Source organism: Nocardia australiensis (assembly GCF_020733705.1).
GTDB lineage: Bacteria > Actinomycetota > Actinomycetes > Mycobacteriales > Mycobacteriaceae > Nocardia > Nocardia australiensis.
In genome coordinates this window covers 1-114,671 of the sequence record NZ_JAJFZM010000009.1, presented here as the reverse complement: position 1 = coordinate 114,671, position 114,671 = coordinate 1, and the positions used below count along the sequence as shown (strand labels likewise).

General features: G+C 65.6%; 105 protein-coding genes, 4 tRNA genes, 3 rRNA genes and 3 pseudogenes (1 of these 115 running past the window's edge). 55 read left to right on the top strand and 60 right to left on the bottom strand.

Annotated elements, in window-relative coordinates; all coding sequences use genetic code 11:
* The 4 genes from LKE06_RS26540 to LKE06_RS26525 form a co-directional block, all read left to right on the top strand.
* Positions 1-18, top strand: a 16S ribosomal RNA gene (locus LKE06_RS26540); it begins 1,499 nt to the left of the window's first position.
* Between the two features lie 334 nt (positions 19-352).
* Positions 353-3,490: ribosomal RNA gene (locus tag LKE06_RS26535) — 23S ribosomal RNA — on the top strand.
* Positions 3,491-3,622: 132 nt separating this feature from the next.
* A 5S ribosomal RNA gene (gene rrf, locus LKE06_RS26530) occupies positions 3,623-3,739 on the top strand.
* Together the 16S, 23S and 5S rRNA genes form the textbook arrangement of a ribosomal RNA operon.
* Before the next feature lie 102 nt (positions 3,740-3,841).
* The gene (locus LKE06_RS26525; protein WP_228002089.1) at positions 3,842-4,507 is read left to right on the top strand and encodes a class I SAM-dependent methyltransferase; all 666 of its coding nucleotides are present in this window, start codon (positions 3,842-3,844) and stop codon (positions 4,505-4,507) included.
* A gap of 97 nt (positions 4,508-4,604) precedes the next feature.
* On the opposite strand, the gene lexA is transcribed toward LKE06_RS26525, so the two are convergent.
* Complete coding sequence (gene lexA / locus LKE06_RS26520) at positions 4,605-5,306, bottom strand: transcriptional repressor LexA (protein WP_228002105.1); 702 nt, start codon at positions 5,304-5,306, stop codon at positions 4,605-4,607.
* A 221-nt stretch (positions 5,307-5,527) separates the two neighbouring features.
* Between lexA and LKE06_RS26515 the strand changes: the two genes are divergently transcribed.
* From LKE06_RS26515 to nrdR, 3 genes are all read left to right on the top strand, one after another.
* Positions 5,528-5,989, top strand: coding sequence for a hypothetical protein (locus LKE06_RS26515; protein ID WP_228002088.1), 462 nt, complete (start codon positions 5,528-5,530; stop codon positions 5,987-5,989).
* Positions 5,990-6,101: 112 nt separating this feature from the next.
* Positions 6,102-7,439 (top strand): hypothetical protein, encoded by a 1,338-nt coding sequence (locus tag LKE06_RS26510; RefSeq protein ID WP_228002087.1) that lies wholly within the window; start codon positions 6,102-6,104, stop codon positions 7,437-7,439.
* 151 nt (positions 7,440-7,590) lie between these two features.
* Complete coding sequence (nrdR, locus tag LKE06_RS26505) at positions 7,591-8,067, top strand: transcriptional regulator NrdR (RefSeq protein WP_228002085.1); 477 nt, start codon at positions 7,591-7,593, stop codon at positions 8,065-8,067.
* A gap of 13 nt (positions 8,068-8,080) precedes the next feature.
* Here the strand turns inward: nrdR and hrpA are convergent, their stop codons facing one another.
* Entirely contained in the window at positions 8,081-12,454 is a 4,374-nt protein-coding gene (hrpA, locus tag LKE06_RS26500; RefSeq protein ID WP_228002083.1) for an ATP-dependent RNA helicase HrpA, read from the bottom strand.
* 182 nt (positions 12,455-12,636) lie between these two features.
* Between hrpA and LKE06_RS26495 the strand changes: the two genes are divergently transcribed.
* The 5 genes and pseudogenes from LKE06_RS26495 (at position 12,637) to LKE06_RS26480 (ending at position 15,786) form a co-directional block, all read left to right on the top strand.
* Positions 12,637-12,954: a hypothetical protein gene (locus tag LKE06_RS26495; RefSeq protein ID WP_228002082.1), complete on the top strand. Its 318-nt coding sequence runs from the start codon at positions 12,637-12,639 to the stop codon at positions 12,952-12,954.
* Positions 12,955-12,989: 35 nt separating this feature from the next.
* Positions 12,990-13,589: a Pr6Pr family membrane protein gene (locus LKE06_RS26490; protein ID WP_228002081.1), complete on the top strand. Its 600-nt coding sequence runs from the start codon at positions 12,990-12,992 to the stop codon at positions 13,587-13,589.
* Positions 13,590-13,600: 11 nt separating this feature from the next.
* Positions 13,601-14,824 (top strand): aminotransferase family protein, encoded by a 1,224-nt coding sequence (locus LKE06_RS26485; protein ID WP_228002080.1) that lies wholly within the window; start codon positions 13,601-13,603, stop codon positions 14,822-14,824.
* A 37-nt stretch (positions 14,825-14,861) separates the two neighbouring features.
* Positions 14,862-15,045: pseudogene (locus LKE06_RS33365) on the top strand (AMP-binding enzyme); the annotation flags it as partial.
* A gap of 81 nt (positions 15,046-15,126) precedes the next feature.
* The gene (locus tag LKE06_RS26480) at positions 15,127-15,786 is read left to right on the top strand and encodes a DUF5134 domain-containing protein (RefSeq protein WP_228002079.1); all 660 of its coding nucleotides are present in this window, start codon (positions 15,127-15,129) and stop codon (positions 15,784-15,786) included.
* 22 nt (positions 15,787-15,808) lie between these two features.
* Here the strand turns inward: LKE06_RS26480 and LKE06_RS26475 are convergent, their stop codons facing one another.
* Both LKE06_RS26475 and LKE06_RS26470 read right to left on the bottom strand, forming a co-directional pair.
* A complete protein-coding gene (locus tag LKE06_RS26475) occupies positions 15,809-16,483 on the bottom strand; it encodes a PhzF family phenazine biosynthesis protein (protein WP_228002104.1) in 675 nt (224 codons plus the stop codon).
* Positions 16,484-16,802: 319 nt separating this feature from the next.
* Complete coding sequence (locus tag LKE06_RS26470; RefSeq protein ID WP_228002078.1) at positions 16,803-17,783, bottom strand: helix-turn-helix transcriptional regulator; 981 nt, start codon at positions 17,781-17,783, stop codon at positions 16,803-16,805.
* Positions 17,784-17,847: 64 nt separating this feature from the next.
* On the opposite strand from LKE06_RS26470, the gene LKE06_RS26465 reads away from it, so the two are divergent.
* Positions 17,848-18,438 (top strand): nuclear transport factor 2 family protein, encoded by a 591-nt coding sequence (locus tag LKE06_RS26465; protein ID WP_228002077.1) that lies wholly within the window; start codon positions 17,848-17,850, stop codon positions 18,436-18,438.
* Positions 18,439-18,843: 405 nt separating this feature from the next.
* Here the strand turns inward: LKE06_RS26465 and ahpD are convergent, their stop codons facing one another.
* Together ahpD and LKE06_RS26455 are read right to left on the bottom strand one after the other, a co-directional pair.
* Entirely contained in the window at positions 18,844-19,383 is a 540-nt protein-coding gene (gene ahpD, locus LKE06_RS26460) for an alkylhydroperoxidase, AhpD family (protein WP_228002076.1), read from the bottom strand.
* A gap of 76 nt (positions 19,384-19,459) precedes the next feature.
* Positions 19,460-20,047 carry a peroxiredoxin gene (locus LKE06_RS26455; RefSeq protein ID WP_228002075.1) on the bottom strand — a complete coding sequence of 196 codons (588 nt, stop codon included), beginning with the start codon at positions 20,045-20,047 and terminating at the stop codon, positions 19,460-19,462.
* Positions 20,048-20,157: 110 nt separating this feature from the next.
* Between LKE06_RS26455 and LKE06_RS26450 the strand changes: the two genes are divergently transcribed.
* The gene (locus LKE06_RS26450; protein ID WP_228002074.1) at positions 20,158-21,066 is read left to right on the top strand and encodes a hydrogen peroxide-inducible genes activator; all 909 of its coding nucleotides are present in this window, start codon (positions 20,158-20,160) and stop codon (positions 21,064-21,066) included.
* 123 nt (positions 21,067-21,189) lie between these two features.
* On the opposite strand, the gene speD is transcribed toward LKE06_RS26450, so the two are convergent.
* The 4 genes from speD to LKE06_RS26430 all read right to left on the bottom strand — a co-directional run bounded on the left by speD (position 21,190) and on the right by LKE06_RS26430 (position 27,169).
* Positions 21,190-22,392 carry an adenosylmethionine decarboxylase gene (gene speD / locus LKE06_RS26445; RefSeq protein WP_228002073.1) on the bottom strand — a complete coding sequence of 401 codons (1,203 nt, stop codon included), beginning with the start codon at positions 22,390-22,392 and terminating at the stop codon, positions 21,190-21,192.
* Between the two features lie 8 nt (positions 22,393-22,400).
* Entirely contained in the window at positions 22,401-23,501 is a 1,101-nt protein-coding gene (locus LKE06_RS26440) for a type III PLP-dependent enzyme (protein ID WP_228002072.1), read from the bottom strand.
* A gap of 101 nt (positions 23,502-23,602) precedes the next feature.
* Positions 23,603-26,122, bottom strand: coding sequence for a DEAD/DEAH box helicase (locus LKE06_RS26435; RefSeq protein ID WP_255649878.1), 2,520 nt, complete (start codon positions 26,120-26,122; stop codon positions 23,603-23,605).
* A gap of 99 nt (positions 26,123-26,221) precedes the next feature.
* Positions 26,222-27,169 carry a PAC2 family protein gene (locus LKE06_RS26430; RefSeq protein ID WP_228002071.1) on the bottom strand — a complete coding sequence of 316 codons (948 nt, stop codon included), beginning with the start codon at positions 27,167-27,169 and terminating at the stop codon, positions 26,222-26,224.
* A 253-nt stretch (positions 27,170-27,422) separates the two neighbouring features.
* Between LKE06_RS26430 and LKE06_RS26425 the strand changes: the two genes are divergently transcribed.
* Together LKE06_RS26425 and LKE06_RS26420 are read left to right on the top strand one after the other, a co-directional pair.
* On the top strand, positions 27,423-28,133 hold the full coding sequence (locus LKE06_RS26425) for a sensor domain-containing protein (protein WP_228002070.1): 711 nt from the start codon (positions 27,423-27,425) through the stop codon (positions 28,131-28,133).
* Positions 28,134-28,297: 164 nt separating this feature from the next.
* The gene (locus tag LKE06_RS26420; protein ID WP_228002069.1) at positions 28,298-29,677 is read left to right on the top strand and encodes a DUF4192 domain-containing protein; all 1,380 of its coding nucleotides are present in this window, start codon (positions 28,298-28,300) and stop codon (positions 29,675-29,677) included.
* Positions 29,678-29,720: 43 nt separating this feature from the next.
* On the opposite strand, the gene galE is transcribed toward LKE06_RS26420, so the two are convergent.
* Positions 29,721-30,704 carry a UDP-glucose 4-epimerase GalE gene (gene galE, locus LKE06_RS26415; protein ID WP_228002068.1) on the bottom strand — a complete coding sequence of 328 codons (984 nt, stop codon included), beginning with the start codon at positions 30,702-30,704 and terminating at the stop codon, positions 29,721-29,723.
* Between the two features lie 3 nt (positions 30,705-30,707).
* Positions 30,708-31,394 (bottom strand): iron-dependent transcriptional repressor DtxR, encoded by a 687-nt coding sequence (locus LKE06_RS26410; protein ID WP_228002067.1) that lies wholly within the window; start codon positions 31,392-31,394, stop codon positions 30,708-30,710.
* A 255-nt stretch (positions 31,395-31,649) separates the two neighbouring features.
* Between LKE06_RS26410 and LKE06_RS26405 the strand changes: the two genes are divergently transcribed.
* Positions 31,650-32,876: an acetoin utilization protein AcuC gene (locus LKE06_RS26405; protein ID WP_228002066.1), complete on the top strand. Its 1,227-nt coding sequence runs from the start codon at positions 31,650-31,652 to the stop codon at positions 32,874-32,876.
* Positions 32,869-35,628: a bifunctional acetate--CoA ligase family protein/GNAT family N-acetyltransferase gene (locus LKE06_RS26400; protein ID WP_228002065.1), complete on the top strand. Its 2,760-nt coding sequence runs from the start codon at positions 32,869-32,871 to the stop codon at positions 35,626-35,628. Before LKE06_RS26405 ends, LKE06_RS26400 begins: the two co-directional genes overlap by 8 nt.
* Positions 35,629-36,091: 463 nt before the next feature.
* On the opposite strand, the gene LKE06_RS26395 is transcribed toward LKE06_RS26400, so the two are convergent.
* The 3 genes from LKE06_RS26395 to LKE06_RS26385 form a co-directional block, all read right to left on the bottom strand.
* Entirely contained in the window at positions 36,092-37,060 is a 969-nt protein-coding gene (locus LKE06_RS26395; protein ID WP_228002064.1) for a sigma-70 family RNA polymerase sigma factor, read from the bottom strand.
* Positions 37,061-37,244: 184 nt separating this feature from the next.
* Complete coding sequence (locus LKE06_RS26390; protein WP_228002063.1) at positions 37,245-38,759, bottom strand: DUF7782 domain-containing protein; 1,515 nt, start codon at positions 38,757-38,759, stop codon at positions 37,245-37,247.
* An 81-nt stretch (positions 38,760-38,840) separates the two neighbouring features.
* Entirely contained in the window at positions 38,841-39,581 is a 741-nt protein-coding gene (locus tag LKE06_RS26385) for a VOC family protein (RefSeq protein WP_228002062.1), read from the bottom strand.
* A 174-nt stretch (positions 39,582-39,755) separates the two neighbouring features.
* Here LKE06_RS26385 and LKE06_RS26380 point away from each other — a divergent pair, with 174 nt between their 5' ends.
* On the top strand, positions 39,756-41,039 hold the full coding sequence (locus LKE06_RS26380; protein ID WP_228002061.1) for an MFS transporter: 1,284 nt from the start codon (positions 39,756-39,758) through the stop codon (positions 41,037-41,039).
* Positions 41,040-41,046: 7 nt separating this feature from the next.
* Here LKE06_RS26380 and LKE06_RS26375 read toward each other — a convergent pair whose 3' ends face one another.
* Positions 41,047-41,400 carry a DUF3099 domain-containing protein gene (locus tag LKE06_RS26375; RefSeq protein ID WP_228002102.1) on the bottom strand — a complete coding sequence of 118 codons (354 nt, stop codon included), beginning with the start codon at positions 41,398-41,400 and terminating at the stop codon, positions 41,047-41,049.
* A 147-nt stretch (positions 41,401-41,547) separates the two neighbouring features.
* On the opposite strand from LKE06_RS26375, the gene LKE06_RS26370 reads away from it, so the two are divergent.
* Complete coding sequence (locus LKE06_RS26370; protein ID WP_228002060.1) at positions 41,548-41,781, top strand: DUF3039 domain-containing protein; 234 nt, start codon at positions 41,548-41,550, stop codon at positions 41,779-41,781.
* Here LKE06_RS26370 and LKE06_RS26365 read toward each other — a convergent pair.
* Positions 41,757-42,830 (bottom strand): YihY/virulence factor BrkB family protein, encoded by a 1,074-nt coding sequence (locus LKE06_RS26365; protein ID WP_228002101.1) that lies wholly within the window; start codon positions 42,828-42,830, stop codon positions 41,757-41,759. The genes LKE06_RS26370 and LKE06_RS26365 overlap by 25 nt on opposite strands.
* Positions 42,831-43,068: 238 nt before the next feature.
* Here LKE06_RS26365 and LKE06_RS26360 point away from each other — a divergent pair, with 238 nt between their 5' ends.
* Together LKE06_RS26360 and LKE06_RS26355 are read left to right on the top strand one after the other, a co-directional pair.
* The gene (locus LKE06_RS26360) at positions 43,069-44,841 is read left to right on the top strand and encodes a DEAD/DEAH box helicase (protein WP_504788206.1); all 1,773 of its coding nucleotides are present in this window, start codon (positions 43,069-43,071) and stop codon (positions 44,839-44,841) included.
* A 60-nt stretch (positions 44,842-44,901) separates the two neighbouring features.
* Positions 44,902-45,096 carry a hypothetical protein gene (locus tag LKE06_RS26355; RefSeq protein ID WP_228002059.1) on the top strand — a complete coding sequence of 65 codons (195 nt, stop codon included), beginning with the start codon at positions 44,902-44,904 and terminating at the stop codon, positions 45,094-45,096.
* Between the two features lie 16 nt (positions 45,097-45,112).
* On the opposite strand, the gene LKE06_RS26350 is transcribed toward LKE06_RS26355, so the two are convergent.
* Entirely contained in the window at positions 45,113-45,733 is a 621-nt protein-coding gene (locus LKE06_RS26350) for a TetR/AcrR family transcriptional regulator (protein WP_228002058.1), read from the bottom strand.
* Positions 45,734-45,839: 106 nt separating this feature from the next.
* Here LKE06_RS26350 and LKE06_RS26345 point away from each other — a divergent pair, with 106 nt between their 5' ends.
* Positions 45,840-46,580, top strand: coding sequence for an SDR family NAD(P)-dependent oxidoreductase (locus LKE06_RS26345; protein WP_228002057.1), 741 nt, complete (start codon positions 45,840-45,842; stop codon positions 46,578-46,580).
* Here the strand turns inward: LKE06_RS26345 and LKE06_RS26340 are convergent, their stop codons facing one another.
* From LKE06_RS26340 to LKE06_RS26330, 3 genes are read right to left on the bottom strand one after another with little or no spacing between them, the layout of a single operon-like run.
* Positions 46,581-46,775 (bottom strand): hypothetical protein, encoded by a 195-nt coding sequence (locus LKE06_RS26340; protein WP_228002056.1) that lies wholly within the window; start codon positions 46,773-46,775, stop codon positions 46,581-46,583. It abuts the gene before it with no gap.
* A gap of 19 nt (positions 46,776-46,794) precedes the next feature.
* Complete coding sequence (locus LKE06_RS26335; RefSeq protein ID WP_228002055.1) at positions 46,795-47,361, bottom strand: hypothetical protein; 567 nt, start codon at positions 47,359-47,361, stop codon at positions 46,795-46,797.
* Positions 47,361-49,097 carry a DEAD/DEAH box helicase gene (locus tag LKE06_RS26330; protein WP_228002054.1) on the bottom strand — a complete coding sequence of 579 codons (1,737 nt, stop codon included), beginning with the start codon at positions 49,095-49,097 and terminating at the stop codon, positions 47,361-47,363. The genes LKE06_RS26335 and LKE06_RS26330 overlap by 1 nt, the downstream gene beginning before the upstream one ends.
* A gap of 168 nt (positions 49,098-49,265) precedes the next feature.
* On the opposite strand from LKE06_RS26330, the gene LKE06_RS26325 reads away from it, so the two are divergent.
* Positions 49,266-49,976: a TetR/AcrR family transcriptional regulator C-terminal domain-containing protein gene (locus LKE06_RS26325; RefSeq protein ID WP_228002099.1), complete on the top strand. Its 711-nt coding sequence runs from the start codon at positions 49,266-49,268 to the stop codon at positions 49,974-49,976.
* Between the two features lie 139 nt (positions 49,977-50,115).
* On the opposite strand, the gene LKE06_RS26320 is transcribed toward LKE06_RS26325, so the two are convergent.
* Positions 50,116-50,310, bottom strand: coding sequence for a DUF7455 domain-containing protein (locus LKE06_RS26320; protein ID WP_228002053.1), 195 nt, complete (start codon positions 50,308-50,310; stop codon positions 50,116-50,118).
* A 276-nt stretch (positions 50,311-50,586) separates the two neighbouring features.
* Here LKE06_RS26320 and LKE06_RS26315 point away from each other — a divergent pair, with 276 nt between their 5' ends.
* Positions 50,587-50,943, top strand: a complete 357-nt coding sequence (locus LKE06_RS26315) for a DUF952 domain-containing protein (RefSeq protein WP_372477432.1) — start codon at positions 50,587-50,589, stop codon at positions 50,941-50,943.
* A gap of 6 nt (positions 50,944-50,949) precedes the next feature.
* Here LKE06_RS26315 and LKE06_RS26310 read toward each other — a convergent pair whose 3' ends face one another.
* Entirely contained in the window at positions 50,950-51,591 is a 642-nt protein-coding gene (locus LKE06_RS26310; protein WP_228002051.1) for a response regulator, read from the bottom strand.
* Complete coding sequence (locus LKE06_RS26305; RefSeq protein ID WP_228002050.1) at positions 51,591-52,859, bottom strand: sensor histidine kinase; 1,269 nt, start codon at positions 52,857-52,859, stop codon at positions 51,591-51,593. The genes LKE06_RS26310 and LKE06_RS26305 overlap by 1 nt, the downstream gene beginning before the upstream one ends.
* Before the next feature lie 97 nt (positions 52,860-52,956).
* Between LKE06_RS26305 and LKE06_RS26300 the strand changes: the two genes are divergently transcribed.
* Positions 52,957-53,439 (top strand): cation:proton antiporter regulatory subunit, encoded by a 483-nt coding sequence (locus tag LKE06_RS26300; RefSeq protein WP_228002049.1) that lies wholly within the window; start codon positions 52,957-52,959, stop codon positions 53,437-53,439.
* Between the two features lie 4 nt (positions 53,440-53,443).
* Positions 53,444-54,625 (top strand): cation:proton antiporter, encoded by a 1,182-nt coding sequence (locus LKE06_RS26295; protein ID WP_228002048.1) that lies wholly within the window; start codon positions 53,444-53,446, stop codon positions 54,623-54,625.
* Here LKE06_RS26295 and LKE06_RS26290 read toward each other — a convergent pair whose 3' ends face one another.
* The 3 genes from LKE06_RS26290 to ppgK form a co-directional block, all read right to left on the bottom strand.
* A complete protein-coding gene (locus LKE06_RS26290) occupies positions 54,626-55,381 on the bottom strand; it encodes a rhomboid-like protein (protein WP_228002047.1) in 756 nt (251 codons plus the stop codon).
* Positions 55,382-55,691: 310 nt separating this feature from the next.
* Positions 55,692-57,035: an RNA polymerase sigma factor gene (locus tag LKE06_RS26285; protein ID WP_228002046.1), complete on the bottom strand. Its 1,344-nt coding sequence runs from the start codon at positions 57,033-57,035 to the stop codon at positions 55,692-55,694.
* 205 nt (positions 57,036-57,240) lie between these two features.
* Complete coding sequence (ppgK, locus tag LKE06_RS26280) at positions 57,241-57,999, bottom strand: polyphosphate--glucose phosphotransferase (RefSeq protein ID WP_228002045.1); 759 nt, start codon at positions 57,997-57,999, stop codon at positions 57,241-57,243.
* A 204-nt stretch (positions 58,000-58,203) separates the two neighbouring features.
* Here ppgK and LKE06_RS26275 point away from each other — a divergent pair, with 204 nt between their 5' ends.
* The gene (locus LKE06_RS26275; RefSeq protein WP_228002044.1) at positions 58,204-59,112 is read left to right on the top strand and encodes an inositol monophosphatase family protein; all 909 of its coding nucleotides are present in this window, start codon (positions 58,204-58,206) and stop codon (positions 59,110-59,112) included.
* A 76-nt stretch (positions 59,113-59,188) separates the two neighbouring features.
* Here LKE06_RS26275 and cei read toward each other — a convergent pair whose 3' ends face one another.
* A complete protein-coding gene (gene cei / locus LKE06_RS26270; protein ID WP_228002043.1) occupies positions 59,189-59,869 on the bottom strand; it encodes an envelope integrity protein Cei in 681 nt (226 codons plus the stop codon).
* Positions 59,870-60,243: 374 nt separating this feature from the next.
* On the opposite strand from cei, the gene LKE06_RS26265 reads away from it, so the two are divergent.
* Entirely contained in the window at positions 60,244-60,546 is a 303-nt protein-coding gene (locus LKE06_RS26265; protein ID WP_228002042.1) for a DUF4193 domain-containing protein, read from the top strand.
* An 18-nt stretch (positions 60,547-60,564) separates the two neighbouring features.
* Here LKE06_RS26265 and LKE06_RS26260 read toward each other — a convergent pair whose 3' ends face one another.
* A complete protein-coding gene (locus tag LKE06_RS26260; RefSeq protein WP_228002098.1) occupies positions 60,565-61,077 on the bottom strand; it encodes a DUF3093 domain-containing protein in 513 nt (170 codons plus the stop codon).
* Positions 61,078-61,150: 73 nt separating this feature from the next.
* Between LKE06_RS26260 and dut the strand changes: the two genes are divergently transcribed.
* A complete protein-coding gene (gene dut, locus LKE06_RS26255) occupies positions 61,151-61,648 on the top strand; it encodes a dUTP diphosphatase (protein ID WP_228002041.1) in 498 nt (165 codons plus the stop codon).
* 5 nt (positions 61,649-61,653) lie between these two features.
* The gene (locus tag LKE06_RS26250) at positions 61,654-62,568 is read left to right on the top strand and encodes a DUF3710 domain-containing protein (RefSeq protein ID WP_228002040.1); all 915 of its coding nucleotides are present in this window, start codon (positions 61,654-61,656) and stop codon (positions 62,566-62,568) included.
* Between the two features lie 28 nt (positions 62,569-62,596).
* On the opposite strand, the gene LKE06_RS26245 is transcribed toward LKE06_RS26250, so the two are convergent.
* Positions 62,597-63,334, bottom strand: coding sequence for an alpha/beta fold hydrolase (locus tag LKE06_RS26245; RefSeq protein WP_372477431.1), 738 nt, complete (start codon positions 63,332-63,334; stop codon positions 62,597-62,599).
* Between the two features lie 95 nt (positions 63,335-63,429).
* On the opposite strand from LKE06_RS26245, the gene LKE06_RS26240 reads away from it, so the two are divergent.
* The 3 genes from LKE06_RS26240 (at position 63,430) to LKE06_RS26230 (ending at position 65,343) form a co-directional block, all read left to right on the top strand.
* On the top strand, positions 63,430-63,807 hold the full coding sequence (locus LKE06_RS26240) for an OB-fold nucleic acid binding domain-containing protein (protein ID WP_228002038.1): 378 nt from the start codon (positions 63,430-63,432) through the stop codon (positions 63,805-63,807).
* 3 nt (positions 63,808-63,810) lie between these two features.
* Entirely contained in the window at positions 63,811-64,578 is a 768-nt protein-coding gene (locus LKE06_RS26235; protein ID WP_228002037.1) for a DUF3159 domain-containing protein, read from the top strand.
* Between the two features lie 210 nt (positions 64,579-64,788).
* Entirely contained in the window at positions 64,789-65,343 is a 555-nt protein-coding gene (locus LKE06_RS26230) for a sigma-70 family RNA polymerase sigma factor (RefSeq protein ID WP_308188442.1), read from the top strand.
* A 30-nt stretch (positions 65,344-65,373) separates the two neighbouring features.
* Here LKE06_RS26230 and LKE06_RS26225 read toward each other — a convergent pair whose 3' ends face one another.
* Positions 65,374-66,045, bottom strand: a complete 672-nt coding sequence (locus LKE06_RS26225) for a potassium channel family protein (RefSeq protein ID WP_228002036.1) — start codon at positions 66,043-66,045, stop codon at positions 65,374-65,376.
* A 2-nt stretch (positions 66,046-66,047) separates the two neighbouring features.
* Positions 66,048-66,713, bottom strand: coding sequence for a potassium channel family protein (locus tag LKE06_RS26220; RefSeq protein WP_228002035.1), 666 nt, complete (start codon positions 66,711-66,713; stop codon positions 66,048-66,050).
* 168 nt (positions 66,714-66,881) lie between these two features.
* Here LKE06_RS26220 and LKE06_RS26215 point away from each other — a divergent pair, with 168 nt between their 5' ends.
* Positions 66,882-68,870, top strand: a complete 1,989-nt coding sequence (locus LKE06_RS26215; RefSeq protein ID WP_228002034.1) for an APC family permease — start codon at positions 66,882-66,884, stop codon at positions 68,868-68,870.
* On the top strand, positions 68,867-70,231 hold the full coding sequence (locus LKE06_RS26210; protein WP_228002033.1) for a class I SAM-dependent RNA methyltransferase: 1,365 nt from the start codon (positions 68,867-68,869) through the stop codon (positions 70,229-70,231). The genes LKE06_RS26215 and LKE06_RS26210 overlap by 4 nt, the downstream gene beginning before the upstream one ends.
* A 64-nt stretch (positions 70,232-70,295) precedes the next feature.
* On the opposite strand, the gene LKE06_RS26205 is transcribed toward LKE06_RS26210, so the two are convergent.
* The 3 genes from LKE06_RS26205 to glsA all read right to left on the bottom strand — a co-directional run bounded on the left by LKE06_RS26205 (position 70,296) and on the right by glsA (position 73,863).
* A complete protein-coding gene (locus tag LKE06_RS26205; RefSeq protein WP_228002032.1) occupies positions 70,296-71,099 on the bottom strand; it encodes an enoyl-CoA hydratase in 804 nt (267 codons plus the stop codon).
* Positions 71,100-71,277: 178 nt separating this feature from the next.
* Positions 71,278-71,967, bottom strand: coding sequence for an SIMPL domain-containing protein (locus LKE06_RS26200; protein ID WP_228002031.1), 690 nt, complete (start codon positions 71,965-71,967; stop codon positions 71,278-71,280).
* Between the two features lie 30 nt (positions 71,968-71,997).
* Positions 71,998-73,863 (bottom strand): glutaminase A, encoded by a 1,866-nt coding sequence (gene glsA, locus LKE06_RS26195; RefSeq protein ID WP_228002030.1) that lies wholly within the window; start codon positions 73,861-73,863, stop codon positions 71,998-72,000.
* Between the two features lie 213 nt (positions 73,864-74,076).
* On the opposite strand from glsA, the gene dxs reads away from it, so the two are divergent.
* Both dxs and LKE06_RS32725 read left to right on the top strand, forming a co-directional pair.
* Positions 74,077-75,972: a 1-deoxy-D-xylulose-5-phosphate synthase gene (gene dxs, locus LKE06_RS26190; protein WP_228002029.1), complete on the top strand. Its 1,896-nt coding sequence runs from the start codon at positions 74,077-74,079 to the stop codon at positions 75,970-75,972.
* Positions 75,973-76,081: 109 nt separating this feature from the next.
* Positions 76,082-76,207, top strand: coding sequence for a hypothetical protein (locus LKE06_RS32725; protein WP_255649862.1), 126 nt, complete (start codon positions 76,082-76,084; stop codon positions 76,205-76,207).
* Positions 76,208-76,227: 20 nt separating this feature from the next.
* On the opposite strand, the gene LKE06_RS26185 is transcribed toward LKE06_RS32725, so the two are convergent.
* Positions 76,228-77,508, bottom strand: a complete 1,281-nt coding sequence (locus LKE06_RS26185; RefSeq protein WP_228002028.1) for a ribonuclease D — start codon at positions 77,506-77,508, stop codon at positions 76,228-76,230.
* A 22-nt stretch (positions 77,509-77,530) separates the two neighbouring features.
* Entirely contained in the window at positions 77,531-78,169 is a 639-nt protein-coding gene (locus LKE06_RS26180; RefSeq protein ID WP_228002027.1) for a DUF3000 domain-containing protein, read from the bottom strand.
* Between the two features lie 132 nt (positions 78,170-78,301).
* Between LKE06_RS26180 and hemE the strand changes: the two genes are divergently transcribed.
* The 4 genes from hemE (at position 78,302) to hemQ (ending at position 82,174) form a co-directional block, all read left to right on the top strand.
* Positions 78,302-79,366, top strand: coding sequence for a uroporphyrinogen decarboxylase (gene hemE / locus LKE06_RS26175; RefSeq protein WP_228002026.1), 1,065 nt, complete (start codon positions 78,302-78,304; stop codon positions 79,364-79,366).
* A complete protein-coding gene (locus tag LKE06_RS26170; protein ID WP_228002025.1) occupies positions 79,356-79,931 on the top strand; it encodes a uridine kinase family protein in 576 nt (191 codons plus the stop codon). The genes hemE and LKE06_RS26170 overlap by 11 nt, the downstream gene beginning before the upstream one ends.
* 47 nt (positions 79,932-79,978) lie before the next feature.
* Entirely contained in the window at positions 79,979-81,340 is a 1,362-nt protein-coding gene (locus LKE06_RS26165; RefSeq protein WP_228002024.1) for a protoporphyrinogen oxidase, read from the top strand.
* Positions 81,341-81,478: 138 nt separating this feature from the next.
* Positions 81,479-82,174, top strand: coding sequence for a hydrogen peroxide-dependent heme synthase (hemQ, locus tag LKE06_RS26160; protein WP_228002023.1), 696 nt, complete (start codon positions 81,479-81,481; stop codon positions 82,172-82,174).
* Positions 82,175-82,260: 86 nt separating this feature from the next.
* Here the strand turns inward: hemQ and msrB are convergent, their stop codons facing one another.
* The 4 genes from msrB to LKE06_RS26140 form a co-directional block, all read right to left on the bottom strand.
* The gene (gene msrB, locus LKE06_RS26155) at positions 82,261-82,704 is read right to left on the bottom strand and encodes a peptide-methionine (R)-S-oxide reductase MsrB (protein WP_228002022.1); all 444 of its coding nucleotides are present in this window, start codon (positions 82,702-82,704) and stop codon (positions 82,261-82,263) included.
* Between the two features lie 47 nt (positions 82,705-82,751).
* The gene (locus LKE06_RS26150; RefSeq protein ID WP_228002021.1) at positions 82,752-84,092 is read right to left on the bottom strand and encodes a glycosyltransferase family 87 protein; all 1,341 of its coding nucleotides are present in this window, start codon (positions 84,090-84,092) and stop codon (positions 82,752-82,754) included.
* A gap of 68 nt (positions 84,093-84,160) precedes the next feature.
* Positions 84,161-85,717, bottom strand: a complete 1,557-nt coding sequence (locus LKE06_RS26145; protein ID WP_228002020.1) for an alpha/beta hydrolase — start codon at positions 85,715-85,717, stop codon at positions 84,161-84,163.
* 108 nt (positions 85,718-85,825) lie between these two features.
* A complete protein-coding gene (locus LKE06_RS26140; RefSeq protein WP_228002019.1) occupies positions 85,826-86,590 on the bottom strand; it encodes a pyrimidine reductase family protein in 765 nt (254 codons plus the stop codon).
* A gap of 35 nt (positions 86,591-86,625) precedes the next feature.
* On the opposite strand from LKE06_RS26140, the gene zapE reads away from it, so the two are divergent.
* Entirely contained in the window at positions 86,626-87,645 is a 1,020-nt protein-coding gene (gene zapE, locus LKE06_RS26135) for a cell division protein ZapE (RefSeq protein ID WP_228002018.1), read from the top strand.
* Positions 87,646-87,659: 14 nt separating this feature from the next.
* A complete protein-coding gene (locus tag LKE06_RS26130; RefSeq protein ID WP_228002017.1) occupies positions 87,660-88,454 on the top strand; it encodes a tyrosine-protein phosphatase in 795 nt (264 codons plus the stop codon).
* 212 nt (positions 88,455-88,666) lie between these two features.
* Here LKE06_RS26130 and LKE06_RS26125 read toward each other — a convergent pair whose 3' ends face one another.
* Both LKE06_RS26125 and LKE06_RS26120 read right to left on the bottom strand, forming a co-directional pair.
* On the bottom strand, positions 88,667-89,206 hold the full coding sequence (locus LKE06_RS26125) for a GNAT family N-acetyltransferase (protein WP_255649859.1): 540 nt from the start codon (positions 89,204-89,206) through the stop codon (positions 88,667-88,669).
* Entirely contained in the window at positions 89,203-90,444 is a 1,242-nt protein-coding gene (locus LKE06_RS26120; protein WP_228002016.1) for an MFS transporter, read from the bottom strand. Before LKE06_RS26120 ends, LKE06_RS26125 begins: the two co-directional genes overlap by 4 nt.
* 473 nt (positions 90,445-90,917) lie before the next feature.
* Here LKE06_RS26120 and LKE06_RS26115 point away from each other — a divergent pair, with 473 nt between their 5' ends.
* A complete protein-coding gene (locus LKE06_RS26115) occupies positions 90,918-92,432 on the top strand; it encodes a flavin-containing monooxygenase (protein ID WP_228002015.1) in 1,515 nt (504 codons plus the stop codon).
* Positions 92,433-92,593: 161 nt separating this feature from the next.
* Positions 92,594-93,517: a LysR family transcriptional regulator gene (locus LKE06_RS26110; RefSeq protein ID WP_228002014.1), complete on the top strand. Its 924-nt coding sequence runs from the start codon at positions 92,594-92,596 to the stop codon at positions 93,515-93,517.
* Positions 93,518-93,580: 63 nt separating this feature from the next.
* Here LKE06_RS26110 and LKE06_RS26105 read toward each other — a convergent pair whose 3' ends face one another.
* Positions 93,581-94,693: a hypothetical protein gene (locus LKE06_RS26105; protein ID WP_228002013.1), complete on the bottom strand. Its 1,113-nt coding sequence runs from the start codon at positions 94,691-94,693 to the stop codon at positions 93,581-93,583.
* 508 nt (positions 94,694-95,201) lie between these two features.
* Here LKE06_RS26105 and LKE06_RS26100 point away from each other — a divergent pair.
* Complete coding sequence (locus LKE06_RS26100; RefSeq protein WP_228002012.1) at positions 95,202-96,218, top strand: hypothetical protein; 1,017 nt, start codon at positions 95,202-95,204, stop codon at positions 96,216-96,218.
* A 13-nt stretch (positions 96,219-96,231) separates the two neighbouring features.
* Here LKE06_RS26100 and LKE06_RS26095 read toward each other — a convergent pair whose 3' ends face one another.
* From LKE06_RS26095 to LKE06_RS26070, 6 genes are all read right to left on the bottom strand, one after another.
* Positions 96,232-97,452 carry a sigma factor-like helix-turn-helix DNA-binding protein gene (locus LKE06_RS26095; protein ID WP_228002011.1) on the bottom strand — a complete coding sequence of 407 codons (1,221 nt, stop codon included), beginning with the start codon at positions 97,450-97,452 and terminating at the stop codon, positions 96,232-96,234.
* 226 nt (positions 97,453-97,678) lie between these two features.
* Positions 97,679-98,944, bottom strand: coding sequence for an IS701 family transposase (locus tag LKE06_RS26090; protein WP_227997909.1), 1,266 nt, complete (start codon positions 98,942-98,944; stop codon positions 97,679-97,681).
* 74 nt (positions 98,945-99,018) lie between these two features.
* On the bottom strand, positions 99,019-99,276 hold the full coding sequence (locus LKE06_RS26085) for a hypothetical protein (protein WP_228002010.1): 258 nt from the start codon (positions 99,274-99,276) through the stop codon (positions 99,019-99,021).
* A gap of 243 nt (positions 99,277-99,519) precedes the next feature.
* Positions 99,520-99,594, bottom strand: a tRNA-Val gene (locus tag LKE06_RS26080).
* A 1-nt stretch (position 99,595) separates the two neighbouring features.
* Positions 99,596-99,666, bottom strand: a tRNA-Cys gene (locus tag LKE06_RS26075).
* A 50-nt stretch (positions 99,667-99,716) separates the two neighbouring features.
* Positions 99,717-99,789: transfer RNA gene (locus LKE06_RS26070), tRNA-Gly, on the bottom strand.
* A 325-nt stretch (positions 99,790-100,114) separates the two neighbouring features.
* Here LKE06_RS26070 and LKE06_RS26065 point away from each other — a divergent pair.
* Positions 100,115-100,186: transfer RNA gene (locus LKE06_RS26065), tRNA-Val, on the top strand.
* A 244-nt stretch (positions 100,187-100,430) separates the two neighbouring features.
* On the opposite strand, the gene LKE06_RS26060 is transcribed toward LKE06_RS26065, so the two are convergent.
* Together LKE06_RS26060 and LKE06_RS26055 are read right to left on the bottom strand one after the other, a co-directional pair.
* Positions 100,431-100,778 carry an excisionase family DNA-binding protein gene (locus LKE06_RS26060; RefSeq protein WP_228002009.1) on the bottom strand — a complete coding sequence of 116 codons (348 nt, stop codon included), beginning with the start codon at positions 100,776-100,778 and terminating at the stop codon, positions 100,431-100,433.
* A gap of 422 nt (positions 100,779-101,200) precedes the next feature.
* A complete protein-coding gene (locus LKE06_RS26055; protein ID WP_228002008.1) occupies positions 101,201-102,190 on the bottom strand; it encodes a helix-turn-helix transcriptional regulator in 990 nt (329 codons plus the stop codon).
* Positions 102,191-102,256: 66 nt separating this feature from the next.
* Between LKE06_RS26055 and LKE06_RS26050 the strand changes: the two genes are divergently transcribed.
* From LKE06_RS26050 to LKE06_RS26040, 3 genes are all read left to right on the top strand, one after another.
* A complete protein-coding gene (locus tag LKE06_RS26050) occupies positions 102,257-103,651 on the top strand; it encodes an FAD-binding oxidoreductase (RefSeq protein ID WP_228002007.1) in 1,395 nt (464 codons plus the stop codon).
* Between the two features lie 35 nt (positions 103,652-103,686).
* The gene (locus tag LKE06_RS26045; RefSeq protein ID WP_228002006.1) at positions 103,687-103,920 is read left to right on the top strand and encodes a hypothetical protein; all 234 of its coding nucleotides are present in this window, start codon (positions 103,687-103,689) and stop codon (positions 103,918-103,920) included.
* Between the two features lie 78 nt (positions 103,921-103,998).
* Positions 103,999-104,310 (top strand): hypothetical protein, encoded by a 312-nt coding sequence (locus LKE06_RS26040; RefSeq protein ID WP_228002005.1) that lies wholly within the window; start codon positions 103,999-104,001, stop codon positions 104,308-104,310.
* Positions 104,311-104,359: 49 nt separating this feature from the next.
* Here the strand turns inward: LKE06_RS26040 and dmpG are convergent, their stop codons facing one another.
* The 3 genes from dmpG to LKE06_RS26025 are packed head-to-tail and all read right to left on the bottom strand — an operon-like array spanning position 104,360 to position 107,153.
* The gene (gene dmpG / locus LKE06_RS26035; protein WP_228002004.1) at positions 104,360-105,397 is read right to left on the bottom strand and encodes a 4-hydroxy-2-oxovalerate aldolase; all 1,038 of its coding nucleotides are present in this window, start codon (positions 105,395-105,397) and stop codon (positions 104,360-104,362) included.
* Positions 105,394-106,356 carry an acetaldehyde dehydrogenase (acetylating) gene (locus LKE06_RS26030; protein ID WP_228002003.1) on the bottom strand — a complete coding sequence of 321 codons (963 nt, stop codon included), beginning with the start codon at positions 106,354-106,356 and terminating at the stop codon, positions 105,394-105,396. Before LKE06_RS26030 ends, dmpG begins: the two co-directional genes overlap by 4 nt.
* A complete protein-coding gene (locus LKE06_RS26025; protein WP_228002002.1) occupies positions 106,356-107,153 on the bottom strand; it encodes a 2-keto-4-pentenoate hydratase in 798 nt (265 codons plus the stop codon). The genes LKE06_RS26030 and LKE06_RS26025 overlap by 1 nt, the downstream gene beginning before the upstream one ends.
* Before the next feature lie 156 nt (positions 107,154-107,309).
* On the opposite strand from LKE06_RS26025, the gene LKE06_RS26020 reads away from it, so the two are divergent.
* A complete protein-coding gene (locus tag LKE06_RS26020) occupies positions 107,310-108,083 on the top strand; it encodes an IclR family transcriptional regulator (protein ID WP_228002095.1) in 774 nt (257 codons plus the stop codon).
* Between the two features lie 123 nt (positions 108,084-108,206).
* Here the strand turns inward: LKE06_RS26020 and LKE06_RS26015 are convergent, their stop codons facing one another.
* The 5 genes from LKE06_RS26015 to LKE06_RS25995 all read right to left on the bottom strand — a co-directional run bounded on the left by LKE06_RS26015 (position 108,207) and on the right by LKE06_RS25995 (position 112,234).
* Positions 108,207-109,199 carry an amidohydrolase family protein gene (locus LKE06_RS26015; protein ID WP_228002001.1) on the bottom strand — a complete coding sequence of 331 codons (993 nt, stop codon included), beginning with the start codon at positions 109,197-109,199 and terminating at the stop codon, positions 108,207-108,209.
* Between the two features lie 146 nt (positions 109,200-109,345).
* The gene (locus LKE06_RS26010; protein WP_228002000.1) at positions 109,346-109,657 is read right to left on the bottom strand and encodes a DUF202 domain-containing protein; all 312 of its coding nucleotides are present in this window, start codon (positions 109,655-109,657) and stop codon (positions 109,346-109,348) included.
* Positions 109,654-110,022: a YidH family protein gene (locus tag LKE06_RS26005; protein ID WP_228001999.1), complete on the bottom strand. Its 369-nt coding sequence runs from the start codon at positions 110,020-110,022 to the stop codon at positions 109,654-109,656. Before LKE06_RS26005 ends, LKE06_RS26010 begins: the two co-directional genes overlap by 4 nt.
* 5 nt (positions 110,023-110,027) lie before the next feature.
* The gene (locus tag LKE06_RS26000; protein WP_228001998.1) at positions 110,028-110,861 is read right to left on the bottom strand and encodes an MBL fold metallo-hydrolase; all 834 of its coding nucleotides are present in this window, start codon (positions 110,859-110,861) and stop codon (positions 110,028-110,030) included.
* Between the two features lie 26 nt (positions 110,862-110,887).
* Positions 110,888-112,234 (bottom strand): MFS transporter, encoded by a 1,347-nt coding sequence (locus LKE06_RS25995; RefSeq protein ID WP_228001997.1) that lies wholly within the window; start codon positions 112,232-112,234, stop codon positions 110,888-110,890.
* Positions 112,235-112,521: 287 nt separating this feature from the next.
* Here LKE06_RS25995 and LKE06_RS25990 point away from each other — a divergent pair, with 287 nt between their 5' ends.
* The 3 genes and pseudogenes from LKE06_RS25990 to LKE06_RS25980 form a co-directional block, all read left to right on the top strand.
* Positions 112,522-114,009 (top strand): 2-hydroxymuconic semialdehyde dehydrogenase, encoded by a 1,488-nt coding sequence (locus LKE06_RS25990; RefSeq protein WP_228001996.1) that lies wholly within the window; start codon positions 112,522-112,524, stop codon positions 114,007-114,009.
* Positions 114,010-114,151: 142 nt separating this feature from the next.
* Positions 114,152-114,347 (top strand): annotated as a pseudogene (locus tag LKE06_RS25985) (4-hydroxy-2-oxovalerate aldolase family protein); the annotation flags it as partial.
* Positions 114,344-114,671 (top strand): annotated as a pseudogene (locus LKE06_RS25980) (4-oxalocrotonate decarboxylase); the annotation flags it as partial. The pseudogenes LKE06_RS25985 and LKE06_RS25980, both read left to right, overlap by 4 nt.

The window sequence follows — 114,671 nt, the reverse complement described above, 5'->3', positions numbered from 1 at the left end:
GGCTGGATCACCTCCTTTCTAAGGAGCATTTCTACGCTGGTCGGTTCGAAGAGTCGTCCTCGACCGCGTCAGAGACAGTTTCGGACTCGTATGTAGTCCGGCTGGAGCTCATGGGTGGAACACTGACAAGTTTTATCGTTTTCGATCGATCCTGTGTGGTTGGTCGCGGTGAATATATCGGCACACTGTTGGGTCCTGAAAGAACACGCGAGTGTTTCTTTCGAGGCAAAAAATACGATCCGCTCGGATCTCCTTGATACCGCGGGAACGGTAGTTCGCGTTTGGTCTTGGAATTGTGATTCGGTGTGGGTGTGTTGTTTGAGAACTGCACAGTGGACGCGAGCATCTTTGTTAGTAAGTGTTTAAGAGCGTACGGTGGATGCCTTGGCACCAGGAGCCGATGAAGGACGTAGGAGGCTGCGATAAGCCTCGGGGAGCTGTCAACCGAGCTGAGATCCGAGGATTTCCGAATGGGGAAACCCAGCACGAGTGATGTCGTGTTACCCGCATCTGAATATATAGGGTGTGTGGAGGGAACGTGGGGAAGTGAAACATCTCAGTACCCACAGGAAGAGAAAACAATAGTGATTCCGTGAGTAGTGGCGAGCGAAAGCGGAAGAGGCTAAACCAGGAGCGTGTGATAGCCGGCAGGCGTTGCGTTTTTGGGGTTGTGGGGCTCATTTTCTTGGTTCTGCCGGACTGAGCGGGAGTCAGAAAAGAATGCGTTAGTCGAAGTGGTCTGGGATGGCCTGCCGTAGACGGTGAGAGTCCGGTAGACGAAAACGTGTTCTCTCTTGTAGTGAGTACCCGAGTAGCAGCGGGCCCGTGAAATCTGCTGTGAATCTGCCGGGACCACCCGGTAAGCCTGAATACTCCCTGGTGACCGATAGCGGACTAGTACCGTGAGGGAAAGGTGAAAAGTACCCCGGGAGGGGAGTGAAATAGTACCTGAAACCGTGCGCTTACAATCCGTCAGAGCTTGTGCACAGTTTACTGTGGTGGGTGATGGCGTGCCTTTTGAAGAATGAGCCTGCGAGTTAGTGGCATGTGGCGAGGTTAACCCGTGTGGGGTAGCCGTAGCGAAAGCGAGTCCGAATAGGGCGTTTTCAGTCGCGTGTTCTAGACCCGAAGCGGAGTGATCTACCCATGGCCAGGGTGAAGCGACGGTAAGACGTCGTGGAGGCCCGAACCCACTTAGGTTGAAAACTGAGGGGATGAGTTGTGGGTAGGGGTGAAAGGCCAATCAAACTCCGTGATAGCTGGTTCTCCCCGAAATGCATTTAGGTGCAGCGTCACGTGTTTCACGCCGGAGGTAGAGCTACTGGATGGTCTAGGGGGCCTACAAGCTTACCGAAATCAGCCAAACTCCGAATGCCGGTGTGTGAGAGCGTGGCAGTGAGACTGCGGGGGATAAGCTTCGTAGTCGAGAGGGAAACAGCCCAGATCGCCGGCTAAGGCCCCTAAGCGTGTACTAAGTGGAAAAGGATGTGGGGTCGCGAAGACAACCAGGAGGTTGGCTTAGAAGCAGCCACCCTTGAAAGAGTGCGTAATAGCTCACTGGTCAAGTGATCCTGCGCCGACAATGTAGCGGGGCTCAAGTACACCGCCGAAGCCGCGGCATTCACGCGTAACACCGATTTTCTTCTGCGGGAGATTATCCAGTGGTGTGGATGGGTAGGGGAGCGTCGTGTAGCCAGGGAAGCGGCGGAGTGATCCAGTCGTGGAGGCTATGCGAGTGAGAATGCAGGCATGAGTAGCGAAAGACGAGTGAGAAACTCGTCCGCCGAATGACCAAGGGTTCCTGGGCCAGGTTAATCCGCCCAGGGTGAGTCGGGACCTAAGGCGAGGCCGACAGGCGTAGTCGATGGACAACGGGTTGATATTCCCGTACCCGTGTATCCGCGCCCATGATGAATCAGTTGTGCTAATTGTCCTGAACCTCCGAGAAGACCTTCGGGTCTCGGGTGAGGGGATGCACGAGACCCCGGCTGGTAGTAGTCAAGCGATGGGGTGACGCAGGAAGGTAGCTGGGCCAGTCAGTGGTTGTACTGGTGTAAGCCTGTAGGGCGCAACATAGGTAAATCCGTGTTGCATAAGCCTGAGAGGTGATGCGTAGCCGATTGAGGCGAATTCAGTGATCCTATGCTGCCGAGAAAAGCCTCTAGTGAGTTGGTGCACGGCCCGTACCCCAAACCGACACAGGTGGTCAGGTAGAGAATACTAAGGCGATCGAGAGAACTGTGGTTAAGGAACTCGGCAAAATGCCCCCGTAACTTCGGGAGAAGGGGGACCCGATCTGGTGATGGAATTTACTTCTGGAGCTGGGTTGGGTCGCAGAGACCAGAGAGAAGCGACTGTTTACTAAAAACACAGGTCCGTGCGAAGTCGTAAGACGATGTATACGGACTGACGCCTGCCCGGTGCCGGAAGGTTAAGAGGACCGGTTAGCTGCCCTTGGGTGGCGAAGCTGAGAATTTAAGCCCCGGTAAACGGCGGTGGTAACTATAACCATCCTAAGGTAGCGAAATTCCTTGTCGGGTAAGTTCCGACCTGCACGAATGGCGTAACGACTTCTCTGCTGTCTCAACCACAGACTCGGCGAAATTGCATTACGAGTAAAGATGCTCGTTACGCGCGGCAGGACGAAAAGACCCCGGGACCTTCACTATAGCTTGGTATTGGTGTTCGGTACGGTTTGTGTAGGATAGGTGGGAGACTGTGAAGCATGCACGCTAGTGTGTGTGGAGTCGTCGTTGAAATACCACTCTGATCGTATTGGACCTCTAACCTCGGACCATGATCTGGTTCAGGGACAGTGCCTGGTGGGTAGTTTAACTGGGGCGGTTGCCTCCTAAAATGTAACGGAGGCGCCCAAAGGTTCCCTCAGCCTGGTTGGCAATCAGGTGTCGAGTGCAAGTGCACAAGGGAGCTTGACTGTGAGAGCGACAGCTCGAGCAGGGACGAAAGTCGGGACTAGTGATCCGGCACCGGCAAGTGGAAGCGGTGTCGCTCAACGGATAAAAGGTACCCCGGGGATAACAGGCTGATCTTCCCCAAGAGTCCATATCGACGGGATGGTTTGGCACCTCGATGTCGGCTCGTCGCATCCTGGGGCTGGAGTAGGTCCCAAGGGTTGGGCTGTTCGCCCATTAAAGCGGCACGCGAGCTGGGTTTAGAACGTCGTGAGACAGTTCGGTCTCTATCCGCCGCGCGCGTTAAGAAACTTGAGGAAGGCTGTCCCTAGTACGAGAGGACCGGGACGGACGAACCTCTGGTGTGCCAGTTGTTCCGCCAGGAGCACTGCTGGTTAGCTACGTTCGGAAGGGATAACCGCTGAAAGCATCTAAGCGGGAAGCCTGTTCCAAGATGAGGTTTCTCACCACCTTCGAGTGGTTAAGGCCCCCCACAGACCATGGGGTTGATAGGCCAGAACTGGAAGCCCGGTAACGGGTGTAGGTGACTGGTACTAATCGGCCGAGGACTTACCAACAAAGAAGCTACGCGTCCACTGTGCAGTATCTGAAACAACACACAGACACTGCAGTATCAAGTTGATCCTTCCGATAGAGGAATCTATCGGGGTGGGGTACTGATGCTGCGGGTGTGGATAGTTTCATAGAGTTACGGCGGCCATAGCGGCAGGGAAACGCCCGGTCCCATTCCGAACCCGGAAGCTAAGCCTGCCAGCGCCGATGGTACTGCACTCGACAGGGTGTGGGAGAGTAGGACACCGCCGGAACATCATTCGCGAAAGCCCCCAACACTGTTGGGGGCTTTCCGCGTATCCAGGACTACACTGACCATGCGATTGCGGTGACCGGCGCGCACTTCGGGAGTGAATATGGTTGACGTCAGGCAGGTTTGGCGGAACCCGGTTTTCGGCGCGATCGGTGCCCGAGTGTATGACGCGGTTCTCGACCGCCCAGCGATTGCCCGGCGCGCGGGCCGAGCGATGTGGGGCTGCGATACGGACCTGATGTACGCGGCTATGGACATTGTCAACGAGATTCCCGGCGGCGCATCGGTTTTGGATCTCCCGGTTGGTGGCGGGGTCACCCTGCGGCGTCTTGATCCGGTGCAGAAGGTTCGCTATGTCGCGGCCGATATTTCCGACGACCAACTGTCCGCGGCCCGCCGCATCGCTGAGCGGCACGGTGTGCCCGGCGTCGAGTACGTTCGCGCGGATGTTGTTGACCTGCCCTTCAGCGACGACGAATTCGACCTGGTGGTGACGTTCGCCGGTCTGCACTGCATGCCCGATCCAGGTGCGGCGATCGCGTCACTCGCGCGAGTTCTGCGCCCCGGCGGCACGCTGGCCGGCAGTTGTGTGGTGGCGGGTGTTGCTACACGCTACGACCGTCAGATTCAGGCGCTGGCAACTGTGGGGGTATTCGGTCCGGCGAGCACCGCTGAGGAACTCCAGGGCTGGCTCGCGGACGCGGGACTGCGCCGAGATGAGTTCGAATGTAACGGGTCTCTTGCGCAATTCGTTGCGGTGAAGTCGTAGCGGCGAGTTATGGCCCATACTGTCGAGCACCGGTTAGGGGAACATGCGTTGCGGTGCGCGAGCCATGCGGCCGCGCACCGCAGTACACGTCAGTTGATCAGACCTTGCGGATGACCGTGACGACCTTGCCGAGGATCCGGGCGTCATTTCCTGGGATTGGCTCGAACAGTGGGTTGTGTGGCATCAGCCAGACATTCTTGCCGGTGCGTTTGAAGGTTTTCACCGTTGCTTCGCCTTCGATCATCGCGGCCACGATATCGCCGTTGTCGGCGACGTTCTGCTGACGCACGACCACCCAGTCGCCGTCGCAGATCGCGGCGTCGATCATCGACTCACCCACGACCTTGAGCAGGAACAGCGATCCGTCGCCGACCAATTCACGCGGCAGCGGGAAGACATCTTCCACGGCCTGCTCTGCGAGGATCGGACCACCCGCCGCGATTCGGCCGAGCACCGGGACGAAAGTCGGGACCGGCCTGTCGGAGTTGGCTTCTTCGGTCGAGGACAGGCTCGTCACCGCGCGGACGGCTTCGTCGAGACCTCGAACATCCACGGCGCGTGGGCGGTTCGGGTCGCGCCGGAGAAAGCCCTTGCGCTCCAGGGACCGGAGCTGGTGGGCGACCGACGAGGTGGAGGTCAGGCCGACAGCATCGCCGATCTCTCGAATGCTCGGCGGGTAGCCGCGTTCGCTCACCGAGGTGCGGATGACCTCCAGTACCTTGCGCTGACGCACGGTGAGATCCGCCCCGCCCCCGGACGGGGCTGAGCCTCCTACGCTCTCGTCGCCCGTGTCGTCTATGTGGCTCACCGCAACCGCCCTTCGCCTGTCGTTGATTTCGTCTTACGAATCTAGTCCGGTCGTGGCGATGTATCAAACATCTGTTCGAGGCATGTCGGGCGTTTCTGCTGACTTTGCCGGTGCGGCGTGGTAGAAATCGAGGACAAGCGTTTTCGAACATGTGATCGAATAGCGAGCCGCATCGAGTCTCCAGCCAGCAGCCCACCACGGAGGTTTGTCCGATGAGTACAGCGATCAGCGATATCAACACGATCCGCGAGGCGGACGCGTTCGAATCCGGTGAAGGCGACGCCGATCTCGCCTTCGATTCGATTCCGCGCGCGGTTCGTCCGAGCCGTGCCGAGGCGCGAGGGGTGCTCTCGGCGCGGCGATCCTCGGTGGATCGTCGCCCACCCGGGAACCGGCCGGTTGATGCGTCGGCGCTGTACGGGCGCGGCCGGGTGCGTACTCCGGCGTTGCGGCGGGCGCAGGGTTCGCACCCGGCGGAGATGGTCGAGCGGGCGCAGGTCGGGTTAGCAGTGCTTGCGGTGTCGGCACTGTTGAGTGCGTTGATTATGGCGGCGTTGATCGGGTTGGCTCATTGGCGGGCAGGCACATTCGATAACCGTGGGTCGACGACAACGCCCGCGGTGGTCGAACAGCAGGGCGTCGATCGGTCGGCGGTTCCGGGTCTCGGGGGATGATGGCACCGCGCTAGGGCTCGTCGCTGTGGTGGTTCCTGTCGATCGAACGGTCGTGAATGGTGGCCGAATTTATTGATCGCAAACTAGAACATGTTGTTACTGTGCTGAAAACGTGACCCAGGCAACAGGATTCCACGCGATGACGCATTTCAGCATTGTTCGAAGATCCCGCACGACGGCACGACGCAGTACCGCCGATCGACTCGGCGGGACCGGCCGCTCGGCCCACCTTCTGGTCCGGATGATCGGGCTGCTGGCCTGCTTCCTCTTGGGGCTCAGCGCGATCCCGGTGGCTGCTGCCGCGCCAACCTATGAGGCGTATCTGGATGTGCCCACGCTAAACGGTGACGGAGCGGCGGGGGGTGGCCTGAATCCGGTTGTTCCGCTGGATGAATCGATCTTGCGTGAGGCGCTGGACCAGGCCAGGGCCGATGGCGTCGCGCCGCAACGGTATGCCACCTTGCTACACCAATATTGGTTGGTGGTCGCCACGCGCAATGCGGCTATCGACCTCGCGGCCTGGGATCCAGCGCGCGGTGTCCGGGCCAACCAGAACACCTTCAGTCAGGTGTACGTGAACTATTTCCGGCTGGCCAACCAGCATCCGGAGTTCTGGTGGGCCGGGTTGGCCGGCATCGCCGGTGGCTCGTTTGCCTCGGGTTTCTTCGACCTCAGCGATATCGGCGCTGTGCTCGATGTGTCGGGCATTCATCAACTCGGCGGTGCAGTAGCCGACCTGTTGCGCTGTACGCCAGAGGAATTGGTGCGGAAGGTTCCCGCGGACATCAGGCTGCTGGCGACCGAGGGTTCGCGGCTCAGCGCCGAGGATGTGGCCTGGTATCAAACTCGGCTGATGATTATGCAGAAGCACATCTTCACCGACCTGGTGCCGATGCACGAAGCGTATGTCGCACTGGGGATGCCGGGGATCGACGAGATGTACGCCGCCGGGGTGATCGATGCGGATATCCATGCGGCCTGGCAGTCGATCGACTCGCATACGCGGGGCGGGTACGAGGAAGCGCTGGTCCGGATGACCGATCGCGAGCAGAATCGCATCATCGCCGATCAGTGGGATGCGACGTCGGCAGGGCGCGGCACTATCGGCCGGGTGCTTACCTACGTCACTACGGTGGCTGGTAAACCCGCGGTTCCGGGAGTTCGGGCGCCCGGGGTTTTCGCACCGGCGACCGTGCGTGCCGATGTTGCCGGGCGAACTCTGGCGCTGCGTACCCCACTGCCCGATTTCAATTGGGCCGATCGGGATACTCGATGGACCTACATCACCGGTGACCTGGTGCCGCGCCACATCGATATGGAAAGCGATCCGCCGTTCGCGGCAGCGGTGCTCGGTGAGTCGTTCTGGAACAAGCTCGCCCACGGCCGGATGATCCAGCGACTGCCCGAACTGATTGCGGACATGACCACTCAGTGGCAGATCGGCGAGTGACGCGGAGGAAGAGCCCTACTGCGGCCCGAGTATCCTCGAAGTGCTATGGAGGTATCGGTCTAGACCCCTGTACACGTGCTCGCCGGAATGGTCACCCCGATCGGAGCCCCGGACCGGACGCGAGCGCGCGCATCGACGAAGGATCTCCCGGATGCATTGCCCGTACTGCCGACACCCTGACTCACGGGTCGTCGACTCGCGTGAGGCCGAGGAAGGCGCGGCTATCCGTCGCCGCCGTTCTTGTCCGCAGTGTGGGCGGCGGTTCACCACGGTCGAGACAGCGATTCTGTCCGTTGTCAAACGTAGTGGTGTCACCGAGCCGTTCAGTCGCGAGAAGGTTATTCGTGGCGTGCGACGTGCCTGTCAGGGACGTGAGGTCGCCGAGGACGCCCTGAACCTGCTGGCACAGCAGGTGGAAGACGCGGTGCGGGCTACCGGCTCGCCCGAGGTGCCCAGCCACGAGGTCGGACTGGCCATTCTGGGTCCACTACGCGATCTCGACGAGGTCGCCTACCTGCGCTTCGCATCGGTCTACCGATCATTCACCTCGGCGGATGATTTCGAGCGGGAGATCGCGGACCTGCGCAGGCATCGAGACGAGGCGACGGTGACGGCCAGCGCGGACTGACCTGATACCCCGCCTAACGTCGAATGGCGTCGATCGCTTTCTCGATGCGCTTTGCGGATACCGGGTAGGAAGTGCCGAGCTTTTGGGCGAACAAGCTGACCCGGAATTCCTCGATCATCCACCAGATTTCGGTGACGGCGGGGGCATTCTTGCGGTTATCCGGCAGAGTGGCGACGAGACGGTCGTAGGCGGCCACGGCGCGGTCGAGTTCGACCGTGGCTTGGCGGTCGCGTACGGCGGATCCGGGGAGTGCTTCGAGGCGAACGGTCGCGGCCCGAAGGTAGCGCGGCAGTTCGCGCAGCCGGGTGCTGCCCCATTCGGAGACGAAGCCAGGGAATATCAGGTCGGCGAGTTGGTTGCGGACGTCGTCGGCGATATCGCGGTCGGTCGATTCGGCGAGTGCGCGTGAAAGCCGGTGTGCGGCAGCCAGTGCCGGCACCACCAGCTGAATGAGACGGGTGACGGCGTGGGTGAGTTGTGGCCGTACAGAAGCGACCAAAGCATCGAATCGCTCCGGGCTGCGGACCGGACCGCCCGCGGCCGCGATGAGCTCATCCGCCGCCGCGGCACGGCAATCCTCGACGAGCGCGTCCAGTGAGCCGTACGGATTCTGGCTCAGCGCCAGCCGATCCGCTGGGGGCAGTCCAGCGGTCACCACGCGCGGTGAGGTGGGGATTGCGCGGAGTACGAGTGCTCGGGTCCCTTCGCGCATCGCGGCCCGCTGCTCGGCGGGGGAACTGAGCACGCGCACCGCGACGCCGTCGCCCTCGGGGACCAGCGCTGGGTAGCCGGTGACCGTCTGGCCGGCGACTTCGCGACGCACGGTGGGTTCGACCGTACCGAGCGACTCGGAGGTCCAAACGGCGGCGGGTGCGCGTTCCGCGCCGGCGGTTGCGCGGGCGACGGACGCGGAAACCTGCTCGGCCAGTTGCTTTTTCAGTTGGGCGAGGCTTTTTCCGCTGGCCAGGGTGCGGCCGGTTGTGTCGGTAGCGGTGAAGGTCATGCGCAAATGATCCGGCAGCGCCGTGAGGTTCAGGTCGTTGGGCGTAATGGTGACCGATCCGAGTCGCGATAGTTCTCTTGCCAGCCCAGTGCGCAGCGGTTCCGCGCGCGGCGTGAGCGCGGCGAGCGCGGCGGCCGCGAAGTCGGGTGCGGGAACCACGGTGCGGCGCAATGACTTCGGCAGGGTCTTGATCAATGCCGCAGCCAGCTCATCGCGCATACCGGGGACCAGCCAGTCGAAGCCGACGGGCCGGACATGGGCCAGCTGCTCGACCGGGATGCGCACCGTGACGCCGTCATCGTCGTTGCCGGGTTCGAACTGGTAGGTCAGCGGGAAGCTCAGCTCGCCCTGGCGCCAGGCATCGGGAAAGGCGGTCGGATCCAGCGCCGCGGCGCCCGCATTGACGACGGTGTCGGGGGAGAAGTCCAGCTGTGCGGGATCCTCGCGCTTGGCGGTGCGCCACCAGCTGTCGAAATGCCGCACCGAGACGATGTCGGAGGGCAGACGCCGATCGTAGAACTCGAACAGCACTTCGTCGTCGACGAGAATGTCACGGCGACGGGCCCGATGTTCCAGATCGGCTACGTCATCGAGCAATTCGCGGTTGCGATGGAAGAATTCGTGCCGGGTCTGCCATTCGCCCTGTACCAGGGCGTGTCGGATGAACAGTTCCCGCGACAGCTCCGGATCAATGCTGCCGTAGTCGACCGGCCGGCTGGTAACCAGAGGAATGCCGTAGAGAGTGACGCGCTCGTAGGCGCGGGCGGTGCCGCGCTTGATGGACCAATGTGGTTCGGAGTAGGTGCGCTTCACCAGATCTCCGGCGAGCCGTTCGGCCCATTCCGGTTCAACGCGGGCAGCTATCCGTCCCCACAGCCGTGAGGTCTCGACCAGCTCGGCCGCCATCACCCACCGTGGGGGCTTCTTCGCCAAAGACGATCCGGGGAAGATCATGAATTTGGCGTTGCGGGCACCGAGGAATTCGCGTGATTCGGCCTCACGTACGCCGATGTGCGACAGCATGCCCGACAGCAACGCCTGATGCACGGCGGTGGAATCCCATGGGGTGCCGTCACTTTCGAGGGACGCCGCGAGCGGTGTGCCTTCCCGGCCATCGTTGCGCGCGCGGTCCGATCTTGCGAGACCGGGTCCATTGGCGGCTGTGTCGCGGCTCAATCGCCGTCGGCCTGTACGATTTTCGGCCTTCGCGTTCGTCCGATTGTGTGGTGTCGGGCCGTCGCTGCCACGACGCGAAACCTTGCCGGTCCGAGAAGTATCACCACGGTGTTGCGTGCGATCCTCCTGCTCCGCTGATTGCGTACCCCCGTCTGTGTGCATCGTCCAGCCGAGACCACGGGTAATGGTCCGTAGCTGTCCGTGCAGGTCCTGCCATTCCCTGATCCGCAGGTAGTGCAGGAACTCCTCCCGGCACATCCGCCGGAATTGATTGGACGACTGCGACCTGCGCTGCTCGGACAGGTACTCCCAGAGTCGCAGGTAAGCAAGGAAATCGGAGCCCTCCACCACGAACCTGGCGTGCTTGGTGTCGGCGGCTTGCTGGTGTTCGGCGGGGCGTTCCCGCACGTCCTGAATCGATAGCGCCGCGACGATGATCAGCACGTCGGCGAGGCAGCCGTTGCGGTTCGCCTCGACCAGCATGCGCGCCATACGCGGGTCGACGGGCAGTTGCGCCATTTCCCGCCCGATCGGAGTCAATGTCAGAACCGCACCGGAAGCGGTTTCGGATATCGCGCCGTTGTCGCGGGAGTGGTTGTCTGCGCGCTCGGCGACCTCGGAGGCCGGGCGCGCGGCGCCGGTCTCGCCGACGGGGTGCTGGTCGGCGACGGGCGCGGTCCCGGATTCATCCGGTGCATTGACCTCGCCGCGAGATACCGAGATGCCATGGCGCCGTCCCGGTTTCGATGACGTGCGTGGTGTGAGCGCGCCGAGTTCCTCGAGTAGCGCGATACCGTCGCGGATGGCGCGACGGTCAGGTGCCTCGACGAAGGGAAACTTCTCGATATCGCCCAGGCCGAGCGCGGTCATCTGGAGGATGACTGCGGCCAGGTTGGTACGCAGGATCTCCGGTTCGGTGAATGCGGGCCGGGATTCGAAGTCGTCCTCGGAGTACAGCCGGATGCAGATGCCGTCGGCGACACGGCCACAGCGGCCGGCACGTTGCCGGGCCGAAGCCTGCGAGACCTCCTCGATCGGCAGGCGCTGCACCTTGGTGCGCATCGAGTAGCGGGAGATGCGGGCGGTACCAGGGTCGATGACGTAACGGATGCCGGGCACAGTAAGCGAGGTCTCCGCGACATTGGTGGCCAGCACCACGCGACGGCCGGGATGCGCGGTGAAAATCCGATGCTGTTCGGCAGTCGATAATCGCGCGTACAGCGGCAGGACCTCGGTGCGGGGAAGTTTCAGGTCGCGCAGCGTGTCCGCGGCGTCGCGGATTTCGCGCTCACCGGACAAGAACACCAGGACGTCACCGTCGCCCTCCTCGAACAACTCCCTGACCCCGTCGACGATGGCGTCGACCGGGTCGCGATCGACGACGCGGGTGTCCTCGTCGTCATCGGCGGTGCCCGGCAGTTCCAACGACAGGGGCCGGTAGCGAATCTCCACCGGGTAGGAACGCCCCGACACCTCGACAATCGGTGCGGGAGTGCCGGATTCGTCGCTGAAGTGCCGCGCGAACAATTCTGGGTCGATGGTCGCCGAGGTGATGATCACCTTGAGATCCGGTCTGCGCGGCAGCAATTGCTTCAGATATCCGAGCAGGAAGTCGATATTGAGGCTACGTTCGTGTGCCTCGTCGATAATGATCGTGTCGTAGCGGCGCAGTAGGCGGTCGCGCTGGATCTCGGCGAGCAGGATGCCGTCGGTCATCAGCTTGACCAGCGTACGGTCGGAGGCTTGATCGGTGAAGCGCACCGTATAGCCGATGACGTCACCGAGTTCGGTGTCGAGTTCCTCCGCGATGCGTTCGGCGACGGTGCGCGCGGCGAGACGACGCGGTTGGGTGTGACCGATCGTTCCGCGGATGCCGCGGCCCAGTTCCAGGCAGATCTTCGGGATTTGGGTGGTCTTGCCGGAACCGGTCTCGCCCGCGACGATGACGACCTGGTTTTCCGCGATCGCGGTGGCGATATCTTCGCGGCGCGCGGAAACCGGTAACTGTTCGGGATAACGGATTTCGGGTACGGCCGCACGGCGAGCTTCGATGTGGCCCTCGGCCGCCGCGATTTCGGCCGCGACAGTGGTGAGATCGTCGCCGCGCGCCCGGTCCAAGCGTCGGCGCAACCGGTGCTCGTCGCGGAGGGTTACGGTGGCCAGGCGGGTACGAAGCTCGCGGAGAGTCACGTCGGCTGTCCTGGTCATTTCGTCTACCAGCGTAGCGAAAGCATCATTTATGCCCCGCACCTGTGCGCCCTGCGGTCCGTGGCGAACCGTGCGCGGTGGCGAGCAAGCGACGAGCAGACGCGGTGTCATCACCATGACACTGTGGATTTCCTTGTGCCGGTTGGCCGCCGGTAGTGCGTCTGATGTGCGACGATCCGTGCATGACCGCCGGTGCCGCTCCACTGTGGATTCGGGTTCTGCGCTTCGCTTTTGCCGTATCGGGTGTGCTGGCGTTGGTGTGGATACCGATCCGCAACATCGGTGAATCCGGCTTCTCGGCCGCGAACTACTTCAGCTATTTCACCATCGAGTCCAATGTGCTCGGCGTGATCGTGCTCCTGATCGGCGCCGGTTGTGACCCGCGCGACCGGCGCTGGCAGGTGGTGCGGGACGCGAGTCTGCTGGTCCTCACCGGTGTCTTCGTGCTGCTGGCGGTGGCGTCCATCGGCGGACTGGCGAGTCGCCGGCCCGCGTCGTGAACGCCGTTGGGGTGTCGCCCTGGTGGATTCGTGTCATGCGTATCGGGTTCGGTGTGCTCGGTTTGGTGGCAGTAGTCGGCGGGCCGGTGCGGGGTTACGGCGTGGCTGGTTACTCCCTGCCCAACGAGTTCGGCTATTTCACGATTCAGTCGAATGCCCTCGGCGTCGGCGTGCTGTTGCTCGGCGGTCTACTGGACCCGCTCGGCCGACGGTGGCAATTGGTGCGTGGTGCGAGCACGCTGTATCTCGTCATTACCGGCATCGTCGACGCTGCGCTGGCAACACACCTCGAAACCGGGGTCGAACCGTCCTGGATCGGCGACGTGCTGCATCGGGTAATGCCGATCGTGATGATCGTGGACTGGGTGTTCGTTCCGGTAGTTCTCGGGGTCAGCGGGAAACTGATCGCGGGGTGGCTGGTCTATCCCATCGTCTATTGCGCGTACACCCTTGTCCGTGGGCCGATGGTGAACTGGTATCCCTACCCGTTCATCGATCCGCGCGGGCAGGGATATCTGTCGATGACAATCGGCTTGGTGGTGCTCGCGGTGGCGTTCACATTGCTGGCCCTCGCGATTGCCGCGCTGGGTGATATGAGCAAGCGGTGGCAGACTTCGGACGAGTTGATCGGGTAAAGGTGGTCGGTATGAGTGCGCTATGGCATGGGTTCGCAGATATGGGTGCCGTCGAACGTGACGGTGCGTTTGTGGTCGCGCGCGGGGAGGGCGCGTATATCTATGACGCCGCGGGTACCAGGTATCTGGATGTGACGGCGGGGCTGTGGTTCACCAATGTCGGGCACGGGCGCGCAGAGATCGCCGACGCTGTCGCCGCGCAGTTGCGCACCATCGCGCACTATTCGAACTTCGGCGATTTCGTCGAGCCCGCGACCGCGGAGCTGGCCGAGCGGCTGTCGTCGATCGCACCCGTCGCCGGTAGCAAGGTCTTTTTCACTTCGGGTGGCTCGGATTCGGTGGATACTGCCGCGAAGCTGGCCCGGCGATATTGGCACGAGCTCGGCCGTCCGGACAAGAAGATCGTGGTCGGCCGCAAGATGGCTTATCACGGGATGCATGTCGCGGGAACGGCTTTGGCGGGTATACCGGTCAACCGGGAAGGCTACGGCGAGCTGATCGCCGATGCCAGGACCATCGAATGGGACGATCCGAAGGCGTTACTGGCGCTGATCGAGGAGGTCGGTGCCGAGCGTATCGCGGCTTTCTTCTGCGAACCCATCATCGGTGCGGGCGGCATCTATCTGCCGCCGCAAGGGTATCTCGCCGAGATTCGGCAGATCTGCCGTGATCACGAGATTCTGTTCGTCGCCGACGAGGTCGTGACGGGGTTCGGCCGCATCGGCGGATCGTGGTTCGCCTCAACCCGTTTCGGGCTCGAACCCGACCTCATGACCACCGCGAAGGGGCTCACGTCCGGGTATGTCCCGATGGGTGCGGTGTTCATCGCGCCGCATATCGCCGAGCCTTTCTTCGGCGGTGGCGTGTGGTGGCGGCACGGCTACACCTACGGCGGCCACGCCGGTGCGGCCGCCGCTGCCATGGCCAACCTGGACATTGTCGAGCGTGAGGGACTGCTCGACGAGGCGAAACGCCTGGAAACCAGCCTGCATGAGCAGCTCGCGCCGTTGGCCGATCATCCGCGCGTCGCCGAGGTGCGTAGCGGCATCGGCGCGGTGGCCGCGATCCAGCTGGTCGACCCGTCCGAAGGGTTGCCACTGGTGAAAACCCTTCGTGCGCACGGTGTGTCGGGCCGCGCGGCGGGTCAGGGCGCCATGCAGATCTCGCCGTCGTTCGTGATGACCGACGAGCAGGTCGGTGAGCTGGTCGAGGGATTCACCCGCGCACTGGGCTAGGTGCCGGACACAATCTCTCGCGTCTGCGCATTATCCCGGTGGCGAGAACGTCTTTCTCGGCGAGGTGGAGGAACTGCTGGCCGCGCATCCCCGCGGTGGCGGAGGTGAGCGCGTTCGGCGTGGACGACGCCACTCATGGCGAAGTGCTGTTCGTCGACGAGCTGCCACGTAACCCCACCGGCAAGGTAGTCAAGCGAATCCTGCGCGAGTATTCCGCCTGACGGCTGTGCCGGAAAGGGCACCCTTATCGCCCGTGTAATGCGAGCATTGCATGGGCAGTCTGTGGCGGGAGGTGTTGAGGTGTGACGGAGTTCGTTCAGGAGTACGCCGCGTTGCGGTGGACGGTGGTTGTGGCGTTTCTGTTCGCGTCGGCGATTGTGGTGGCGCGGTTGACTGCGCCGGTGTTTGCGGCTGAATACTCGTCGCCGCAGGCAGATTCATCAGGCTCGGTCGATGAGGTAGGCGCGTATCACGAGTCCGATGCCGCGCATCTGATCATGTGCCTGGTCATGCTTGCCATGCTGGTCTTCCCGGCGGAGGCGAATCAGCACGCGCTGCACGGGGTGTTGACCGCGATGACCGTGGTGTTCGCGGTGCTGCTCGTGGGCCGAATCGTGGAGTGGCACAACAATGGCCGAATGCTTCGGGCCGATCGAGTGGTGGCGCTCGGATATCACGCGGTGGCCGCCGTGGCGATGCTGTACGCGATGTCTGGGCATGGAGCGGGCGGGCAGGGCGGTCCGGCGAAGGGGCCTGCGATCGTGCTTGCGTCGCTGTTCATCGCGGACGCGCTTGCGGTAGTCGTCGCGGTGAGCGCGGGGTACAGACACCATTGGCTGGGGCATCCGATCGGCGCTCGATCGAATCCGTACTCCGGGGCGGCGATGACAGCTGCGCTGGTGCCTCATGTGGTGATGGATCTGGGCACCGCTTACATGTTGATCGCCGTCATCTGCGGATGACACGCAGCCGGGTGCCGAACGATCAGATGTAGATGACCGAATCCGCGACGACGCGTCCGCCGAGGCGCACCCACCCGTCGGAGTCCCACTCGGTGAATAATTGGGAACCCTTGCCCTGGGTGATGATGAGGCCGCGCCGCAGCAGCGCGGTGAGTGCGACCGCGCCGGCACCGGTAGCCTCGTCTTCCGCGATACCCATCGCGGGGGCGAACATTCGGGAGCGCATCGCACCGCGTTTGTCGTCGGTCCACGCCCACAGGTAGTGCGAACCTTCGGGGAAGTCATCCGGGTTCATGGCTGCCAGCTCGTCGATACCTTCGAGCTGGTGAAAGGTGAAGTCGGGCGCCCATTCGCCGCGGGCCCTGATCCAGGTGAGGCCATCGGTCAACTCGACGGCCACCGGGCCTGCGGGCACATCCAGCACGCGTATCGGAACGCCGTTCTCGGCGAACCACCACGCGGCCCCCACCGTCGGGTGGCCCGCGAACGGGAGTTCGACCGCCGGGGTGAAGATCCGCATTCGGGCAGTCTCGTCGACCGGATCGTCGACGACGACTGTTTCGCTGTACCCGACGCGCGCGGCGAGCGCCTGCCGGTCCGCGTCGGCGACATCACCGGCTCGGGCAATGCCCAATTCATTGCCGAGCCGCCCCGCCGCATCGGTGAACACGCGTACGACCTCGATTCGCGTGCTCATGGCCTCCAGTTCGTCCTGTGTGCCCATGGTCGCGAGCCTACGGGGATGTTCGGTGGGCTCCCAGGGATTGACACCGGTACGGGCCTGGCCCGAGTATCCGAATGTGGCAAATATTCAGCCCAGCTCTGGATGCTGGGGCGATAGTGCTGGGAATTCGGGTGATAGGGAATTGGTCACACAACCAGTCGGCCAGCTCGCCGTACCGCTCCAGAGTCCGGCGCCACCCCGTCACCGCATTTTTGCGGGGGTCTGGCGGATGGGTTTCGAGGTCGAGGAACCCAGGAACAGCCGCTGGCACCGAGCACGCCCTTGACGTCTGTCAAGCCAGTCGTCGGTAGATGCAGGTTAGGGCGTCGAGTGTTCGAGTGATGTGTTCGCGGAGTTCGGCCGGGGTGAGGATCTCGGCGTCGGCACCGAGTTTGAGGCATTCGGGAAGGGCTTGTTCAACGGACTCGATCGGGATTGTCACCCGAGTCCAGCCATCGGGATCTGGGGGCTCGGCGGTCCGGTGTGCCGCGTCGGCCATCGCCGAGCCCCATAGGTGAGGCAACTGGTCGAAGATCCTCGGGGACAGGCGGAGGGTCGCCTGGTCCTGGTGGCGGCGTGCATCGAAGGACTGCAGGTAGTTGTGCCAGTAGTCGGCCAGGTCGAACCCGTTTGGCCGGTCGAAACGCTCGTCGAGGACACAGAGATCCACGATCCGCGCGATGCGGTAGGTGCGGAGTTGTTCGCCAGCGCTCGCCACGAGGTACCAGTGACCGGCCTTGAGGACCAGCCCGTACGGTTTCACGGTCCGGGTGATCTCATGGGGTTCGGCCCAGCGCAGGTAGCGCATCCGCACGGCGCGGCTATTCCACACCGCGTCCGCGACCGAGCTCAGGTGCGGCGTACGGTCGCTGTCGCGATACCACGCCGGCGCGTCGAGGTGGAACCGCTCAACGATACGGCCGGCGCGGTCGCGCAGTTCAGCGGGCAACGAGGCGATGAGTTTGAGCTGCACGGCGGTCACGACGGTGCCCATGCCAAGGTCGGCGGCCGCTGTGGGCACCCCTGTCAGGAACAGCGAGTCGGCCTCATCGGCCGTCAGCCCCGTTAGCCGGGTGCGGAAACCGCCGAGCAGCCGGTACCCGCCATCGTGACCAGGTTCGCCATACAGCGGCACACCCGCCGCGCTGAGGGATTCCATATCGCGGTAGACGGTGCGCGCGGACACCTCCAACACGTCGGCCAGTTCTTGCGCTGTCATCCGTTCCCGGGTCTGCAGGAGCAACAGGATGGACACCAGCCGGCTCGCGCGCATGCGTTGAAGTCTGCCTCAATCCACTGACATAAGACGTCAGTGGAACCCCAGTAGCGTCGCGCCAATGGACATCGACATTGATATCGACCAGCTCGTCGACCGGTACGTCGCAGTATGGAACGAGTCCGACCCCATCGCGCGCCGCCGTGCTATCTCCGAACTGTGGCATCCGGACGGGGTCGAGACCACTGAATCCGCGCGATACCACGGTCATGACGCCCTCGAGACACGGATCACCGAAGCTCATACCGAGGAGTTCCTTCGCCGACTGGGCGAGGGCGCCCCGGACCGGATCGCCGAACTGTTCGCCGAGCGCGTCGACTGGCAGTTGGACTGGCCGGACAGCGGTCACCCGGCGGTGCCGTGGATCCGTCCTCGCTTCACCCGCGCCGATGTCGCCGACCACTTCCGGGAGATAGCCGCTTTCCACGTCCCCGAAAAGTCCGCCGGAACAGTGTCCCGCGTCCTCATCGATGGAACGGAGGCAGTGCTACTCGGCGACATCCGGCAGACGGTGAAAGCCACGGGAAAGCCATACACAGCCCCGTGCGCTCTCCACCTCACCGTCCAGGACGGACTGATCACGCGTTACGCCGTCTACGAAGACAGCCTCACCGTCACCGAAGCCCTCGCCAACCAGCCGGTACATCGCTGAACACGCAGGTCTCGCAAGTGTCGACAAACTGGATACCGGGCACCGGCCTTTCCTGACGCCGATGCGACCCGTCCCCGCTCAGCGCCGTATTCTGGTCGGGTCGTTGATGCCTACGGTGCGGCATCGGGCTCGGGAATCGGACTCCGGACGGGAGCTCGTCACACATGCCTGCGGCAAGCTCGGGATGCCGCTGAATATGTCCGCGTAGTTGTGGTTTGTCGCCCGCTCGGACAGCGCTCTCGTCACACGGCCGGGAAAGGACAGCCATCGGCCCGTCTCCCTTGCTCGCGCTGTGCGGTGTCGCCGACAGGCTGACGAGATGGTCCGATATTCACCCGCCACGAGAAGGCGAGGTGAAACGACAACGGCCCCATCCTTTTTCGGATGGGGCCGTTGCGGCGGGCATCAGACCGTGGCGGCGGCGAGCGCCTCCGTGGACTGCACTGCCTGGCCGACACCGGCGACGATGGCGGCAACCCGCAGCGATTCGAAAATCACCTCGCGGGAGACGCCCGCCTCGCGCAAGGTGTTCTCATGCGCTTCCAGACAGTGCTGGCAGCCGTTGATCGAGGACACCGCGAACGACCACAGTTCGAAATCGGCCTTGTCGACGCCCGGATTGCCGATGATGTTCATCCGCAGACCGGCCCGCAGGTCGTCGTAGCGGCCACCGAGGAATGCCTTGCCGCGGTAGAACACATTGTTCATGCCCATGACCGAGGCAGCGCCGAGTGCGGCGTTGTACGCCTCGGCCGACAGGATGTCGGCGGCTTCCTCGGCGACCTCACGCAGCGTGGTCGCCGACCGGGTCGCGGCCGCCGACGCTAGCAGGGTGCCCCACAGCTGCTGCTCGTTCAGCACGGTGGTACGTGCGATGGACGACAGGTTGAGCTTGAGGTCCTTGGCGTACTCGGGGAGAGAGTTCTTCAGGGTCTCGATGCTCATTCGGCGCTTCCTAGGATCATCCCCGTGAATGTGGGGAACCGTGCATGGGTTTTGTTCACTTGCTTGGGGATTCGCCTCAGACGCTGGCGGAGAGCAGCTCGCCCGCGTTGATGGTGGGGTCGCCCTTCTTCCAGTTGCAGGCGCACAGTTCGTCGGACTGCAGTGCGTCGAGCACCCGCAGCACCTCGTCGACATTGCGGCCGACCGAACCTGCGGTCACCGAGACGAACTGGATCTCGTTGTTCGGGTCGATGATGAAGGTGGCGCGGTCGGCGACGCCGTCGGCGTTCAGAACGCCGGTGGCGCTTGCCAGTTCACGCTTGAGGTCCGACAGCATCGGGAAAGGGAGGGTCTTGAGATCCTCGTGCTGGGCGCGCCACTGGAAGTGCACGAACTCGTTGTCGACCGAGGCACCGAGCACCTGCGCGTCGCGGTCGGCGAACTCCTCGTTGAGCTTGCCGAAGGCGGCAATCTCGGTGGGGCACACGAAGGTGAAGTCCTTCGGCCAGAAGAACACGATCCGCCACTTGCCCGCGTGGTCGTCGGAGGTGATGGTGGTGAAGTAGTCGTCAGGCTGCTGAGCGTCGACCTTCGACAGGTCACCACCGATCACCGCGGTGAGGTTGTATGCCGGGAATTGGTCGCCAATGGTCAGCAAGGCCATGCTTTTCTCCTCGTCATTTTGGTGTGTTTGCGCTGTGCGAAAAGCTCACTTCGATCTTGCCCGAAACCCGGCAAAAGGTAAACGTGATCAGTCGCACTACACTGATAGGCATGACTGATCAGACTTATCAGCCAACCCTCTCGCAGCTGCGTGCGTTCGTGGCGATCGCCGAATACCGCCACTTCGGTACTGCGGCAGCCAGGCTCGGTGTGAGCCAGCCCACGTTATCGCAGGCATTGGTGGCGCTCGAACAGGGGCTGGGCCTGCAGCTGATCGAACGTAGCACGCGCCGAGTGCTCGTCACCGCGGCCGGAATGCGCCTGCTTCCGCAGGCGATCGCGACGCTCGAAGCGGCGGATCGTTTCGTCGCCTCGGCCGCAGGTGACGGACTCGGCGGCACACTGCGACTCGGCATCATTCCGACAGTGGCCCCGTATGTGCTGCCCACGTTGCTTCCCGAATTGCGACGGCAGGTGCCCGCGCTCGCGCCGCACGTGATCGAAGATCAGACGGCGCGGTTACTGGAAGGTCTTCGTACCGGCGTGCTGGATGTCGCCGTACTCGCACTCCCGGCCGAGTCGCCGGGGCTGGTCGAGATCCCCTTGTATTCAGAGGAATTCGTGCTGGTAATGCCACGCGGACACCAGCTGGCCGGGCACACTGACATCGCGACGGCGGCTCTCGACGCGTTGCCGTTGCTGCTGCTCGACGAGGGCCACTGCCTGCGCGATCAAACCCTCGAGCTATGCCGGGCCGCCGACGCGCGTCCCAGCGGTGTCGGCGACACTCGCGCGGCCTCACTGGCGACCGTCGTGCAATGCGTCGCGGGAGGTCTGGGTGTCACGCTGATTCCGGAGATGGCGGTGGCCGCCGAAACTGCCCGCGGCACACTGGAAACCGCGCGTTTCGCGGCGCCCGCGCCCGGGCGGACGCTCGGGTTGGCTTTCCGCGGTTCAACGGCGCGTAGCGATGATTACGAGCAGCTCGCGGCGATCATCCGGGCGCAGCGTCCGAAGTAGCTGCGACCGTCCGCCACCGGCGATGGCACCGGCCAAGGGGTGCAGCGGCTGCGGCTGTTCGATCGCTGAATCGCGGTCGGCGCCACAGAAATCCGTGGCGCCGACACGATGGTGTGGTGCCCGTTATGCGCGCAGTGTGTGTGGTTCGATCGCGCCACGGACCAACGCCCGTGCGTCGATGGTTTCGGCCCGATAGGGCAGGGTGACGAGCCTGCCGGTCATGCCCTGCACCGGCTCATCGATCGTCTCGTTCAACCCGAACAAGAACGACCATTCATGCTCGTCGCTGCCGTAATGCACCACGGTCGCGAACTGTTCGTGAAAGCGCTGCCAGGAGCGTTTCAGTGTCTCGTTGCGCCACATCGTCGCGCACCCCGCCTGGGCGCTCAGCACCCCGCCGGGGGCCAGCAGGGCCCGACATCGAGCCAGGAACTCCGCCTCGTAGAGGCGATTGTGCTGCGCGTCTTCGACACGCTCGTCGGGCAGGTCGATGACGATGATGTCGTAGCGCCGACCGGTCTGATCGGCATTCGCCAGGAAGTCCCAGCCGTCGGCGTAGTGCACCGTGATCGGACCCTCGCCCTTTACCGCCGCCGTGAGTTCCTCGGCGCTGTAACCGTAGGGCAAGTGCTCGGCACACAACTCGACCTCGAGTTGGTCGATATCGACGTGGTCCACGTGGGTGGCGCCGGCGGCGACCGACATCTGACTGGCTACCCCCTCACCCGAACCGATGATCAGCACATTGTCCAGCTTCTCGGCCAGCACAAACGCGGGCACCATCATCGCCTCGTGGTAGGTGAGCTGGGAGAACTCGGTGGACTGGCGATCGTCGTCTGAGAACAGGCTGACGCCCTGTTCGGTGCGCGCGATCAGCATGTGCTGGAACGGAGTTCGAGTATCGATGATTACGTCGGAAACATCCCAGATCCGGGTCAAGCCCGTGCCGACCGGCTCCTCCACTCGCTGCCCGGCGCGCCCGCGCCGAATGGTCGAGGTGCGAACGTGCACGGGGGATAGGGACTGCCGCAACTTTTCGACGGCCTTCTCGGCGCCCGCGCCGATACTGCCGCAGGTAAAGACGTCGATAAAGATGTCACCGGACTCCGGATAGGTGTGAATCGAGGCGTGAGACTCCGACAACAGCGCGAGAACAGTCACCCCCTGCGGATCGAACTTCTTATGCACGACATCGCAGATGGTGACGCCCGCGGCGATCAGGGAATCTCGTAACGCCGATTCGAGTCGTTCGGGGTCGTTGCACAGGGTCGTGTCGACACCACCGAACTCGGCAAGCACATGCCAGCCGGTGAAATCCGCCGTCATGGGCAAACTCACTCTCGCTCAGCGCCCGAGACATGAACGGTCAAGGGCGGAAAACCATTGAAGGACACCGACGAATAACTCGCCGTATAGGCGCCGGTATCGAGGATCTGGATGTGATCACCGGCTCGCAGCGTGGTCGGCAGCATGACCCGCGTGCGTTGATACAGCACATCGTCGCCATCGCAGGTCGGACCGGCGACAACCGCCTCGTCGACGGGATCTCCGTCGCGTTCGGTGACGAAGCGGTAGGCGATGTACTCGTTCTCTGTCTCGGCCATTCCGTTGTAGCGGCCGATGTCGAGATACACCCAGCGCCGTCCGTCCGGCGCGATGCGCACGCCGACAACCTCGGCGTGAATGGTGCCCGCCGATCCCACGAGCGCGCGCCCGGGTTCGATGACGATCCCGGCGGTCTCGGGCAGGAATTCGGCGGTGGCGGTCGTGACGACGGCCGCGATGTCGGCGGGATCGGGCGCGGCTTGGGTATAGGAAATGGGGAGACCGCCGCCGATATTGACCGATCCGACCCGAATGTCCTTGTCCGCCAACGCGGCAACGATACGTCCGGCCTGTTCGATGCCGATGCGCCAGGCCGCGGGATCGAGCTGTTGGGAACCGACGTGAAAGTATGGCCCCGCCACGATCAGCCCGAGATCGCGAGCGCGAACCAGCAGCCGGTATGCCTCGCCGGGAGTGCAACCGAATTTGGTGCCGAAGGGGGTGGTCGATTCGGGAGCCGCCGACAGGAACCGGCACTCGACCTCCGCGCCCGGCGCGTGTTCGACGATGTGCAGCAGATCGTCCTCGGTGTCGAAGGCGAAGCGGCGCACACCCATCGCGTGGGCGGCCGCGATGTGGGCGGCCTTCTTGATCGGATTTCCGTAACACATCCGGGCCGGTTCGACACCCTCGCCCAAGCACAGCTCGATCTCGCCGATGCTGGCGACATCGAATTCCGCGCCCTGTTCATTCAGTAATGCGATGAGCTCCGGTACCGGAGCCGCCTTGACCGCGAAGCGGATTCGCGCGGTCGGGAGCACGGCGTGCAGTGTGCGGTAGTTGTCGCGCACCCGCTCGAGGTCGATGAGCAGGTAGGGCGATTCGGGCATGTTTGAACCGATCAATCTCAGGGAATTCCTTACGGTTTCGGCGGACGCGGTCGTTCATGCGCCGCGCGAGAGAGTATCAGCGCGCTGCCTCGGTGGACGAACTATCCTGCGGACACACTGACCTCGTCGAATACCACCTCGCCTGCCGCATCGGACTCGGCGAGATCGACCACCGCTGCCAGCGCCCATCCGTGATCGCCGGCGGGGTCGTCGAGGACCTGGCGCACATGCCAGAAGCCGGGGCGCTGTTGCACCTGGAATAGTTGCGGGCCACGGGCGTCCGGGCCGGTGCCGATGCGCTCGTACTCATCGAAATAGGGAGCCAACTCGACATCCCAATCAGGGCCGTTGCCCATCTCGGCGAGTGTGTGCCAGCGCTTCAGTGCGGCTAGTTCGACGCGCCGGAACATGGCATTGCGGACCATCACCCGGAAAGCGCGCTCGTTGGCGGAGATCGGGCGAACCGATTCGGCGCCAAAGGCGACCTGATCGGCGTCGGTCTCCGCGCCGGGATTGGTGAGCTGTTCCCATTCGTCGAGTAGGCTCGAATCCACTTGGCGGACAAGCTCACCGAGCCATTCGGTCATATCGTCGAGATCATCGGTGCGGGCCGATTCCGGGACGGTGCGGCGCAGCGCCCGATAGGCGTCGGCCAGATAGCGCAGCACGACACCTTCCGAGCGCGCCAGCTCGTAGTGCGAGATCAGCTCCGCGAAAGTCATCGAGCGTTCGATCATGTCGCGCACCACGGACTTGGGTGCCGGCGCGAACTCCGACATCCACGGGTGGCCCGCGCGATAGGTCTCGAATGCGGGATCGATCAGCTCGGCAAGTGGCTTGGGCCAGGTGACCTCTTCGAGTAACTCCATGCGCTCGTCGTACTCGATCCCGTCGGCCTTCATTTCGGCGATCGCCGCACCGCGGGCCTTGTGCTGCTGGGCCATCAGCAACTGGCGCGGATCCTCGAGCGTTGACTCGATGAGCGAAATGACGTCAAGGGTGTAGGTGGAAGATTCCTTGTCCAGCAACTCGAATGCCGCCAGTGCGAACGGTGACAGCGGCTGATCGAGCGCGAAATCGCGTTGCAGGTCGACGGTGAGCCGGGCCCGGCGGCCCTGTGCGTCGGGCTCCGGCAGCTGCTGCACCACACCCGCGTCACGCAACGCGCGGTAGAGACGAACGGCGCGCAGGATATGGCGGCGCTGGGCCGGGCGCGGCTCATGATTGTCTTCCAGCAGGTGCCGCATCGCATCGAAACAATTGCCCGGACGGGCAATCACATTGAGCAGCATGGAGTTCGTCACCGCGAAGCGCGACACCATCGGCTCCGGGGCCGCTGCGACCAGTCGGTCGAAGGTCTCCTCGCTCCAGGACACGAAGCCCTCCGGCGGCTTGCGCCGCACCACCTTTCGCTGTTTCTTCGGATCATCGCCCGCTTTCGCGATCAGCCGCGTGTTCTCGACTTCATGATCGGGGGCCTGCACGACCACAGTGCCCATGGTGTCGAATCCGGCACGGCCCGCGCGGCCGGCGATCTGGTGGAATTCGCGGGCCTTGAGCCTGCGGGTGCGCACACCGTCGTACTTGGTCAGGCCGGTGAGCAGCACAGTGCGGATCGGGACATTGATGCCGACGCCGAGGGTGTCGGTGCCACACACCACCTTCAACAGTCCCTCCTGCGCCAGACGTTCCACCAGGCGGCGGTACTTCGGCAGCATGCCAGCATGGTGCACGCCGATGCCGTGGCGGATCAGCCGCGACAGCGTCTTGCCGAAACCGGAGGAGAACCTGAAATCGCCCAAAGCCGTTGCTATAGCGTCCTTTTCGGCGCGGCTGGCGAAGTTCACGCTGGTCAGCGCCTGTGCCCGCTCCAAGGCGGCGGCCTGGGTGAAGTGCACGACATACACCGGGGCCTGATTGGTGGTGACGAGGTCTTCCAGTGTTTCGGTAATGGGCGTGCGCGCGTAGGAAAAGCTCAGCGGCACGGGACGTTCGGTGCCCGCGACCACCGCCGTCGGATTGCCGGTGCGTCGCCGCAAATCCGAGGCGAAGAAGTCGACCTCTCCGAGAGTTGCCGACATGAGCAGGAATTGGGCGCGTGGCAGCTCCAGCAGCGGCACCTGCCAGGCCCAGCCGCGATCGGGGTCGGCATAGAAATGGAACTCGTCCATCACCACCTGACCGACATCGGCGGCGGCGCCCTCGCGCAACGCCAGGTTGGCGAGTATCTCGGCAGTAGCGCAGATGATCGGCGCGTCGGCGTTCACCGCGGCATCACCGGTCACCATCCCGACCTTATCGGCGCCGAACACCTCACACAGAGCGAAGAATTTCTCGCTGACCAGGGCCTTGATCGGCGCGGTGTAGTAAGAACGCTGCCCTCGGGTCAGCGCGAACATGTGCGCGCCCACCGCGACCAAGGATTTGCCGGACCCGGTCGGCGTGGCCAAGATGACGTTCGATCCGGACGCCAATTCCAGCAGCGCCTCGTCCTGCGCGGGATATAAAGGCGTGCCCTGCTCGGCGGCCCACACACCGAACGACTCGTACAGTGCGTCGGCGTCGGTCCCCGGTATCTCGAGCAGTTCGGTCAGATCCACTCCGACCACCCTAGTGGGCATGGCCTGACGCCTATCCCGCCCGGCGCCGGGCCGACCCGATTCGCGGCGATCGACCAGCGAATCCGGGCGTGGTGCGTTTGGTTCGGGCCAGGAGGTTGTTTACTCGGATTGGTCGCCCTGAGTGTCGCCGTCGTACCCGCCCTGTTCAGCAAGGAAGCGCTCGAACTCCGCGCCGAGCTCGTCGCCGCTGGGCAGCTCACCGTCGCCGACAAGCAGACTGGACTGCCCCTCCTGCGCCGAAACGAAGCTGTCGTATTGACGCTCCAACGCGTGCACAACGGTCTCCACCTCGGAGTTGCCCGCGATGTGCTCGTTGACCTGTTCACGCACTCGCGCGGCGGCCGCGCCGAGCGCGGTGAGCGGAATCTCCAGACCGGCATTGTCGGCGACATTCTCCAACAGCGTCTGCGCGGCCTCTGGGTATGCGGTCTGCGCCAGGTAATGCGGCACGTGCACCGAGAACCCGACCGATTCGTGGCCGTACTGCGACATCCGGTACTCCAGCAGCGAGGATGCGCTGCCCGGTACCTGCAGTTCACCCGGCCAGCGCTGATGATCGGCGATCAGGTCGCGATCGGAGGAATGTGCGGTGACGCCGAGCGGGCGGGTATGCGGGATCGCCATCGGAATCGCGCTGAGCCCGATGCTGCGCCGTACACCGAGTTGTTCGGCGAGTAGTCGGACCGCGGTGGTGAATTTCTCCCAGCGCAGGTCCGGTTCGAGGCCCGACAGCAGGAGGAACGGAGTACCGGCCGTATCACGCAGCGCCCACAGATTGAGCTCCGGTTCGGTGTAATCCGAGAAGTGGTCGGTCTTGAACGTCATGAGAGGACGCCGTGATCGGTAGTCCAGCAGCTCGTCCACGTCGAACGAGGCGACGAGTTCGCTTTCCAGGCTCTCGCGCAGATGCGTGGTCGCCAGGCGCACCGCATGCCCGGCATCGGTGAAGCCTTCCAGCCCGTGCACCAGAACCGGACCCGAGCCATCGTCGGATGACAGCTGCGGAGCGGGGAACTCCAACTCGTACATTCGCGACTCGTGGTCCATCGCGTACTCCTTCCTGCGCGGTCCACCGACGCGAGCCGCAAGCTATCCGAAGAACTCCAGGTCTTCGGCCCTTTGCCGTTCGCAGCGGGGAAGCCACTGTCCATTGTCCCCCATGGCACAGACACCCGCGCTCACGGCCGGGACACCGACCCATACGAACAGCTAACAGTCGCGCCCCGCGCCGCATTCCCGCAGCGACCACCCTCGGCGTGGCATCGCGGTCGGGCACCGGGAGTTTGGCACAGTGGACCGGGTGACTGTGTCGGATTCGACGCGCAGGCGGCCACTCGGATACGCGATGTCGGGTTTGCTGCCCGTCGCGGTGCTGTTAACCGGATGTGGCAGCGCGGTGACCGGTCACCCCGTCGCTGCCACGCCGACCACAGGGCGGCATGTCGATGCCGCGCTTTCGACGCTGTTGCCGGATTCAGCGCGCTTTCCGGCCACGTATTCGGTGGTGGTACTACCCGCGGAGGCGGCCGCGCAGGCTGCGGGGGATCTGACCGGCGTCGGGCGGGGCGCCACCGTGAAACCCGACGTATGTACGCCGCCCGAACAGCGGTTCGGACCCGATCAGACGGCCATCGCGGTGGGGACCGACAACGACACTCGCGCCACCATCACCGTCGAGCTGACCAGGACCGATCAGGCGCTGTCAACGCTGCGCGGCCAGCTGCAACGGTGTGAAAAAATGCAGGTCACGCGGGCCGGTGCGATGACGAACGTGACCACGCAACTGGATCCGCCGCCGCCGATCGATGCTGACGACTCGCTGGCTCTGCGCCGCACCGTGGAGCCGGATGTCGCCGGCATCAGGTTGACCCAGTCGATGCAGACATTGACCGCTCAGGTCGGTGATGTACGAATTGCGGTGACGTACATGTCGTTCAGTGACGCGAAGCCGGATACCGCGGCGCTCGACGAGCTGTTCACCACCACCGTCCAGCAGGTCAAGAAGCGATAGGCGGCCGGGTACATTAGCATCTCATACCGACACAGGCTCGGACGCTCGTGCCCGCTACGGCGTCTTTTCGCCTGATTGATCAACAGGTTCGGGTTTTCCACAGGGTAGGTGAAAGCCCAGGTCGTTCGACGGGTGCCGGTAGCGGTGACGCGCACTATCGACCCATGACGACTCCCATGAACCCAACTACTGCTGCCGATTCGAGCAGGCACGTGCACCCCGGCTGTGCTGCGGGCCCGAGCGGGACCGGCTCTCGTGGCGGCGCCGCGCACAATGGGGCGAAACCTCCTGTTCGCGACTATTCGCGCCTCGGCAAGGTTGTCGGCCGGCACTCTGATCGTGCGCGTGACGGCGCGAATGTCGTTGGTACCGAACGGTTCTGTGACCATGCGCCACGCCGACATTCGGGCATCTGCGCGGAACGGCCGCCGGAGTTCGGTACGTCCCGCACGCAGTTGCACGTCAGCGAACCTGGTGAATTGATAGCGGCGCTGCCCGCGATGGTCGGGTTCGTACCGGAGCGTTCATTCGTGGTCGCCGTGCTACGGGCGTCGTCCGACCAGGTCGAGGTGCCGATCATCAATGCCGTGGTGCGTTTCGATCTGGATGCACAGGGACGTAACCGCCGCGAGATGGCGGCCGCATATGCCGGGCACGTCGGGCGGATCTGTGCCAGCGAGAACGCGTGCGAGGTGCTCGCGGTGATCGTCGATGACCGGATCCGCGAACCCGGGCCGCACGATGGGGTCGGTCGGGAGGTGCGCGCCGGCGCACACGGTGCACTGATCGCGGGCTTCGCCCGGTGTCTGCTCGATGATCATGAAATCGCGCTCACCGGCGCCTGGGCGGTCGGTGCCATCGGCAAGGATCAGCGGTGGTGGAGTCTGCCCGATCCGGAAATGCGTGGGACGCTGCCGGACCCGGCCGTTTCGATGGTGACGGTGGCACACGTGCTCGACGGTCGGCCCATTCACCGCTCCCGCGCGGACCTGAGCGCGTTGGTGGCGCCGGACCCGGATACCTGTGCGCAGGTGGCGGCCTACCTCGACGAGGCGATGGTGGCGGCTCGCGACCACTATGCGGATGCCATCCGTCGCGGCGATCCCGACAGCTATCACCGGCGGATGCTCGAACAGGTCCTCTGGCAGGTCGCGAATATCGAGTTCGGCACCACGCTCGCCGCCAGGGAATTCGCGGAACTGGCTGCCGCACTGCGGGATCGAGTGGTGCGCGACTCGCTGTTCGCGCTGGCGGTCGGGGACCACGCGGCGGCCGCGGAACGCCTCTGGTCGGCGTTGGCGCGGGCACTGTCGGAATCCGATCGCGCGGATGCCGCCGCGCTGCTGGGCTACAGCGCCTACGTCCGTGGCGACGGCCCCCTGGCCGGGATTGCTTTCGAGGCGGCACTGGAAGCCGATCCGGCGCACCCCATGGCCATCCTGTTGGAGACCGCGCTACGTGCGGGTATGCGGCCCGAACAACTGCGCAGGCTGGCGCGCTGTGGCCTCGAGACCGCGGCGGACCTCGGTGTCGAGTTGTGTTGAGGCCGAGCCGAATCGGGTGCCGGAATCGGCTCGGCCGCGCGAATCAGCGCTGCGCCGAATGGGCGCGTGGCCCGAGAGCGCGCAGGAATTCCCAGGCGTCGGAAACGATCTCGTCGATGTCGTTGTGCTTGGGGGCCCAGCCGAGGTCGGCGATCGCACGATCACTGGAGGCGATCAGCGTGGCCGGGTCACCGGCGCGGCGCGGCGCATCCTGCGCGGCGATCGAAAGGCCGGTGACACGTTCACACGCCGAGATGACCTCGCGGACCGAGAATCCGGTGCCGCTGCCGAGGTTGAAAATGCGGTGTGTGCTGGGTTCCGCGGTGGCCAGTGCGCGCAGATGGGCGTCGGCGAGGTCACGGATGTGGATGTAGTCGCGGACCGCGGTGCCATCCGGTGTCGGCCAATCGGTGCCGAAGACGGAGATCGCCTCGCGGTGACCGAGCGCAACCTGCAACACGAGGGGGATGAGATGGGTTTCCACGACACGGTTTTCGCCGAGACCGCCGTAGGCGCCCGCGACATTGAAGTACCGCAGGCTGGTCGCGGCGAGCCCGTGCGCGATCGAGTAGGAGGTGATGGCGTGGTCGATGGCCAGCTTCGACGCGCCGTACGGGTTGGTCGGGCGGGTCGGGGCGTCCTCTGTGATCGGTACCTGCTCCGGCTCGCCGTACACCGCAGCGGTCGAAGAGAACACCAGCCGTGGGGTGCCGGTTCGGCGCATCGCCTCCAGCAGCTCCAGCGTCTTCACCACATTGCCGTGCCAGTACTTCTCCGGTTTCTGCACCGACTCGCCGACGAGGGATTGCGCGGCGAAATGCAGGACACCGTCGAAGTTTTCGGCACCCAGCAGCGCGGGCGCGGCGACGGCGACATCACCTTCGACGAAACGCGCGTCGCCGGGGACACCGTCGGCATTGCCGGTCGACAGATCGTCGACCACCACGACCTCGTGACCGTCTTCGAGCAGTACTTGCGCGCACACGCCACCGACGTAACCCGCACCACCGGTAACCAGGAGTTTCACGTGTCAGACCAGCTTCACTTGAACGGCATGGGCCATTTCATCGGAGAGTTCGAAACCGCCGTGGCCCGGCACGGTGATGACCACCGATCCAGGCTTGGTCTCGACCGTAACGCGTGCGTCGGGCACCACGCCCGCCTCTCGCAGCTGTCCGATGACGTCGGGGTCGGTCTGGATGTGCTCGGCCAGTCGTCGCACGACGACCGCGTGGACCTGGCCATGCGGCAGATCCGAAAGCCGGACCAGGGTTTCGTTCGACGACGAGGGTGGGAGGATTCCCAACTCGTCCAGGCCGGGGATGGGATTGCCGTATGGGGAGGTGGTGGGGTGGTTGAGCACCTCTACCAGCCGCCGCTCGACCTCTTCGCTCATGACGTGTTCCCAGCGGCATGCCTCGGCGTGCACGTTCTGCCAGTCCAAGCCGATGATATCGACCAGCAAACGCTCGGCGAGGCGATGCTTGCGCATTACCGCGATTGCCATATTGCGGCCCTTTTCGGTCAGTTCGAGATGACGGTCTCCCGCGACCAGCAGCAAACCATCGCGCTCCATCCGCGCGACGGTCTGGCTCACGGTCGGGCCGCTCTGTTCGAGGCGCTCGGCGATGCGGGCGCGCAGGGGCGTCACGCCCTCCTCCTCGAGGTCGTAAATGGTACGGAGGTACATCTCCGTAGTGTCGACCAGATCCTTCACCTGTTACCCCTTCGTCGGCACGAATTCTACCCACCTGTAGCAGTCCTACCGTGTGCAGCATCACGTCGTGTTCCGCAGTCACGATGCGATGGCCGCGCTGTGGGAATTCTGTCGGCGCACGGCTGGACCGCCGTGTTCGGACTTGCCTGTAGTTCTACTGCATATGAACATTCCGCAGGGTTGCTAGCTTCCCGTACCGCCCATCCCTACCGTCAGACACCGACAAACGGAGCGAAACGCTCTAGCGTGGCAACCATGGCCACAGCTACCGGAACCGTTGTCTGGACCGACCGGTTCCTCGACTATGTTTGGACGCCTCAGCATCCAATGAAACCGGCGCGCCTGAAATTCACCATGGCACTGGCCGAAAGCCTCGGACTACTCGACGGTGTCGAGCGGTTGGAGTCGGCGCAGGCCGGGATGCCGGATCTGTTGCGCATCCATACCTCCGACTACATCGAGGCGGTCCAGCACGCCGAGGCGCCTGTGGGTTCGCCGCTGGATCCACCCTACGGCCTCGGCTCGATTGACAACCCGGTGTTCCCTCGGATGCATCAGGCGGCCTCGGCGATCGTCGGCGGCACCCTGGCCGCCGCCCGCGAGATTGCTGAGGGCCGCACCAAGCGGGCGGTCAGCATCGGCGGAGGCATGCACCACGCGATGGCCGATTCGGCGGCGGGGTTCTGTATCTACAACGATCCGGCGGTGGCCATCTCCTGGCTGCTCGATCACGGCTTCGACCGGATCGCCTACATCGACGTGGATGTGCATCATGGCGACGGGGTGCAGCGGGCCTTCTACGCCGACCCGCGGGTGCTGACCATCTCGATCCACCAGCATCCGGCAACGCTGTGGCCCAATACCGGGTGGCCGGAGGAGACTGGTCACGGTCCGGCGGTGGGGACCGCGATCAACCTGGCGCTGCTGCCCGGTACCCGAGATGCCCAGTGGCTGCGTGGTTTCCATGCGGTGGTGCCAAGTGCGATCGAGGCGTTCGGTCCGCAGATCATCGTCAGTCAGTGCGGTGTCGATACCCATCGGGAGGATCCGCTCGCGGAACTCGAGCTCACCGTCGATGGTCAGCGCGCGGCCTTCCGCGCCATGCGTGAGCTCGCCGATCGGCACGCCGAAGGCCGCTGGCTGGCGGTCGGGGGCGGCGGATACGGCGTGTTTCGGGTGGTACCCCGGGCGTGGACGCACCTGTTGGCCACAGCGCTGGACCGGACCATAGAGCCGGACACCGTTGTGCCACAGGGGTGGATCGATCAGGTGCGTGCCGCCGCACCCGCGGTAGACCCGCCTCGCACCATGGGCGACGGCGGCGATATCGCCTACCAGCCGTGGGACGGTCCCGGCGGCACCGGGACAACCGGGGACGCACGCACCGACCGTGCCCAACGTGCCGTCGACACCGCCGTACTCGCCACCCGCCGGGCTACCTTCGGGCTGCTCGGATTGGATCCGGAGGACCCCCGTGACTGAGAATCCACCCGTCCCGGATGCCCCCGGCCCTCCAGCGGTTCCGCCGCAGCAGCATTGGTTCGCCGATGTGCTCGCGTCCGACGGTGGTGTGGTGCGGTTGCGGCCCATCACGCCCGATGACGCCGACCGGCTCCAGGAATTTCACACGTCGCTGTCCGACCGCAGCCGCTATCTGCGCTATTTCGGCCCCTACCCCCGTATTTCACCCAAGGACATGTACCGCTCCACCCACGTCGACCATCACGATCGGGTCGGGCTGCTGCTGGTTCTCGGTGACGCGATCATCGCAGTCGGTCGCTACGAACTGCTGGCCGATCGCAACGGTCCGCGCGCGGCGGAGGTCGCGTTCGTGGTGGCCGACGAACATCAGGGCCGTGGGCTCGGGTCGATTCTGCTCGAGCATCTGGCCGGTGCGGCCGCCGAGAACGATATCGAGACGTTCGTCGCGGAGGTGTTGGCTGAGAACACCGTGATGGTCACCGTTTTCCGTGACGCGGGTTATCAGATCGAACGCAGCAGGGACGGTTCGGTGCTGCATTTGGAATTCGCTATCGACCCCACCGAAGCCCTACTGGCGGTGCGGGATTCGCGCGAGCGGGCTTCCGAGGCGCGCAGTGTCGGCAATTTGCTCGCGCCGAGGTCGGTTGCCGTTATCGGTGCGACCCCGGATGCGGGGCGGGTGGGCGGCCTGGTGCTGGCGAATCTGCTGTCGGGGGTGTTCCAGGGGCCCGTATTCCCGGTCAACCCGAATCGGAAATCCGTGCGTGGAGTACGCGCCTATCCGACGGTTCGCGATATTCCCGATGAGGTGGACCTCGCTGTGGTCGCGGTGCCCGCCGACGCTATCGGATCGGTCCTCGATGACTGTATGGCCAAGGGCGTCAAGGGTTTGGTCGTACTGACAGCGGGCTTCGCGGAGACCGGCGGCGATGGCGTCGCCGCGGAAAGGGAATTGGTCGCCGCCGCGCGTGGACACGGTATGCGGGTGGTCGGGCCGAGCGCGCTCGGTGTTGCCAACACCGATCCGGAGATCTCACTCAACGCCACCCTGGCTTCGGTGTTGCCCGGGCGTGGGCACATCGGATTCTTCTGCCAGTCCGGGCCGCTGGGCGCGGCGATCCTGGGTGAGGCCGCGGCACGAAACCTGGGATTGTCGACCTTCGTGGCGGCGGGCAATCGTGCCGACCTTTCCGGCAACGACCTATTGCAGTACTGGGACACCGATCCGGCCACGGATGTGATCCTGCTGTATTTGGAGAGTTTCGGAAATCCGCGCAAGTTCTCCCGGATCGCACGGCGGGTGGCGCGGACCAAACCGATCGTCGCGGTGAGCAGCGGCCGGCTCGCGGCGCGGGCCCAGCCGACCGGCGATATGGACCGATCCATCGTGCGGGACCTGTTCGCACAGGCCGGAATCGTGCAGGTCGACTCGATCTCGGAGTTATTCGACTGTGCGGCACTGCTCGGCTATCAGCCGCTGCCCGAAGGGCCGAGGGTGGCGGTGATCGGCAACAGCGCGGCCTTGAACTGGCTCGCTGTGGACGCCGCGCGAGGCGAGGGACTCGAGGTGCGGCGGCCGGTGCTCGAGCCGTCCGAACGTGCTCGCCGTCCACGTCCTACCGAGCGGGTAGTAGACGAGGATTCGGTTGGCGACGTGGATCTCGGCCCGGAAGCGATGCCGGGGGCTTATCTGGACGCGGTGGTCACGGCGTTGCAGTCGGACGAGATCGATGCGGTGATCGTGGTTTTCGCACCACCGGTGCCGCTGCCGATGGCAGAGTTCGCCGACGCCATCCGCTCCGCCGCGCTCGCGGTGCCCGATGCCGGGAAACCGATTCTCACCACTTTCGTTGCTGAGCAAGGGATTCCGAGCCTGCTGGCGATGCGTGGTCCGGGCAGTATGGCGGTGCGCGGCTCGATACCGTCCTATCCGGACCCGGAACGAGCGGCGCGAGCGCTGGCCCGAGTGCGCCGGTACGCGCAGTGGCGCACGAAACCGGTGTCGGTGGTCAGGCGGCCCGACGGCATCGACACCGAACGGGCCAGGGGACTGGTGACGCGGTGGATGGCCGACTCCGGCGGGCGCAGGCTCACCGACGAGGAGACCACCACGCTGCTGGGGTGTTACGGCATTCACGTCGTCGCGTACCGGGCAGTGCACGATGCCGACGAGGCGGTCGCTGCCGCGACGGAACTCGGTTACCCGGTCGCGGCCAAAGCGACGGGAGATATCTGGCGGCGCAGGCCCGACCTCAGTGGCGTCCGGTTGGATCTGTGGCGCCCGGAGTCGGTCCGGCAGGCGTACGCTCATCTGGCGGAACTCAGTGGCGACCCCGTGCTGCACATTCAGAAGATGGCGACCCCCGGCGTCGGTTGTGTGCTGCGCGTGCAAGACGATCCGTCGTTCGGGTCGGTCATCGGATTCGGGCTGTCCGGTCCGATTATCGAGCTATTGGGTGACCGCGCCTATCGGGCGTTGCCACTGACCGAAGCCGAAGCCGCAGCGCTGATCGACGCACCCCGGGCCGCACCACTGTTGTCGGGTACCCCGGCCAGCCCACGCGTCGACAAGGTCGCCCTTGCCGAGCTGGCCCAACGTATTTCGGCCCTCTTTGACGATCTGCCAGAACTGCGTGAACTGTTCTTCGACCCGGTGCTCGCCTCCGCGGCCTCGGCGGAAATTCTCTACGCCCGGGCCCGCATCGGCCCGGAGCCGAGCCGGTTCGACGCAGGACCACGTCGGCTGGGCTGAACCGGTCGCGGTGTCGAAAATGATGCCAGTTCGCACGGTGCCCTGCGCACCCGGTTGCACCGGTTAATGAGAACGGGGTGTTCGAGGCGCTCGGCAGCGCGCCCGATATCGCCGGACTCGTCCGTCAGATCCCGCTCGACAATGCCGAACCCTCACGGATCGTCGCGGCAACGACAACTGTCCGAACCGAATCATGTTGGTGTGCACGTCTTCTCGCGGTCCGGATGGACATTGCGGCGACAGGTGATACCGGATAGTCCGAACAGCGAGAGGCGGTAAACCCGGCAGCGGTCGATTTCGTGACAAAACTGCGCCGACCGGTTCGTGCGACCCCGAGGGGCAGTCGCGCGGATACCGGTCGGCGTCTCATATTGGTGACCGTCACGGTCACCAACCGACCTCAGGACAGCGTTGATCAGCCCGAGGCGGATGGCTGTGCTGGGTTACCGGAACGAATAGGCGATCAGCTCGCGTAGGCGCGCAGGCGATCGGCCCGCTCACCCTTGCGCAGCTTCGACATGACCTCACGCTCGATCTGACGTACCCGCTCACGGGAGAGACCGAAGAGTTTGCCGATCTGGTCCAGGGTGCGCGGCTGGCCGTCGTCGAGGCCGAAGCGCAGCCGGATGACCTGTTGTTCACGCTCGTCCAAAGTGGCCAGCACGCTGCGCACATCGTGATGCAACAGTCCGGCGATCACGGCGGACTCGGCCGAGGTGGCCTCGGAGTCTTCGATGAAATCGCCGAGTGGAGCCTCTTCGTCGTTGCCGACCGGCATGTCCAGGCTTACCGGATCGCGGCTATGGTCGAGCAGATCGGCGATCTTCTCGACCGGAATGCCGGACTCGTTGGCGAGTTCGTCGTCGGTGGCCTCGCGGCCCAGCTGCTGATGCAATTCCCGCTTGATGCGCGCCAGCTTGTTGACCTGCTCGACCAGGTGCACAGGCAGGCGGATGGTGCGGCTTTGATCGGCCATGCCGCGGGTGATGGCCTGACGGATCCACCAGGTGGCGTAGGTGGAGAACTTGAAGCCCTTGGCGTAGTCGAACTTCTCCATCGCCCTGATCAGCCCGAGGTTGCCCTCCTGGATGAGGTCGAGCAGCGGCATGCCACGGCCGGTGTAACGCTTGGCGAGTGAGACGACGAGGCGGAGGTTGGCCTCGAGTAGATGCGCGCGAGCGCCCTGTCCCTCACGGACGATGATGGCCAGATCGCGCTTACGAGTGGCCGACAGCCGTTTGCCGGTCTCCAGCAGCTGCTGGGCGTAGAGACCCGCCTCGATGCGCTTGGCCAGCTCGACCTCGTCAGCGGCCGTGAGCAGCGCCGTGCGACCGATCCCATTCAGGTACACACGTACCAAGTCGGCTGCGGGGCTCTGGGCGTCGAGGTCGGAATCGCTGATGCGCACACGAGTGGTGGCGGGGCTTGTCATGACTTGCCTCCTGTCGGTGGTGTCTCATCCAGAACAACGGACCCGACATTGGGAAAGTTCCCCGCTACCGCTCGAATAAACCGCTCTGAACTGCGGTTTTCATCTCGATCGTCTGAGAACTTCCTGAGAAGCAAGCAGCGCGGGAACATCACCGTCGAGTACCACCGCCGACGTGCCTGCTGGACTACATCGGTCGAACCAATCCGTGGCGAACCAAACCGGCCACCACCGACAGTGCGTCGGCTGCGAACGTCGGCGTTACCTCGTCGGATCCGTAGGCAACTGCCAGCAGTTCTATTAACTCGTACAACGGCAGCCCGTCCGCGCGCATTCCCGCTACCAGTGCGATGGTGGACTCATCCACCTCGTGTTGCCAGCGCGGCCCGTCGCCACGATGCAGCCGCGCGACCCGCTGCGACCATCCGTCCGTGCCTGGTAGGAAGACACGTTCCAGCGCCGTTGCCGAATCCACCGCAAAACGCGCTGACCATGCGAGGTTTTCGTCATCGGCGACCGCGCGCAACCAGGCGGAACGCTCGAAGTAGCCGGTCGCCTCGGCGCCGAGTGGATCGTCGAACCCATGGGTGAGGTCCTCGGCAAGCAGCTCCGTCGGACCGTCGATATCACGCAGATAGACGAACCCGAACCCGATGCCATCGACATCTGCTGCGGTGAATGCGTCGAGCCACTGTTCGGCGCGGGCCTGGACGGCGGGATCGCGCGGATCCAATCCCGCATCGCGCAGCCAGGTGCCGACATAGAGGGCGGGGTCGGCGACGTCACGCTGCACCACCCAGGCATCGACGCCGTACTCGGGCAGCCACGACGACACTCGCTGGCGCCAGTCCTCGCCGTCGACGTGCACCCATGCCGCCAGCATGGCGGCGGTCCCGCCCGGCGCGAGCAGCCCGGGTGCCTGAGAGATCACCAATTCGCTGGCCCCGTCGAGGGCGAGACCGGAGTCGCGGTAGGTGTGTTCGACACGGGCTGGTCCGACCACGAATGGCGGGTTGGCCACCAGCTGGTCGAAACGGCGCCCGGCCACCGGCTCGAACCAGGAACCTTCCACCAGCTCGATATCCAGTCCGTTGAGCACCGCTGTGGCTTCGGCCAGCCACAGCGCGCGGGGGTTCACATCGGTGGCGGTCACCCGATCCGAGTAGGCCGCGGCATGCACGGCTTGCACGCCGCAGCCAGTGCCGAGATCGAGTACCGAACCGGCCCGACGGGTGGGTGTCGCTCGCAGCAGCGACAGCGAGGCGTGCCCCACTCCCAGCACATGCTCTTCGGTCAGCGTGCGTCGACGCATCGAGTCGTCGAGATCCGACAGGATCCATCGATTCCCCGCTCCGGCGTCGAGTGGGCGCAGATCCAGCACGGCGCGCACGAGATCACCATCGCGATCGAGCAGGCCCGCGGCCACCGCCTGCTCGATATCCACCGGAGCCAGTGCCGCGCGCACCTCGTGCTCCGGTAGCGGATCACCCAGCAACAACAACCGGATCACGGTGCCGAGCTCGCCAGCCTGACGGGCGGCCCTGCGCACCGGTACCGGCTCCGAACGACCCAGCGCCGCGTGCACGTCCTCGCCGAGCACCGCCAAGAGCGTGTCCGCGTCGTATCCGACGCGCGTCAACGCGGTCCGCAGATCCGGGCACAACGCGGTGAGCAGCGATCCGGTCTTCTGGTGTGTAGGCACATCGGTACTCTGCCACCGCGACCGCCGCCACCATCCGGCACACCCCGGGGCTCGACATGTCATTCGCCGGTTCGCGGTGGGTCAGATTCCGTTCGGGTCGCGTGAGGTGACGCAGTAGGTGGCGTCCGCGGGATCGTTCATGACAATCCAGTGCTCGTGGCGCTCGATCGTGGTCGCGCCGAGGGATTCGTGCCAGGCGGCTGTCGCATCGATATCGGAGGACGACAGGTCGATATGAGCGCTGGTGGCGCGGTCTTCTCCGAGACGTTGCAGTAGGAATTGAACAGGCAGTGGCTCTTTCGGGCGCAGGCGGGAGAATTCTGGTAACCGGCCTTGTTCCAGATCCCACCCGGTCAGCGTGGTCCAGAACTCCGATTCGACGGCATGGTCGGCGGCGCCGATATCCAGGCACACCTGGTCGAGACAGCTGAGCGTGCTGTCGGGCGCGCAGGTCGGTGGTGCGGGCCTGCCCTTGGCGCGGCCGCTGGGCGTGAAGCAGAATGCCTGGCCCGATGGCGAGCGCAGCACGGCGTAGTCGGAATGGTTCGCGACCAGCTCGGCGCCGAGATCGAGGGCGATGCGCACGGCGGTGGCGATGTCGTCGACATCCAGGTCGATGTGTACGCCGCCGAGACCGGTGACGGCCTGCATTTTCACTCCGGCCGCGGCGAACAGCGCGGGATCCGGTAGCAGCGTCAGGAATTCGTCCTTCTCGCCACGACGAGGGGACAATTCGGTGCCGGTGATCGCCGACCAGAATGCGGCACACTCGTCGAAACGCTGTGCCGGTCGGTCGAGGAAGGCCCACGCCCACCGAATCATGTTGCTTCCCTTCTTTCGGCGCTGGCCCCACCCGTCGAATTCCCCCGCCACACAGTATGGGTCGGCCGCGGCACTGTCGAGGCAGTAACGAATACCGCGCGGATGACACGATCTTGTCGGTTTATGGCGTTCCAGCCACTCGATCACCCGATCCGATTCCGGCAGGCTCAGCGGGTGACTGAACTGCGGACGCCCTCCTCGGGGACTACCGATTCTGTGAGACAGGTGCGGCTGCATCCGGCCTGGATCGTCGCGGGGGTCGGGTTCATCGCCTTGCTCGGCGCCGCCGCGTTCCGGTCGGTGCCGAGTGTGCTGATGGATCCGTTGCATGAGGAGTTCGGTTGGTCGCACGGCACCGTTGGCGCCGCCGTGTCCCTGAATTTGCTGCTGTACGGCCTGATTTCGCCCTTCGCGGCCGCGCTGATGGACCGCTTCGGCATCCGCACGGTCGTGGCGGGCGCGCTGTTGCTCGTCGCGGCGGGCAGTGGCCTGACGGTGTTCATGACCCAACCCTGGCATCTGGTGATGACCTGGGGTCTGCTGGTCGGCGTCGGCGTGGGTTCGATGTCGATGCCGTTTGTCGCGACCATCACCGGACGGTGGTTCGTGCGCAATCGGGGCCTGGTCACCGGGGTGCTGACCGCCGCGGGCGCCACGGGACAGCTGATCTTCCTGCCGGTGGTGTCCGCGCTCGCCCATGAGCATGGCTGGCGGTTGCCGTCGCTGATAGTCGCGGGTGTCGCGCTCGCCGTTGTGCCGCTGGTGCTGCTGTTCATCCGCGACTTTCCCAGTGACGTCGGCGTTAGCGCGTACGGCGCCGAACCGGGCAGCCGGATCGGCGTCCGCACGCCTGCCGTCGGCGGCGCTACCCGGGCGCTGACTGTATTGGCCACCGTCGCGCGCAGGCCCGGATTCTGGCTGCTGGCAGGCGGATTCGCGGTCTGCGGAGCGTCGACGAACGGCCTGGTCGGCACCCATTTCGTGAGCGCGGCCCATGACCACGGAATGCCGCCGACCGCCGCCGCGGGGCTGCTGGCCCTGGTCGGGATCTTCGATGTCGCGGGGACCGTCGCATCAGGCTGGTTCACCGACCGGGTCGATCCCCGCTACCTACTGGTCGCGTATTACACCCTGCGCGGCCTTTCCCTGCTGATCCTGCCGTCGCTGTTCGCGCCACACACTCAGCCGAGCATGTGGGTATTTATTATTTTCTACGGCCTGGACTGGATCGCAACCGTTCCGCCGACGGTGGCGCTGTGTCGCGAACTATTCGGAGCCGACGCTCCCGTCGCGTTCGGTTGGGTATTCGCCTCGCACCAAATCGGTTCCGCTGTCGCCGCGACCGGTGCCGGTGTCATCCGCGACATGCAGGGCAGCTATAACCTCGCCTGGTACATCGCGGGCGCACTGTGCGGGATCGCGGCATTGATGTCCGCGGTCATCCGCCGCGGCCAATGAGCGCGGATCAAGCTCCGTCGATGGACTTGCGGGGGTGGGATTCGATGGCGGTGCGGGGCTGATCCCACCGGCTCGGTTCGTCTTTGCGTCGCGGCGGGCGGTCGTTGGCGATGAGGACGGCGATCCAGGGCAACGGGATGGAGGCGGCGATGATGAGGATCGAGACCAGGGCGCTGCCGAAGGTGCTATAGGCGATCGCGGCCAGGATCAGGCAGGGGATGCGAAAGGCCATGATGATCGTGTACCGCCGGACGCGGGCGCGATGTTGATCATCCAGTGACGGTGCCGCCTCGGTGATCAGCACTGGGTGTTTGTCATCACTTCCGGGAAAATATCCGGTGGAGTGTACGGGGGTCGGCATTGTGACGTCCGGGCGATCACCTGTACCGATGTCGTCGGCGCCGGGAGTGTCGCCGTCGTTCTGCATACCCCGAGTCTTCCACTCCCGACGACCCGATGCACATGTGGTGGTCAGTCGCTCGCGCGCGGATGCGGCATCATGGAATGCGTGAGTACCGACACTCTGGTTCGTCCGGACACGACTACCGACGAGACGACGGACGACGACACCCCGAAGTTCTTCCATTATGTGAAGAAGAACAAGATCGCCGAGAGCGCCGTCATGGGCACCCACGTGGTCGCACTGTGCGGCGAGGTCTTTCCGGTGACCCGTTCGGCCAAGCCCGGCTCGCCGGTGTGCCCGGAATGCAAGAAGGTCTACGACGGGCTGCGCAAGGAATGACCTGATAGCGGCGAGCGTGGCCGATCCGCGATCGGTGTGTCCTTCGCTGTGACCGGTCCCGAGTCCGGCTCGGGTCCGGTCATTGTCGTGCGTGTGGCATCAATGGGCGGGGCATCCTCGGTGCCGTCGCCGCGCACCTGATTGGTCAACCACTCCTTGACCAGGTCGATCCGGGTGCTGCGGGCAGGCCAGAACTCCTGGACCGTCGCATTGAACTCGGCGCCGAGGATCACCGCGAACCCGAGGAAGAATGTGAACAGCAGGAACGCGATCGGGGTCGCGAGCGCGCCGTAGCTGACGCCGGTCTCGGTCACCCACGCCAGATAGCGGCGCAGCAGTTCGCTGGCTGTCATGAAGAACACGCCCGCGACCAGTGCCCCGCCGAACAGTCGGTGCCACGGTAGCGATCGGTGTAGTGCGAGCTTGTAGAGCGTGGTGAGTCCGATGATCAGCAATAGCCCCACGCCCGGGTAGTAGAACGAGTCGATCAGCCGGAGCCCGGGTTCGCGCCACGCCTCCGGTAGCGCGCGTCCGATGAGGGTGGGCCCCAAGGCGATCAGCGGCAGGATGAACACCGCCGCGATCAAGAACAGCACATAAAGCAGCAGCGCGAAGATGCGCTGCCAGATCGGATGGCGTGCGTCCTGCTGGCCGTGCGCCTCTACGATGGAATCGACGAAGGTGGCCATTGCCGAGGATCCGGCCCACAGCGACAGCACGAAACCTACCGATACGAACGCCGCGCGTCCGCGTCCGAGCACGTCGTTGACGGTTGGCTCGATCAGGTCGGACACCACGGTCGGGCTGAACAGGTCCCGGCTGAACGCGACGATCTTTTGCTCGACGATCTCCACGGTGTCGGGGCCGAACCACTCCCCGACGTATCCGAGGCTGCCGAGCACTCCCAGCAGCAGCGGTGCCAGCGACATCGTCTGCCAGAACGCCGCCGCCGCCGATTTCGCGAATATCGAGTCCGTCCATGCCTTCACCGCGACACGCACCACGAGTCTTCCCGTCTGCCGGCCGGTGCGTGCCAGCCGCGCGGCCATTCGCCGGGTGCGGGGTGCCCGCGAGGGTGCCGCGCTGCCACCGCTGTGATTCGGCGTGGGCGTGTCGCCCGGTGGGGCACTGTCGTCGGTCATGGTGACTACAGCATCGCGCACAAGTTGCTCGGGCACGGGTTTGGCTATGGAACGTGTCGGCGGGCAGTGGGTAAACATGTGATGCCGGTCGCCCCGGCCGCGTCGGTTTGGCGACATGCCATGGCGGGCCAGTAGGGTCTACTGCGTGACTGGGTCGGGCGCCGCTGTGGCGGGAGAAGCGGAAACGCCGGACGATTCGATAGCGTCGAGCACCGCGGTCGCGGCGGCGCCATTGCGCGCGTGGCAGCGCAGAGCATTGACGAAGTATCTGACCAGCAAACCGCGGGACTTTCTCGCGGTGGCCACGCCGGGTGCGGGTAAGACCACCTTCGCACTGCGGGTCGCTGCCGAGTTGCTGGCAGACCGCACTGTCGACCAGATCACCGTTGTCGCACCGACCGAGCATTTGAAGCATCAATGGGCGCAGGCCGCGAATCGGGTCGGCATCGCACTGGATTCGCGGTTTTCCAATGCCACCGGTGGTACGTCCGGGGACTATCACGGCGTTGTCGTCACCTATGCGCAGGTCGCCTCGCATCCGTCGCGGCACCGCGTCCGCACCGAAAACCGCAAGACGCTGGTGATTCTCGATGAGATCCACCACGCGGGCGATGCCAAAACCTGGGGCGACGCGACCGCCGAAGCCTACGGGGACGCGACCCGCAGGCTGGCGCTGACCGGAACTCCGTTCCGAAGCGACGACAGCCAAATCCCCTTCGTCACTTACGAGCCCGACGAGGGCGGATTCCCGCGCTCGCGCGCCGACCACGCTTACGGTTACGCCGAGGCGCTCGCCGACGGCGTTGTCCGGCCGGTGGTGTTCCTCGCGTATTCCGGTGAGGCGCACTGGCGCGACAGCGCGGGCGAGGAGTATTCCGCCCGGCTGGGGGAGCCGCTGAGCGCCGAGCACACCGCGCGTGCCTGGCGTACCGCGCTCGACCCGGCGGGCGACTGGATTTCCGCGGTGCTGCGTGCGGCAGATACTCGCCTGCGTCAGAAGCGTGCGTCCGGCATGCCCGACGCGGGTGGACTGGTGATCGCCACCGATCAGGAACGTGCCCGCGATTACGCCGAACTGCTGGAACACATCTCGGGCGAGAGACCCGCGGTGGTGCTGTCCGACGACCCTGATTCCTCGAAGCGGATCGCTCAGTTCAGCACCGGAACGCAGGCGTGGATGGTCGCGGTGCGCATGGTTTCCGAGGGCGTCGACGTGCCGCGCCTCGCCGTCGGCGTTTACGCGACCAGCGCCTCGACACCGCTGTATTTCGCCCAGGCCATCGGCCGATTCGTGCGCGCGCGCCAGCCCGGTGAAACCGCGAGCGTGTTCCTGCCCTCGGTGCCGGTGCTCCTGGATCTGGCAGCGCAGCTGGAACTGCAGCGCGATCACGTCATCGGCAAACCGCATCGGGAGAAGGATGGTCTCGACGACGAGCTGCTGATAGACGCGAACAAGCAGAAGGACGAGCCCGGCGAGGACGAGAAACCGTTCGTGGCGCTGGCCGCCGACGCCGAGCTCGACCAGGTGATCTACGACGGATCTTCTTTCGGTACAGCGACTTTCACCGGCAGCGCCGAGGAGGCCGATTACCTGGGCATTCCCGGCTTGCTAGATGCCGAGCAGATGCGCGCACTGCTGCGCGAGCGTCAGACCCGCCAGATTGCCGAGCGGGGGGACTCCGCGACGCCCGAGCCCGCACCGCAGGTTGCCAGTGCGGCCGAGCGCGTGGCGACCGCCGACCGTCTCGGCGAGCTGCGTCGCGAGTTGAACAGCCTGGTCGCCATGCACCATCACCGCACCGGCAAACCGCACGGTGTCATCCATGGCGAGCTGCGCCGTGAATGCGGTGGTCCGCCAACGGCGTTGGCGAGTTCTGATCAACTCGGCGAACGTATTGCCGCGCTACGCCGGAAGTAGTCAGGCGCGGTGTCACGGAACTATCGGCCCCTGCCCGACGGTCGCATCCCCCTGTGGGTGATGCTGACCGTCGCGGACGCGGCGTACGCGGTGACGCCATGGCATCGCGCCGACCGCCCGATGCGCTTGTCCGCCAGTAACATTGCCGATGACTGCGATATCTCGGTGGCGGCTGTCATCGGCCAGGAATTCACGGCGATCGGCAATGCGGACGGGCTGCACGATTTTCGTCTCATGCACGATCCACGCGATTAGTTCGGGGGCCACCGGGTCATCGACGCGTTGGCGGCGTGGTCTCCGTCGCGGGCCAGACCCTCATCGCGCAGTCGATCGACAGTGACAGCTCCGCCAGCGACGCGCCGTCGCGCGCCTGAATGGACAGGCCGTACAACACCGTCGTGTAGAAACCCGCCAGTGCGGCGGTGTCGGTGGCGGCGGGGAGATCCCCCTCGGTGACACCGCGATCGAGCCGCTCGCGAATGTCCAACGTTGTCTCGCGGCGCTTTTCGATGAGGAAGTCGCGGATACTCTCGCTGCGCGTTGTGTACGTCGTGCCCGCGAGCACCACCATGCAGCCATGCGGTTTGTCCGCGACTGTGTAGGCAATCGCGTTGTCACGCAGCATCGCTTCGATGCCGGCGCGGGCGGTCGGTTCCTCGCGGAGGGCGCGCTGGGTGTAACCGCCGTCGGTCTCGCCATACAGCGAGATGGCCTCACGAAAGAGTGCTTCCTTGCCCCCGAATGCCGCGTAGAGGCTCGGCGAGTTGATTCCCATCGCGGCGGTCAGATCACTCATCGATGAGCCCTCGTAGCCGTGCTCCCAGAACACCTCCATGGCCCGCCGCAGCGCGTGCGTGCGGTCGAAGGCGCGGGGGCGTCCGCGTTCGGCCATCACGATTTCCTTTCTGTGTCGATCGTCAAATATACCCCTTGACTCGGGCGGCGGGCGTGCGCTTAGCTATTTATGTATTGATTGACACAGAATATGAGGAGTAACGATGTCGAACCTGACGGGAAAGGTCGCGTTGGTGACCGGCGGTAGCCGGGGGATCGGGGCGTCGATTGCGCGAGCGCTGGCCGCGGCGGGCGCGGACGTGGCGCTGACCTATCGAAGTGCCGACGTATCAGCGAAATCCGTTGTCGCGCAGATCGAGGCGTTGGGTCGCCGTGCGCTCGCGATTGCGGCCGACAGCGCCGACGCCGGCGCGGTCAAGGCCGCGGTCGATCGGGCCGCGGCCGAATTGGGCGGGCTCGACGTACTGGTGAACAACGCGGGCATCTTCCCGGCCAAGCCATTCGAAGAGTTCACCGTGGACGAGATCGACCTCGCGTTGAACATCCATGCGCGGGCCGCGTTTGTCGGCGCGCAGGCCGCGGTCGCGCATATGACCGATGGCGGACGCATCATCAGCATCGGCACCAACCTGTCCGAACACGCACCCTTCGGCGGCCTGGCGCTCTACAACCTCAGCAAGTCCGCACTCAATGGATTCACCAAAGCCCTTGCGCGTGAACTCGGTCCACGCAATATCACGGTGAACCTGGTCCAGCCCGGTTCGACCGATACCGATATGAACCCGGCCGACGGCGATCACGCCGCATTTCAGCGCGAAGTGTCCGCGCTCGGCCGTTTCGGGACGACCGAAGACATCGCCGCTACCGTGGCCTTCCTCGCCGGTGAGACCGGCCGCGCCATCACGGGCGCGTTCTTCACCGTGGACGGCGGTGCGAACTCCTGATCATCCGGCGAAGTAGCGTCCGGGAGATACGCCGACCGCCCGCCGGAATGTCGCGAGGTACGTGCTCGGGGTGCCGTATCCGACCCGGCCGGCAATCGGTGCGATCGGCAGACCCGCGGCAAGGTAGGACAGCGCCAACGTCGAGCCGGACCTGAGTTCGCCACTATCGCAACCGGTTCGCAATGCACTCGTCACGGTCTTCGCTGACGGCGATTTACCCTTGCCGGTCTGTCGGGACGGTGTCGAAGTAGGTCGCCGGGTCGAGTGCATTGATCGGCACCCAGCGTGGTGGCTCGATCGCCGTGCTCGAATCCTCCAGGGCCGCCTGGAAATACCCCTGGAGTTCGAGGGCTAGGCGGGGGTTCTCGTCGACGCGTCTGGCGATGTCGTAACAGGCCGCCAGCACGTGCAGGCAACGGGCGGAGCGGGCCGAGCAGGAACAGTCGGTGCTTGCCAGGGCCGGTGCGGGGCCGCTGCCCGCCGTGACGAGCGCGCGGTGCATCTCATCGGTGAGGACCGCCGGGGCTCCGATCACCGCGGAGATGGCGGTCACCGCCGCACGTGGCAGCGGCGCCACCTCGATATGGCTGACCGAGGCTCGACCGCCCCGATGGATCGCCGCGCGCACGATGCGTCCCTCGATGGTGGCCTGTACGGCATTGTTGCGGGCGATAGTGCGGGCACGGGGCAGCAGCGGCTCGGGCCGGGTTTGGCTCAGCGGCTCGGCGAGTCGCACCCAATCCATTCCCCAGGCGGTGTAGCCGAATTCATTGTCCGCCATCAGTTCTCCCGCTTGCGTCGAAGGATCTCGACGAGCTGGTCGTCGTCGAGCTTGGCGAGTGCGGCGATACCGGCTGAATCGCCGAGATCCGAGAGCGCGGACTTACGATCGTGCATGCCCGCGATGTGTTCCTCGACTGTGGTGCCGGAGGTGAGAGTGGTGATGGTGACCGTTCGGGTCTGGCCGATGCGATGCACCCGGTCCGACGCTTGGGCCTCCACGGCAGGATTCCACCAGCGGTCGAAGTGAATGACATCGGCGGCGCGGGTGAGTGTCAGGCCGGTACCCGCCGCGCGCAGGCTCAGCACCAGCACAGGCGGTCCCTGCTCGGTCTGGAACCCGGATACGATCGCGGCTCGCTCGGATTGGTTCAGCCCGCCGTGGAAGAACGGCGCCGTCACTCCGAATTGTTCGGACAAGTGCCGTACCAGCAGCTCGCCTGTCCGTCGATATTGCGTGAATATCAGTGTCGGATTACCGGTTTCGAGGTTGTTGGCCAGAATGTCGGTGCACAGGTCGAGCTTTCCGGAGCGACCCGCGAGCTCACCGAGTTCGCCCGTGATCAGGCCGGGGTGATTGCACACCTGTTTGAGCGCTGTCAACGCCGCGAGTACCCGGGTCTGTCGCTGTCCGCCGTGGCCGAATCCGTCGTCGATGGCCTGGTCGAGCAGCTGGTCGTAGAGCTTTTCCTGCTCCACTGTCAGGTCGCACAGTAGGTCGCTATGGATCTTCGCGGGCAGTGCCGCCGCAACCTGAGACTTCTTACGCGCCAGCACCACCGGTTCGATCGCATCGCGCAGCCGAGCGGCCGCCGCGGCCGAACCCTCATGGATCGGGCGGACGAACCGGCGCCGGAATTGCGTGCGGTGTCCGAACAAATGCGGTGCGACCAGGTTCAGTAGCGAAAACAATTCATCGAGGTGGTTCTCCACCGGTGTACCGGTCAGTGCGACACGCGCGTCGACGGTCAAGGCGCGCGCGGCCTTGGCGAGTTGGGTGCGCGGATTCTTCAATGCCTGTGCCTCGTCGAAAACCGCTGTCGCCCAGGTTCGCTCGTTCAGCGCCGAACCGTGCAGCCGCAGCGTCGGATAGCCGGCGATTACAACGGTGCCTGCCTCGGTGCCGAGTTCGCCACCACGCCACACAACCGGGCGCAGGCCGGGCGCGAACCGGTTGATTTCGTGCGCCCAGTTACCGACCAGAGAGGTGGGGCAGACGACCAGTTGTGTTCCTGCCGCCCGTCCGAGCAGGAACCCGATGGTCTGCACGGTCTTGCCGAGGCCCATCTCATCGGCCAACACCGCGCCGCCGTGCGCGTCGACGGTCTCGTGTAGCCAGCCGACCCCGCGCGCCTGATACGGCCGTAGCTCCGCTTTGAGCGTGGAGCGTAGTTCCGCGGCGATAGAACGCGTTTCGTGCAGCACACGCAAGACCCGCTCGGGGGAGACGATCGACGCGCCCACCGCGTCGGGTACGGCGTGCGCGGCAATCGGCAGCCGGGCGGTGATCGGCGCGTCGCCGACCTCCCGCAGTGCGGTACGCCAGGCAACGATCGACGGCGACGCGTCATCGATGGCGATACCGAGCAGTTCCTCCGGATCGATCAGCGCGCAATCGACGTCGGTGATCTCGATGGCGCCGTGCTCGCCGGTCGGCACCGCGAGCGGCAGGGTCTCGTGATCGCCGTCCGGTGCGCGCCCGGTGGTATGCCCGCTCCATGTCCAGAGCGCGAACATGTGCCGATCGGGCAGATATGTGGCCTGTGTGCTTGGCAGAGCAAACCCCTAGATCGTCGTATGGTGTATGGAGTAACGTGACAACGTACACCGTACTGGATTTATTCCGATTTTATTCCGAGGAGGCTCGTGCCCGACCCGAACAGCCCCGAGCAGGTGAAACAGCTGATGGATCTGCTATGGCGGCACTCGGTGCCGCAACGTGGGCGTGGGCGCGGACCCAAACAGACGGTTAGCGTCGACGCCGTGGTCGCCACCGCGGTCGCACTCGCCGACCGTGATGGGTACGCCAAGGTCTCCATCCGCACGGTCGCCGCCGAACTGGGCTTGAAACCGATGAGCCTCTACACCTACGTTCCGAGCAAAGACGCGCTCGCTGTGCTCATGGTCGATGCGGTGGCTGAGCAGGACACGCCGATCCCCGCCGACCTGCCCGTGCGGGGGCGCATGGCCGCCGTCGCCAGGCTCGTGCGTGCCGAGCTGATCGACCATCCATGGCTACTGGACGTACCGCCGTGGCGCCTTGTCCTCGGCCCGGGGCGAATGCGCCGTTACGAGCGGCAATTGGCCGCGATAGCCGGGATCGGCCTCACGGATGTGGAGATGGATCGGGTGGTCGCCGTGTTGTCGGAATTCGCGACGGGCAACGCCCGCATGGCGATCGCCGCTACTCTCAGCGCCACCGCGCTCACGGACGTGCAGTGGTGGGAGCGGCACGGGCCGCTGCTGTCGCAGCTCATGCCGGTGACGAAGTTCCCACTGTCCGCACGGGTCGGAGCGGCGGCGGGTGAGCATTATCAGGCTCCGGCCGACCCGGACGGCACCTTCGAATTCGGGCTTGCCCGCCTGCTCGACGGCATCCTTGGCGACCGAGCGTAGTACGAGCGCCTCGCTCAGCAGGCGACAAGCGTTGCTCCGGCAGGAACGCCGATAGCGGGCGACTTGTCAGTCGCCCGCTATCGGTTCACGCGATGTTCTGTTGTTCGATGCTGTTGTGTCGGGACGCGAAAGGGGAGGGTTAGCTGGCGGGGGCCGATGCCGTGTCGATCACGGCTTCGAGCTCACGCAGTCGATCCATGTGTTCATTCGCGTGGTGCTGGCAGAAGAGCAACTCGCCACCTGCGGGCAGTACGGCACGCACTCGTGCAGCCGCCCCGCAGCGGTCGCAACGATCGACCGCAGTCAGTGGGGTGCTTGTCAGGGTTCCTGGCATGACTCCTCCGTCCTGGCTCCCGGCACTACAGTCCGTTCACCTGGTGTGGGGCCCGTGGTCACTCCGCGGGCTCGCAACCGCTACTTCCCAGCAGTGGTATGACTACTCTGTCAGACGTTCGGGACGGGGGCATTGTTCCCGGAAGTGATTCTGTGTGTTTTCAATAACACGACCTGGGATTTCGCTAACGGCGAACATCCCCGGCCACGCATCGAACCGCACTGGACCACGATCACGAACAGGCCTATCCAGTTGTCTACCGGGAGATTACCCGTGATCCATGACACTCACACGCTCGTTCACATTTGCACGTTGTCGCAGTGGCTGACCACGCGGCAAACCGGCGAGCACCGTCCAGCGTCGCTGACGGAGGTCGGTTTCATCCATTTGTCCACGCCACAGCAGGCGCACCTACCCGCGAACCGCCTGTTCACCGGGCGCCGCGACCTGGTGCTGCTGCGCATCGATCCGGCGCGAGTCGGCGCGCCGGTGAAATGGGAGCCCGGCGTACCGACCGACCCGGAATCCATGCTCTTCCCACATCTCTACGGCCCGCTGCCCGCAGGCGCGGTCACCGCGGTGACCGCGTATCTGCCCGACGAGGACGGTACTTTCGCACCGCTGGATCGCTGAGCCGAGCTAGCCGTCCCTGGCCTCGCGGGCCAGGATCGCGGCCTGAACCCGGGACCGCACACCGAGTTTGGTGAAAACCCGCGATACGTGTGTCTTCACGGTCGTCTCACCGATGAACAGGCGGGCGGCGATCTGCGCGTTGGACAGGCCGTCGCCGAGACAGTCGAGCACCTCGCGTTCCCGGTCGGTGAGGTCGGCGAATGCGACGGGCGCGGGTTCGTTCGCCGCGCTGGTGGCGGCGAACGCGTTGATTACCGCAGCGGTGACCTCCGGCGCCAGCACACCGTCCCCGGCGGCAACCGCGCGCACTGCCTCCACCAACGCCTGCCCCGATACGGACTTCAACACGAATCCCGACGCGCCCGCCCGCAGTGTGCGGAAGACGTACTCGTCCAGATCGAAGGTGGTGAGGATGAGCACGCTGGCCAGGCCGTCGGCGGTGATCCGGCCGGTGGCGGTGATCCCGTCGACGCCGGGCATCCGCACGTCCATCAGCACCACATCCGGGCGCAGTGCTTTCGCCTGTGCCACAGCGATATCGCCGTCGGCGGCCTCGCCGACCACTTCGATGCCGTCGGAGGTTTCGAGGATCATTCGCAATCCGGCCCGGATCGCGCCGTGGTCGTCGGCGATCAGTACTCGAATCATCATGACCCTCCTGTGGCCGACAGTGGCAGTCGCGCGTGCACTTCCCAGCAGTCCGCACCCGGTCCGGCGGCGAAACTTCCGCCGAGGGCCGCGGCGCGTTCGCGCATATTCACCAGCCCGCGATGCCGGACGTCCGGGTCGCCGTCGAGCCGATTGTGTTCGCTCGCGACGGAATTGGTGCCCGGCTCGGCCGCGGTTTCGGGAACCGGGTGCTCATGGCGAGTTCTGCTGACCGGGTTGCGGACCGATACCGCCAATGTTGTCGTGTGCGCGGACACCTCGATGTCTACCTGCTGTCCCGGCGCGTGCTTCATCGCATTGGTCAAAGCTTCCTGCACGATCCGGTATGCAGCCTGGTCGATGGCGCTGGGCAATTCGGTGCCGTCGAGGTCGGCGGCGACACGCACCGCGATCCCGGCCCCGCGAGCCGCGTCGACCAGCATCGGCAACTGTGCGAGCCGGCGCGGCGCGGCCGCGTCGTCCAGCTCACCGTCGTCGCGACGCAGCAATCCGATCATGGTTCGCATCTCCTGTAGTGCGCTGACGCTATTGGACCTGATCGAGCCGACGATTCCAGTTACCGCGGGATCGGTGGAGTCCTGCTTGGCCAGCACGCCGAGCACCGCCTCGGACTGGATGGCGATCGCCGAGAGGTGCCCGGCGATGACATCGTGCAGGTCGCGTGCCATCGTCTTGCGTTCGTCGGTGATCGCGGCCCGGCGGTCCAGCTCGGCGACGAGGGTGAGTGCTTGCGCGCGTGCGCGTTCGGCACCCGCGATCTCCTTGTGTGTACGCACCGACAAAGCCCACCAGATCGAGGTGCCGATGAACGCCGCGGCGGCGGTGATCGCCATCGCCAGTACGCGCCAGTCGCCGGTCAGCACCAGCGCGAGCAGCGCGACCATCGCCGAGACGCCCGCGCCTCCGATCACCACGAACCGGGACCCTCGAGGCGAGGAATACAGCACGGCGGCGTAGATCAGATCCGAATACATGATCCAGATCGGCACCGTGGCACCCAGCCACAGATCCAGGCCGAGCGGAACAAGCCCGGCGGCCAATGCCGACAGCGGCGTCCTACGGCGCAGCAACGAGACTGCGCACATGAGGATGAGCACGCCGAACCGCAGCACCAGTGACGGCTCCGCGCTACGGGCGGTCATCGGATAGAATCCGGCCAGGTAGAGCGCTGCGCCGAAGACGAACACAGCGACCACGACCAGCACATCCTGCGCCGTTGTCGGCAATGCCGACCAGTGCCTGCTCACATTCCCATCACAGCACATCAGAGCGTGCCCGCAGGTCCGTCGAAGTGATGAGCGCGGTTGCCCGAGTCGCGTGATACCCAAGCGCTAATGTGAGGGTGTGAATGTCGATGTCACCGCACTGCCCGGAATCGGGGTCCGCAAGGATTTCCTGGCGCGGTCGGGCCGCAGAATGGGCGTGGTCGACCACCGCGACGGCGGTATCGATCTCATCGTCTCCAAGGTCGACGATCCGGACGCCTGCGCCGCTCAGGTTCCGTTGACCGCCGACGAGGCAGCCGCGCTCGCGAATCTGCTCGGCGCGCCGCAGCTGGTCGCTGAGTTGCGCGAGGACCACCGGGATCTGCCCGGGATAACCACCCGGCAACTGCCGATCGGCGACGACTCGCCATATGAGGGCCGCACCCTCGGGGAAACCAGCATGCGAACCCGCACCAAGACTTCCATCGTCGCGGTGATGCGCGCGGGTCAGTTGCACCCCTCACCGGGACCCGATTTCACCTTCGCCGCCGACGATCTGCTCGTGGTGGTCGGCACGCCCGATGGCCTCGACACAGCCGCAAAAATTCTGACCCACGGCTGAGCCCGTGAACGAAACCGCGCTCGCGTTGCTCGAGCTCGGAGCCGTGCTTTTCACCCTCGGCATCATGGGCCGGGTCGCGGGCCGTTTCGGAATGTCCCCGATACCGCTCTATCTACTCGGCGGTTTGGCATTCGGCCAGGGCGGCTTAGTCGAACTCGGCGCAGCCAACGAATTCGGCCATATCGCAAGTGAAATCGGTGTGGTGCTGCTCTTGCTGCTGCTTGGCTTGGAGTACACCGCACCCGAACTGGTAACCGGGCTGCGTCGCTCATGGGCCGCTGGTCTGGTCGACATCGTCGCGAACGCGACGCCCGGTGCGGTGGTAGCCCTGGTGCTCGGCTGGGGCGTGTACGGCGCGATCACGATGGCCGGGGTCACCTATATTTCCTCCTCGGGAATCGTCGCCAAGGTGCTGAATGATCTTGGGCGACTCGGTAACCGGGAGACTCCGGTGATCCTGTCGATCCTGGTATTCGAAGACCTCGCGATGGCGATGTATCTGCCGCTGCTCACCACGATCCTGGCCGGGCTGAGCTTCCTGAGCGGATTGAAGGCACTGGCCGTCGCGCTGGTGACGGTGACGGTGGTGCTGGTCGTCGCGTTGCGCTACGGGCGCTACGTCTCCGCGATCGTGGACAGCAACGACCGTGAGGTATTCCTGCTGAAGCTGCTCGGCGCGGCACTGCTGATTGCGGGCGTGGCCTCGGCGTTGAACGTGTCCGCGGCGGTCGGCGCGTTCCTGCTCGGCATCGCGATCTCCGGCTCCACCGCGCACGAGGCGGCGAAATTACTGGAACCGCTGCGTGATCTGTTCGCGGCGATCTTCTTCGTGGCCTTCGGGCTCAGTACCGATCCGCGTGCTATTCCGCCCGTACTGGGCTGGGCGATCCTGCTGGCGGTGATCACCATGCTGACCAAGATCGGCACCGGCTGGTGGGCGGCGAGCAGCCAGGGCATACGCAGAATGGGGCGCGCTCGGACAGGAGCCGCGCTGGTCGCGCGCGGCGAATTCTCCATTGTCATCGCGGGATTGGCGGTGGGTACGGGTGTCATCGACGGTGATCTGGCCGCCCTCGCGTCGGCCTATGTGCTGCTGATGGCGGTGCTCGGCCCGGTCGCGGCCCGCGTTGTCGAACCGGTTGTCGGATTCGTGCAGCACCGGATGAGGCGCCCGGCGTCCGTGTAATCAGTCCTGCTGGGTTTCACGGGCCGACCGCTTACGTTCCACCCGTCGCCAGAAAGTTGTCGCGATGGCGCCGAAGACCAAGCCGATAACGGCCGCGCAGAGATGCCCATAATCGGTGAACGTCGGGCGCACCCAAAGGGCGATAGAGAGAACGGCGAGAATGGTGACCGCCCACAGCACCCGCACAATGCCATGAAACCGGAATGCCATGGCGGTAAGCACGGCGGCAAAGCCATAGCTGGCACCGACGTCCGTGGCGACTGCTACGCGCAGCGGGATGACGCCGCGATCGATGGCGCGACTGATTCCGGTGACTGTCAGCAGCGTCGCCCCGATATGCCCGGTGGCGAACAGAAGAATCCAGCGGCCGGTGCCGAGCCAGCGTTCGGCGGCGGCCATCACCACCAGAAATTCCGCGATGGTGAGCCATGGGAAGCTGCCCTCGGTCCAGAAAGCCGAGGCGACCAGCACCTGAACTGGATTGTGCTGCATGTTGTAGAGGTTCGTCGAGGCGGAGAAGATCAACCCGCGTTCCACCGAGGCACCGACTCCGCGCAGGGTCCACCAGGTCACGAACAACGTGAAGGCGTAGGCGGTGGTGGCGGGAGCCACCGAGAGGTGGTGGCGCACGGCGCGCGGTATCCGACGCAACAGACCGGGCCTGCGCAGCCACGCCGCCGCAGCGCGAACTTCGGTGCCGAGATCGATGGTGTGTGTCCAGGGAGCCCGGGGTCGGAGCGAGGTGGGAGCGGCCACGAATACCGAGTCTGCCGTGTCACGGCCCGCTGTGCCGCCGACTCGCCCGCGGTGCCGCGTCGTCACCGGACCCGGCGTTCGAGCCGTCACCCGTACTGCGCGCACGCGCCAAAGGTGGTGTCGGGCTCCGCGATCGCCTACATCACCGATACCGAAGATCCGGCCGCCGAACTCCCGCGCGAGCCATGGGCGGTCCGCTATTGGCCGACCCGCGACTGAACCGTACCGACGACAACGGCCCGCATCCTCGGGCACACCCGCCGAAAGACAAGTGGCACAAAGGATGCGGGCCGGTTCGCGACCTCGTCGACTAGTCGAGGTAGTCGCGCAGAACCTGCGAGCGGCTAGGGTGGCGCAGCTTGCTCATCGTCTTGGACTCGATCTGCCGGATGCGCTCACGAGTGACCCCGTACACCTGGCCGATCTCGTCGAGGGTGCGCGGCTGGCCGTCGGTGAGTCCGAAGCGCAACCGGACCACGCCCGCCTCACGCTCCGACAGCGTCTCCAGCACCGACTGCAGCTGATCCTGCAACAGCGTGAAGCTCACCGCGTCCACCGCGACAACGGCCTCGCTGTCCTCGATGAAGTCACCGAGCTGGCTGTCGCCCTCATCGCCGATGGTCTGATCCAGCGAAATCGGCTCACGCGCGTACTGCTGGATCTCCAGCACCTTTTCGGGCGTGATGTCCATCTCCTTGGCGAGTTCCTCCGGGGTGGGCTCGCGGCCCAGATCCTGGAGCAGCTCACGCTGGATGCGGCCGAGCTTGTTGATGACCTCGACCATGTGCACCGGAATACGGATGGTGCGGGCCTGGTCGGCCATCGCGCGGGTGATGGCCTGCCGGATCCACCAGGTGGCGTACGTGGAGAACTTGTAGCCCTTGGTGTAGTCGAACTTCTCCACCGCGCGGATGAGACCCAGGTTGCCCTCCTGGATCAGATCGAGGAAGGCCATGCCGCGGCCGGTATAACGCTTGGCCAGCGAAACCACCAGGCGCAGGTTGGCTTCCAGCAGATGGTTTTTCGCGCGGTTGCCGTCGCGGACGATCCAGGTGTAGTCACGACGCATCGCGACCGGCAGCTTCTCACCCTGCTCGGCGAATTCACGCACCTTCTCAGCGGCGTAGAGACCGGCCTCGATTCGCTTGGCGAGTTCGACCTCCTCCTCGGCGTTGAGCAGCGCGACCTTGCCGATCTGCTTGAGGTAGGCGCGCACCGAGTCGGCGGAGGCGGTGAGCTCGGCGTCCTTGCGGGCCTGACGCAGCGCCTCGGACTCCTCCTCGTCCCAGACGAAATCGCCGGAAGCCTTGTCGGCGGCGGTGGGTTCGGCGGTGTCGGCCTCGTCGTCGGCCGCCTCCTCGGTGGTGTCCTCGACGACCTCCTCATCGGCGAGGTCGTCCTCGGCGACCTCGAGGTCGGCGAGATCGACTGACTCGTCCTCGAGGTTGTCCTCGCCGGCCGTGCCATCGGGCTTCTTGGTAGCGCCCTTCTTCGCGGGCGCTTTGGCGGCGGCCTTCTTGGCCGGAGCCTTCCTCGCGGCGACCTTCTTCGCCGGGGCCTTCTTCGCGGCAGCCTTGCGGACCGGCCGTGCTTCGGTTACATCTGCGGAGTCGGAGTCGGCCGATTCGGCGGTCTGACGGGTCGTGGCTACCACGTACGCCCTTTCGTGACGGTCTCGTGCGGCGTCACGCCAGAGTGGTGTTCCGGCGGAGCGGTCTGTCGGGTTTCACCGGCGGAATGCCGGGTGGGTTTCCGGCTCGCGGCCGGAGTACGTTCCATTGTAACGATCGACCAAGGGTACCTACGGCACGATGCCGCCAACGGCTTATGGGCGCGTGTCCGCGTGGCACATCCCACGATCAGGGAGCGATGCCCGCGTCGATGGCCATCGCGGCGCCGACGATGCCCGCGGCGTTTCGTAGATCCGCCGGAATCACCGGAGTTCGGTTGGTAAGTAAGGGAATCCACTGATCCGAATCGTGGCTGATACCGCCGCCCGCGACGAACACCTTCGGCCAGAACAGGTCCTCCAGCCCGCTGAGTACCGAGCTCACCTCGGCTGTCCACTGCGCGTATGACAGGCCGTCTCGATCCTTGATCGACGCCGCGGCACGATGCTCGATCTCGATGCCGCCGATCTCGAGATGTCCGAGTTCGGTGTTGGGTACCAGGGTGCCGTGGTAGATCAGCGCCGAACCGATGCCGGTGCCGAACGTCAGCAGCAGCACCAGACCGGCGAAATCCTTTGCCGCGCCGTGGCGATCCTCCGCCAGGCCCGCAGCGTCCGCATCGTTGAGCACTGTGACCTCCCGGCCGCCCAGCGCGGCGGAGAACAACGCTCGCGCGTCGGTGCCGATCCACCCTTTGTCGACATTGGCCGCGGTACGTGCCACGCCGTCGATGACGACGCAGGGCAACGTGATGCCGACCGGTCCGTCCCAGCCGGCCTGATCGACGACCTTGGCCACCGTGTCGGCCACCGCCTGCGGTGTGGAGGGGTTCGGTGTCGCGATCTTGATGCGCTCGTGGACGAGCTCGCCGGTGGCCAGATCCACCGCCGCGCCCTTGACGCCACTACCGCCGATGTCGATACCGAATGCGTGCCCCCGAGCGGACATGACTATTCCCTCGTTCCCTGTGCTGGCCGGTGTGATAGCAGTGCCGCCGCACAGTTCTCACCACGGCCGGGCGGCACGCAAATGAGGTTGTGCCCGACGACAGCGCTGTCCGATGCGGGAGGTCCCACACCTGTGTCGTGCATGACAAGAGTAATGGCGGGCGGTAACACGCGTTCGGCGAGGATCTGTGATCCGATGGAGGCCATGTCGGAATCCACCTTCAGCGCCACCGCGGAAGTCACTGCAACGCCCTCGGGAGACGAGGCCGAACTGCGCCGCATCGCCATCCATCTCGCCGAAACGGCGGCCGCGCATGTGCGGGCCCGCCGCCCCGAGGTCTTCGGACCAGGCGGTGCGCGCGTCGCGGGAGACGTGCAGACCAAGGGGCATCCGACTGACCCGGTCACCGTCGTGGACACCGAGACCGAAGACCTGATCCGACGCCTGCTCACCGAATTGCGGCCCGATGACCCGATCCTTGGTGAGGAAGGCGGCGGCAGCCTGTCGGGCGGCGGCTCCGACACCGTGCACTGGGTGGTCGACCCGATCGACGGCACCGTGAACTTTCTCTACGGAATCCCAGGCTATGCCGTGTCGGTGGCCGCCGTCCGTGGTGGACGACCTGTCGCGGGCGCGGTGGTGGATGTCGCGCGGGCGGCCACCTACAGTGCCGCGCTCGGCCTCGGCGCACAGCGCGTGGATGCCGACGGCGCGGTCGAGCAGTTGCAGTGCACGCCGGTCGGCTCGGTGTCGATGGCATTGGTAGCCACCGGATTCGCGTACGGCACGCGTCGGCGTGCCGAGCAGGCCGCGATCATCGCCGAAGTGCTGCCAGGTATTCGGGACATCCGGCGGCTCGGCGCCGCCGCGCTGGATTTGTGCTTCGTCGCAGCGGGACGCGTCGACGCCTATTTCGAGCACGGGCTTAATGCGTGGGATTGGGCCGCAGGCGCGCTGATCGCCACCGAGGCCGGAGCGGTCGTCACCGTCCCGGCCGCGACGAGCCCCGGTGCCGCGGGCGAACTCGTGGTCGCCGCCGCACCGGGAATCGCCGGTGAACTGATGGACCTGCTGACCCGCGCCGGTGCCACCGACCCGATTCCGGATGCCTGAGCGGTTCACAGCGGCCGGTTCGACGCACCCGCGGATAAAGTTGTCGCGCGCTGGCCGAAAGGTGTGTGCGGGCCCGTCAGCAGCGACCCTGACGCGCCGCCGACAGCAGCTTGGAGTCGATTGCGGGTGACCCGCCCGGCGCTGGATTCTTCAATGCCCGCAGCACCTCTTCGGCGTCGGCACTCGGCCGCAGCGATTCGCCGAAGACCGAACCGAGCACCAGATCAACCGTGTTGTCGTCGCGCTGATCCTCGATCAGTTCGGCGCACGGGGCGACCAACTGCACCGCCGCCGCGGCGGGCCGGCCGTTGACGCCGAAGCGGATCTGGCCGGTGCATTCCAGATCACCGTTGACGTATATCGGATCGTTACCGAACTGCTGACCGGGCGCACTCGCGAAGCCGAGATCGCCGAGGGCGGATGCGATGTGCGAGGCCTGCCCGCTCTTGTTGTTGGCGTTGAGTACTCGAACATTGCTCGCGGCCAGGGGCGCGGGGTCCACGTCCTGTAGCCGCGACGTTCCGACTCGCTGTCCTAACGCAACAGGTGGTGCCCCTTTCGTATCGGTGGCCGGGCTCGGTGAGTTGCACGACATGGCCGTGCCGGTGTCGTCGGGAGTCGTCAGTGCCTTGATCCACACAAATGTGCTGATCAGGACCAATATGCCGACCAGGATGAGCCATGGTTGATTACGCCGCCGGATGAAGGGTTGACCCCGTTGATCCGTCGCGCTGCCTTCGGTGATCAGTGAAACCACGAGCACACTGTACGAAATTGAGTCGGGGACGGTGCACAAGGTCTCGGCGAGTTCCAGGAACGGTGTCGATTCCTCGTCGGTTTCGACTCGTCTGTGTTTTGATTGCGACTTTTGCCGTGGGGTCCGCTATTGTCTGGCGGCCCAGATCGAATCATCGGTGCCGAAATTGGTGGTCGGTCGCGGGAACAAGCAGGGCATGTCCTGCGTTGACCGAACGCTATCAGTGATCGATCGAAGGGTCAGACCTGATAGGGGACCGGTGTACGTGTGACGTGCACCACCGGCGGGGCGGTGCGGATTACATCGATTTCGAGAGAAATCGAGTGATGCGGGCCGGTCCGGGATATACGGAGCAAGGACGAGGGGAAGACGACATGGCAACCGACTATGACGCACCGAGGCGCACAGAAACCGACGAAGTGTCGGAAGATTCGCTGGAGGAGCTGAAGGCTCGTCGCAACGAGGCGCAGTCTGCCGTCGTGGATATCGACGAATCCGATACTGCGGAGTCGTTCGAGCTTCCCGGCGCTGATCTGTCCGAGGAAGTACTGACGGTTCGGGTAATCCCGAAGCAGGCTGACGAATTTACCTGTTCCAGCTGTTTCCTGGTTCATCACCGGAGCAGGTTGGCCAGCGAAAAGGGTGGCCAGTTGATTTGCATGGACTGCGCCGCCTGATCTCCGAGGAGATCTAGGTCAGTCCGCGCTCGGCAACCCCGGCCCCGAGCCAGGTATGCCAAGCGCGGCAAGGACCCGTTCGGGTCGGCGCGTACTGACCAGCCAGTACGGCGTCGGATCGTCCGGGTCGTCGAGTACGAGTAGAACCATCGGCCCAATCCACGGCCGATGCTGTACATAGGCGGCGGGGTCGAGCTGGCGACCCAGCGCCGCGCTCTTGGCGGGTGCCCCCACGGCGGCCGCACGAGCAACGAAGTTCGCGGGTAGATGCGCGCGGTCCGCGCGTAGCTCCGGCGTGCCATTCGCACCCGGTGCGACCTCCACCCGATGGCGGCTCATCCACAACAACACCCACACCGGGACCGGCAGCAGCAGCACATACGGCAGCCAGGCCCGTAGTCCCGGCGCGCCCATATGGATTTCGGCTGCCAGCAAGCCGGTGACGGCCAACCCCACCGGCCACCACCACAGCGGCACCCACAGGCGCTCGCGGTAGGGCTGCGGCAGGTTGTTTTCGCGGTCCGTCGTCATGGAATTCGGCTGCTCCGACACGACTCAACACTAAGTCACGCTGGTGAGCGGCGTACGCGTAGGCTCGACCAACGTGAACGCACTTTCACCCATACCCCTGCTGCGGCTCGATCCCGGCATCGCCATGCCCACCCGTGCCCATCACGGTGACGCGGGCGTGGACCTGTGCACGACCGAGGACGTCATCCTCGATCCGGGGGAGCGGGTGCTGGTCGGCACCGGTATCGCCGTTGCGCTGCCGGTCGGCACGGTTGGCCTCATCCATCCGCGTTCCGGGCTGGCCGCCAAAACCGGTCTGTCGGTGGTCAATACCCCCGGCACGGTCGATGCGGGGTATCGCGGTGAAATCAAGGTGTGCCTGATCAATCACGATCTGCGCACCCCCATCGAACTGCGTCGGGGCGACCGGATCGCGCAGCTGCTGGTGCAGCGGGTAGAACTGGTCGATTTCGAGGCGGTCGACACGCTCGACGACACCGCGCGCGGTGCAGGTGGCTACGGGTCGAGTGGCGGTCACGCGAGTTTGACCGTGCAGGCCGACGGGGCGGGTCCGATCGGTAAGGAGGCATGACGGCAATGTTCGGCAAGAGAAAGAAGTCCGGCGACCGGTTCGCCGACGATCGGTACGACGACACGGCCGAGTATGACGACGCCGACCATGCGCGTGGCTATCGCGGAGGGGACTACGACGACGACCCGCCGACCGACGAAAACCCGATCGTGACAGTTGACTACGACGAGGCAGTCGATTACGACGAGACGGCGGATTACGACGACGATGCCGACAACGAGGTCCCCGGGTCCGGCCCGTACGACTACGGCGACGTGGCCGAGTTGCTGGAGAATGTGTCCGATCAGCGTCTTGACCTCGGTTCGGTGATCCTGCCGATGCCACCGGGTGGACAGCTGCAGGTCGAGATGACCCCCGAGGGCACGCCACAGGCGGTACACCTGGCAACCGAGCACGGCCGGATCACCGTAGCGGCTTACGCCGCGCCGAAGTCGCCGGGCCAATGGCGCACGGTGGCGGCGGATCTCGCCGAATCGCTGCGCGGTGACGGCGCCAGGGTCGCGGTGGAGAACGGGCCGTGGGGCCGTGAGTTACTGGCCGTCACCGACGGCGCCGACCTGCGATTCATCGGCGTCGACGGCCACCGCTGGATGGTGCGCCTGGTGGCGGCCGGTCCGGCCGGGGCAGCGGACGAGGGGGGACCGCTGGTAGCGGCCGCGCGTGCCATTCTGAGCGAAACGGTGATTCGCCGCGGCGAGGACCCGATGCCGGTGCGTGAGCCATTGGCGGTGGTACTACCCCAGGAGTTGGCCGAGCAACTGGCTGCCGCGCATCAGCAGCAGGTGGATGCACAACAGCAGGCGCTTGCCGCTCAGGTTGCCGCGCAGGCCACCCCGGCGCCCGTGATTTCGCCGCCGATGCCGCAAGGGCCGCGCCGCGGCGCGGATGGATCAGCCATGCAGCAGCTGGGTCTGAACTGACTCGCCGTTGACCGGCAGTCCCTGTCGGTCAACGGATTTCGCTGAATGCGGCGAGACCGATCGTTCCCAGGATTCCGGGGTCACCACCCAATTCGGCGAGCGTGATTCGGTGCAGTTCGGCGCGGGGGATACGAGCGACCCATTCTTCGGCGACCGCGAGCGGGTGTACCGGGTCGTCGAAGGCCGTGATGACGGCGACCGGGACATCGACGGTGGCCAGCCGCTCGGCACCCGGCCACTTGTAGTCGGCGGCCTCTTCGAGGGCCTGCGGCAGATGCGGCCATTGGGCTCGCCACGATTGGGTGAGTGCGTCGGCCAGCCAGCGCGGGCTGCCCGCGCGCATCCGGCCGATAACCGGTTCGAGGCCATCGGCACGCAACTGTTCGGCGGTGCTCGCCGCGCTGAGCGCCGCGGGGCAGGCCGAGGTGTCCGGGCCCGTCCAGGCGGGCAGGGCCGCGACCACTCCGATTGCCGTGTCTGGATGTTCGCCGGCCCACTCGATCGCGACTGCGGCGCCCAGGGAGATCCCGGTCACCAGTACCGGCCCCGATCCGGCGGCGGCGTCCAGGGCGGCACGGTAGGAACCGACCACCGCACGTGGGTCCGGTTCCACCGCGATCAGCTCGATTCCACGGGCTGTGCAGGCCGGTTCGAATGCGCGGCGGGCGAAGTCGGCATCGGATCCGGTGCCGGGCAGTGCGACCACCACCGCGGGAGGAGAGGTTTCGAACACCGGACCGAGCGTAGCGGGGGAAGGGTTGCCCATCTACAGTGGCGGGTATACGGCCAATAGCCGGTCGTTACCGGACAACCACGATGGCGTGCGACCCACGTCGTCTTGCTCCATGCAGGAGAGCGTGAATGCCATCCGCAGCCTCAGGTTATTTTCGCCGATTGGGCCGCAGACTGACCGAGGACATCGATCGGTTGGACGCCGAGGAACTCGCCGAGACCGCCGACGCGTCCGGTGCGTGCCGGGCGTCGGAGTGTCAACGCGGTGACGAGGCCACCATGCTCGGCCGACTGCGCAGCGTCGAGGCATGTCCGAAGTCCGCGGGTGCCAGTGTGCAGGCGGAGTTCTTCGACGGCACCGATGCCATCATCCTGGTGTGGATCGGGCGCAGACGCATTCCCGGCATCGACCCGGGACGCCGAATCCTCGTCCGTGGCCGGGTGGGCGACCGCGACGGCCGTAAGGTGATCTACAACCCCTACTACGAATTGCGCGGGAACAGCTGACGTATGCCATCGAGCAACGAGAACACCGCTGACAGATCGATCGAGACTCAGCTCGCCGAGCCCGATGAGACTCGAGTCCCCAGCGATGGCGGGCGCCATCGGCTCGACGATGCGGAAGATCCGCTCGACGAGGACGAGGAGGCGGTTCAGCAGACGCTGCTCGAGCAGCTGGGCGGGTTCAGCGGTCTGGTTTATTCGACCCTGCCCGTTCTCGTGTTCGTGCCAGTGAATACCTTCGCCGGGCTCACTGCGGCAATTTGGTCGGCGCTCGGTGCGGCCACCGCGATTCTGATCTGGCGTCTGGTGCGCCGCGGCCCGCTTCAGCCCGCCATTTCCGGTTTTCTAGGGGTCGGCATCTGCGCCTTCATCGCCTACCGGATGGGTGAGGCCAAGGGCTTCTTCCTGTTCGGTATCTACACCAGCCTGTTGTACGCCGGAGCGTTCCTGGTGTCGATATTGGTGCGCTGGCCGCTGGTCGGTGTCATCTGGGGGGTGCTGAACGGCCACGGCTCGGGCTGGCGGACCGATCGCCGTGTGGCGCGCCTCTATGACCTCGCGACCACCACATGGGTGCTGGTCTTCGGTGCTCGCTACCTTGTCCAGTCGCAGCTTTACGACACCGACCACACCGGTTGGCTGGCCGCTGCCCGCATCGCGATGGGCTGGCCGCTGACAGCCGTCGCGCTGGCGGTCACGGTGTGGGCGGTGCGTCGTGCCGGGCATATGCCCGCCCCCAAGGCCGCTGTGGCGGAAGCTGCCCAACGCGGGTAGCCGATTCGTCGGGGTATTAATGTCCGCCGTCGAGGTGAGGTAGTACCCACCCTGGGGGTACTGGCCGGTGAGCCGAGTTCGTCAGACGATCGTTGCGAGAGATAAACGCAGCATCGGTGAGGAAGGACTCGGAAGTTGGCTACCGAACACCATATTGTGGCATCGTCCAAGTCTGGCACCGCCAATCCGGCCCTGTCGGAGAGTCGTCGGGTGTCGGCTGAATTCGGTCCCCTCATCGGCCCTGCCGCAGCGGGAGATCGCGCCGCCGTCACCGAGATACTGCGGCTGGTTCACCCGTTGGTCCGCCGGTATTGCGCTGCGCGCCTTGGCAATACGTCCTACCTGAGCGTCACCGTGGACGATGTGGTGCAGGAGATCCTGATGGCGACTGTCAATGCCATCCCACGCTATCGGGATCAAGGAAGGTCGTTCCTGGCCTTCGTGTATGGGATTTCCGCGAACAAGGTCGCCGACGCGTTCCGCCGCTCACAGCTGCACCCGAGCTACCCGACCGCCGACATACCGGACGTTCCCTCCACCGCCGCGGGCCCGGAGGAGTGGGCGCTGGCGTCCGAGCGTCGTGATGCGACAAGGGAATTGATGAATATCCTGGCGCCGGTCCACCGCGAGGTGCTGGTGATGCGCATCATTCTCGGCTGGACCGCGGCGCAGACCGCGGAGGCGATCGGCACCAGCCCGGGGGTGGTGCGGGTAATGCAGCACCGCGCACTCAACAAATTGCGCTCTGAACTGAAAGCGGCCTGATACCCGGCAGGTATCCGCCGTATCGGGGAGTTATGGCTTGATGCCGTGGTGGGCCAGCGCCACCCTCAGATCCTCTTCGGCCTCCACAGAGGTCACGAAAAGCAGCTCGTCGTCGCCCTCGAACGGGTCATCGGGCTGCGGCACGATCACCCGGCCGCCGCGCAGAATCGTTACGAGGGCGGCGTCGCGCGGCAGCGTCAGGGTGCCCACCGGCTTGCCGGCCAACGCGGTGTCCGCGGGCAGGGTGATCTCGACGAGATTGGCCTGGCCCTGGCGCAGGGTCATCAGCCGGACCAGATCGCCGACCGATACCGCCTCCTCCACCAGCGAGGCGAGCAGACGCGGCGTCGACACCGCGACATCGACGCCCCACGACGAATCGAAGAGCCATTCGTTGCGCGGGTCGTTGACTCGGGCCACGACACGGCGTACACCGAATTCGGTCTTGGCGAGCAGGCTGTGCACCAGGTTCGCCTTGTCGTCGCCGGTGGCGGCGATGACGACCTCATAGGTCTGCATACCTGCGTCCTCCAGCAACGCGAGTTCGCAGGCGTCGGCGTGCACCCACACGGCGTCCGGGATGGCCGCGGGATCGATGTGATCGAGCTGGCGTTCCAGCAGCATCACCTGGTGGCCGCTGCGTAGCAGCTCCTTGGCTATCGATCGGCCGACGGCGCCGGCTCCGGCGATCGCCACTTTCATGTTCAGTCCTCGCTTGCTGGTGGCTTGCCGGCCAGTGCGACGGCCTCGCCGACGCTGCCGGAGGTGGCGGCGACATAGACGATGTCGTCGGCCTGAACCATGGTTTTGCTGTCGGGTAACAGCCCTTGACCGAACCGGATGATGAACGCCACCCTGGCGCCGACGGTCTGCTCCAGTTCGCGCACGGTGCGGCCGTACCACTCCTCGTGCAGTGTCAGCTGGGCGACGGCGACGGTGCCGGTGGGATCGCGCCAGGTGGTGGTGCCGCTCTCGCCGATCAGCGTGGTCAGGAACCGGTCTGTGGTCCACGGCACGGTGGCGATGGTCGGAATGCCCAGGCGCTCATAGACGGCGGCCCGCTTCGCGTCGTAGATGCGGGCGACAACGCGCTGCACACCGAAGGTTTCGCGGGCTACCCGCGCCGAGATGATGTTTGAATTGTCGCCCGAGGACACCGAGGCGAAAGCATCGGCGCGCTCGATTCCGGCGCGGGTCAGTACATCCCGGTCGAAGCCGACACCGACGACCTGGTCACCGGGGAAGTCTTCACCGAGTCGCAGAAACGAGCTGCGATCCCTGTCGATCACGGTGACTTCGTGACCGACTCGGACCAGGGCGCGTGCCAGCGACGAGCCGACGCGCCCGCAACCCATGATCACTACGTACACCGTGCAACCTCGTTCCCGGAACAATGGCGTTCGGTTTGCTTCTCTTCGGCAGACCGTACCTGCCGCGTGCGTCCATGGCTCATTTTCCCACTCGAGCGGGTAGTCAAACCCACGACGCGAACCGGCCCGCGGGCACGATCAACCGTTCGGGGATCTATGCTCGCTCCGGTGTCCAAGTTGACGACGGCAGCAAAACGCGTGCTGCTGGGTAGGCCATTCCGTAGCGATTCGCTCGGCCATACTCTGCTGCCGAAGCGAATCGCGCTCCCGGTGTTCGCCTCTGATGCCATGTCATCGGTTGCCTACGCCCCAGAAGAGATCTTCCTGACTCTTTCAGTGGCCGGGATCTCGGCCTATATGTACGCCCCCTGGGTCGGGCTCGCGGTCGCCTTCGTCATGGCGGTGGTGGTGGCCAGCTACCGGCAGAATGTGCACGCCTACCCGTCCGGTGGTGGTGACTACGAGGTCGCCACCACGAATCTGGGGCCCAATGCCGGTCTCACGGTCGGCAGCGCACTGCTGGTCGACTATGTTCTCACGGTCGCGGTGTCGATTTCCTCGGCCGCGTCCAATATCGGCTCGGCGATCCCGTTCGTGGATGCGCATAAGGTGTTGTTCGCGGTGGTGGCCATCGCGGTGCTGACGGCGATGAACCTGCGTGGTGTCCGGGAGTCGGGTACTATGTTCGCGATTCCGACCTACGCATTCATTATCGGCGTGTCCGTGATGCTTTTCTGGGGGCTGTTCCGGATCTTCGTTCTCGGCGATGATCTTCGGGCCGAGTCGGCGGGTTTCGAGCTGAATGCCGAACAGGAGCACCTATTCGGTTTGGCGTTCGCTTTCCTCATCGCGCGCTCGTTTTCTTCCGGCTGTGCCGCGTTGACCGGTGTCGAGGCGATCAGCAATGGCGTACCCGCCTTCCAGAAGCCGAAGTCGCGCAATGCCGCGACCACCCTGTTGATGCTCGGGACCTTTGCGATCGTGTTGTTGATGGGCATCATCATCCTGGCGCAGAAGATCGGAGTCGTTTACGCGCGCAACGAATCCGATTTGGTCGGCGCGCCCGCCGACTACCACCAGAAGACGTTGATCGCGCAGCTCGCCGAGACGGTTTTCCATGGATTCCCGATCGGATTCTTCTTTATCACCACGGTCACCGCACTGATTCTGGTGCTTGCCGCCAATACCGCATTCAACGGATTCCCGGTGCTCGGTTCGATTCTGGCGCAGGACCGTTACCTGCCGAGGCAGCTGCACACTCGCGGTGACCGGCTGGCGTTCAGCAACGGCATCCTGTTCCTCTCCGGCGCAGCCATCGCATTCGTCGTGGTGTTCGGCGCTGAGGTGACGAAGCTGATCCAGCTCTACATCGTCGGTGTATTCGTGTCGTTCGTGCTCAGCCAAACCGGCATGCTGCGGCACTGGACGCGGCTGTTGCGTACCGAATCCGATCCGGCGCAACGGGCACGGATGAAGCGTTCACGGGTGATCAATGCAGTCGGCCTCACCGCGACCGGCACGGTGCTGATCATTGTCCTCGTCACCAAGTTCTTCGCGGGTGCCTGGATCGCCATCTGCACCATGGTGGCGATCTTCGTGGTAATGAAATTGATTCGCAAGCACTACGATTCGGTATCCCGCGAGCTCGATCAACACGAATGGGACGGTGTGCTGCCGAGCCGCTCGCATTCGATCGTGCTGGTTTCCAAGCTGCACCTGCCGACCAGGCGCGCACTGGCCTATGCCCGCGCCACTCGCCCGGACACCCTCGAAGCGGTGACGGTGAACGTCGACGAGGCCGATACCAGGGCACTGGTCCGGGAATGGGAGCGTAGCGATATCACCGTGCCGCTCAAGGTGATCGAATCGCCCTACCGCGAAATCACCAAGCCGGTACTCGATTACGTGAAGAGGGTTCGCAAGGACTCACCGCGTGATGTGGTGACCGTATTCATCCCCGAATACGTGGTCGGTCACTGGTGGGAGCAGGTGTTGCACAACCAGAGCGCACTGCGGCTCAAGGGCAGGCTGCTTTTCGTGCCGGGCGTGATGGTGACCAGCGTGCCATGGCAGTTGAGTTCGTCCACCAAGGCCAGGCAGGCGGCCGAAGTCAACGCGCCCGGTGCGGTGCGGCGCGGATACGAGGATCGGTCGTGACCGACTGGCTCGACACCACCTTCGAGCTGCGGCTCGGACCGCCGGGACATGGCGGCTTCTGCGTCGGCAGGCATGAGGGCAGGGTGGTCTTCGTCCGGCACGGGCTGCCGGGTGAGCTGGTGCGGGCGCGAGTTACCGAGGACCGTGGCGGTTCGTTCTGCCGGGCCGATGCTATCGAGATCCTCGAACCGTCACCCGATCGCGTGCCCCCGACCTGCCCGGTGTCCGGGCCGGGCGGTGCGGGTTGCTGCGACTTCTCCTTTGCCACGCCGGTCGCGCAGCGGGCATTGAAGGCGACGGTGGTTGCCGAGCAACTGCGCCGGATCGCGAGGCTGGAACGGGAGATCACCGTCGAGCCCATTGCCGGATACCCCGCGGACGCGACCGGCGGTTGGCGCACCAGGATCCGGTTGGCGGTCGACGCGCGGGGCCGGGCCGGGGTGCACCGGCTGCGCAGCACCGAAGTGATCACCGATCTGCGCTGCCCGCAACCAGTTTCGGGTGCGTTGGACGGGGTAGCCGAGCGCTTGTGGACACCGGGGGCAGAGTTGGTGATCGCGGTCGATGGTGACGGTGTGCGTCATATCGTCGAACTCGCGGTGCCGGTTTCAGCGGGCGGTCGCGCCGGGCAGCGGCGCGGGAGCGATCGGCCGGGCGCGGATCGGCGTGGTAAGGGCCGGCGCGAGGGTGAACGGCCAAGTGGATCGAACGCGCCCCGGGACGGGGAGCGCCGCAATGCCGCGGCGCGGCGTGCGGCGGTGCACGCGACCCGTGAGGAATCGGTTCTCGAGGGCAGCGGTCGCACGGTCGAGTATGTGGCGGGCCGCCGCTGGGATATCTCGGCAACCGGCTTCTGGCAGGCGCATCATGGTGCGGCACAATGCTATTCGGATATCGTCGCGGAATGGTCAGGCGTCGGTTTCGGAGATCTGGCCTGGGATCTGTATAGCGGCGCAGGGGTTTTCGCGGCCCGGCTGGCCGATCAGGTTGGTCCTGACGGGGCCGTGCTAGCCGTGGAATCCGCACGTCCGGCGGTTGCCGATGGCACCGTCGCCCTGCGTGATCTGCCCTGGGTGGATCTGCGCGCCGATCGCGTCGAGCGTTGGCTGGCCGAACAGGGCTCCGCCACACCTGATGTCGTGGTGCTCGATCCTCCGCGGACCGGTGCGGGCAAAGAAGTCGCCGCCGCGATCGGTGCCCACAATGCCGGTCGCATCATTCACATAGGTTGTGACCCAGCCGCTTTCGCGCGTGATCTGAGCCTTTACCAAGCCGCCGGTTTCCGGCTCGCCGAATTGCGCGCCTTCGACGCCTTCCCGGCCACCCACCATGTCGAATGCCTCGCACTTTTGGAGCGTTGAGCGCGAGTTACCGGAATGCGTTGGTGCCTGGACCATCTCGTCATTCGGCGGCCGTGCCGGGTGATCAGTCTCCGTAGATCGGTGGACGACGGTCGCGGCGCGCTCGAATCGCCTCGTCGAAGTTATCGGTGGTGAGACGAACGTAGAGCTGTGCCATGCCCTCGTGCTGCATCTGGGATTCGAAGCTGCCCGCCTCCATACCGCTCCACAGCATGCGTTTGGTGAGTTCGGTGCCGACGCGGCTGAAGCTGATGATTCGTTCGGCGAGGTCGAAGCAGGTCTCCAGGAGCTTCGCGGTAGGAACTGTGCGAGAGACCAAGCCGATCCGCTCGGCTTCTGCGGCGTCGACATCGCGTCCGGACAGCATGATCTCGAAGGCACGGGAGGAGCCGATTGCGCGCGGCAGGAGATAACTGATGCCCAACTCCGCGGAGGTGAGACCGTTATTGATCCCGGCGGCGCGGAAATAGGCGTTCTCGCCCGCGACACGAATATCGGTGGCGACGCTCAAACAGAAACCGCCACCGATCGCGGCGCCATTGATGGCGCCGATAACCGGTTGGTGCATCCGCCGCAGCGTGATCATCACATCGTTGAGCAGATCCATCGAACGCCGCGCCACGTTGGTGATCGTCAACCCCTCGGTGTTGGGCACGCGGCCCGCACTCTGCAGGTCCGCGCCGGCACAGAACCCGTGCCCGGCGCCGGTCAACACTACGACCCGCACGTCGTTGTCGGTGCTGACCTCTTCGAGTGCCGCCCGGAGCGGAATCATCACATCGAATGCCATCGCGTTCATCCGATCCGGTCGATTCAATGTCACCAGCGCGATATGCGGGCGTGGTGTGTCGACGAGCACGAACGACATAGGAACTCCTCATCGGTGACAGCGACGGGGCCACCGATTTCTCAATATAGGTGTGCGTGTCGCCGTGCCACAGCGAATTCGGTCGACCGCGCGGATTACCGGAATGCGTTGACGTCCGGTGTATCTCGTAGCCCGACGTAATCTCGGCAACTCGGCGGTCTCGGCGATCGCCGACCGCTCAATCGAGCTGCCAGGTAGCGCGGACGGTCGCGCTGATTTCGGATTCGCCGAGTTCGACCGGGACCGGTGCGGCGCCGTACCCCTCGGTCATGGGCGCCGATACCGCCCTCAGCCGAGGGGATGCGGGCGGTACGGCGGCGGTGTTCTCCGTGATCTCGAGTACCGGCCCAAGAGCCCGGCCCGCGCGAGTGGCGTACTGCTCGGCCTTGATGACAGCGTTGTCCCATGCCGCGTCGCGGGCCTGAGTGAGCAGGCCGTTCTGGTCGGCGAAATCCAAGTTGAGGCCGCCGAGCCGGACATCGTCACCGCCGGCATCGATACAGTTGGCGATGATGGCCGCGGGTCCTGGGTCGGCGTTCTCGCCGATATCGCGCAGTGCGACGGTCAGATCGGTCGTCGCGAGATAGCCGGTGATCTTCGAACCGCCGCCTTCGACCCAGATGGTTTCGGTTCGCACCGATAGGCCGCTGGTAGCGATGTCGGTTCCCGAAACCCCATTCGAGCGCAGCGAATCGGTGACGGCGGCGACCCGTTCACCGGCCTGTCCATAGGCGAGTGCGACCTTCGCCGCGCGGGCCTCGATAGAAATGGTGACCCGCATGAGGTCGGGAGTGGCGCGGGCGGTGCCTCTGCCGAAGGTGGTCACCGTCCCCGCGGCGGCGGTCTCGCCGGGCTTCTTCTTACTCATGACGCACTCCTGACTATGTCGGATGGTGGCTCAATAGTCGCTGCCGCGTACCGCGATCGCGTGCACCGCGGCATCCATCTGTGCGTAGGCGCCCGCGGCGAGCCGCTCGAGTAGCGCGAGTTTGAGTTCGGGCGCCTGCTCGGTGAGCACGTCGAATCGCCGCGGGCTCAAAACCGCAATGCGCACGGTGCTCTCGGCGCGAGCTTCGTTGACGAACGGGGTGCCGACGAGCATCGGGATCTCCCCGAACGACATTCCGGCCGACAGCGACGCCAGTCGGTGCGTGCGCCCGTCGGCGCCTTCGAAGGTGATCCGTACCCGTCCCTCCAGGATCAGGTAAAGGCCGGAACGGGTGCTGCCACGGCGCGCGATCGCCTCGCCACGGGCGATGGTGCGCACCTCGAAATCCTTTGCCAACCGCGCTCGGTCGTCGGGGCTCAGTGCGGCGAGCACGGGATGGTCCTCGATCGGCAGTGACGTGCACGCCGGTTCGGCGGTGGGCCGATGGTGGTCGAGCACGATGTCCTCGCACCATTCGGTGGCGCTGTCGCGGTCGATGAAGACACGTCCGCGTGGATCGTCGGGAACCAAGCTGGACACCAGGTGACCCATTTTGCTGTCGGGATCGACGATGGCCACCCGGCAACCCGCCGTGGCGAGTTCGGACTGCAGTTCGTTGAGCATATGGATGGCGATCATGCTCACCTCGCCCACTCGCCTCAGGTCAACCACCAGCGCCTCGAGCTCGGCCGCCTGCTCTTCGATCGCGTGCACCGCCCGCTCCGCGCCCGCGAACAACAGATCACCGTGTAGCTCATAGACGCGCGCCCGGTCGCCGTGTTCGGCGAGTACCGCCATCTCGCCGGTCGTGCGCTGGAGTCGTGACGGCACCTCGGCCACCGAGTAGGCGGCCCGGATCGCGGTGCGCGCGGAGCGAGTCACATGGAGGAAATGCAGTTCCAGCCGCCTGGACAGTTCGCGGCAGGCCGCGACACCGCGCACGCTGTTGCCGTGTGCGTCCAGTCGCGGGGAGTAGACGGCGATGCCGATCTGGCCGGGCAGCACGGCGAGGATTCCGCCGCCGACACCGCTCTTGGCGGGCATCCCGACCGTGGTCACCCAGTCACCGGCGGCGTTGTACATGCCGCAGGTTGTCATCACACTGAGCACGCGTTCGGTCAGCGCCGTCGACAAGGCTCGCTCGTGAGTCACCGGGTTGATCCCGTTGTTGGCCAATGTGGCCGCCATCAGCGCGAGATCGTGGCAGGTGATGTCGAGCGAGCACTGGCGGAAATACCGGTCGACCGCCTCGTCCGGATCGGAGTCGATGATGCCGAACGAGCGCAGCATGTAGCCGATGGCACGGTTGCGGTATCCGGTGCGCGCCTCGGAGGCGTATACCGGTTCATTCATCGTCAACTCGCGTCCGGCGAAGCGGGAGAAGCTGCGGCGGATACGTTCGAACTTCTGCGCCGGGTCATGGCCGCTGATCAGCGCGGTCGCGGTGATGGCGCCCGCGTTGATCATCGGATTACGCGGGCGTTCGGTCACCGGGTCGAGGCTGATCTCGTTGAACGGCTCCCCGGAAGGTTCCACGTCGATGTGTTCGGCCACCGCCGCCGGACCCCGATCAGCCAGGGCGAGCGCGTAGGTGAACGGCTTGGAGATGGACTGGATGGTGAATGTGGTGGCGACATCCCCGGTGCCGTAAACCCGCCCGTCGGCGGTGGCCAGGCATAGTCCGAACGAATCCGGTTGCACGGCTGCGAGTTCCGGGATGTAGTCGGCTAACGCGCCGGAGTTCTCGGCCCGGCACAACTGGTAGACGTCGGTGACGATGCGCGCTACGACGCCGGGGTCGACCGCCTGCGGAACCTGATGCTCGGGCTCGGTCACACGATCACTGTAGGCGCGGTAGCGTATGCGGCGGTCGGACATTCGTCCGGCCGAGCGCGTGTCTTCCGGCGGGACCATTCGGTCGGCGATTCGTGTGGAGGCTCACATTTGCACGTCATGACGGCAGGTGACGCCCCGCGCTCGTGTCAGTGCACTGGTGCGGCTCCGTAGACTGATCGGATCAGATGCGCTATCCGGAGGGAGCGAGTTCAGGTGGGAGTGCTTTCCCGGGTCGATGCGCCCGAAGACCTGCGCCGGTTGAATGTGGCCGAGGTGCGGGAGTTGGCGACGGAGATTCGCCAGTTCCTGGTCGAGAAGGTCGCCGCAACCGGTGGGCATCTCGGGCCCAACCTCGGCGTGGTCGAGCTGACCATCGCCCTGCACCGGGTCTTCGACTCGCCGGCCGATCCATTGATCTTCGACACCGGGCATCAGGCCTACGTGCACAAGATCCTCACCGGCCGCAAGGACCAGTTCGACACGCTGCGCAAACAAGGCGGATTGTCGGGCTATCCCAGTCGCGCCGAAAGCGCGCACGACTGGGTGGAATCCTCACACGCCTCGGCGTCGCTGTCCTATGCCGACGGGCTGGCGAAGGCATTCGCGCTGACCGGTCAGGATCGGCACGTTGTCGCGGTCGTCGGTGACGGCGCGCTCACCGGCGGCATGTGCTGGGAGGCGCTCAACAACATCGCCGGTGCGCCCGATCGTCCGGTGGTCGTGGTAGTCAATGACAACGGTCGGTCCTACGCGCCGACCATCGGCGGCCTCGCCGACCGGCTGACCGCGCTGCGGACCCAGCCCGCCTACGAGCACGCGCTCGATACCGGCAAACGGATTCTCAAGAGCATTCCGCGCGTCGGCGAATCCGCGTATTCGATGGTGCACGCGGTGAAGGCCGGCATAAAGGACGCGGTCAGTCCGCAGGAGCTGTTCGGCGACCTCGGGCTCAAATACGTCGGACCGGTGGATGGCCATGACAGTGGCGCACTGGAAGCCGCGCTGCGCCGGGCCAAGGAGTTCGGTGGGCCGGTCGTCGTGCATGTGGTGACCCAGAAGGGACGCGGTTACGAGCACGCGGAAAACCATGAAGCCGATCAGATGCACTCCTGCGATCCGATCGACCCGCTGACGGGCCTGCCGCTCGGCGCCAAGGGGCGCGGCTGGACCTCGGTGTTCTCCGAGGAACTGATCGCCCACGCGCAGCGCCGCGACGACATCGTCGCCATCACAGCGGCCATGCCGGGACCGACCGGATTGTCGGCGTTCGGCGAACGCTTCCCGGACCGCATGTTCGACGTCGGTATCGCCGAGCAGCACGCGATGGCCTCGGCCGCCGGTCTCGCTCTGGGCGGCATGCATCCGGTCGTCGCGATCTACTCCACCTTCCTCAACCGCGCCTTCGATCAGTTGCTGATGGATGTCGCACTGCTGAAGCAGCCGGTGACCGTGGTCCTCGACCGTGCCGGTATCACCGGGAGCGACGGCGCCAGCCATAACGGCATGTGGGATCTCTCGGTGCTCGGCATCATCCCCGGCATTCGTGTGGCCGCACCTCGCGACGCGGGTACGCTGCGCGAGGAACTCGCCGAGGCTCTCGCGGTGAACGACGGTCCCACCGCCATCCGTTTTCCCAAAGGCAGTGTCGTCGAAGATATTTCGGCGGTCGAACGCCTCGACGGCATCGATGTGCTTCGTCTGCCCGACCAAGACGGTGGCTCCGCGCAGACCCAGCGCGGCGACGTCTTGCTCGTCGCGGTCGGCGCGTTCGCCGAATTGGCCCTGCAGGTCGCGGGCCTGCTTGCGCCGGAAGGCATTTCGATCACCGTCATCGACCCCCGCTGGGTTCTGCCGGTTTCCGACACCATTGTCAAACTCGCCGAAAACTACCGCCTCCTGGTAACTCTCGAAGACGGCGGCCTACATGGCGGCATCGGCTCCACCATCTCCGCTCGCCTGCGCACCGCCGGCCTCGACGTCCCCACCCGCGATCTCGGTGTGCCCCAACACTTCCTGGACCACGCCTCGCGAAACCAGGTGCACGAGGACCTGGGCCTGACTGCCCCGGACATCGCCCGCCGCATTACGGGCTGGCTCGACGCCCGCTGATCAGGTCGCCCGCCGCCACTTGCCGGCATCGCCCGGCACCTGCGGTGGAACGCGCCGCGCACTGCGAGGTACGGGAGGGTCCGGCCAGAACGACGTATTCCAGATTGCGGTGGTCCTGTGGGCGAAGCAGGCGGGGTTCGCGCTCGGCGACATCCACGCCATGCTCGCCACCATCGACGTGGCCAGGCGCTCAGAGGTCCTGCGGCATCGGCGTGGCGAGCTGCTGCGCCGATAGGGGAACTCGAGGTCGGCCCGTTATGCGTCGGGCGGCGGCGGAGTCAACGCGACCGTGAGGCCGGGAACAGCGAGTTCACGCTGCCACGGGCGGGCACCGCCCGATTTCAGGAACCCGTCGATGTCGGCCGACAGGTCGGCCGGATCGCCGACCCGGTCGTAGTTCGGCAAGCCGTCCCAGCACAGGCGGCGGACCAGGTCGGGGGAGAGCAGGTTTTCGACGGGGATCGCGTGTTCATCCGACAGCTCGCCCATTGCCGCTCGCGACCTGGTCAGTCTGGCCGCGGCGGCGGCGTCGCGGCGCTCCCAGCGGTTCACCGGCGGCGGTCCATCGTAGGGCTGGCTGAGCGGAGGGAGATCGCTGTCGGGAAGGGCGCGTCCGCGGTCGACGGCACCGAGCCATTCGCGAGAGTATCGGCGTTGACGTGGCCCGCCGAAAACTGGAAGCACGCGCAGTTGGGCGATGGTGCGTGGCTCCGTGGTGGCTGCGGCGACAATCGCCGAATCCGGCAGGATGCGGGCGGGCGCTACGTCACGGGAGCGGGCCAGGGTGTCTCTGGTGGTCCACAGCTCGCGCACGATGGCGAGCTGCCTGGCGCGGCGCAGGGTGTGGATACCTGAGGTGCGCCGCCACCGGTCGGCCTTCGGTGCACCGGGTTCCGCGGTTCGAACATACTCGAATTCCTGTGTGGCCCAGTCTATTTTGCCCTGTTCGCTGAGCGAGGCGGCGACCTCGTCGCGCAATTCCAGCAGCAGTTCGACATCGAGCGCGGCATAGTTCAGCCACTCATCGGGCAGCGGCCGGGTGGACCAGTCGGCGGCACCGTGCCCCTTGCGTAGCGCCCGGCCGAGCAGCCGTTCCACCATCGCCGCGAGACCGACCCGTTCGAAACCCGCCAGCCTGCCACCCAATTCGGTGTCGAACAGTCGCGCGGGGCGCAGTCCGAGTTCGGCGAGGCCGGGCAGATCCTGGTCGGCCGAATGCAGCACCCATTCCAGGCCGTTGACCGCCTCGGCCAGCGGGGCGAGAGCATCGGCGACCGGGATCGGATCGATGAGGAAACTGCCTGCTCCGGCGCGGCGCAGCTGGATCAGATAGGCACGCGCCGAGTACCGGAAACCGGAAGCGCGTTCGGCGTCGACGGCGAGCGGACCGGTACCCGCGGCCAGCGCGGCGGCGGCTTCGACGATCTCACGTGCGGAAGCAAGAACGGGTGGCACGCCCTCGGCAGGGACCAGCAGCGGTTCGGCTGCGTTGTCTTGCGCGGTACTGCCTTGATCGGACTCGTCTGCTTCCGGCATAAACCTGAACTTTACGTGGCGGTCAGCTGTGGTCGTGGCTGGTGTACGACTCTGGCCGAAGATGGGTGATACCGGCAGGCGGTAGCCCGGCCGCGTAGGCGAGCACCTCGCAGAAGGCTTCCACATGCGGTTGCATCTCGGTGGTCACCGCTGTCCAGGACGCGCGCAGCTCCAATTGGTGCGCGCGCGGTGGTCCGGCGATGTCGCCGTAGCGCACCGAACTCGTCGAGGTGACGGTACCGCCGAGCGCGGTGAATGGTTCGTGGCGGGATTCCAGCGCGTCCACCAGCCAACTCCACGCGACCTCGGGTAGCAGCGGATCGGTGGCAAGCGCGCCATCGATGTCGGCCTGGATGTAGGCCACCAGCCGGAAGGTGCCGTTCCAGGCGTCGTCGCCGTCGGGGTCGTGTAGCAGGATTAGCCTGCCGAAGGCATCATCGTCGGAATCGACTGGCACAACAGGGGTTTCGGGGTGTTTGACTTCGGCGCCGAGCGCATAGGAATAGGGAGCGAGGCGTTGCGGCGGGCGGATCGGTGCCAGCTCGATCCGGGGATGTACGGCAGCGGCGCGCATCGCCTCTACCGCAGCGCGAAATTGAGCAGGCTCGCCATTGGGTCCCTCGGTCGGTGCGGCTCCGTCGCGGAAGTCGAGCGGTGTCACAAATGCGACGGTAGACCTAGTCCACCCGGCGCAGTCGGAGGCGCGCCGCTGAACGCAATATGGCGTCTGCGAGCCGTGCATGGCAACGAGGCCGCAGCCTCCCGGTCCGTCGCTGTGGCCGGGCCGCATACGATGACAGAGGTGAACACTTACACCCGCCGCCGGTTGACCGATGCCCCGTTCCTGGCCGCCGCCACCGGCGCCACGCCCAGCCGGCGCCCGGTGTGGTTCATGCGTCAAGCCGGACGCTCGCTGCCCGAGTACCGCGAACTTCGCAAAGGCATCGGTATGCTCGAGTCGTGCTTCGACCCGGAACTGGTGTGCGAGATCACCATGCAGCCGATTCGCAGGCACGGCGTCGATGCGGCGATCTTGTTCTCCGACATCGTCGTTCCGTTGAAAGCCGCAGGCATCGACCTCGATATCGTGCCCGGCGTCGGGCCGGTGATCGCCTCGCCGGTGCGTACCGCCGCCGACGTGCGCGCGCTGCCGAGATTGCGCCCGGAAGAGGTGGGCGCGGTGACCGACGGTATCGAGTTGCTCGTCGACGCGCTCGGCGATACGCCGCTGATCGGATTCGCTGGCGCGCCGTTCACGCTGGCCTCCTACCTGGTGGAGGGGGGACCGAGTAAGAACCACGAGCGAACCAAGGCGATGATGCACGCCGATCCGACTACCTGGCACGAGCTGCTCGGCGTGCTCACCGATATCACCGTCGCCTTCCTGCAGGCGCAGTTGGCGGCGGGCGTCGACGCCTTGCAACTGTTCGATTCATGGGCGGGCGCGCTGTCGCTGGCCGACTACCGCACCTTCGTGCTGCCCCATTCCGAGCGGGTGTTCGCGCAGATCGCCACGGCGGGTGTGCCGCGCATCCATTTCGGTGTCGGCACCGGTGACCTGCTCGGTGCGATGGGGGAGGCCGGTGCGGACGTCGTCGGCGTCGATTGGCGAGTCCCGCTCACCGAGGCGGTGCGGCGTGTCGGCCCCGGAAAAGCGTTGCAGGGCAACCTGGATCCGGCGGTGCTTTTCGCCGGATCGGCGGCGATCGAGTCCGAGGCCCGTCGCATCGCGGGCGAGGCCGATGAGGCGATCACGATGGGCGCGGCGGGCCACATCTTCAACCTCGGCCATGGTGTTCTTCCGGACACCGACCCAGGTGTGCTGACCGCGCTGGTCGAACTTGTCCATGAACTGTGACGCCCTAGGGCCGGGTGTGGACTTCGAGGCAGTTGCCGCGTGGATAGCGGCGCGTCCGCCCCGGCTCGGATCGATGCGGCTGGTGGCGGTCGACGGACCTGGTGGAGCGGGGAAGTCGACGTATGCGCGGCGTTTGGCCGACGTGTGTGGCGCGCGACTGGTGCACACCGACGATTTCGCCTCGCAGGACAACCCTGTCGGCTGGTGGCCGCGCTTGGAGGAGCAACTGCTGCGGCCGTTGGCGGCCGAGCGGGGTGGCCGCTATCAGCGCTGGGACTGGAATGAGCGGGCACTTGCCGAATGGCACGAGGTCGAGCCCGGTGGAACCCTGGTGCTCGAAGGGGTGTCTTCGGCGCGGGCAACGGTGCGCGATCGACTGTCCTTCGCTATCTGGATCGAGACACCGAGGGCCGAGCGCCTCGCGCGTGGATTGGCTCGCGACGGGATCGAGACGCGGCATTTGTGGGACGAGTGGATGGTCGCCGAGGATGAGCATTTCGAGGTGGATCGCACACGCGAGCACGTCGACTTGATCGTGTCCGGGAGTGACCGAACCGACAACTGACCGGTCGCGCAGACAGCGGCTTCGCCGCCCACGATACGGTCACAGGCATGAGAATCGCGGTGGTCGGCGGCGGCATCAGCGGCTTGGTTGCCGCGTATCGATTGCGGCGATCACTGGGACCGCACGCCGATATCACGGTCATCGAGCGAAGCGACCGGCTGGGTGGCATTCTCTACACTGGCGAATTGGCCGGGGGGCCTTTGGATCTCGGTGCCGAGGCATTCGTGGGGCGCAGGCCCGAAGTGCCCGAGCTGCTGCGTGAGCTCGGCCTCGGGTCGCAACTGGTTACCCCTGCGGGGCTGCGCCCGCTGGTCTGGTCCGAAGCCACCGCGCATCCGATGCCGGAGGGGACGCTGATGGGTATTCCCGCGAGTGCCGAATCGATGCGCGGGCTGGTCGACGCCGAAACACTCGCGAGAATCGAAGCCGAGTCCAGCAGTGCGCTGGCCTGGCAGCCGGGTGCGGACATCGATGTCTACAGCCTGGTGGCCGACCGTTTCGGTGCACAGGTCGCACGGCGCAGCGTCGACCCACTGCTCGGGGGCGTATACGCGGGTAGCTCCCGCTCCATCGGGGTGCGTGCCGCGCTACCCACGCTGGCCGCGGCACTCGACGCCGGTGCGCCCAGCCTCACCCATGCCGTCGCCGCCGCGATGCCGCCGCCGTCGAATGCGCCGGTCTTCGGTGGCATCCGTGACGGCTATCGGGTACTGCTGGAAGCTCTTTCGGCCCGTTCCGGCGCGAAATTCGTCACCGCGTCGGCCGCGACCCGCCTCGACCGGGACTCGAACGGCTGGGTCGTCGACCCGGTGGGTGCGGTAGATGCGGTGGTGCTCGCCACCCCGGCGCCCGTCACCGCGGCTCTGCTGCACACCATCGCTCCAGCCGCCGCTAGACCTGCTTCGGAGATCGAACTGTCGTCCTCTGTCGTTGTCGCCCTTGCGCTTCCGCGTGATACCGCGCTTCCGGTCAACTCCGGCATCCTCGTCGCCACCGGAGAACCGCTGCGCGCCAAAGCCTTCACCCTATCGAGCCGCAAATGGACCCATCTGTCCGAACGCGAAAATGCCTCCGTCCGAATCTCGTTCGGCAAATTCGGTGACGACTCGACACTGGCCTGGTCGGACGCCGACCTGATCTCCGCGGCCGCCGAGGACCTCGCCACCGTCACCGGTGCCACTATCGAACCGCTCGATGCACTGGTTCGGCGCTGGCCGGGCGGACTCGCCCAATATGGGCCGGGGCACACTACCCGGGTCGCCGAAATAGAGTCCGCGGTAGCCGATTTCGCCGGTTTGGCCGTTGCGGGCGCGTATCTACACGGCGTAGGTGTTCCTGCGTGCGTGGCATCCGGTACCGCTGCCGCTCATCGCATCGCCGACTCTGTCGGGCACCTCGGCGGGGGATAGCTCGACGAAGCGGCCATCTCGCCAGATAAGCACCGGATGTCGCGGCAACACCGGATCCATGCGCCGATCGGTTCGATGATGCCGCGCGGGTGCGACCTGGTCGAGCTCCGGTGTTCCCACAGTGGCACGATGCATGTTATGGCGAGACTCGACTATCAGGCCCTCAACTCCACCATTCGTTACCTGATGTTCTCGGTGTTCCGGGTTCAACCGGGTGTGCTGGGGGAGGAGCGAGCCAAGGCTGTCGCGGACGCGCAGGCGTTCTTCGATGGGCTCGGTGATCGGGATGTGGTTGTTCGCGGCATCTATGACGTCGCGGGGCTGCGCGCCGACGCCGATTTCATGATCTGGACGCACGCCGAGCGGATCGAAGATCTGCAGGCCGCGTACGCGGATTTCCGCCGCACCACCGAGTTGGGGCGTGCCAGTACTCCGGTGTGGAGCAATGTGGCCGTGCATCGCCCCGCCGAGTTCAACAAGAGCCATATCCCGGCGTTTCTGGCCGATGAGAAGGCCGGGAACTACATCTGCGTCTACCCATTCGTGCGGTCCTATGAGTGGTATCTGCTGCCCGACGACGAGCGGCGCAAGATGCTCGCCGACCACGGCAAGGCCGCACGCGCCTACCCGGATGTGCGTGCCAACACCGTCAGCTCATTCGCACTCGGCGACTACGAGTGGGTCCTTGCCTTCGAAGCGCCCGAATTGCACCGCATTGTGGATCTCATGCGTGATCTGCGAGCTACCGAGGCTCGCCTGCATGTGCGAGAGGAAGTGCCGTTCTACACCGGCCCACGGGTCGAGGTGGACAAGCTCATCGCCGCACTCCCCTGACGAACCCGGAACGCAACCCCTAGAAATTGGGGGCATGCGAAACCGGAAGGTCTGTACGTATCCTTCCGGTCAGCGTCGAAAGCCGACTACTCTGCTGCGGTGTCCGAGGGGTGCAGCCGCAGCGCGACAGAGTTTATGCAGTAGCGCTTGTCGGTAGGCGTGTTGTACCCCTCGCCCTCGAACACGTGGCCGAGGTGGCTGTGGCAGTTCGCGCACAGCACTTCGACTCGGCGCATGCCGAGCGTGTCGTCGGAACGCAGGATGACCGCCTCGGACTGTGCCGGGTCGAAGAACGACGGCCAGCCGCAATGGGAATCGAATTTCTCTGTGCTGCGGAACAACTCGGTCCCGCACGCCCGGCAGGTGTAGACACCCTCGGTCTTGGTGTCGGTGTACTCGCCGACGAACGGGCGTTCGGTGGCGGCCTGCCGCAGCACCGCGTACTCCTCGGGATTCAGCTTGGCCTTCCACTCCTGTGGCGTCAGCTGGATGCGCGGCGCGGGCAGGGTCGTGTCAGCGTCAGAACTCATTGCTCCACGCTAATAGGTTTTCGCCGATGTCGCCGCACCCCGGGACGCTACTTGACCACGCCCGCCGGTGGTTCGGCCCGGATCTCGCCGCGTTCGGTGCCGTCAGGCGCGGCGGTTTCGGGGTCGAGGCGCGGTGACAATGGGGTTCGCCCCTGCTCATCGGGCGCTTCGGGCGCCGAATCCACCCAAGTGGGGTCGATGCCGAACTGCAGACGTCCGTCGCGTCGCGCGGCGAGATAGCGGTCGCCGAGCACGCAGAAGATCACGATGAGCAGCAGACCCCAGCCGAAGGTGATGCGGAGGTATTCCAAGTTTCGGCCGATGCCCTGCCAGCGATCCGAGAGCCATTTGTCGTAGGACATGAATCCGAATACCGCCAGCCAGGCCGGCCAGTTGCGCATCACCGAGTTGCGCAGCACCACCGACATCAGCAGCGGGAACATCATCATCGAGTAGTACATCTGCCCCAGCGAGGAGAGCAGGAACCACGCGGTCATCAGCACGCCGGAGGAGGTAGTTATGAAGAACAGCTCGTCCTCGCGGTAGTAGCGGTAGAGCAGCCACAGCGAGATGGCGACCATGATGCCGAAGACGATGCGCACACCCCAGGTCATCCACTCCGGCAGACCGTAGTAGGCGGCGTTTCCAACGACCGCGCTGTTGAAGTAGTCCCTGGACTCCGCGAGGTATCGGACCGTGTGGGTGAAGAATTTGCTCGCATCCTTCGACAGCGGCCATGCGATAGCCGTCAACGCGACCGGCACGCCGATCGCGGTATAGAACACCCGCCACTGTCCACGCGCGGCCGCGATCAGGATCAGTGGCGCGAGCGTCGGTTTCACCGCGATGCTCAATCCGAGTACGGCCCCGGCCCATAGGTCGCGCCGACTCAGCAGCAGGTGGATGAACAACAGCTCGGCCAGCAGGATACAGCCGTTGACATTGGTGAAAATCAGTGTGTTGGTGACCGTTTCGGAGATGAACATCGCGAACAGCAGCACTGGCGCTGCGATCGAGGACAGGGTGAACTTGAACAGCTTCAACAGCAGGTACCACGCGATGAGGATGGCGATCGCGTTCAACAGGATGAAGCACCAGCGCGACTTCTCCGGGTCGATGATGGCCAGCGGGGCGATCATCAGCGTGCCGCTCGGTGGGTACAGGTAGTGCGGATCGACCGAGTCGAAGTTTGCCGTGTACACCGGTTGGCCGTTGAGGAATGCCTTCGACGCCTTGTAGACCGGCGCGAAATCATCGGTGATGAACCCGTTGACGGCCTTGATGAAGACCCGGTTGAGCACGGTCATGACCGCCAGGGGCCAGAGTGCGAATTTGATCGCTTCGGCGGTAGTACGAGCGGTGCGTGGCTCGAGCTGTCGAAGTAACACTGGGGCACGGTACACCGGATCAGGTCCTGACGGTTGCCGGGACCTGTCCGCCGCGCCGAATCATGGCGTTATGCGGGGCACGCGGTCGCGTCCGCCGGTAGTTTGGCATCCTTCAGGTAGGCGAGTAGAGCCTGCTGCGCGCACCCGGAATGGCTGAAGACCGGATGGCCCCATCCGTGCCACGTCATCGAGGCATGGCGAGCGCCCGCGGCGCCGAGCACACCGGTGACCGACGCTTTTCCACCGTCACCCACCACGGGGTCGGCGACCCCGCTCAGGACGAGAACTGGCAGATTGAGCTGGGTCGGCATGGGCGGCGCGTCGGTCGCGGGCCAGGCGGCGCAGTCCATCATGGCAATGGCAGCGGATTTACCGAATACCGGATACTTCTGGCCCCACTCGGTGCTGAGTTCCTTGGCCCGGGTCGGGCTCGGCGGTGTCTGGTTGTCGGTGCAGCGGTTGACGAATTGACCGTCGGCGGCGGTAGCGGCGGATTCGCGCAGGATGAGGTTGTTGAGCGCGCCCCGGTCACCGCGGTCCGCGGCCGACAGCGCGTCGGCTAGTTCGGCGATGTGGGTGGTCTGATCGGCGCGTGGGCTGCCGAGGAAGCCGGATATCCCCGTCAACAGTGCGTTCGCGGAGATATCGCCGAGTTCGCCGATGCTCGCCCGGTTGACCAGGTCGTTGATCGCGGCGCGCGGGTTGGCGCCGAGCGAACAATAGATCCCCGTGCAGCGCTGGGCGAATGCGGTCAGAGCCGCCTCGGCGCCCTGGACCTGCTGTTCGGCGCGGGTGGTCGCGTCGGCGCCGATCGCCTCCGGGGAGTCGAGGACCAGGCGCGAGAGGTGGTCGCCGTACCGGCGGGCGTAGCTGAGCGCGACCTTGGCGCCGTTACCGCTGCCGAGTAGATCGATGTGGTCGACCTGCCACTGTTTGCGCAGTTGCTCGATGTCGTCGGCGGCGTGCGGCGCGTCGAAGGTGCCTTCGTAGGGATGCAGGAAATCTCGGCAGGCGATCACGGCGTCCTGGCTGAATTCGGTGACCGCCTCGGCGGGATCACCTGCGCCGGGAGCGAATTGGGCGTTGTCGGCCAGACCACTGCGTATCTCGGGTGGCAGACAGTCGATAGGTTGCGAGGTGCCGAGGCCGCGCCGGTCCACTGCGACGATCGGACGGGTGGTCAGCAGCCCGCCCGCCGGCCCGACGGCGAGCCCGGCCAGCGTGGCGGAGGAGGAGCGATCCGAGCCGGAGGTGAGCACCAACGGGGCGGCGTCGGCCGGGGTTTGCGGCAGCCGGGCCCGCATCGCGCCAGTGCGGAAGCTGCCGAGCACACCGCCCGACCCGTCGATCGGGGTCGAGTATTCGGCGCATTCGAGGACCAGCCCGGCCGGTGCCGGGCCGAGGCCGAGTAGATCGACCGTCGGCGTGGTGCAGTCGCGCCAACTGAGATCGGTCTTGGGTTTCTCGGCCTGTGGCGGCGCCGCCGCAGCCGAGGTGGTGGCGGGCCCCCCTACAGCGGGCGCGCGCTCGACGGCAACGCCTGGGCGATCGGAGGGGCCCGCACCGCATCCGGCGATCATGATCGAGAGTGTCGAGGCCGCCACGACGGCCCGAGTCCAGCGCATGCGTTACACCCTGCCAGGTTCCGGCTGTTGTTTCACAAAGCGGCCGTAGATGGCCACGTCTGGGTGGCCACGTCGCCCGGAGCCGACGGAGTTCTGGTCTCTCGCGGGTCAACGGCGGCGGACCCAACGGGTGAGGACCGTGCCGTCGTCGTCGAGCAGGATGTGCTTACGCGCCATCAGGGTGCGGAAGTCGTGTGCGGACAGGGAAATTCGACGGCCGGCGCCACCGACGAGCATCGGCGCGGTGGTCAGGCACAGCTCGTCGACGGCGTCGGCCTCGAGCATTTCACCGAACAGATGCGGGCCGCCCTCACACAGCACGCGACGCAGGCCGAGTTCGTCGAGCGTGCGCAGCAACGCCTTCGGAGTCACCGCGATATCGCCCGCCTCGATGACCCGTGCGCCCGCGTCGGTGAGCCGTTGTTTGCGCTCTTGCGGTGCGGCGGCGGTCGTGATGATCAGTGGCGGGACGGTCGCGTCCGTGCACAGGCGTGAGCCGGGTTCGACCGAGGCGCTCGCGGTGAGCACCGCGATCGGTGGTGGCGCGCCGTCGCGTTCTCCGCCGAGTCCGCGATCGTAGAGACTGCGGCGTCGCGGTGGATCGGTGTGGGCGCCGCCGTAGTTTTCCGCGCGCACGGTGCCGGCACCGACGAGGATGACGTCCGCGAGCTCGCGCAGTATCAGGAACACCGTTTTGTCCGCGGGAGTGCCGAGCCCTTCTGACAGCCCGCCGCTGGTTGCCGCGCCGTCGATGCTGGATATGAAATTGGCTCGGACCCAGGGCGCGTCGAGTTGCGCGGGGTAGGAGTACAGGTCGGCGAGCTCGCCCTGGCTCAGACCTGTGAGCTGGATCGCATTGCGGATACGCTGCATGAAACAACATCACACCACGTCATTAGGCTCCGTCTATGCAAGAACGCCTTGTCGAGCGCCATCCGGAGGTTCCGGCAGACCAATTGGTCGCCCAGATGGTGCCCCCGCCCATGTTCGACGAGGTCAGTTTCGCCTCCTACATTCCCGACCCCGAGGAGCCGAGCCAAGCGGCGGCGGTTGGCAAGGCCGAGGATTTCGCCGGTCAGGTCGCCAAGATTCACCAGGCCGCCAACAAGAAGAGCCTGTTCGGCAAGAAGAAGCCGATCAGCGGAGCTGGGCTCTACCTCGACGGTGGCTTCGGTGTCGGCAAGACCCACTTGCTTGCCTCGATCTTCCACAACGCGCCGACGCCGAAGTCGTTCGGAACCTTCGGTGAGGTCACCAATCTCGTTGGCGCACTCGGCTTCAACAACGCCGTCGAGCGGCTCGCGGCCAACAGCGTGCTGTGCATCGACGAATTCGAACTCGACGACCCCGGCGACACCATGCTCGTCTCCCGGCTGCTGACCGAGCTGTCAGCGCGCGGGGTCTCCATCGCGGCGACCTCCAACACGCTGCCGGGTCAGTTGGGTGAGGGCCGCTTCGCCGCGCAGGACTTCCTGCGCGAGATCAAGAAGCTCGGTTCCATATTCGAGGCCGTTCGAGTCGACGGACCCGACTACCGTCATCGCGATCTGCCGCCAGCGCCGGAACCGATGTCGCCGGAGTCGCTGAGCGAAAGGGCCGCTGCCACACCGGGTTCCACACTCGACGAATTCGAAGCGCTGCTGAAGCACCTGAGCACCCTGCACCCGTCGAAGTACGGTGCGCTGATCTCCGGCGTCAACGCGGTGTTCATCTCGAACGTGCACCAGGTCGACGACCAGGCGGTTGCGTTGCGGATCGTGGTGCTGGCCGACAGGCTCTACGACGCGAGCATTCCGGTGACCGTGTCGGGTGCCAAGCTCGACGAGATCTTCTCGCCGGAAATGCTCGAGGGCGGTTATCGCAAGAAGTATCTGCGCGCCATTTCGCGACTGCTGGCGCTGTCACGTTTCGAAGCCGCCGCGGCCTGATAGGAGCACCAGTCATGGTCAGTCGTTCGGTTCGTGGTCCGGTGGCAATTGCCGCCGGCCTCGCCGTGGCCTTCGGGCCGGTGGCCGGTGTGGCGGTCGCCGACCAGCCCAGCGCGTCGGCCGCGGCGTTCGATCGCTCACTGAACCTGCAGGGCGTTCAGAATGCCAGGGACGTGGGCGGCTACCGCACCGTCGACGGTCGATCGGTGCGCACCGGTCTGGTGTACCGCACCGGCCAACTCAACAACGCGACGTCCGCCGATCTCACCAGCCTGACCCAGCGTCAGGTTCGGTATGTGGACGATCTGCGTACCGCGTTCGAACGCGCCATCGGTCCCGACAAGGTGCCTGCAGGCGCGACCGTGCACACCGCTGATGTCATCGGTCAGGCGCCGCCCCAGACGCTACTCACCACGTTGACCGGCGGTGACGACCTCTATCGTGCGTTCATCACCGCGCCGGGCGCCAGCGAGGCGTTCGCCTCGGTGCTGCGCGACATCATCGACACCGATGACGGCGCGGTGCTGTTCCACTGCACCGCGGGCAAGGATCGCACCGGCTGGACGGCTGCGGTGCTGCTGAGCATCCTCGGAGTCGACCGGGACACTGTGAACCAGGACTACCTGCTGTCCAACCGGTACCGCAACGCGAGCGCGAACGATCCACTCAACAGTGTCCAGCAGCCGTGGCTCGACGCCGCATTCGACCAGGCCGACCAGACCTATGGCAGTTTCGACAATTACGTGCGCGACGGCCTGAAACTGTCCGCAACCGACGTTGCCGCACTGAAGGCAAAGTTACTGGCCTGAGCTGTGTTGGGCCACCGAACCGATCACGACTCCGGCCGCGGTCACCGCGCCGACCCTGGTCCTGGCGTGCGCCGCTGACCTGTTCGCCGCCGAACCCGAGCGGCCGGCCGCCGCGCTGTCCGGCGGCACCCTGAACGTGGTGCCCGGCGACCATCTGATGGCCGTGATCGCCCCTGGCTTCCATAACGCCCTGGTGGACTTCGTGAAATGAGTCAGAACACCAGCCGCATGACGAAGTCGTTGTGCAGTTGATTGCCGACATGGAAGGTTTTGGTGCCGACCGGAGTGAATCCGTGCTTGGCGTAGAAGCGCTGAGCGCGAATGTTGTCCTGGTTGACCCCGAGCCACACGCCTGCGGCGCCGACGGCCCGAGCGCGTTGCAGGGCGGCAAGCATCAGGGCCTTTGACACCCCGCTGCCGTGGTGGCCTGGCAGCACATACATCTTGCTGATCTCGATGACCGGGTGCAGATTCACTGCCTCGGCGACCTCGGGGTCGGCCGGAACCCCGACGTGCAACATCGCATAGCCGACGATGTCATCGTCCGCGACGGCCTTGAGTACGGTCCGGGTGGGATCGGTCAGGTATTCGCCGAAGCGCTCGCCGGACAAGACATCGCTGATGAAAATGTCGATGTCGTCGACGGTGGCGTTGGGTGGGCAGGCAAGTGGAAAGGTCGCGGCCGCAACGTCACTGAGGGCCTCGGCGTCCCACAGTCCGGCCCGGTCGACGGTGACTGGGATGTTGCTCATCCGTCCAGTACAGCATGATCACTGCCCGCCGCGCGGAAGGAACCCGCTTCGGAACGAGAATGGAATACGCGGGCGAGCGCGATCAGAATCGCGGCGAACAGCAGCGGAATCGCGAATCCGACACGGTGACCGAAGCCCGCCGCGATCGCACCGACCAACCCGCCACCGAGCAGTGTGCCCGCGTAGTTGAACAGATTCAGTCGCGCCATGAGCGCGTCGAGTGCGCGTCCGCTGGTGAGCTGTCCTGCCTCGCTGAAACACAGCGGCGCGATGACCGGCATGCCGAGGCCCGCGATCATGAAACCGATAATCGCGACCACCGGAACCGGCGCGGCGACTACCACAGTCAGCCCGGCCACGCCGATCGCGGCGGCGACCTGAACCACCCGGCGCGGTCCGAAGCGTCGCACCAGGATATCCCCGGTGAGCCGGGCAATCAGCGAGGTGCCCTGATACGCGGCGAGCGCGAGCGCGCCGGTTGCCGAGGTGGCCAGCAGGTCGTCGGTCAGATACAGCGCCGACCAGTTGCCGACGGCGAGATCGATCGCGAACACTAGCGCCATCGCGATGCCGAACGCGAGATATGCCGATAGCGCGACCGTGCCCGCGGATTCCGGCGGGTTGGATGCTGTGGGTTCGCTGCCGGGCGGGGACGGTTCGGCCTCCGCCTCGTCGCTGCCCAATAGCCGCGGACCGAGCAACGCTCCGAGCGCAAGCACGATGCCCGCCGCTGTCAGCACGGATTCGCGCAGCGTGACCTCCATGGCCTCGCATCCGGATACGAACAACGCACCGCCGATCGATCCGGCGCTCCAGGCCGCATAGAACGACGCCAGGATGAACGTGCCGTAGCCGTGCTGGATGAACACCGCCTGCATATTGGTGCTGGCGTCGACAATGCCGACCGCGATCCCATAGCACCCGAGCGCCACAAGCACCACGATCTTGTTCGGCGCCATGGCCAGGCCGCAGCCGGTGATCGTGATCGCGAGTAGGCCGATACGCAGTGTGGTGCGGCTCGACCAGCGCAGCGCGAGCTGTTCGGCGGCGACAGTGCCGGCACCCGCGAGCAGTGAAACCAGTACCACCGCCCCCACGATCCATCCGTCGGATAGACCGAACCGCTCCTTCTGCTGGGGCAATTCGGTCAACACCACAGCGAAGAAGAAGCCCTGCAACCCGAACGCGACAGAGTTCGCGATCCGGGCGCTGCGCAGTGCAGGCGCAATCGAACTCATTTCCGGAGAGTAGCGGCACCGGTCCTGCCACATGCGTAAATTCGGCGGGTATCTCGCGGGTACGCCTGTGCCACAGGGAAAATCGGACGATTCTCGGCGCGAGACTGCTATGACGAGCGGCAGTCGTGGAACATGGCGTAGAAGACTCGATCGGACGAACGGGGTGTGCAAACTCACCAAGGAATGACGATCGGGTGCCCGCGGGCACCATGGTCAGCTGTTCCACTTCGGCGGCGGTGTGCGCCGCTGTATCCGTCCGGGCTTCTCGCTCATGGAAGCCACACCGGTGCTCCGCGAAATCCTGATTCGCTACAGCGTGGCGGTGCCCGTGGGCGCGCGGCCCGAACGTGGGCATGCACAAAACATCGCTACAGTGCCGCGATAAGGCCCGAATTGTCCTGACTCCCCGTTCGCTCGCGGGAAATACGACCGGCGCTTTGCCGCGTGCGCGCGGGGGACGTAACCTCCTCCGCATGACTAGCGGGAACCGCGTCGCGATCGTAGGTGCGGGCATCGCAGGGCTAGCCTGCGCGAAGGTGTTGGGACAGGAGGGTTTTCCGGTCGAGGTATTCGACCGGACGCCGGATGTCGGCGGCGTATGGAGCGCCACCCGCCGGTACCCGGGTTTGCAGGCGCAGAACAGCAAACACAGCTACCACTTCTCCGACTACCCGATGCCCGGCCACTATCCGCAGGTGCCCGACGGGCAGCAGATGCAGGACTATCTGGACGGGTATGTCCGGCACAATAATTTGGGACACAATCTGCGGCTCAACACCGAGGTGGTCGCCGCCGACCCCGTGGATAGCGGCTGGCTACTCGAGGTCCGCGACGAGGGCGGTGTCCACCGTGCCTCCTGCGATCACCTGGTGATCGCCAACGGCGTCTTCAGCGATCCCGCGGTCCCGGACTACGCCGGTGCCGACCAATTCCGCCGGGCAGGCGGACAGCTCGGGCACGCCTCGGATTTCCATGATGTCGAAGCCGTGCGCGACCGGTCGGTCGTGGTGGTCGGATACGGCAAATCCGCCTGCGATATCGCCGAGGCCGTCAGCCATGTCGCGGCCTCGACCACCGTGGTGGCGCGGCGACTGATGTGGAAGATGCCGCGCAAGCTGGTCCGCGGACTGGACTATGAGCGATTGACGATGACCCGGATGGGTGAAGCGCACTTCCGATACCAAGAACTCGGCCGGATCGAACGCTTCCTGCACGGCAGCGGGGTCTCGTTCCGTGATGCCAACCTCGACACCATTCAGGAAATGGTCACCAAGCGGACGAAACTACGTGAGCTCGGTCTGGTGCCCGAAGGCCGCTTCGAGGAGATCGCCGAAAGCACCGTCAGCCTCGTCACCGAGGGGTTCTACGATCAGGTCGAGGCGGGTCGTATCGCGGTCTACCGTGACTCGACCATCACCGAAATGCTCGCGGGCGCCAACGGAACCGGTGTGCAATTGTCCACCGGAGAGGCGATCCAGGCCGATATCGTGGTGTGCGCCACCGGGTTTCAGCAGCGGGTGCCGTTTCTCACCCCCTACGTGCAACGCCAGCTCACCGACGACGACGGCAACTTCCGTCTCTATCGCCAAATCCTGCCGGTCGGTGTCCCGAACCTCACCTTCGCCGGTTACAACTCTTCGGTGATCAGCGCGCTCAACGCCGAGGTCGCCGCGCACTGGACCGCCGCACTGCTCACCGGACGACTGAACCCGCCCACACCCGATGACATGCGCGCCCAGGTTGATGAACGGCTGGCCTGGATGGCCGAACGCACCCACGGCCACCACGCGCACGGTACCGCCATCACGCCCTTCTCGATCCACAACCTCGACGAGATGCTCCGCGACATCAATTATCGGCTGCCCCTGCGCACCCGCTTCGCCCAATGGTTCCGTCCGATCAAGCCGTCCTCCTATCGCGGGTTGGGTGCGGGCCGGGGGAAGGCGAACGAGACAACGCGGGGAGTGCAGGTTCCGGCAGCCATTTAGGCGGCTGCCCCGCGCTGCGCCCGGCCCGCACCGTTGGGCGAGCGCGGGCCGGGACCGGAATCTCGCCGCGCGGCGCTCGTGGCCGTCCACGCTGAGGGCGGCTGCGGATTATCGCCAGTGTAATGCCGACAGTCACACTTTCCGTTTGTGATAATCCGCAAGTGGACGCTCTCGACATGAATCTGCTGCTGGCCCTGGATGCTTTGCTGGACACCAATAGCGTCACCCAGGCTGCCGAGCGACTGCATACCTCCGCGCCCGCGATGAGCAGGACGTTGGCACGACTGCGGCGTGTGCTGGGGGATCCGCTGCTGGTACGGGCGGGCCGCACGTTGGTGCCGACACCTCGCGCGCTGGAATTGCGTTATGAGGTAGGCGTTTTGGTGCAGCAGGGCCGAGCGCTGCTCACCCCCCGTGGTGCGCTGGACCCCACCACGCTGAAACGAAGCTACGCGGTGCGGGCGGGTGACGCCGTGCTCGGCGAACTGGCGACGCCACTGTTGACTGCGGTGCGTGCCCAGGCGCCCGGAGTGACGCTGCATTTCCTGCCGGACAGCCTCGAGGGCGGCGCGGCATTGCGTGATGGTCGTGTCGATCTCGAGGTAGGCGTCATCGATCAGACGGATCCGGAAACGGTGGTCGCGCGCGTCATCGGCGACCGCGTCATCGGCGTCGCCGCCCCTGAGCATCAATTGAGTACCGAACGCGTGACGGTGGCCCGTTTCGCCGCGGCTGCCCATCTCAGCGTCTCGCGCATTGGCCGGGCCCGCGGGCCCATCGACGACCGCTTGGCCCTGCACGGCCGCACCCGGCGCGTCGTGGCCACCGTCCCGAACCTGACCACCGCCCTGCTGGCGGTCCGTTCCGGTGACGTCGTCTGCCCCGCCCCCGCGGGCCTGACCGCGTCGACCCTCGCCGCATTAGGCTTGCGGGCCTTCGAAATCCCGCTCCCGCTGCCCGAAGTGACCATCGCCATGGCATGGCACCCTCGCAATACCGCCGACAACGGCCACCGCTGGCTACGCGAACTCGTCCGCACCGCCCTTACCCGCATCACAGATCCCGCGAAAGGCAAACCACCGTGAATTCATGAGGCCGATGGCGCGATCAGGGGTCACTCGAGCGTGCCCTGGTGAGGGTGAATGCCCTCAGCCCTCGGTCCGGACGGCAAAATGCGGGTCTATACCGGGCATTTCGACCGGTGCGTCGGTCTGTTCGGTGCGGGCGCCGAAGGGGCCGTTGCGTTTGAGTTCGTCGAGCATCGCCTGGAGCTTGTCGACGTGCGAGGTGTCCTCACCCGCGGCGCGATGGGCGCCGGGGGGCAGGGGGCTCTCGTCGGTGGGAGGCGTGGTCATCCCGGTATCGGCGCGGGAGGCCGGGGGTGGTTCGAGTCGGCCGTTGCCGGACCCGGCCGCGCCATGGTCGGTATGGTTTGTGGCCGTTGGGGATTCGAGTTGGCCGTTGCTGGCCGGTGTGCTGTAATCGGCCCAGTCGGGCCGGGGTGTCGCGGTGGAGGCCGATGGAGACGGAGGCGTCAGGCGGGGCGGGGCGGACTCGGAGCTGTGCGGGTTCGGCACGGCATCCGGCCACTCCGTACCGTTACGCGCGGCAGCGGGGTCGATCCGCTGGTTGCTGAGCGTCGGTGCCGCGGTGTCGACCCGGCCATTGCGCGGACCGAAGGTCTCGTTGTGTGTCGCGGGACCGAAGGGCTCGATGGTTTCGCTCCGCGCGGTGTCGACTCGCGACGTCCGTGGCGTGATGGTCGCGGGCCCGTGCTGCGTTGCGGGCGTGCCGGATTCGGCGCGCTCGCCGGTCGCGGCGGGGTCGCGACGGGCGCTGCGCGGCAACGGCGAACGCGGCAGCGTCGACGTCGTGGCCGCCGGAGATTCGAGCGGAGTGCTCGGTGCGCGCTCGGGCTGGATATCGGACACGACGGGTGTACCGGTCTCGCGGTTGTTCGTGCGTGTGGGTAGCGGCGCGGGCGCCGAACGGCCGTTGGCACTGCTGGATTCGGTCGGCGCGGCGGTCACGGTGCTGCCGGATTCGACGCGCTCCACCCGGGTCTCCAGGTTCGAAATGTCATCCCCGGCACGGAAAGCCCAAGCCTCGAGCTTCGCCAGGCGCTCGACCACGTCACGGTCATCGCGATCGTCGACGTGGGCGGCCACAGCATCAAGCTTGTCGCTCACCTCACGCAGGGTTGTCGCGAGGCTCGACAAGAGCGTGCCGATCGGCTCGCCATCCTGCTCGCCGTGGTCCATTCCGTTACCTTCTTCCCCGTATGTGCCCGAGCTGCGCTCGTGGCCGGCCGATTCTATCCGCCGATCGTTCGATACGCGGCCCGAGGCGCCAGAGATCAGTGGGCAACGGCACTTTCGTTCGGCGGATACGCCCGGTCGGGCTACACCCTGTCTTGGGCTGACGCTCGGCCGAGATCGTGATGATCAGGCGGGTCGAGAATCGCGATCGTTGCTACCCCGACCCGATGCCCTGATGTCGGCTCGAACGGCAGCGTACGACACCCTCGTGTGATCCTCATCGCCGGGCCGCGATGGGCGTGTGGTGAATTCTTGTTGTGGTGCTCTCGATCGGGCGCTCGAAATCGCTTGTGACGCACCGTGCATCGGCAGGTTCGGGGTGATTCTCGGTATACGGCGCACCCGAGCGCGGGGTAGCGGGGGCTGGCGGGAGCGGGAAGTCTGACGCACTCTTGATCTATGGCGTAGGTCTGTAGATCTACGATGGTGTTTTGTGTAGGGGAGTGGTCGCGTGAGGACGAAGCAGCGAGCAGACAATGCTTGTGGGCGTCGGGCGATGCTCGCCGAATTGGGCATCTCGGATGGTCGAGCGTCAGGAGCCGGGGTTTCGGTAGCGCGTACTTCCGAAGTACGTGTCGGCGAGAGCGCTGAGGGTGCGCGAGGACCGCTGCCGGATGGGTCCGGTTACGCCTGCCGGTGCCCCGAGTGTGTGGATGCGCAATGGAACACCCGCCGACTGAAATATTGGCTGGCCGCGCGGTTACTCGCCTATGGCGCCGATGAGGCCGAAGTCGATCGGCGGGTCGGCGATATTCCCGTCGACGTCTACTGGCGGGTCGGCGACCGCGAGTACGCCATCGAGGTGCGCAGTGGTGCGCTCGATCGTGGCCTGGCGCAACGCCATACCGATCGGCTGCGCGAGGCGGGCTGCGCGGGCGTGCTGTGGCTGTGTGCCCCTGGCTATTGGGTGGCGCATCTGCCCGCACTCGGAATCGCTGATTTCGCTCCGCCCGCCTGCGACTACCTGATCGATATCGGCATGCTGGACGCCGCGCACAGCGCGGTGGCGCTTCCGCGGCGTGAGCCGTACGAACTGCGCAACTTTCTCGAGGGCTGGGTGGCCGGCGATATCGCCTGGGGCTACCGTGACACGACGACCGGAGGATGGGCGAGCGTGACCGACTGGGAGCATCACACCAGAACACAGGCGGGCGTCATCGCCCGCCAACGCCAAGAGTTGGTCAATCAGCGCACCACCCTCGCGGTGTCCCGGAAAACGGTGCGGGATAAGCAGAAGCAGATCATGAAGCTCACCGCGCGCCTGGAACGCTCCGCGGAATCCACCCAGGAGCACGCCGACGCGCTGGCCGCGGCGCAGCGCAAACTCGCCGACCACCATCGCCTCGACACCAGCTTGCGCGTCACCATCGGCAACCTGCATCAGACCATCAATCACTGGCAGCTGATCACCTGCTGCGCGATGATGCTGATCGTCACCCTCATCGCGGCGGCGATGGTGCTTCGCTGATCGGCGTCTACCCTCAGCGCGTGGCGGTCAATCGGAACGGCGCACGCTCCCAACGCCATTCGTTGCGCAACACCAATGCGATGAAGTCGAGCATGTCGAGCTCGGTCTCGGTTTGCCACTGTGCGACGGCGGGCCAATAAACCGGACCGCGATCGACCAACTCTCGTAGTCGGCTCTCGGCCTGCCGGTCAACAGACCTGCCGTGCAACTCCGCTATCCCGCTCCGGCTTCCGGTCCAGACCAGCCAACCCCAGCCATTGGCGTGCGCGTGCGTGCGCGCCGCCGCCGACTTGGCCCGGGTGACATGAAAGCCGATATGTCCGAGTGGTTCGACATCGATCAGCACTACCCGCCCATCGGCCAACCGCGCGACGATGCTCGGATAGTGGATCTGCGCTACCCCGTCCAGCGCGTATTCGACGGCGCTCGGCTGTTCTCGAAAGGTGTCGACCAGCTCGCTCGCATTCAATACGCGCAGCAGCCTGGCCTCCAGCCCGGAGTCGAACGCGACATCCCGGCCGACCTTGTCCAGATAGAACCTGCCGCGTCCGTCGTCGTCGCGGTCGATGGTCCGCGCCGACCGCAACGGCAACTCCGCCGACGTCCCCGACGCGGGCCAATCAACCTGCCCCAGCCACGAATTCACCTCGCTCGTCGCCAACAGTTCGGCATTGTGCAGCTTCGCCAGCCGCCGATTCGTCTTCTTCTGCCACGCCATGATCCGCTGCATCACGAACCCGGCGACGCGCCTGGCGTCCTCTCCGGCATGCCCAGCCAGTCGCAGCTTCAGGTACGCCAACTCATTGGCCGCGATGTCGGTGTCCGTCGCATAGGTTTCCACCAGCAATGCCCGAACCAGTTGCTGATCTCGGGATCCGACCGGATATCTGCGCGCGAAAACCCCCGCGGCCCGATGTCCGCTCAGCTGCGCTTCCCGCAGAATCTGCCCCACGGCGCGTGTGTGCAATTGTCGAATTCGATCCCGCGACAGGTCATATCGAGCGCCGATCCGCGCCAACGTCTCCGGCCGCTGCCCACTGATACCCAGCCGATAGCCGACGATCTCCGCGTCCCGGCGACTGCGGTCCCGGTGTATCTCGACCAACTCACCGAGCAGTTCGTTGACCTCTTCGAGCCCGAACGAAACGTCTCCCGCAATATCGTCGGCATCCAGTTCGGCCCCATCACCGTCGACAGCGCTCGCCGCACCGGCAAGGTCCGAATCCGTCGTCAACGCGGCAACCCCCTACTAGCTCCACAAACCCAACGCGCCACAGCGTAGCCCTCACCACCGACATCACGGCCGCTGCGCAGAGCACGCGGCGCTCGAGGTTGTTGTCGCCTCAGGAAGTGCTGCCTAGTAGTACTTTGTTAGGTTGGGAAGGTGTGGTGGCATAGTGGGCAGGTGCCGATCCAAATGGCCAGTGCGCGTTGGATTTCGCGGACGATGCTGTAGAGGGTCAGTCCTGCCCAGCGGCTTTTGGGTCGGTGAGCCGGAGGGTGGTGAGGAACAGGTGGGCGGCGGTGGCGAGGGTGGCGTGGTGGTGCCAGCCGAGCCAGGAGCGGCCCTCGAAGTGGTCCAGGCCGAGTGCGACTTTGAGTTCGCGGTAGTCGTGTTCGATGCGCCACCGTAGTTTGGCCAGGCGTACGAGCTCGGCGATGGGGGTGTCGGCGGGCAGGGTGGATAGCCAGTAGTCGGTGGGTTCTGTTGTGTCGGTGGGCCATTCGGCCAGAAGCCAGACCTCGGCGATGGTGCCGTCGGTGGCGCGGGGCACCCGGTGTCCGGCCGGGCGCACGCGCAGGGCGGCGAAGCGGGAGGTCATGGCGGCGTCGGGGTTGTTGGGTGTGGTCTTGGTTCCTTGCCGCCAGGTCACCTCGCACCAGGCGTGCGGGTCGGCGGCGGTGGCCAGGGCCTTGCAGCTGGATTTCGGGATGCGGTAGCGGGGCCGGGTCGGCGGGCGGCCGAACCCGCTGTATTCGGCGGGCTCGGGTCGGGCGGCGGCGGGATAGAGGCTGGTGGCGGCCCTGACTGCGACGATGTAGGGCAGGTCTCGTTCTGTCAGCCCGGCGCGGAACTGCGCGTTCTCGCCGTAGCCGGCGTCGGCGGCCACCACCGGTGGGCGGGGCCGGCCCCAGTCCAGGAGCTGATCGATCATCCCCAGCGCCTGTTCCCATTTCGGCTGGTGCCGCTCATCGTCGGGGATCGCAGATTTCGCCCGCCGTGCCGCAATCACGGCCGCGGCATCCAGATCGTCGGCGCACGCGTCGTCCCAGCGCTCGGGCATGAACAACCGCCAGTTCAACGGGCACGACGCGGCGTCGGTAGCGGCGTGCACACTGACCGCGATCTGGCAGTTGCCGACCTTACCGAGGGTGCCCGAGTATTGCCGGGCCACACACGCCGACGCGTCACCGTCCTTGGCGAACCCGGTGTCGTCGACCACCCACGCGTCCGGGACGATCAGCTCACACGCCTTGCGCGACAACACCATTCGCACCGGCTCGACCTTCCACGGTGAGGAAGTCACGAACTGCTGCAACCGCTGATGATCCACCCCTAGCCGATCGGCCATCGGCTGCATCGACTTGCGCTCACCGTTGAGCAGCAACCCACGCGCATACACCCCCGCCGTCGCGACCCGGTCCCTACGCGCCAACGACGAGAACACCTCGCTCACAAAGGAATCGAGCCGAGCATCAACCTCGACCAGCGCTGCAGCATCCACCCCGGCATCGTCTCGAGAATCACGCCGAATCTCGAGACGGCACGCCCCTTCGTGACAAACCTAACAAAGTCCCACTAGGCGGTTGCTTCTATCCGCGCCGCGATGATCGCGGCGAGTTCGGGGAGGCATTCCTCCGGAATCCAATGTGTCGCGTCGAGGATTTCGAGGCGGTACGGACCGCTCACGTATCCGGCGGTCAGCTCGACACCCTTGCGTACCAGGGCGTTGTCCCGCGTGCTCCACACGTGCGTCGTGGGGGTACTGACCGTGCGCCCAGCCCTGCGCGGGTTGACGATCAGCATCGCCCGGTACCAGTTGAGGGAGTACGTCATCGCTCCGCTGTCGACGACATCACGCTACCGAACCCGGGCTGCCCGCGACCAGTGAATCCCAGCGCGGGCATCAACTCGCTCACTCCGATGAGCGCGGGAAGGAACCTCCCCTGATGCACCCACCTCGTACCGTATCTGGCCGAAGAATTCGAGATTCGGGCCCGATACCGGACCCGAATTGCACGTATTTTGCACGCAAACAGGTCAGGCCCCCTCGAAAGGGGGCCTGACCTGGTATTACGGTGGTGCGCGATACTGGGATTGAACCAGTGACCTCTTCCGTGTCAGGGAAGCGCTCTCCCGCTGAGCTAATCGCGCGAGGTGGAGACGGGAATCGAACCCGTGTGCACGGCTTTGCAGGCCGTTGCCTCACCACTCGGCCACTCCACCGCGCAAAGGGGGACGGCGTATAGAAAAAAAGTGCCTAGCCCTACCTCTCGAGCGGATGACGGGATTCGAACCCGCGACCCTCACCTTGGCAAGGTGATGCGCTACCAGCTGCGCTACATCCGCATTCTGCACCTCGAAGGCGTTCTCGCTGTCCTTCGTGGTGCGAGATGAAACATTAGACGACGTTCGCGTAAAGGTACAAATCTGCTGGTAGAGGTGCCTGAATTCGAATTACGTCGATGTTGTTCGGGGGAGTGGTGCGGTGCTCGCCCGACGGAAGGTGCCCGAACCGGGTGGCGGGTCCGGCGGGTCAGGGTGGGGTTTGTGGACGCCGACCGCCGCGTGCGATGTCTCCCGAATTCCCCCTGTCCGGAAGGCGATTTGGTGCGATGGTAGTGGTGCGTGCTAATGTTCGTCCTCGTTCGGGCGACACCGAACGGCACGATTCGGTCCCATAGCTCAGCGGGAGAGCGTCCGCCTCACACGCGGAAGGTCGCTGGTTCGAAACCAGCTGGGACCACCCAAAAATAGCAGGTCAGCGCGTTTTTCGGATATATGGTGCTGCTTCATGCAATATACATGCGATAGCTGTGCACGCCGTTTACCGCTGACCCCTGGCTTCCGTCTGATGCGACGCTTCCCTCGGGTGTGATTGTTGTCACGTGTCGTCCGTTATTTCGGAACCCGGGTGCACTTTCCCTGGGCTTCGGTGTGGTCACGGCGGACTGTGATAGTCCGGATTCAGGGTTGACTGAAGGGCGCCCTCAATGCAGCGGGCGCATGGCCTTGTCGATGTCCTCGATCGCGATGCGTATCCGGCCCCTGAATCGGTAGGCGGGCAAGGCGCCATCAGCGATCATCCGCCGGATCGTGTCCTTGCTCACGCTCGCGCGATGGGCTGCAAACCTGATCGACACGTAGCGGCTCGGACCTGGAGTCGTCTGGATCTTGCGCTCACCGTTGCCCCGTTCTGGTCGTCGACGATTCGGCCCGCCGCGCTGGGGCCGTGCGTCGTGGCCGCTCATACGCCTGAACTCCAGCATCTGGCTGGGAAGCTGGCACCAGGGCATCGGGGATTGACCGAAGCCGCGAATGTCCGAGGTAAATGGCACCGATGCAAGTGAGGAGAAGCTTCGACGAAGCGATGCTTAAAGGGCGGCAGCAGTAAGTTTTGAAGAGCACACTCAGCTGTGATCAGCTGTATGCCCTCGCCAGGCGGATCACCACGCTCGAACCCTAAGCCGGTCACCGATGTGACCGGCACGGTGCTGGCCGAACTGAGCATGGTGCCTTCGTTGTTCATCACCCTGATGTCTCAACCACGTCACCGGTATTGCGTTGGGCTGGGACATCAGCTTCTTGCTGATCGCTAGTCCTGGTACTCGGGCTTCTCACCGAGCCCGCGCAGGGTGTTCTCCACGCCGGCATCGGCGACGTCACAGGCCGAAGCGGGACGGCGGCGGGCTTTGGGGCCGCCTCGTTGAGCAGGTGGAGGAGCGCCGATTGCATCGGGATCGTGTCCCGGCTTACGTCATCAATCATGCGACCGGATCCGACCCAGTCGCGTTCCGAGCTGGTGCAGACGATCCGTGATGTCCGGGGGTGCGTCCAGGATGAACTCGGCTCCGAGGGCGGCGACGAGCGCGATGTACTGGGTGACCAGCTCCGGAGACTCGGCCGTGAGGCGGATCCGGCACCGGCCGGGGCCGAGGTCGTCGATATCGCCGGGGATCGGGCCGAAGATGCCTGCCCTGACGTCTGCTGCCGATAGGTCCACGGTTAGTCGCGCCGTGTAGCGGTAGGAGGCCGCTGCCAGTGAGCGCATGACGAAGCTGACGGCATCGGTGGTCGGCAGGTCCCGTCGTTCGGCGGGTCGGTGGGTGCGGAGGGGAGTGTTGATCCGATCGATGCGGAAGACGCGCCAGTCCTCGCGATCGTGGTCATATGCCACGAGGTACCAGAATCCGCGGAGGGTGACGAGACTGTGCGGCTCGACCCGCCGCGCGCTGCGGCGTCCGGTACGGTCGCGGTAGTCGAATCGGACGATCTCGTGCTCGCGGCAGCAGGCAGCCAGCACGGCCAACGTGGCCGGGTCGACTTGTGCTGCGTCATTGCCGGGTGCGGCGCTAGTGGCGCGGGAGATCGCAGCCAGTTGCGGGCGCAGGCGCGCCGGGAAGATCTGCTCAAGCTTGACCAGGGCGGTGAGCGAGGCGTCCTCGATCCCACTAATACCACCCCGGCTGGCCATGGCCAGCCCAACAGCCACCGCGACGACCTCCTCGTCCTCGAGCGACAGGGGCGGGATGCTGCTCCCGGCTGCAAGCCGGTACCCGCCCGACGTTCCGGTGGTTCCGGTTACCGCGTAATCGAGGGTACGCAGCCGTTCGATGTCGCGGCGCACCGTTCGCTCGGTCACTCGCAGCCGCTGGGCCAGTTCGGTGCCCGACCAGGTCCGTCGCGACTGCAGCAGGCCGAGCAGCCGCAGCATCCGCTCGGGCAGATCCCGCCGTCGAGGTTCGTCCATCATAAAGTCCAGACTGTCACTCATCGCGGACGTCTAATGTCCGGAAGAATGTCTAGCGTCGCAGTCATGGAGATCACCAAGACCGACTTCCAGGCCCTCGACCAGTACGTGGACGGAACCGTATACACCGGTACCCAAGACCCGGAAGACAGGGCGGGTGCCCAGCTCCTTGCCCCGCATCACCCGGCGGTCGTGCTCGAGGCGAGGAGCGCCGAGGATGTCTCTCGGGCCGTAGCCTTCGCCGCGGATCATGGGATGCAGGTGGCGGTCCAGGCCACCGGGCATGGGCGTACGCGCGCTCTCGACGGGGGCCTACTAATCGATACGGGGCGCATGCGTGAGGTGAGGGTCGACGCCGCGACGCGTAGGGCGTGGGTCCCGGCCGGGGCGACGTGGCAGCATGTCATCGAGCAGGCGGCACCACACGGGCTAGCGCCGCTGTCGGGCAGCCTCCCCACGGTCGGCGCAGTCGCCTACACCCTGGGCGGGGGCGTCGGGCTCCTCGCCCGACGCTACGGCTACTCAGCCGACCACGTGACGCGATTCGAGGCGGTGACCGCCGACGGCAAGATCCGGCAGGTGAGCCCAGAGGACGAACCTGACCTGTTCTGGGCACTGCGTGGAGGTGGCGGCAACCTCGCCGTCGTGACCGGCATGGAGATCGACCTCATGCCCGTCGCAGAGCTCTACGGCGGCAGCCTGATGTTCGACCTCGCGAAATCCCCCGAGGTGCTCACCGCCTGGACCATGTGGACCAGGTCGGTACCGGAGGCGATGACCTCGGCGGTGGTGGTGATCCCCTTCCCGGACATACCCATGATCCCAGCGGACGTGCGAGGGCGTCAGGTGGTCCAACTTCAGGTCAGCTTCGCCGGACCAGAGGAAGAGGGACGACGTCTCGTCGAGCCGCTGCTCCGCGCCGGATCGCAGCTGCGGAACACGCTGCGCACCCTTCCCTACACGCAGTCCGGGGCGGTCTCCGACGAACCGGACCGGCCGGCGGCCTACCGGGGGAAGAGCGTGCTGGTCGACGACCTCGATCCGCGCGCCCTGACCGCACTCGCCCATCGAGCTGGCGCCACACCCGGCGGGTGCACCGTCGGGGTGCGACACCTCGGGGGCGCTCTGGCGCGCAATCCGAATGTTCCGAACGCCGTGGGCCATCGGTCTGCCCAGTACTCCGTGGGCGTGTTGTCCCTGCTCCACGACGGCGATCCGAGCGGGGTGTCTCAGGTCCAGGACGAGCTGCTCGCACCCTTCGCACCGCACCGGCTCGGGCTCTCGCTGAACTTCACTTTCGGCCCTCTTGAGCCAGATCAGGTGCGCTCCGCCTTCACGCCAGCAGATGCCGATCGCCTCGGCGAGATCACGGCACGCTATGATCCGCGCGGCGTCCTGTACGCCAACCACCCGATCCCGTCGCCTGGGCCACTGAACGACTCGGCCGTAGACCTAATCTGACGGTTCTCGGACCGTCGCGGCGTCGCATCTAGCGAGTGGCCAATGCCCGCTTGCGCCGTTATCCGTCGAACCTGTGCACTCCGTCGGCGACACCGCTGGTGTGGTCGTCCCCAGTGATCGGAAGGGAAGGCTGTACCTGCTCACGCCTTGGTGACAGGCTCGATGGATGGCCGAGTTCATCTGGGATTCCGCAGTCGTACCTGGCGTTGATGGCCAAGGAAGTGCCGGACTACCCGCAGTTGCAGGACAAGACGGTCGCCGAGGAGTGAATCGCCTGTAAGTGTTTGGGGTGGCCGGCCCGGGGCTGGCTGACAGGATCGGTGTCGTTGCGACATCCGGTGTGACTCGTGAATCGCTTTGCCTACGGATTTCGAACGCAAGCTGCATGGCACGCGACGCAGGGGCAAGGTGAGCTTCGTCGAGTTGACCGACACCATTCCGGTACAAGGCCGGAATCCGAGGTGGTCGGCAACATTTTCACCAACGACTTCCTGACGCTGCTCGATCCCCGCAATCGTCAGATCGTCGTGCTGCTATCCAGTGGTGTCACCCGCATGACCGAGATCGCGCAGCTGCTGGGGTATACAAACCACAGCGCAGTTACCAAACGACTGGCCCAAATCCGCCGGAGCGCCGAGAAATACTTCCACGCCATCTGACCAGCCCTGTCCTGAGATGGTTTCAGGACAGGGCTGGCGACGGTGACGCTCAGTTCGCGGCAGGGACGCGGCCCGCCTCCCGTTCGGCGACCATGGTGAGGGCGATGTCGACGATCATGTCCTCCTGGCCGCCGACCAGGCCGCGGCGGCCGGCCTCCATCAGCAGGCTGCGGACCTCGATCCCGTACCGCTGGCCGGCGGCTTCGGCGTGCCGCAGGAAGCTGGAATACACGCCCGCGTAGCCGAGGGTCAATGTTTCACGGTCGACGCGGACCGGACGGTCCTGCAACGGGCGGACCAGATCGTCGGCCGCGTCCTGCAACGCGAACACGTCACAGCCATGCTTCCACTCCAACAGATCCGCAACGGCCACGAACGCCTCGATCGGGCAATTACCCGCTCCTGCACCATGTCCGGCCAGTGACGCGTCGACACGATAGACACCGTTTTCCACGGCGACGACCGAATTGGCTACGGACAGTGACAGATTCTCGTGGGCGTGGATACCGATCTCGGTGCCGGGATCGAGGATGTCGCGGTAAGCGCGGACCCGGTCGCGGACACCGTCCATGGTGAGTCGGCCACCGGAGTCGGTCACGTAGACGCAGTGCGCGCCATAGGATTCCATCAGCTTCGCCTGCGCGGCCAGTTCCGCCGGTGGGGCCATGTGGCTCATCATCAGGAAACCCGACACGTCCATGCCGATCTCGCGGGCGGTCGCGATGTGCTGGGCGGACACATCGGCCTCGGTGCAGTGCGTCGCAACCCGCACCGACCGCACACCCAACTCGTAGGCACGCTTCAAATCCGCAACCGTACCCACACCCGGCAGCAGCAGCGTCGTCAGGCGGGCGTTGGTGACGTTCGCGGCGGCGGCTTCGATCCAGGCCCAATCGCTGTGCGAGCCGGGACCGTAGTTCACCGAACCACCGGCGAGCCCGTCACCGTGTGCGACCTCGATGGCGTCGACTCCGGCCGCGTCCAGGGCGGCCACGATCCGGGCGACGTTCTCCGGGGTGATCCGGTGTCGCACGGCGTGCATGCCGTCGCGCAACGTCACATCCTGCACGAAAATCTGCGTGGTCATCGGGTGGCCTCCTTCTGCTGCAAGTCGTGTGCAATGCGTTCCGCGACCCGCAGTCCGGCCGAGGTCATGATGTCGAGATTGCCCGCGTAGGCGGGCAGATAGTGGGCGGCGCCTTCGACTTCGAGGAACACCGACACCCGATGCGTCGGCACGGTCGCGGTCTCGTCGGCGAGCAGAGTGTGCACCGGCTGATCGGCCGGGATCGGGTCGATCTGCACCTCCTGCTTCAACCGATAACCCGGCACATAGGCGGCGACATCGGCGGCCATCTTGATGATCGACTCACGGATCCGGTCATGAATGTCCGGATCGGGGGCGTCGACCAGGCAGAACACGGTGTCGCGCATGATCAATGGCGGCTCGGCCGGGTTCAGGATGATCACGGCCTTGCCGCGTTCGGCGCCACCGACGGCCTCGATCGCGTGGGAGGTGGTCTCGGTGAACTCGTCGATGTTCGCTCGGGTGCCCGGTCCGGCGGATTTCGAGGCGATCGATGCCACGATCTCCGCGTACGCCACCGGCGCGATCCGTGACACGGCGGCCACGATCGGGATCGTGGCCTGCCCGCCGCAGGTCACCATGTTCACGTTCACTGCTTCGAGGTGGTCGGCGATGTTCACCGCAGGCACCACGAACGGCCCGATCGCGGCGGGGGTCAGGTCGATCAGCCGCTTGCCCAGAGGCGCGAGCAGTGCGTGGTTGGCGATGTGTGCTTTGGCGGAGGTGGCGTCGAAGACGATCGCGATCTCGTCGAACCCTGGCAACGCCACCAGGCCCTCGACGCCTTCATGAGTGGTGGGCACCTTCAACCGGGCCGCGCGTGCGAGGCCGTCGGAGTCGGGGTCGATCCCGACCATCGCCGCCATCTCCAACATCTGAGAGTGCCGCAGTACCTTGATCATCAGATCGGTGCCGATATTGCCCGATCCGATGATCGCGACCTTGGTCCGGTTGCTCATCAGGCATCCTTTCCGGAGAACGTGGCCGATACCGAGCCGAGCGCGCCGATGTCGGCGGTGACGGTGGCGCCGGGGTGCAGCGGCCGCATCGGACCGAGCGCGCCGGAGAGGATCACCTGTCCGGCGCGCAGCGGATCACCGAATTCGCGGGCCCGCAACGCAAGCCACGACAGTGCGTTGAGTGGGTCGCCGAGGCAGGCGGCGCCGTTGCCGGTGGAGACGGTCTCGCCGTCGATCGCCATGGTCATGGTGATCTCGATCGGTTCGAATTTTGCCAGGCTCAAACGTTTTTCACCGAGAATGAATAGGCCGCTCGAGGCGTTGTCGGCGACGGTGTCGCCAAACGAGATGTCCCAGCCGGCAATGCGGCTGTCCACGATCTCCAGCGCCGCCACCGCATAGTCGACCGCCGCGCGGCACTGCGCCGCATCGAGCGGGCCGTCGGCCAGATCCGCGGCCAGTACGAACGCGACCTCGGCTTCCGCGCGCGGCTGCAACAGCCGCTGCATCGGGATCTCGTCCCCGTCGCGGTAGCCCATGTCGGCGAACAACACGCCGAAATCGGGCTGGTCCACCCCCAGTTGCTGCTGCACGGCCGCTGAGGTGGCGCCGATCTTGCGGCCCACGACCACACCGCCGGGCACCCGCAGCGTGTTGAACCGCTCCTGCACCCGGTAGGCCGCCGCGACGTCCTCTCGGCCGATCAGGTCGCGGACCGGGGCGCAGGGCGCGCCGGTGGCTGCGGCTGCGGCCAGGCGCTGGGCCGAGGACTCGACGACCGCGTCGTCGGGCCGCATCGCGGCGGTGTCTCCACCATGTGTCGTGGCGGTGCCGGAACTGCTGGACACGTTGACCTCCTTGTTCGGTGTTCTGCTTTCCAAGTTGACTCCAGGCGCCCGTCGGCGGGCCAGTAGAATGGTCCACTCACCGAACCGATGATGGAGAAGAGCGTGGTGACAGAGCCGAAACTCGACGAACGATCGGTACTCGGCCGGGCGATGCGCATCCTGGAATCGTTCGGCGTCGAGGATCGCGCCGTGGGGTTGTCCGAACTGGCGCGCCGCACCGGCTTGCCGAAAGCCACTGTGTATCGCATCAGTCAGGATCTGACGGCCGCCCGGCTGCTGACGGCCTCGCCGGAGGGGTATCGGCTCGGCCGTGGCCTGTTCGAACTCGGTATGCGCGCCGCCGCGGAACGCACTCTGCTCGAGGTCGCGGTGCCGTTCCTGCAGGATCTGTACACCCGTACCGGCGAAACGGTGCATCTCGGTGTGCGTGACGGGGACGAGGTGGTCTACATCAGCAAGCTCGGTGGTCACCGACAGGCTCGTTCCCCGTCGCGGGTGGGCGGTCGGATGCCGTTGTCGTGCACCGCGATCGGCAAGGCTTTGCTCGCGCACTCGGACCCGTTGACCATCGATCGCATCCTCGCCGGTCCGCTGCCGCGCCGCGCTCCGCGCACCATCGTCGCTCCGGGGGTGCTGCGCACCCAGCTCGACCACATCGTCGACCAGGGCGTCGCCTACGAATACGAGGAATCCGCACTCGGCCTCGTCTGCCTGGCGGCCCCGATCCTCGACGGCAGTGAGCCCGTCGCCGCAATCTCGGTCACCGGGCCGGCGGGACGTTTCCGCCCCGAGACCCATGCCACCCCGGTCCGCGCCGCGGCCGCCGGCGTTGCTTCGATCCTGGCCCGACGTGCAACCCCGGGCGAGCCGGGCTCGTAGTTCGAACTCGCCGCGAGTGTCAGCTCGAAACTCGGCTCGGCGCAGGGATATCGCCTCAGCGAGGGCGGGCAGGTGGGATCACGCCGGGGCGGGGTCGGCCCGGCGGATGCGTGAGGGTGCGGGCTAGATGCCCAGGAAGGCTTGCGCGTTCTCGTGCGTGATGCGCGCACGGGTGGTGTCGTCGAGGAAGTCGCTTTTTCGCACGACCTCACCGACCGGTCGCTCGCCGAGCGGGTACGGGTAGTCGGAGCCGACCATGACCCGGTCGGGGCCGACGGTGTCGACGAGCAGTCGCAGTGCCCGCTCGTCGAAGACCACCGAATCGACGTGGAACCGGCCGAGGTAGTGCGAGGGCGGGAACTGGGAGGTGCCGATCACGTCGTTGCGTCCGTGCCAGGCGTTTTCCATCCTGCCGAGCCAGAATGCGAAGGAGCCGCCGCCGTGGGCGAAGCAGATCTTGAGCCGCTCGTCGATCCGGTCGAACACCCCGCCCAGCACCATCGACAGGATCGACAGGTGTGTTTCGGCCGGCATCGCGGTGAGCCATTGGGCCATCCAGCGGTCCAGCCGCGGTGAGCTCGCCATGTCCCAGGGGTGCACGAACACCGGGACGCCGCGGTCGGCGCAGTGCTGCAGGAAGGTCACCACGCCCTCGCTGTCGAGGTCGCGGTCGCCGACGTGGTTGCCGATCTCCACCCCGCGGTGACCGTTGGCCAGACAGCGGTCGAGTTCGGCGCAGGCCAGATCGGTGTCCTGCAGCGGAACCTGGCAGAACGGGATCAACCGGTCCGGTGCCGGCGCGACGATGTCGAGTGCCAGGTCGTTGAAGATTCGTGCGATGCGGGCCGACTGCTCGCCGGTGCGGCCGTAGTTGAAGAATCCGGGTGTCGGTGAGACGACCTGGATGCCGACGCCGTCGGCGTCCATGTCGGCCAGGCGAACCCCGGCGTCCCAGCAGTCGGACTGGATTCGCCGGAACTCGCGGGTGCCCATCATGATCATCGCTTCGCGCTCGGACTCGATGCGCAGCCAGGGGGCCTCGGGGCCGCCCTCTGCCGAGACGTCGGGCCATCCACGGGGCACGTAGTGGGTGTGGATGTCGATCAAGCTGGTCATGTGTTTTCCCATCGAGAGTCGCGGTTATCGAGCGTGAGTGATGAATTGAGCAGTCCTGTTCCGATTTCCACTGTCTGGTTCGCTCCTTCGCGGGACAAATGCCGAATCATGGGCGGGCTATACCCGCAGGACATATGGCGGCGATGTCAGCCGTGCACGGCCAACCCGATCGCATAGACGAGTGCGGCAAATGCCACCGTCGCGCTGACCACGACCGGCGCCGAGCTCGTCGCGGCAGGCTCACCAGTCGTGCGCAGCAGCTCGCGGGCCCGAATCCGGCAGGTGAGCGTGAGCGCCACCATCGTGACGAGGCCGACGACGGCCATCGACGCTTTGCCGTCCCAGCCACGTTGGGCGCCGTGCACCGCGAGCAGTACCGCGACACCGGTCGCTGACAGGGCCGTGCGGCGCCACGACATCGCGGTCCGCTCGGGCTGCAGACCCGCATCGATGCTCATCCGAACAACACCGTGAGCGCGACGACGAGCGCGATTGTCACGATGCCCACCGACAGCAGTGGAACCTGTGCGGTGCCCGGAAGCGGGAGCTCGCGTCGCATCGCGGACTGGGTGGTGCGCCAATGCCGCAGGGCACCGACGGCGAGCACCGCGGACAGTGCGGTGCACAGCAGTGCGATGATCGTGCGTGCCTCGGGGACCGCGGCCGGGGCCGCCAGTTGATGGATGGCAACAGCGCCGGCCAACAGCGCGAGCGCGGTACGGATCCAGGCCAGGAACGTGCGCTCGTTGGCCAGGGTGAACCGGTAGTCCGGTTCGCGCTCACCGGTCCCGGGTTCGGTCGGCTCCTCGTTGTGCACGGGCATCGGGCTCAGCATGGAATCCGCATCAGGTCGCGCGAGACGATGATCTCGCCGTCGAACTGCCGTGCGGCTTGGTCGATCCAGTCCTGCTCGTCGAGGTCGAACGGGATCAGATGCCACAGCACCAGCTTCTGCACACCGGCCTGCTTCGCGATGCGTCCGGCGCTTTCGGCGTCGGTGTGTGCGCGGGCGAAGTGCGCCCTCAATTCATCGACGGCGGCGTTCGTCCCGCCCATCAGCCTGTCGAGATGATCGGGCGAATACGCTTCGTGCACGAGCACATCGGCGCCCGTCGCGAGCGCGGCGACGTGGTCGGATGCGGTGGTGTCGCCGGAGATCACCACCGACGATCCCTCGGCATCCACGCGGTAGGCGAACGCGTGCATAGGCGGATGCTCCGCGTGCCCGGCGGTGACGGTGAGGCCGCCGGTGTCGACCACGAGGCCGGGCTCGGCGATCTCGTGCCCGCGCAGCAGTGACGCCAGCGCAGGCCGGCCCAGCGCTTCCCGGTGAGCGATGTCGGGGCGCCCGACAGCGAGGACCAGGTCGAGCATTTCTTGCAGCGGAGGGGGCCCGTAGAAGTCGACGGGGGTGACCAGGCCGGCGGTCCAGGCCAGGTGGACCAGCGCGCCGAGATCGGCGTTGTGGTCGACGTGGTGGTGGGTGATCAGGACCGAGGCGAGGTCTCGCAGCCGCAGCCCCGCTGACACCAGCTGCCGGGCGACACCGTTGCCGCAGTCGATGACATGCACCTTGCCGTCCACGACCACCGCGGTCGCGGGAGCGGAGCGACGCGCATTCGGTTGCGGCCCACCGGAGCTGCCGAGAATTACCAGTTCCATCTGTCGAAGTCCCTTCGATTGGAGTTTCAGCCGGCGATCGGGGCGGTCGCTTCGGGTGCGGGCACACGCGAGGTGGGTACGTCGGTCTTGATGGCGATCGAGGCGAGCAGGCTGATGACCGAGACGGCGACCACGTACCCAGTGACCGACCACGACGTATCGGTGGCGGCATACAGTGAGGCGGCCACCAGGGGCGTGATGCCGCCACCCAGCAGCGATCCGATCTGATAGGCGATCGAGGTGCCCGAGTAGCGCACAGATGCCGGGAAGAACCCGGCGGTGAGAGTGCCGATGGGCGCGTTGGTCATCGACAGCACCAGGCCCATCGAGATCATGAATCCGAAGATCAGCGGCTTATTGCCGGTGTCGACGATCGGGAAGAAGACCAGGCACCACACCAGCCGGATGGCCGATCCGTAGGCGAAGACCGGCCGCAGCCCGACGCGGTCGCCGACCACAGCCCAGAACGGCACGCTGACCAGCCAGACCACCGAGCCCGCGATGACCGCCGCGAGCATGAACGACTTGCCCAGATGCTGGTGCTGCACGCCGTAGGACAGCACGTACACCATGAAGATGTAGGCGGCGGTGCTGTTGCCGACGATCACGAGGGTGGCGTGCAGGACCGGCTTCCAATGGTGAGTGACGATCTCGATCGCCGGCTGTCGTTGCGGGCGCTTGTGTTTGACGAGGTCGGCGAAGACGGGGCTTTCCTGGATGTGCAGGCGCAGATAGAGCCCGAGGGCCACCAGCACCACGCTGGCCAGGAACGGGATTCGCCAGCCCCACGAGGCGAAGGTGGCGTTGCTCATCAGAGCGTTGGTGCCGAGGAAGGCGCCGTTGGCCAAGATCAGGCCCGCCGGTGTGCCCAGCTGTGGAAAAGAACCGAAGAATCCGCGTCGCGCGTTCGGGGCGTGTTCGAGTGTCAGGACCACCGCGCCTCCCCATTCGCCACCGAGGCCGATGCCCTGCACCAGCCGCAGCATCACCAGCAGCAATGGCGCCCAGATCCCGGCGGTGGCGTAGGTCGGCAGCGCACCGATCAACGTGGTCGCCACCCCCATCAACAGCAACGAGACGATGAGCGTGTTGCGCCGGCCGATCTTGTCGCCGAAGTGACCGAACACCACCCCACCCAGAGGCCGGGCGAGAAAGCCCACGGTCAGCGTGCTGAACGCGGCGATCGTGCCGAGTGTGGGGTTCAGTGAGGGAAAGAACTGCTTGTCGAAGACGGTGGCGGCGGCGGTCCCGTAGAGGAAGAAGTCGTACCACTCGATCGTCGACCCGATCGCCGAGGCCCACGCGACCTTCCAGACGGCGGCCTTGCCCTCGGGCCCACCGGCGCCGACCTCGGGTGTTGCTGCTACAGGCATCGACTGGCTCCTCCATCATCTCGGGCCAGGCCCGACTGGCATCACTGGGATGCTTAGACAATGCGAGCTTGCTCACAGGAAAACCAATGCGCTTTCCACCAGTAGCCATGCCCGTTCGGGTATAGCGCCTGGTCAGTGCCTCGGACCCGGGCGCAGGCCGCCGGATCGTCGGTACACAGTTCCCCTGTACATGACAGAAAACGCGTAGACGACGTATGCGCAAATTGGTATAGCAGCGGCTCGGATTCGCATTTGAATGGCGATCGGCGGTGGGCGACAGTCGATGCATGACTCCGCAACCCGCGTCACCACGCCCGGAGAACATCCTCCGGAATTTCGTGGACGGACGGTTCGTCGAACCGGACGGAAAACTGTTCCGTGATATCGATCCGGCCACCGGTCGCACCGTGGCTCAGGTCCACGAGGCCGATCTCCCCCTGGTCGGGCGTGCCGTGACCTCGGCGCGCCGCGCGTTGGCACAGGGCTGGTCCGACACGCCGGTGCGCGAACGTGCTGCGCTGCTGCGCCGGGCCGCTGATCGGATCGAGGAACGGTTCGAGGAGTTCGTCGTCGCCGAGGTCGCCGACACCGGCAAGCCGATCACCCAGGCGCGTGACCTCGATGTCGCCCGGGCGATCACCAACTTCCGCACCTTCGCCGACGTGATCGCCGCAGCCGGCCAGGAATCGTTCATGACCGAGCTCGGCGACGGGCGACGGGCACTGAACTATGCGGTCCGCAAGCCGGTCGGTGTAGTCGCGGTGATCGTGCCCTGGAACCTGCCGCTGTTGCTGCTGACCTGGAAGGTCGCCCCCGCACTGGCGTGCGGCAACGCGGTGGTGGTCAAGCCCAGCGAGGAGACCCCGGCCACGGCGACCCTGCTGGCGCAGGTCCTCGCCGAGGTCGGCCTGCCCCGCGGTGTCTACAACGTGGTGCACGGGTTCGGGGCCGGGTCGGCTGGGGAGTTCCTCACCACGCATCCGGGCATCGACGCAGTCACCTTCACCGGCTCGTCGGCCACCGGCTCGCACGTGATGCGCACCGTCGCCGACCGGGTGCGACCGGTGTCCTTCGAGCTCGGAGGCAAGAACGCCGCGGTCGTGTTCGACGACATAGACCTCGACGAGGCACTGACCGGGCTCACCCGATCGGTGTTCGCCAACACCGGCCAGGTGTGCTTGTGCACCGAACGGGTGTATGTGCAGCGCACGATCTTCGACGACATCGCCGCCGGCCTGGTGGAGCGGGCCGCGCAGCTGAAGCTCGGATCACCGGCCGACGAGTCGACCACCACCGGCCCGTTGATCTCGCAGGCGCATCGCAGGAAGGTGCGTCATTACTTCGAAGTCGCTGAGCAGGCCGGCGCCGAGGTGCTCACCGGCGGCGGGATCCCCGAGCTGGGCGGCGATCTGAGCGGCGGCTCGTGGATCGAACCGACACTGTGGACCGGCCTGACCAACACCGACCGCCCGGTGCGCGAGGAGATCTTCGGCCCGGCAGCGGCCCTGATCCCGTTCGACACCGAGGACGAGGCCGTCGCGCTCGCCAACGACACCGACTACGGTCTCGCGGCCGCGGTGTGGACCAACGACCTGCGCCGTGGTCACCGCGTCGCACAGCAGATGCGAGTCGGCATCTCATGGGTCAACACCTGGTTCACCCGCGAACTGCGCTCCCCCTTCGGTGGTGCGGGACTGTCCGGCATCGGCCGCGAGGGCGGGGAATCCTCGCTGCACTTCTACTCCGAACCCACCAATGTCTGTGTGCAACTGTGACATCCACAACCGGCACCCCTGAGACCCGCCGTCGAGGCCGCATCCCGGTTGATCAGCGCACACACCGATCTGGTGGCGACCACGCGGTACGCGCGCGGATCGGCGCCCACGACAGCGACCGAGCCTACGCGGTGCCGCGGAGGCTGACCGCGAAACACTCACCCTCGGCTACGCGGGCGCGCACTCCAGCTTCCTGCTGCGCGCCGAACGAGCAGCGACACGCTACGGTGTCGACGCCCGCGCCATCCTGCTCGAGATCGGCCGATGCAGCCGGTCGGCGGCCAAGGGACATGACCGTCGACATCGCAATGAATCTCACGGAAGGCGGCACGAAATGACCGGCACCACAATCGATATCGAGGCGCTGGCGGGGATCCTCGACAACGCGCAGACCGCGGTCTGTGACACCCCGAGCCTGGCCGACGACCACGAACTGTCCGTGGACGACGCCTACCGCGTGCAGGACGCGCTGCTCGCGCGCCGGCTCGCGCGCGGCGAGACCGAGGTCGGGATAAAGCTCGGATTCACCAGCAAGGCGAAGATGGCGCAGATGGGCGTCTCCGAGGTGATCGTGGGCCGGATCACCGATGCGATGCGGGTACCCGGCGGCGGCGACGTCGATCTGTGCCGGTTCATCCACCCGAAAATCGAACCCGAAGTGG

Bases quoted from the DNA above. Each gene is read 5' to 3' on its own strand.
- LKE06_RS26200 (WP_228002031.1), bottom strand. From the start codon at position 71,967: ATGAGTAAGAAGAAGCCCGGCGAGACCGCCGCCGCGGGGACGGTGACC.
- LKE06_RS26495 (WP_228002082.1), top strand. From the start codon at position 12,637: ATGACCGCCGGTGCCGCTCCACTGTGGATTCGGGTTCTGCGCTTCGCT.
- hrpA (WP_228002083.1), bottom strand. From the start codon at position 12,454: ATGACCAGGACAGCCGACGTGACTCTCCGCGAGCTTCGTACCCGCCTG.
- LKE06_RS26355 (WP_228002059.1), top strand. From the start codon at position 44,902: ATGCTGACCGTCGCGGACGCGGCGTACGCGGTGACGCCATGGCATCGC.
- LKE06_RS26490 (WP_228002081.1), top strand. From the start codon at position 12,990: ATGCGTATCGGGTTCGGTGTGCTCGGTTTGGTGGCAGTAGTCGGCGGG.
- LKE06_RS26485 (WP_228002080.1), top strand. From the start codon at position 13,601: ATGAGTGCGCTATGGCATGGGTTCGCAGATATGGGTGCCGTCGAACGT.
- LKE06_RS26010 (WP_228002000.1), bottom strand. From the start codon at position 109,657: ATGAGCATCGATGCGGGTCTGCAGCCCGAGCGGACCGCGATGTCGTGG.
- LKE06_RS26125 (WP_255649859.1), bottom strand. From the start codon at position 89,206: ATGAGCAACATCCCAGTCACCGTCGACCGGGCCGGACTGTGGGACGCC.
- LKE06_RS26350 (WP_228002058.1), bottom strand. From the start codon at position 45,733: ATGGCCGAACGCGGACGCCCCCGCGCCTTCGACCGCACGCACGCGCTG.
- LKE06_RS26325 (WP_228002099.1), top strand. From the start codon at position 49,266: ATGGATCTGCTATGGCGGCACTCGGTGCCGCAACGTGGGCGTGGGCGC.
- ppgK (WP_228002045.1), bottom strand. From the start codon at position 57,999: ATGTCCGCTCGGGGGCACGCATTCGGTATCGACATCGGCGGTAGTGGC.
- LKE06_RS26455 (WP_228002075.1), bottom strand. From the start codon at position 20,047: ATGGCCTTGCTGACCATTGGCGACCAATTCCCGGCATACAACCTCACC.
- LKE06_RS26140 (WP_228002019.1), bottom strand. From the start codon at position 86,590: ATGCAGCGTATCCGCAATGCGATCCAGCTCACAGGTCTGAGCCAGGGC.
- LKE06_RS26385 (WP_228002062.1), bottom strand. From the start codon at position 39,581: ATGATTCGGTGGGCGTGGGCCTTCCTCGACCGACCGGCACAGCGTTTC.
- LKE06_RS26005 (WP_228001999.1), bottom strand. From the start codon at position 110,022: ATGCCCGTGCACAACGAGGAGCCGACCGAACCCGGGACCGGTGAGCGC.
- LKE06_RS26225 (WP_228002036.1), bottom strand. From the start codon at position 66,045: ATGAAAGTGGCGATCGCCGGAGCCGGCGCCGTCGGCCGATCGATAGCC.
- LKE06_RS26250 (WP_228002040.1), top strand. From the start codon at position 61,654: ATGTTCGGCAAGAGAAAGAAGTCCGGCGACCGGTTCGCCGACGATCGG.
- LKE06_RS26025 (WP_228002002.1), bottom strand. From the start codon at position 107,153: ATGCGGCCCGACGACGCGGTCGTCGAGTCCTCGGCCCAGCGCCTGGCC.
- LKE06_RS26260 (WP_228002098.1), bottom strand. From the start codon at position 61,077: ATGACGACGGACCGCGAAAACAACCTGCCGCAGCCCTACCGCGAGCGC.
- LKE06_RS26465 (WP_228002077.1), top strand. From the start codon at position 17,848: ATGGACATCGACATTGATATCGACCAGCTCGTCGACCGGTACGTCGCA.
- LKE06_RS26320 (WP_228002053.1), bottom strand. From the start codon at position 50,310: ATGCCAGGAACCCTGACAAGCACCCCACTGACTGCGGTCGATCGTTGC.
- LKE06_RS26000 (WP_228001998.1), bottom strand. From the start codon at position 110,861: ATGGAACTGGTAATTCTCGGCAGCTCCGGTGGGCCGCAACCGAATGCG.
- LKE06_RS26475 (WP_228002104.1), bottom strand. From the start codon at position 16,483: ATGAGCACGCGAATCGAGGTCGTACGCGTGTTCACCGATGCGGCGGGG.
- LKE06_RS26240 (WP_228002038.1), top strand. From the start codon at position 63,430: ATGCCATCCGCAGCCTCAGGTTATTTTCGCCGATTGGGCCGCAGACTG.
- hemE (WP_228002026.1), top strand. From the start codon at position 78,302: ATGACAGAGGTGAACACTTACACCCGCCGCCGGTTGACCGATGCCCCG.
- LKE06_RS26335 (WP_228002055.1), bottom strand. From the start codon at position 47,361: ATGGCGGACAATGAATTCGGCTACACCGCCTGGGGAATGGATTGGGTG.
- LKE06_RS26275 (WP_228002044.1), top strand. From the start codon at position 58,204: ATGTCGGAATCCACCTTCAGCGCCACCGCGGAAGTCACTGCAACGCCC.
- LKE06_RS26395 (WP_228002064.1), bottom strand. From the start codon at position 37,060: ATGACAAGCCCCGCCACCACTCGTGTGCGCATCAGCGATTCCGACCTC.
- LKE06_RS26105 (WP_228002013.1), bottom strand. From the start codon at position 94,693: ATGGACCACGGCGAGCAGGATGGCGAGCCGATCGGCACGCTCTTGTCG.
- zapE (WP_228002018.1), top strand. From the start codon at position 86,626: ATGCAAGAACGCCTTGTCGAGCGCCATCCGGAGGTTCCGGCAGACCAA.
- hemQ (WP_228002023.1), top strand. From the start codon at position 81,479: ATGGCGAGACTCGACTATCAGGCCCTCAACTCCACCATTCGTTACCTG.
- LKE06_RS26235 (WP_228002037.1), top strand. From the start codon at position 63,811: ATGCCATCGAGCAACGAGAACACCGCTGACAGATCGATCGAGACTCAG.
- LKE06_RS26085 (WP_228002010.1), bottom strand. From the start codon at position 99,276: ATGACGTACTCCCTCAACTGGTACCGGGCGATGCTGATCGTCAACCCG.
- LKE06_RS26120 (WP_228002016.1), bottom strand. From the start codon at position 90,444: ATGAGTTCGATTGCGCCTGCACTGCGCAGCGCCCGGATCGCGAACTCT.
- LKE06_RS26330 (WP_228002054.1), bottom strand. From the start codon at position 49,097: ATGTTCGCGCTCTGGACATGGAGCGGGCATACCACCGGGCGCGCACCG.
- nrdR (WP_228002085.1), top strand. From the start codon at position 7,591: ATGCATTGCCCGTACTGCCGACACCCTGACTCACGGGTCGTCGACTCG.
- LKE06_RS26345 (WP_228002057.1), top strand. From the start codon at position 45,840: ATGTCGAACCTGACGGGAAAGGTCGCGTTGGTGACCGGCGGTAGCCGG.
- msrB (WP_228002022.1), bottom strand. From the start codon at position 82,704: ATGAGTTCTGACGCTGACACGACCCTGCCCGCGCCGCGCATCCAGCTG.
- LKE06_RS25995 (WP_228001997.1), bottom strand. From the start codon at position 112,234: ATGCCTGTAGCAGCAACACCCGAGGTCGGCGCCGGTGGGCCCGAGGGC.
- LKE06_RS26115 (WP_228002015.1), top strand. From the start codon at position 90,918: ATGACTAGCGGGAACCGCGTCGCGATCGTAGGTGCGGGCATCGCAGGG.
- LKE06_RS26430 (WP_228002071.1), bottom strand. From the start codon at position 27,169: ATGGACCACGAGTCGCGAATGTACGAGTTGGAGTTCCCCGCTCCGCAG.
- LKE06_RS26185 (WP_228002028.1), bottom strand. From the start codon at position 77,508: ATGCCGGAAGCAGACGAGTCCGATCAAGGCAGTACCGCGCAAGACAAC.
- LKE06_RS26405 (WP_228002066.1), top strand. From the start codon at position 31,650: ATGGCCACAGCTACCGGAACCGTTGTCTGGACCGACCGGTTCCTCGAC.
- LKE06_RS26015 (WP_228002001.1), bottom strand. From the start codon at position 109,199: ATGACCAGCTTGATCGACATCCACACCCACTACGTGCCCCGTGGATGG.
- LKE06_RS26050 (WP_228002007.1), top strand. From the start codon at position 102,257: ATGGAGATCACCAAGACCGACTTCCAGGCCCTCGACCAGTACGTGGAC.
- LKE06_RS26450 (WP_228002074.1), top strand. From the start codon at position 20,158: ATGACTGATCAGACTTATCAGCCAACCCTCTCGCAGCTGCGTGCGTTC.
- LKE06_RS26435 (WP_255649878.1), bottom strand. From the start codon at position 26,122: ATGCCCACTAGGGTGGTCGGAGTGGATCTGACCGAACTGCTCGAGATA.
- LKE06_RS26205 (WP_228002032.1), bottom strand. From the start codon at position 71,099: ATGTCGTTCGTGCTCGTCGACACACCACGCCCGCATATCGCGCTGGTG.
- LKE06_RS26420 (WP_228002069.1), top strand. From the start codon at position 28,298: ATGACGACTCCCATGAACCCAACTACTGCTGCCGATTCGAGCAGGCAC.
- LKE06_RS26515 (WP_228002088.1), top strand. From the start codon at position 5,528: ATGAGTACAGCGATCAGCGATATCAACACGATCCGCGAGGCGGACGCG.
- LKE06_RS26055 (WP_228002008.1), bottom strand. From the start codon at position 102,190: ATGGACGAACCTCGACGGCGGGATCTGCCCGAGCGGATGCTGCGGCTG.
- LKE06_RS26165 (WP_228002024.1), top strand. From the start codon at position 79,979: ATGAGAATCGCGGTGGTCGGCGGCGGCATCAGCGGCTTGGTTGCCGCG.
- LKE06_RS26265 (WP_228002042.1), top strand. From the start codon at position 60,244: ATGGCAACCGACTATGACGCACCGAGGCGCACAGAAACCGACGAAGTG.
- LKE06_RS26170 (WP_228002025.1), top strand. From the start codon at position 79,356: ATGAACTGTGACGCCCTAGGGCCGGGTGTGGACTTCGAGGCAGTTGCC.
- LKE06_RS26310 (WP_228002051.1), bottom strand. From the start codon at position 51,591: ATGATTCGAGTACTGATCGCCGACGACCACGGCGCGATCCGGGCCGGA.
- dmpG (WP_228002004.1), bottom strand. From the start codon at position 105,397: ATGACCACGCAGATTTTCGTGCAGGATGTGACGTTGCGCGACGGCATG.
- speD (WP_228002073.1), bottom strand. From the start codon at position 22,392: ATGACGGCGGATTTCACCGGCTGGCATGTGCTTGCCGAGTTCGGTGGT.
- LKE06_RS26365 (WP_228002101.1), bottom strand. From the start codon at position 42,830: ATGGCCGCGCGGCTGGCACGCACCGGCCGGCAGACGGGAAGACTCGTG.
- LKE06_RS26375 (WP_228002102.1), bottom strand. From the start codon at position 41,400: ATGCCGACCCCCGTACACTCCACCGGATATTTTCCCGGAAGTGATGAC.
- LKE06_RS26525 (WP_228002089.1), top strand. From the start codon at position 3,842: ATGGTTGACGTCAGGCAGGTTTGGCGGAACCCGGTTTTCGGCGCGATC.
- LKE06_RS26145 (WP_228002020.1), bottom strand. From the start codon at position 85,717: ATGCGCTGGACTCGGGCCGTCGTGGCGGCCTCGACACTCTCGATCATG.
- LKE06_RS25990 (WP_228001996.1), top strand. From the start codon at position 112,522: ATGACTCCGCAACCCGCGTCACCACGCCCGGAGAACATCCTCCGGAAT.
- LKE06_RS26440 (WP_228002072.1), bottom strand. From the start codon at position 23,501: ATGCCCGAATCGCCCTACCTGCTCATCGACCTCGAGCGGGTGCGCGAC.
- LKE06_RS26130 (WP_228002017.1), top strand. From the start codon at position 87,660: ATGGTCAGTCGTTCGGTTCGTGGTCCGGTGGCAATTGCCGCCGGCCTC.
- LKE06_RS26470 (WP_228002078.1), bottom strand. From the start codon at position 17,783: ATGCGCGCGAGCCGGCTGGTGTCCATCCTGTTGCTCCTGCAGACCCGG.
- ahpD (WP_228002076.1), bottom strand. From the start codon at position 19,383: ATGAGCATCGAGACCCTGAAGAACTCTCTCCCCGAGTACGCCAAGGAC.
- LKE06_RS26030 (WP_228002003.1), bottom strand. From the start codon at position 106,356: ATGAGCAACCGGACCAAGGTCGCGATCATCGGATCGGGCAATATCGGC.
- LKE06_RS26245 (WP_372477431.1), bottom strand. From the start codon at position 63,334: ATGGGCAACCCTTCCCCCGCTACGCTCGGTCCGGTGTTCGAAACCTCT.